Origin of the sequence: Asanoa siamensis, from assembly GCF_016862555.1 — a bacterium.
Classification (GTDB): Bacteria; Actinomycetota; Actinomycetes; order Mycobacteriales; family Micromonosporaceae; genus Asanoa; species Asanoa siamensis.
In genome coordinates this window covers 1-102,607 of sequence record NZ_BONE01000027.1, presented here as the reverse complement: position 1 = coordinate 102,607, position 102,607 = coordinate 1, and the positions used below count along the sequence as shown (strand labels likewise).

The 102,607-nt window shown below is 71.0% G+C and carries 95 protein-coding genes, 1 tRNA gene and 3 pseudogenes; 41 read left to right on the top strand and 58 right to left on the bottom strand.

Translation table 11 applies throughout. From position 1 onward, the window contains the following. The 5 genes from Asi02nite_RS18375 to Asi02nite_RS18355 form a co-directional block, all read right to left on the bottom strand. On the bottom strand, positions 1 to 565 hold a 565-nt coding region (locus Asi02nite_RS18375; protein ID WP_203714557.1), incomplete at its 3' end, for an ATP-binding cassette domain-containing protein. 155 nt (positions 566 to 720) lie between these two features. Then, a complete protein-coding gene (locus Asi02nite_RS18370) occupies positions 721 to 1,326 on the bottom strand; it encodes a hypothetical protein (RefSeq protein WP_203714552.1) in 606 nt (201 codons plus the stop codon). Then, a complete protein-coding gene (locus tag Asi02nite_RS18365) occupies positions 1,323 to 2,570 on the bottom strand; it encodes an aminotransferase class V-fold PLP-dependent enzyme (RefSeq protein WP_203714550.1) in 1,248 nt (415 codons plus the stop codon). The genes Asi02nite_RS18370 and Asi02nite_RS18365 overlap by 4 nt, the downstream gene beginning before the upstream one ends. Next, positions 2,563 to 3,270 carry a hypothetical protein gene (locus Asi02nite_RS18360; RefSeq protein WP_203714548.1) on the bottom strand — a complete coding sequence of 236 codons (708 nt, stop codon included), beginning with the start codon at positions 3,268 to 3,270 and terminating at the stop codon, positions 2,563 to 2,565. The genes Asi02nite_RS18365 and Asi02nite_RS18360 overlap by 8 nt, the downstream gene beginning before the upstream one ends. Positions 3,271 to 3,587: 317 nt before the next feature. After that, positions 3,588 to 4,997 (bottom strand): APC family permease, encoded by a 1,410-nt coding sequence (locus tag Asi02nite_RS18355; protein WP_203714546.1) that lies wholly within the window; start codon positions 4,995 to 4,997, stop codon positions 3,588 to 3,590. An 856-nt stretch (positions 4,998 to 5,853) separates the two neighbouring features. On the opposite strand from Asi02nite_RS18355, the gene Asi02nite_RS18350 reads away from it, so the two are divergent. Together Asi02nite_RS18350 and Asi02nite_RS18345 are read left to right on the top strand one after the other, a co-directional pair. Beyond that, on the top strand, positions 5,854 to 6,705 hold the full coding sequence (locus Asi02nite_RS18350; protein ID WP_239126802.1) for a helix-turn-helix domain-containing protein: 852 nt from the start codon (positions 5,854 to 5,856) through the stop codon (positions 6,703 to 6,705). Then, positions 6,702 to 6,905, top strand: a complete 204-nt coding sequence (locus Asi02nite_RS18345) for a DUF397 domain-containing protein (protein WP_203714542.1) — start codon at positions 6,702 to 6,704, stop codon at positions 6,903 to 6,905. Before Asi02nite_RS18350 ends, Asi02nite_RS18345 begins: the two co-directional genes overlap by 4 nt. A 111-nt stretch (positions 6,906 to 7,016) precedes the next feature. Here the strand turns inward: Asi02nite_RS18345 and Asi02nite_RS18340 are convergent, their stop codons facing one another. Further along, positions 7,017 to 7,217: a DUF397 domain-containing protein gene (locus tag Asi02nite_RS18340; protein WP_203714540.1), complete on the bottom strand. Its 201-nt coding sequence runs from the start codon at positions 7,215 to 7,217 to the stop codon at positions 7,017 to 7,019. 112 nt (positions 7,218 to 7,329) lie between these two features. On the opposite strand from Asi02nite_RS18340, the gene Asi02nite_RS18335 reads away from it, so the two are divergent. Together Asi02nite_RS18335 and Asi02nite_RS18330 are read left to right on the top strand one after the other, a co-directional pair. Continuing rightward, entirely contained in the window at positions 7,330 to 7,866 is a 537-nt protein-coding gene (locus tag Asi02nite_RS18335; RefSeq protein WP_203714533.1) for a DUF6879 family protein, read from the top strand. Beyond that, complete coding sequence (locus Asi02nite_RS18330) at positions 7,863 to 8,708, top strand: helix-turn-helix domain-containing protein (RefSeq protein WP_239126801.1); 846 nt, start codon at positions 7,863 to 7,865, stop codon at positions 8,706 to 8,708. The genes Asi02nite_RS18335 and Asi02nite_RS18330 overlap by 4 nt, the downstream gene beginning before the upstream one ends. Before the next feature lie 186 nt (positions 8,709 to 8,894). Here Asi02nite_RS18330 and Asi02nite_RS18325 read toward each other — a convergent pair whose 3' ends face one another. After that, positions 8,895 to 9,557 (bottom strand): A24 family peptidase, encoded by a 663-nt coding sequence (locus Asi02nite_RS18325; RefSeq protein ID WP_203714531.1) that lies wholly within the window; start codon positions 9,555 to 9,557, stop codon positions 8,895 to 8,897. Continuing rightward, a complete protein-coding gene (locus Asi02nite_RS18320) occupies positions 9,545 to 9,871 on the bottom strand; it encodes a winged helix-turn-helix transcriptional regulator (protein WP_239126807.1) in 327 nt (108 codons plus the stop codon). Before Asi02nite_RS18320 ends, Asi02nite_RS18325 begins: the two co-directional genes overlap by 13 nt. Before the next feature lie 788 nt (positions 9,872 to 10,659). On the opposite strand from Asi02nite_RS18320, the gene Asi02nite_RS18315 reads away from it, so the two are divergent. The 14 genes and pseudogenes from Asi02nite_RS18315 (at position 10,660) to Asi02nite_RS18250 (ending at position 22,802) form a co-directional block, all read left to right on the top strand. After that, positions 10,660 to 11,169 carry a hypothetical protein gene (locus Asi02nite_RS18315; RefSeq protein WP_239126800.1) on the top strand — a complete coding sequence of 170 codons (510 nt, stop codon included), beginning with the start codon at positions 10,660 to 10,662 and terminating at the stop codon, positions 11,167 to 11,169. Then, a complete protein-coding gene (locus Asi02nite_RS18310; RefSeq protein WP_203714525.1) occupies positions 11,163 to 12,080 on the top strand; it encodes a hypothetical protein in 918 nt (305 codons plus the stop codon). Before Asi02nite_RS18315 ends, Asi02nite_RS18310 begins: the two co-directional genes overlap by 7 nt. Before the next feature lie 144 nt (positions 12,081 to 12,224). Then, complete coding sequence (locus Asi02nite_RS18305) at positions 12,225 to 12,833, top strand: SAF domain-containing protein (protein WP_203714524.1); 609 nt, start codon at positions 12,225 to 12,227, stop codon at positions 12,831 to 12,833. Between the two features lie 2 nt (positions 12,834 to 12,835). Further along, a complete protein-coding gene (locus Asi02nite_RS18300; protein WP_203714522.1) occupies positions 12,836 to 13,648 on the top strand; it encodes a hypothetical protein in 813 nt (270 codons plus the stop codon). Beyond that, positions 13,645 to 15,093: a TadA family conjugal transfer-associated ATPase gene (locus Asi02nite_RS18295; RefSeq protein WP_203714519.1), complete on the top strand. Its 1,449-nt coding sequence runs from the start codon at positions 13,645 to 13,647 to the stop codon at positions 15,091 to 15,093. Before Asi02nite_RS18300 ends, Asi02nite_RS18295 begins: the two co-directional genes overlap by 4 nt. Next, positions 15,090 to 15,992, top strand: coding sequence for a type II secretion system F family protein (locus Asi02nite_RS18290; protein ID WP_203714518.1), 903 nt, complete (start codon positions 15,090 to 15,092; stop codon positions 15,990 to 15,992). The genes Asi02nite_RS18295 and Asi02nite_RS18290 overlap by 4 nt, the downstream gene beginning before the upstream one ends. Beyond that, positions 15,989 to 16,885, top strand: a complete 897-nt coding sequence (locus tag Asi02nite_RS18285; protein ID WP_203714512.1) for a type II secretion system F family protein — start codon at positions 15,989 to 15,991, stop codon at positions 16,883 to 16,885. The genes Asi02nite_RS18290 and Asi02nite_RS18285 overlap by 4 nt, the downstream gene beginning before the upstream one ends. Before the next feature lie 89 nt (positions 16,886 to 16,974). Further along, positions 16,975 to 17,166 carry a hypothetical protein gene (locus Asi02nite_RS18280; RefSeq protein WP_203714510.1) on the top strand — a complete coding sequence of 64 codons (192 nt, stop codon included), beginning with the start codon at positions 16,975 to 16,977 and terminating at the stop codon, positions 17,164 to 17,166. Positions 17,167 to 17,262: 96 nt separating this feature from the next. Next, positions 17,263 to 17,664 (top strand): TadE family protein, encoded by a 402-nt coding sequence (locus Asi02nite_RS18275; RefSeq protein ID WP_203714508.1) that lies wholly within the window; start codon positions 17,263 to 17,265, stop codon positions 17,662 to 17,664. Next, positions 17,661 to 18,155: a TadE/TadG family type IV pilus assembly protein gene (locus Asi02nite_RS18270; RefSeq protein ID WP_203714506.1), complete on the top strand. Its 495-nt coding sequence runs from the start codon at positions 17,661 to 17,663 to the stop codon at positions 18,153 to 18,155. Before Asi02nite_RS18275 ends, Asi02nite_RS18270 begins: the two co-directional genes overlap by 4 nt. Positions 18,156 to 18,265: 110 nt before the next feature. After that, positions 18,266 to 18,673, top strand: a pseudogene (locus Asi02nite_RS18265) (pilus assembly protein TadG-related protein); the annotation flags it as partial. A gap of 33 nt (positions 18,674 to 18,706) precedes the next feature. Next, positions 18,707 to 21,598 carry a BTAD domain-containing putative transcriptional regulator gene (locus Asi02nite_RS18260; RefSeq protein ID WP_203714498.1) on the top strand — a complete coding sequence of 964 codons (2,892 nt, stop codon included), beginning with the start codon at positions 18,707 to 18,709 and terminating at the stop codon, positions 21,596 to 21,598. A gap of 73 nt (positions 21,599 to 21,671) precedes the next feature. Beyond that, a complete protein-coding gene (locus Asi02nite_RS18255) occupies positions 21,672 to 22,436 on the top strand; it encodes a hypothetical protein (protein WP_203714490.1) in 765 nt (254 codons plus the stop codon). A gap of 198 nt (positions 22,437 to 22,634) precedes the next feature. Next, a complete protein-coding gene (locus Asi02nite_RS18250) occupies positions 22,635 to 22,802 on the top strand; it encodes a hypothetical protein (RefSeq protein WP_203714489.1) in 168 nt (55 codons plus the stop codon). A gap of 31 nt (positions 22,803 to 22,833) precedes the next feature. Here the strand turns inward: Asi02nite_RS18250 and Asi02nite_RS18245 are convergent, their stop codons facing one another. From Asi02nite_RS18245 to Asi02nite_RS18150, 20 genes are all read right to left on the bottom strand, one after another. Beyond that, on the bottom strand, positions 22,834 to 23,511 hold the full coding sequence (locus Asi02nite_RS18245; protein ID WP_203714488.1) for a hypothetical protein: 678 nt from the start codon (positions 23,509 to 23,511) through the stop codon (positions 22,834 to 22,836). A gap of 246 nt (positions 23,512 to 23,757) precedes the next feature. After that, entirely contained in the window at positions 23,758 to 24,126 is a 369-nt protein-coding gene (locus Asi02nite_RS18240) for a hypothetical protein (protein WP_239126798.1), read from the bottom strand. Further along, complete coding sequence (locus Asi02nite_RS18235) at positions 24,126 to 24,542, bottom strand: hypothetical protein (protein ID WP_203714487.1); 417 nt, start codon at positions 24,540 to 24,542, stop codon at positions 24,126 to 24,128. The genes Asi02nite_RS18240 and Asi02nite_RS18235 overlap by 1 nt, the downstream gene beginning before the upstream one ends. Before the next feature lie 30 nt (positions 24,543 to 24,572). After that, positions 24,573 to 25,160 (bottom strand): hypothetical protein, encoded by a 588-nt coding sequence (locus Asi02nite_RS41680; protein ID WP_239126797.1) that lies wholly within the window; start codon positions 25,158 to 25,160, stop codon positions 24,573 to 24,575. Continuing rightward, complete coding sequence (locus Asi02nite_RS18225; RefSeq protein ID WP_203714486.1) at positions 25,157 to 25,567, bottom strand: hypothetical protein; 411 nt, start codon at positions 25,565 to 25,567, stop codon at positions 25,157 to 25,159. Before Asi02nite_RS18225 ends, Asi02nite_RS41680 begins: the two co-directional genes overlap by 4 nt. Continuing rightward, positions 25,564 to 26,040 (bottom strand): hypothetical protein, encoded by a 477-nt coding sequence (locus Asi02nite_RS18220; protein ID WP_203714485.1) that lies wholly within the window; start codon positions 26,038 to 26,040, stop codon positions 25,564 to 25,566. The genes Asi02nite_RS18225 and Asi02nite_RS18220 overlap by 4 nt, the downstream gene beginning before the upstream one ends. An 80-nt stretch (positions 26,041 to 26,120) precedes the next feature. Next, entirely contained in the window at positions 26,121 to 26,642 is a 522-nt protein-coding gene (locus Asi02nite_RS18215; RefSeq protein WP_203714483.1) for a hypothetical protein, read from the bottom strand. Positions 26,643 to 26,935: 293 nt separating this feature from the next. After that, positions 26,936 to 27,922 (bottom strand): DUF932 domain-containing protein, encoded by a 987-nt coding sequence (locus tag Asi02nite_RS18210; RefSeq protein ID WP_203714481.1) that lies wholly within the window; start codon positions 27,920 to 27,922, stop codon positions 26,936 to 26,938. Positions 27,923 to 28,096: 174 nt separating this feature from the next. After that, complete coding sequence (locus tag Asi02nite_RS41675; RefSeq protein ID WP_239126796.1) at positions 28,097 to 28,663, bottom strand: hypothetical protein; 567 nt, start codon at positions 28,661 to 28,663, stop codon at positions 28,097 to 28,099. Beyond that, positions 28,660 to 29,124, bottom strand: a complete 465-nt coding sequence (locus Asi02nite_RS41670; RefSeq protein ID WP_239126795.1) for a hypothetical protein — start codon at positions 29,122 to 29,124, stop codon at positions 28,660 to 28,662. Before Asi02nite_RS41670 ends, Asi02nite_RS41675 begins: the two co-directional genes overlap by 4 nt. Before the next feature lie 258 nt (positions 29,125 to 29,382). Next, positions 29,383 to 30,501 (bottom strand): MarR family transcriptional regulator, encoded by a 1,119-nt coding sequence (locus tag Asi02nite_RS18195; RefSeq protein WP_203714576.1) that lies wholly within the window; start codon positions 30,499 to 30,501, stop codon positions 29,383 to 29,385. A gap of 442 nt (positions 30,502 to 30,943) precedes the next feature. Beyond that, complete coding sequence (locus Asi02nite_RS18190) at positions 30,944 to 31,996, bottom strand: M23 family metallopeptidase (RefSeq protein ID WP_203714480.1); 1,053 nt, start codon at positions 31,994 to 31,996, stop codon at positions 30,944 to 30,946. Further along, positions 31,984 to 32,802, bottom strand: a complete 819-nt coding sequence (locus Asi02nite_RS18185; protein WP_203714479.1) for a replication-relaxation family protein — start codon at positions 32,800 to 32,802, stop codon at positions 31,984 to 31,986. Before Asi02nite_RS18185 ends, Asi02nite_RS18190 begins: the two co-directional genes overlap by 13 nt. Before the next feature lie 65 nt (positions 32,803 to 32,867). Then, positions 32,868 to 34,397, bottom strand: a complete 1,530-nt coding sequence (locus Asi02nite_RS18180) for a type IV secretory system conjugative DNA transfer family protein (RefSeq protein WP_239126793.1) — start codon at positions 34,395 to 34,397, stop codon at positions 32,868 to 32,870. A 62-nt stretch (positions 34,398 to 34,459) separates the two neighbouring features. Then, entirely contained in the window at positions 34,460 to 35,710 is a 1,251-nt protein-coding gene (locus tag Asi02nite_RS18175) for a hypothetical protein (protein ID WP_203714478.1), read from the bottom strand. 147 nt (positions 35,711 to 35,857) lie between these two features. Continuing rightward, on the bottom strand, positions 35,858 to 37,663 hold the full coding sequence (locus Asi02nite_RS18170) for a VirB4 family type IV secretion system protein (protein WP_203714477.1): 1,806 nt from the start codon (positions 37,661 to 37,663) through the stop codon (positions 35,858 to 35,860). Next, positions 37,660 to 38,589: a PrgI family protein gene (locus Asi02nite_RS18165; RefSeq protein WP_203714476.1), complete on the bottom strand. Its 930-nt coding sequence runs from the start codon at positions 38,587 to 38,589 to the stop codon at positions 37,660 to 37,662. Before Asi02nite_RS18165 ends, Asi02nite_RS18170 begins: the two co-directional genes overlap by 4 nt. Further along, the gene (locus Asi02nite_RS18160; protein ID WP_239126792.1) at positions 38,586 to 40,748 is read right to left on the bottom strand and encodes a TrbL/VirB6 family protein; all 2,163 of its coding nucleotides are present in this window, start codon (positions 40,746 to 40,748) and stop codon (positions 38,586 to 38,588) included. The genes Asi02nite_RS18165 and Asi02nite_RS18160 overlap by 4 nt, the downstream gene beginning before the upstream one ends. Continuing rightward, positions 40,736 to 41,179 (bottom strand): pilin, encoded by a 444-nt coding sequence (locus Asi02nite_RS18155; protein WP_373312279.1) that lies wholly within the window; start codon positions 41,177 to 41,179, stop codon positions 40,736 to 40,738. Before Asi02nite_RS18155 ends, Asi02nite_RS18160 begins: the two co-directional genes overlap by 13 nt. Before the next feature lie 295 nt (positions 41,180 to 41,474). Then, the gene (locus Asi02nite_RS18150) at positions 41,475 to 42,305 is read right to left on the bottom strand and encodes a hypothetical protein (RefSeq protein ID WP_203714469.1); all 831 of its coding nucleotides are present in this window, start codon (positions 42,303 to 42,305) and stop codon (positions 41,475 to 41,477) included. 705 nt (positions 42,306 to 43,010) lie between these two features. On the opposite strand from Asi02nite_RS18150, the gene Asi02nite_RS18145 reads away from it, so the two are divergent. From Asi02nite_RS18145 to Asi02nite_RS18125, 5 genes are all read left to right on the top strand, one after another. Further along, a complete protein-coding gene (locus Asi02nite_RS18145) occupies positions 43,011 to 43,727 on the top strand; it encodes a hypothetical protein (RefSeq protein ID WP_239126791.1) in 717 nt (238 codons plus the stop codon). A 73-nt stretch (positions 43,728 to 43,800) separates the two neighbouring features. After that, entirely contained in the window at positions 43,801 to 44,745 is a 945-nt protein-coding gene (locus tag Asi02nite_RS18140) for a TRM11 family SAM-dependent methyltransferase (RefSeq protein ID WP_239126806.1), read from the top strand. Then, complete coding sequence (locus Asi02nite_RS18135) at positions 44,742 to 45,812, top strand: DNA-methyltransferase (protein WP_308440162.1); 1,071 nt, start codon at positions 44,742 to 44,744, stop codon at positions 45,810 to 45,812. The genes Asi02nite_RS18140 and Asi02nite_RS18135 overlap by 4 nt, the downstream gene beginning before the upstream one ends. Positions 45,813 to 46,244: 432 nt before the next feature. Continuing rightward, a complete protein-coding gene (locus tag Asi02nite_RS18130; protein ID WP_203714464.1) occupies positions 46,245 to 46,457 on the top strand; it encodes a helix-turn-helix transcriptional regulator in 213 nt (70 codons plus the stop codon). Positions 46,458 to 46,460: 3 nt separating this feature from the next. Then, entirely contained in the window at positions 46,461 to 47,678 is a 1,218-nt protein-coding gene (locus Asi02nite_RS18125; RefSeq protein WP_203714462.1) for a tyrosine-type recombinase/integrase, read from the top strand. A 158-nt stretch (positions 47,679 to 47,836) separates the two neighbouring features. Here Asi02nite_RS18125 and Asi02nite_RS18120 read toward each other — a convergent pair. After that, a tRNA-Thr gene (locus Asi02nite_RS18120) sits at positions 47,837 to 47,910 on the bottom strand. A gap of 169 nt (positions 47,911 to 48,079) precedes the next feature. On the opposite strand from Asi02nite_RS18120, the gene Asi02nite_RS18115 reads away from it, so the two are divergent. After that, complete coding sequence (locus tag Asi02nite_RS18115; RefSeq protein WP_239126805.1) at positions 48,080 to 49,777, top strand: metallophosphoesterase family protein; 1,698 nt, start codon at positions 48,080 to 48,082, stop codon at positions 49,775 to 49,777. A gap of 1 nt (position 49,778) precedes the next feature. Here Asi02nite_RS18115 and Asi02nite_RS18110 read toward each other — a convergent pair whose 3' ends face one another. Beyond that, positions 49,779 to 50,618 carry a PSP1 domain-containing protein gene (locus Asi02nite_RS18110; RefSeq protein WP_203714459.1) on the bottom strand — a complete coding sequence of 280 codons (840 nt, stop codon included), beginning with the start codon at positions 50,616 to 50,618 and terminating at the stop codon, positions 49,779 to 49,781. Positions 50,619 to 50,988: 370 nt separating this feature from the next. Here Asi02nite_RS18110 and Asi02nite_RS18105 point away from each other — a divergent pair, with 370 nt between their 5' ends. Further along, positions 50,989 to 51,273 (top strand): SCO4225 family membrane protein, encoded by a 285-nt coding sequence (locus Asi02nite_RS18105; protein ID WP_203714457.1) that lies wholly within the window; start codon positions 50,989 to 50,991, stop codon positions 51,271 to 51,273. On the opposite strand, the gene Asi02nite_RS18100 is transcribed toward Asi02nite_RS18105, so the two are convergent. Further along, positions 51,247 to 51,945: a helix-turn-helix transcriptional regulator gene (locus tag Asi02nite_RS18100; protein ID WP_239126789.1), complete on the bottom strand. Its 699-nt coding sequence runs from the start codon at positions 51,943 to 51,945 to the stop codon at positions 51,247 to 51,249. The two genes, Asi02nite_RS18105 and Asi02nite_RS18100, sit on opposite strands and share 27 nt — an antisense overlap. 104 nt (positions 51,946 to 52,049) lie before the next feature. Between Asi02nite_RS18100 and folE the strand changes: the two genes are divergently transcribed. After that, entirely contained in the window at positions 52,050 to 52,658 is a 609-nt protein-coding gene (gene folE / locus Asi02nite_RS18095) for a GTP cyclohydrolase I FolE (RefSeq protein ID WP_275410357.1), read from the top strand. Beyond that, entirely contained in the window at positions 52,655 to 53,881 is a 1,227-nt protein-coding gene (locus tag Asi02nite_RS18090) for an NAD(P)/FAD-dependent oxidoreductase (RefSeq protein ID WP_203714448.1), read from the top strand. The genes folE and Asi02nite_RS18090 overlap by 4 nt, the downstream gene beginning before the upstream one ends. On the opposite strand, the gene Asi02nite_RS18085 is transcribed toward Asi02nite_RS18090, so the two are convergent. Then, complete coding sequence (locus Asi02nite_RS18085; RefSeq protein ID WP_203714446.1) at positions 53,871 to 54,827, bottom strand: NADP-dependent oxidoreductase; 957 nt, start codon at positions 54,825 to 54,827, stop codon at positions 53,871 to 53,873. The two genes, Asi02nite_RS18090 and Asi02nite_RS18085, sit on opposite strands and share 11 nt — an antisense overlap. A gap of 92 nt (positions 54,828 to 54,919) precedes the next feature. On the opposite strand from Asi02nite_RS18085, the gene Asi02nite_RS18080 reads away from it, so the two are divergent. After that, positions 54,920 to 55,537 (top strand): TetR/AcrR family transcriptional regulator, encoded by a 618-nt coding sequence (locus tag Asi02nite_RS18080; RefSeq protein WP_203714444.1) that lies wholly within the window; start codon positions 54,920 to 54,922, stop codon positions 55,535 to 55,537. A gap of 311 nt (positions 55,538 to 55,848) precedes the next feature. On the opposite strand, the gene Asi02nite_RS18075 is transcribed toward Asi02nite_RS18080, so the two are convergent. The 5 genes from Asi02nite_RS18075 to tmk form a co-directional block, all read right to left on the bottom strand. Continuing rightward, positions 55,849 to 56,487, bottom strand: a complete 639-nt coding sequence (locus Asi02nite_RS18075; protein WP_203714442.1) for a hypothetical protein — start codon at positions 56,485 to 56,487, stop codon at positions 55,849 to 55,851. Beyond that, a complete protein-coding gene (locus Asi02nite_RS18070) occupies positions 56,484 to 56,789 on the bottom strand; it encodes a hypothetical protein (protein ID WP_203714440.1) in 306 nt (101 codons plus the stop codon). Before Asi02nite_RS18070 ends, Asi02nite_RS18075 begins: the two co-directional genes overlap by 4 nt. Positions 56,790 to 56,904: 115 nt before the next feature. Further along, entirely contained in the window at positions 56,905 to 57,231 is a 327-nt protein-coding gene (locus tag Asi02nite_RS18065; protein WP_203714438.1) for a YbaB/EbfC family nucleoid-associated protein, read from the bottom strand. Between the two features lie 100 nt (positions 57,232 to 57,331). Further along, the gene (locus tag Asi02nite_RS18060) at positions 57,332 to 58,516 is read right to left on the bottom strand and encodes a DNA polymerase III subunit delta' (protein ID WP_203714436.1); all 1,185 of its coding nucleotides are present in this window, start codon (positions 58,514 to 58,516) and stop codon (positions 57,332 to 57,334) included. After that, positions 58,509 to 60,704: a dTMP kinase gene (tmk, locus tag Asi02nite_RS18055; protein WP_239126804.1), complete on the bottom strand. Its 2,196-nt coding sequence runs from the start codon at positions 60,702 to 60,704 to the stop codon at positions 58,509 to 58,511. The genes Asi02nite_RS18060 and tmk overlap by 8 nt, the downstream gene beginning before the upstream one ends. 390 nt (positions 60,705 to 61,094) lie before the next feature. On the opposite strand from tmk, the gene Asi02nite_RS18050 reads away from it, so the two are divergent. Next, entirely contained in the window at positions 61,095 to 62,300 is a 1,206-nt protein-coding gene (locus Asi02nite_RS18050) for an amino acid deaminase/aldolase (protein ID WP_203714433.1), read from the top strand. Positions 62,301 to 62,352: 52 nt separating this feature from the next. Here Asi02nite_RS18050 and Asi02nite_RS18045 read toward each other — a convergent pair whose 3' ends face one another. Beyond that, positions 62,353 to 62,982 (bottom strand): TetR/AcrR family transcriptional regulator, encoded by a 630-nt coding sequence (locus tag Asi02nite_RS18045; protein WP_203714431.1) that lies wholly within the window; start codon positions 62,980 to 62,982, stop codon positions 62,353 to 62,355. Positions 62,983 to 63,160: 178 nt separating this feature from the next. On the opposite strand from Asi02nite_RS18045, the gene Asi02nite_RS18040 reads away from it, so the two are divergent. Next, complete coding sequence (locus Asi02nite_RS18040; RefSeq protein WP_203714429.1) at positions 63,161 to 64,471, top strand: D-arabinono-1,4-lactone oxidase; 1,311 nt, start codon at positions 63,161 to 63,163, stop codon at positions 64,469 to 64,471. On the opposite strand, the gene Asi02nite_RS18035 is transcribed toward Asi02nite_RS18040, so the two are convergent. Continuing rightward, the gene (locus Asi02nite_RS18035) at positions 64,468 to 65,175 is read right to left on the bottom strand and encodes a PP2C family protein-serine/threonine phosphatase (protein WP_203714427.1); all 708 of its coding nucleotides are present in this window, start codon (positions 65,173 to 65,175) and stop codon (positions 64,468 to 64,470) included. The two genes, Asi02nite_RS18040 and Asi02nite_RS18035, sit on opposite strands and share 4 nt — an antisense overlap. Before the next feature lie 64 nt (positions 65,176 to 65,239). Between Asi02nite_RS18035 and Asi02nite_RS18030 the strand changes: the two genes are divergently transcribed. After that, positions 65,240 to 66,235, top strand: coding sequence for a LuxR C-terminal-related transcriptional regulator (locus Asi02nite_RS18030; protein WP_203714568.1), 996 nt, complete (start codon positions 65,240 to 65,242; stop codon positions 66,233 to 66,235). Between the two features lie 115 nt (positions 66,236 to 66,350). Further along, positions 66,351 to 69,461 (top strand): M14 family metallopeptidase, encoded by a 3,111-nt coding sequence (locus Asi02nite_RS18025; protein WP_203714425.1) that lies wholly within the window; start codon positions 66,351 to 66,353, stop codon positions 69,459 to 69,461. 49 nt (positions 69,462 to 69,510) lie between these two features. On the opposite strand, the gene Asi02nite_RS18020 is transcribed toward Asi02nite_RS18025, so the two are convergent. From Asi02nite_RS18020 to Asi02nite_RS17985, 8 genes are all read right to left on the bottom strand, one after another. Beyond that, positions 69,511 to 69,864, bottom strand: a complete 354-nt coding sequence (locus Asi02nite_RS18020; RefSeq protein WP_203714416.1) for an iron chaperone — start codon at positions 69,862 to 69,864, stop codon at positions 69,511 to 69,513. A gap of 27 nt (positions 69,865 to 69,891) precedes the next feature. After that, positions 69,892 to 70,686: a GNAT family N-acetyltransferase gene (locus tag Asi02nite_RS18015; RefSeq protein WP_203714414.1), complete on the bottom strand. Its 795-nt coding sequence runs from the start codon at positions 70,684 to 70,686 to the stop codon at positions 69,892 to 69,894. Positions 70,687 to 70,696: 10 nt separating this feature from the next. Continuing rightward, positions 70,697 to 73,519: a type I DNA topoisomerase gene (topA, locus tag Asi02nite_RS18010; RefSeq protein ID WP_203714413.1), complete on the bottom strand. Its 2,823-nt coding sequence runs from the start codon at positions 73,517 to 73,519 to the stop codon at positions 70,697 to 70,699. A 185-nt stretch (positions 73,520 to 73,704) separates the two neighbouring features. Continuing rightward, positions 73,705 to 74,292 carry a hypothetical protein gene (locus Asi02nite_RS18005; RefSeq protein WP_203714412.1) on the bottom strand — a complete coding sequence of 196 codons (588 nt, stop codon included), beginning with the start codon at positions 74,290 to 74,292 and terminating at the stop codon, positions 73,705 to 73,707. Continuing rightward, positions 74,283 to 74,804, bottom strand: coding sequence for a hypothetical protein (locus Asi02nite_RS18000; RefSeq protein ID WP_203714411.1), 522 nt, complete (start codon positions 74,802 to 74,804; stop codon positions 74,283 to 74,285). The genes Asi02nite_RS18005 and Asi02nite_RS18000 overlap by 10 nt, the downstream gene beginning before the upstream one ends. Positions 74,805 to 74,882: 78 nt before the next feature. Then, a complete protein-coding gene (locus Asi02nite_RS17995) occupies positions 74,883 to 77,246 on the bottom strand; it encodes a sodium-translocating pyrophosphatase (protein ID WP_203714410.1) in 2,364 nt (787 codons plus the stop codon). A 200-nt stretch (positions 77,247 to 77,446) separates the two neighbouring features. Then, positions 77,447 to 77,884 (bottom strand): ATP-binding protein, encoded by a 438-nt coding sequence (locus tag Asi02nite_RS17990; protein ID WP_203714409.1) that lies wholly within the window; start codon positions 77,882 to 77,884, stop codon positions 77,447 to 77,449. Beyond that, entirely contained in the window at positions 77,881 to 78,228 is a 348-nt protein-coding gene (locus tag Asi02nite_RS17985) for an STAS domain-containing protein (RefSeq protein ID WP_203714408.1), read from the bottom strand. The genes Asi02nite_RS17990 and Asi02nite_RS17985 overlap by 4 nt, the downstream gene beginning before the upstream one ends. Before the next feature lie 117 nt (positions 78,229 to 78,345). Here Asi02nite_RS17985 and sftH point away from each other — a divergent pair. Together sftH and Asi02nite_RS17975 are read left to right on the top strand one after the other, a co-directional pair. After that, a pseudogene (gene sftH / locus Asi02nite_RS17980) lies at positions 78,346 to 80,613 on the top strand (DNA 3'-5' helicase SftH); the annotation flags it as partial. A 941-nt stretch (positions 80,614 to 81,554) separates the two neighbouring features. Further along, a complete protein-coding gene (locus Asi02nite_RS17975; RefSeq protein ID WP_239126788.1) occupies positions 81,555 to 82,679 on the top strand; it encodes an aromatic ring-hydroxylating oxygenase subunit alpha in 1,125 nt (374 codons plus the stop codon). Positions 82,680 to 82,691: 12 nt separating this feature from the next. Here Asi02nite_RS17975 and Asi02nite_RS17970 read toward each other — a convergent pair. The 7 genes and pseudogenes from Asi02nite_RS17970 to ssd form a co-directional block, all read right to left on the bottom strand. Next, positions 82,692 to 83,081 (bottom strand): annotated as a pseudogene (locus tag Asi02nite_RS17970) (Rv3654c family TadE-like protein); the annotation flags it as partial. Positions 83,082 to 83,194: 113 nt separating this feature from the next. After that, complete coding sequence (locus tag Asi02nite_RS17965; protein WP_203714406.1) at positions 83,195 to 83,584, bottom strand: TadE family type IV pilus minor pilin; 390 nt, start codon at positions 83,582 to 83,584, stop codon at positions 83,195 to 83,197. 221 nt (positions 83,585 to 83,805) lie between these two features. Continuing rightward, the gene (locus Asi02nite_RS17960; RefSeq protein WP_203714404.1) at positions 83,806 to 83,973 is read right to left on the bottom strand and encodes a DUF4244 domain-containing protein; all 168 of its coding nucleotides are present in this window, start codon (positions 83,971 to 83,973) and stop codon (positions 83,806 to 83,808) included. Between the two features lie 21 nt (positions 83,974 to 83,994). Continuing rightward, positions 83,995 to 84,699, bottom strand: coding sequence for a type II secretion system F family protein (locus tag Asi02nite_RS17955; protein ID WP_203714402.1), 705 nt, complete (start codon positions 84,697 to 84,699; stop codon positions 83,995 to 83,997). Next, on the bottom strand, positions 84,696 to 85,508 hold the full coding sequence (locus tag Asi02nite_RS17950) for a type II secretion system F family protein (protein ID WP_239126787.1): 813 nt from the start codon (positions 85,506 to 85,508) through the stop codon (positions 84,696 to 84,698). Before Asi02nite_RS17950 ends, Asi02nite_RS17955 begins: the two co-directional genes overlap by 4 nt. After that, positions 85,505 to 86,722, bottom strand: a complete 1,218-nt coding sequence (locus Asi02nite_RS17945; RefSeq protein WP_203714401.1) for a TadA family conjugal transfer-associated ATPase — start codon at positions 86,720 to 86,722, stop codon at positions 85,505 to 85,507. Before Asi02nite_RS17945 ends, Asi02nite_RS17950 begins: the two co-directional genes overlap by 4 nt. Continuing rightward, positions 86,719 to 87,756 (bottom strand): septum site-determining protein Ssd, encoded by a 1,038-nt coding sequence (gene ssd, locus Asi02nite_RS17940; RefSeq protein WP_203714563.1) that lies wholly within the window; start codon positions 87,754 to 87,756, stop codon positions 86,719 to 86,721. Before ssd ends, Asi02nite_RS17945 begins: the two co-directional genes overlap by 4 nt. Positions 87,757 to 88,279: 523 nt before the next feature. Between ssd and Asi02nite_RS17935 the strand changes: the two genes are divergently transcribed. Beyond that, complete coding sequence (locus tag Asi02nite_RS17935) at positions 88,280 to 89,083, top strand: HAD family hydrolase (protein WP_203714399.1); 804 nt, start codon at positions 88,280 to 88,282, stop codon at positions 89,081 to 89,083. A gap of 229 nt (positions 89,084 to 89,312) precedes the next feature. Here the strand turns inward: Asi02nite_RS17935 and Asi02nite_RS17930 are convergent, their stop codons facing one another. Next, positions 89,313 to 90,065, bottom strand: coding sequence for a Fic family protein (locus Asi02nite_RS17930; RefSeq protein ID WP_203714398.1), 753 nt, complete (start codon positions 90,063 to 90,065; stop codon positions 89,313 to 89,315). Positions 90,066 to 90,269: 204 nt separating this feature from the next. Between Asi02nite_RS17930 and acs the strand changes: the two genes are divergently transcribed. From acs to Asi02nite_RS17905, 5 genes are all read left to right on the top strand, one after another. Then, positions 90,270 to 92,234, top strand: a complete 1,965-nt coding sequence (gene acs, locus Asi02nite_RS17925) for an acetate--CoA ligase (protein ID WP_203714396.1) — start codon at positions 90,270 to 90,272, stop codon at positions 92,232 to 92,234. Positions 92,235 to 92,491: 257 nt separating this feature from the next. Next, a complete protein-coding gene (locus Asi02nite_RS17920; RefSeq protein ID WP_203714562.1) occupies positions 92,492 to 94,927 on the top strand; it encodes an immune inhibitor A domain-containing protein in 2,436 nt (811 codons plus the stop codon). 100 nt (positions 94,928 to 95,027) lie between these two features. Continuing rightward, on the top strand, positions 95,028 to 95,453 hold the full coding sequence (locus Asi02nite_RS17915) for a hypothetical protein (protein ID WP_203714394.1): 426 nt from the start codon (positions 95,028 to 95,030) through the stop codon (positions 95,451 to 95,453). An 83-nt stretch (positions 95,454 to 95,536) separates the two neighbouring features. After that, entirely contained in the window at positions 95,537 to 96,457 is a 921-nt protein-coding gene (locus Asi02nite_RS17910; protein WP_203714392.1) for a helix-turn-helix transcriptional regulator, read from the top strand. A 115-nt stretch (positions 96,458 to 96,572) separates the two neighbouring features. Next, on the top strand, positions 96,573 to 97,931 hold the full coding sequence (locus Asi02nite_RS17905) for a vanadium-dependent haloperoxidase (RefSeq protein ID WP_203714390.1): 1,359 nt from the start codon (positions 96,573 to 96,575) through the stop codon (positions 97,929 to 97,931). Here Asi02nite_RS17905 and Asi02nite_RS17900 read toward each other — a convergent pair. Further along, on the bottom strand, positions 97,928 to 99,025 hold the full coding sequence (locus tag Asi02nite_RS17900; protein ID WP_203714384.1) for a C45 family autoproteolytic acyltransferase/hydrolase: 1,098 nt from the start codon (positions 99,023 to 99,025) through the stop codon (positions 97,928 to 97,930). The two genes, Asi02nite_RS17905 and Asi02nite_RS17900, sit on opposite strands and share 4 nt — an antisense overlap. An 81-nt stretch (positions 99,026 to 99,106) precedes the next feature. Here Asi02nite_RS17900 and Asi02nite_RS17895 point away from each other — a divergent pair, with 81 nt between their 5' ends. Then, positions 99,107 to 100,027 (top strand): alpha/beta fold hydrolase, encoded by a 921-nt coding sequence (locus tag Asi02nite_RS17895; RefSeq protein ID WP_203714382.1) that lies wholly within the window; start codon positions 99,107 to 99,109, stop codon positions 100,025 to 100,027. Position 100,028: 1 nt separating this feature from the next. Here Asi02nite_RS17895 and Asi02nite_RS17890 read toward each other — a convergent pair whose 3' ends face one another. Both Asi02nite_RS17890 and Asi02nite_RS41660 read right to left on the bottom strand, forming a co-directional pair. Next, on the bottom strand, positions 100,029 to 100,394 hold the full coding sequence (locus Asi02nite_RS17890; protein WP_203714558.1) for a UCP033725 family protein: 366 nt from the start codon (positions 100,392 to 100,394) through the stop codon (positions 100,029 to 100,031). After that, a complete protein-coding gene (locus Asi02nite_RS41660; protein WP_239126786.1) occupies positions 100,384 to 101,580 on the bottom strand; it encodes an SseB family protein in 1,197 nt (398 codons plus the stop codon). The genes Asi02nite_RS17890 and Asi02nite_RS41660 overlap by 11 nt, the downstream gene beginning before the upstream one ends. Positions 101,581 to 102,607: the final 1,027 nt, after the last annotated feature.

Here is a 102,607-nt window from a genome sequence, read left to right as displayed (position 1 = left end):
ATGACGCGGTTGGGACGGTGAGCAAGACAGCGACGGTAGGCGCTAGGTCGGTGAGGGCCTGCCGGAACAGGGCGGCGGGTTCGCTGGGGTCGGTGAGGGGTTGGTCGATGAGGATCAGGTGGGGGCGGCGGAGCAGGATGACGGCCAGGTCGAGCATCCGCTTCCACGGCGGTGCCAGCCGATCGGACTCGGCGTCGGCAAAAGCGTGTAGGCCGCAGCGGTTGAGCACGTCGGCGATTTGTTCGCGGCCAGTCATGGCGCTGGTTTGTCGGCGGTAGAGGATCTGCCACCGGACCGCAGCCTCGAGGACGCCGGTGACGGTGCGCTGAGGGTGCCAGCGCGGCGTCACGCGGAGGTGGCCGACGTTCTGCCGGGTGAGCTGCGAGACGGGCCGCCCGGTGACCGGCTGCCCACCGAGGTGGACCTGTCCATGGTCGGGGTAGGTGGTCCCGGCGATGATCTCCAGAAGGACCGTCCCCGCCTTGTCCGGGACGACCACAGCATGGCGGTGCCCGGCGTCGACGGTCAACGACACGTCGAGCAGCCCGTACCTCGGTGCGCGCACCCCGGTGACCCGTAGCAGCGGAACCTCCTGCCGCGGGTGCGGATCCGCGATGGAGCCGTCCCGTTCTCGATGCGGCCTACGCCGGTCGGACCAGCGGTCACCGCTGCCGGCCGGCGGCGTTGGAGTCACGGGCCGGTTGTGCCGGATAGGTGGTGTCATCTCCGACCCCCTCCTGGAGCCGAGCCGGCCGACTCCCCGCCACACGGGTTCGCGATCCCCAGCGGCGGGAGGGTCAGTACGAAGCGGTCGGCGCGGTCAGCGCCGTCGGAGGTGAGGAAGCCGCGGCGTTGCATGCGGGTGAGCAGGTTGTCCAGCCCCGCGGGACGTAAGTGGGCGGCAGCGGTCAGGCGGCGCTTGGTGGCGGCGTTGAGCAGCACGGCGCGGCTGCCAGGCCCGCGGACGTGAAGGGCTAGGACACGCGCGAGTTCGTAGAGGCGCCCGCCGTGTGTGTCGCCCCAGATCCGGGCCAGCCACACCCCCACGAACGCGTGCACCGGCAGCGCGCCGGTCGGGTCGACCACCTCGACCGGCACCGCCGCCTCAATCTCCCGCTCCGGCAGTTCGGCAATCTGACCTGGCTGATGCGTGCCGGTCGGGTCGGTGATGACCGCGCATGCCCAGCCGGTCGTGATCGGGTGGAGCAGCACAACGAGCGCCCCGCATACCGGCACGTAGCGGATGGCTCCAGCATGAGGCGCGGGCGGGAGGGGATTCGTCTCCTGCCGTGTCCCCGGCGCGGCGTGACGGGTGATCGTGGTCATCGGTGATCACCTCCGACGGCCGCTGGCGCGCTGGGGCGGAGTTGGCGGGGTACCCGCCGCCCATTGACGTTGACGGCCTGGCCGTTCACCCGGCCCGGTTCGGGCGTCGGCGTGTGGTCGGCGAGTTCGGCCAGGAACGTGGTGACGCGGTCACGGGTCACACCCGGGGCGCAGACGATGTGGCTACGCCCGCCGTGGTCGGCCAGCCCCCACCGGCCGCGGATGTCGTGGGGTGGGGTGGCGAGGGTGACGGTCATCGCATGTGGGTTGCGCCAGGCCGGCCAGCCCTGTTCACCGAGTGCGGTGTGCAGATGCGCGGCCAGGTCGCGGGCGTTGACGGCGCGGGCGGTCAGCCCGTCGCGGCCGAAGATGGTCAGGGCGTACCAGACCGCGAGGGCGGCGTGTCCATTACGGGACGTGGAGATCGTCGCGTCCGGGGCGCCGGTGTACGACACGACCGGTGCACGGGCCCGCAGGCTGGCTCTGACGATGACGGCGGCGCAGGGCATGGGTGTGGCCAAGAATTTGTGCCCGGAGACGAAGATGCAGTCGGCGCCGTCCGCGAAATCGAAACCCGGCCGCTCGGTCGGGTCGAGAGTGGCGAGGGGGATGCCGGACAGGGCGGCGTCGACCAGGACGAGCCGCCGCTCGCTGGGCACGGCGAGCTCGTCGAGGATGGTGGTGATCCGGCGTACGTCGTCGACGGCTTCGCTGAAGGTGCTGCCGGCGTTCGCGACCACCACGATCGGCCGGTCCCGCCGGGCCGCGACCTGGTCGGCAAAGTCGTCATAGTCCAACTCCCCACGCGGGTCGGTGCGCAGGACCACCGACCGCAGGCGGGCGAGGCGGGCCGCCTTTGAGATGGCGGGATGGGCTGCGGCGCTGTGCAACACGACCGCGTTCGGGTGCAGGCGCGCGGCGAGGTCGAGGCCGTAGAGGGCGGCCTCAGACGCGTTGCCGGCCACATACCCCCACCTGTCATCCGCGGGAGCGTGGAACAGGTCGGCGATGATGCCGATGGCGTCGCGTTCGACGTCCTTGGTGTGGAACGGGTACAGGCCATCGACGAACGGGTCACCGAGGTTGTTCAACAACCCCCGCGTGAAGATCTCAGCGAGGGGACTCCAGTCCACGTCGCATGCGGCGGGGAACCCGAGTGCGTCGCCGATGCCGTCGAGGCGGCCGGTTAGCCTGGCCAGCCGGGCGGACACCACCCCGCCCGCGGCGGCGCTGGGGCTAAACATGGTGGAGGCCTTCGGCCAGGACAGCGTTGAGGGCGGTCAGCCACTGCCACACGGCCGGATTCTCCGCCCCGTGGGCGTCGCTGGTCGCGATGTCTGCGGCGGTGGTGGCATGCCGCTGCCGCACGCCCGAGACATCGCGAACCGCGTGACTCGACCAAATTCGGGTCTGTGCGAACTCCTGGCGGGCGAGGCGGTCGATCAGGATCATCGACCCGTCAACCAGATGGGCGTAGCAGCGTCCGGGAACGTCCATGTCGGACTGTGCGGTCTTCTGGACCTGCTCCCACGACCCGTCCGGGGTGTCCAGGGACGTCACCCCAAGCCCCGCGTAGCGGGCGGCGGGTGAGCGACGGTCGGACCAGGAGAACAGCACCTCGTCCGGATCCCGGCGGGCGGTGAGATGGTCCTTGAACAGGGGGCCGAGTTCGTAGAGCAGCATCGGTAGTCGCGGTTCGTCGCCGGCGGGGAACAGTCGGGCGGCGACGCGTAGCTCGCAGGTGGCGGGGAATCCTGATGGTGGTTCGGCGAAGAAGAACACCAGCACGTGCGGGCCGAGCGGGTCCCGACGCCGCCGACCCCAGCTCGTGACCGTCTGGTTCCAGTTCATCGACACCAACCGGTTAACAACCTTGTTCCGCAGGTCCGGCAACGCGTCATCCCACGCCGACCGCGACGACGACACCACCGTGGGTGCGAACACCTCGCTCGACCCGACGCCGTACCCGACATCGGCGCCGTCGCGTACACCGGACGGCTGCGCTACCGCGTAAGCGGGAGGCGGCTCCAATCCATGCTTGGATGGCGTTGGCCACCACGGCTGCCGGCCGTCACCCGGGTCAATGTCCGGTCCACCGTCACCCGCCGACCCTGGGGTGCGTGTACGTGGCGGCTCCCACAAGGGCTGGGGAATCCGGGCCGAGCCCTGCTGGCCGGCGGGTGGTGCGGTTGCGGCGTGCCGGGCGTGCCAGTGCTGGTATTCCGACGGTGGATACGTCATGACAGTGGGGGCGCCTTCCATCACAGCCTCACCTCCGAGAGCCGCTGGTCCGGCATCACCAGCGGATGCGGCCGCCCTCGCCCGATCCCCTCCCACACCTTCGGTCGGAACGCGCGGACCAGCGCGGCCCAGCACAGGGCGGCCAACACGAATCCGGCCACGATCAGGGGGATGGCGAGGGTGGTGGCCAGGGAGCCGTCGGTGCCCAGCAGGGTTTCCATGCGGACGGTCATCATCGCCAGCACCGCTATCCCCGCCACGATCCCCGCCAAGGGTGCGATCCGGCGGGTCCACAAGCTCTCGTTGCCGCCGCCGCCCCGGCGGAACCACACCACCGCCGCCCACGACGCCGCGACCAGCAGGACGAGCACGACGAAGCCGGCCAGGGCTGCGAGCCAGGAGAACACCGTCGTGATCGGATCCGCCCCGGCCACCGCGAACACCCCGACCACGAGCGCGGCCAGGATGCTTTGGACCAGCGACGCGGCGACCGGGGCGTCGCGCCTGGACTTCTTGCCGGTGCCGGTCCGGGCAAGCACGGCGGGCAGCAGCCCGTCGCGGGCCAACCCGAACAGATACCGGGCCACCGTCGCGTGGAACGAGAGCATCGCCGCGAACACGCTGGTGAACAGCAGCACCTTCCCGAGCGCTGCGACCAAAGCGCCGAACACCCCGAACGCCTCAGCCAGGACCGTGAACGGCAGACCGGGATCGGCCTGCGCCGCCTCCTGGATCCGGCCGGGGCCGGTGGCGACGATCATCGCCCACGCCGACAGCGCGTACACCGGTCCCAACACCAGCAGTGCCGCGAACGTCGCCCGGCCCACCGCGCGATCGGATCGGGCTTCTTCCGAGTAGGCCTGACCGGACTCGTAGCCGAGGAAGCCGGCGATGCCGAGCACGAACACCGCGCCGACATCGCCGGTGAACAACTGCGAGGGCAGGAACGGCGCCGCCGAGACCACCCCGTCGGCCGGGTGGGTGAACGCGGCCACGATGAACAACACAATGACGCCGAACTCCGCGACCAGGAACGTCGCCAGCACGCTCGCGCCGATGTCCACCCGCAGCACGCCCAGCACCCCGATCGCCGCACACACCACCGCACCCCATATCCACCAGGCGCCGCCGAACTCGGCGGCGAGGGTGGCGCCGAGGAACCCGTAGAGGGCGAGCTGGACGGCGTTGTAACCCACCACCGCCAACAAGCCGCCGGCCACACCCCACGCCCGGCCCAGCCCGTGCGCCAACAACCCGAAGAACGGCGCCGCATGCCCGACACGCCGGGCCATCGCCACATACCCCGTCGTCAACAAGCCCAGACCGGCGGTCAGCAGCAGGTAGGACAGCGGCACCCCCACCACACCTGCGGTGGCGAAGGTGGTCACGATCCCCGCCATCAGCACCGTCGTCGGTGCCGACGCCGACACCGCATAAAACCAGAGACCACCAGCACCAACGGAGCGCCGGGCCAAGCCACCATGGATGCTCATGCACGAGCCCTCAAAACATGCGATGGCCGGGTGGGGCAGTCGACCGAACGGCATTCCAGGCGGCGGCCATGCAGAACGAAATCCCGACGGCTGACCTCAACCAAGGCATAGCTCCGAGGACGCAGCGGACCCAATCTCCAATACGCTCGATCTCGCTTCATCGCCCGAAGCGCGCGTCCTTGCGTGCGCCGAAAACAGCCGAGGTCATGCGTACCGTCAGGCCAGTCTCGTCGTATCGCTAAACCTGCAGTCCAATCCGGCCGATGCGGATGGAGCAGCACAAAGATTCTCCGCCAAACATTGCTTCGGTCGGTGTCGCTGACAGTCGTCTTCACGGTAGGCCCATTCCTCACTCGCCCCACCCGGTGGGTTTGTTAGCCCGGGTCGAGAACGGCATGACACGCATCGTCGGCGTGTTTAGGTCCCTTTCAACCTCCAGGCTGCATGTCGCATCGGAGGCGGTTCGGCACGGAAACGGGGCGCTCAGGCGCATCTCCAGCCGACGTCAGCGGCGCCGTCTACCAGTGGACTGGTGGACGGACGACCAGCGTGGCCTCCGCAGGCTCGTGCTCTGCGCCCGACGAGACGCCCACAGGCACGAGACACGGATTGATGCTCCACCCCTGAAAATCACTGTGCCCCTCTCGCGTACTTCCGGGCGGGTGCGCAGCAGCGAACGCGGTCACTCGCACCTAGTCTCAAGGTCTCACCTAGTCTTGCAGTGAAGACTAGATCCAGACAAGTTGTCTGACGAATGTTTCTCGCCCGAGACGGTCCGTGGCACACTGCTTGGGTGCCGAACTGGCCTACCCTGAGGCGACGACGCCTTGCGCGGGAGCTGAGCAACCTGCGCGAGTCCATCGGCATGACCATCGAGGACGCTGCGCGCCGCGCCGGAATCTCTCCTTCGCATCTGTCGCGCGTTGAGCGAGCGCTCGTAGGCGTCCGCGTCCCTGTAGTCAAGGCGCTGTTGACGACGTACGGGACCAGTGCGGCAACGGTCGCCAGCCTGGTAGAGGTCGCGGAGTCGGCCAGCCAACGAGGCTGGTGGCATCGATACGCTGGCAGCATCCCCGATGAGTACGCGACCTACATCGGGTTCGAGTCCGACGCCGCCCGCATCTGGAACTTCGAGCTGATCTCGGTTCCAGGACTGATGCAGACGGAGGGCTACACACGAGCCGTGCTTCAAGGCGGGGTAGCAAGACTCACCGAGGAAGAGATCGAACGGCGCGTCGAGGTTCGCATGCGGCGGCAAACGCTGCTGCGCCGGGAAGACGCGCCCGCGGTTTGGGTCGTACTTGACGAGGCCGCCATCCGGCGCCGCGTCGGCAGCCCATTGACGATGGCCGAGCAGCTAAGCCAGCTTGCCGACATCGCCGAGACGCCTCGTGTCGACGTGCAGGTGATCCCCTTCTCGGCAGGAGCGCATCCGGGGACGCCGGGCGCGTTCGTAGTCCTGGGATTCACCGATCCACACGATCGCGAGATCGTCTACATCGAAACGATGGCCGGGGATCTCTATCCTGAAGGGGATGCCGAAACCAGCCGTGCGGTTCAAGCGTTCGATCGACTCAGAGCGATGGCCCTCAGCCCCGACGACTCGGCATCAATGATTCGAGATGCGGCAGAGGAGCTCACGTGACCGACTTCAGCCAAGCGGTATGGCGTAAGAGCACGAAAACTCAGCAAGCTGGCCAATGCGTTGAGGTGGCGAAAGTAGGCGATGTCGTCGGGGTTCGGGATTCGAAGGATCCAGGTGGCCCCGTCCTCGTGTTCACTCCCCGCGAGTTCGCTGCGTTCCTCGACGGCGCCGCCAAGGGCGAGTTCAACGACTTGGTTTAGACAGGACCACAGCGCACGCTCTCTGTTATGTGGGCTCATTGATCGCCGGACGCCCAGCGAAAGGCCTTGGTGCTGGGCGTCCGTAGCCGGCGTGACCCTCGCGGGTGAAAGTCAGCGTTCGTCGAACTCGCCGCCAGTTGCGGCTTCGAGAAACGCGCGCCACTCACTGCGCGAGAACCGCAAGATGGCGCCATCGGGGTTCTTGGAATCGCGGACAGCGACGGCACCTGGCAGCGACGCGACCTCCACACAGTCCCCGTTCAAGCTCTGGGAACTCTTGCGCCAGGTCAGGTCCTCGGACGTTTCGGACATCTGCGCTTCCCTTCGTAGCCGTAGTTTGAGCCTGCCACAGAGGCGGCACGTGAGACTAGTCTTCATCCTCGACTAAACTAGATCGACAGATGGCGAGAGATGGGACGATTCGATGCAGATGGACGAGCTGGAGCGACTGCTGCGGAGCGTCGAGCGTTCGGTGTTTCGTCTGGAGACGCTGAACGCCTACAACGCACCCGGCGAGACCGAACTGTTCGGCGCCTTCATCGCTGGCCACCCCTTGCCCCGACGCCATCCTGACACCGACCCGTGGCTGCGCATGGTTGCGGACAGTGTCAGTGCGAGCCGACATTGGAGCCGAGTCCACCTCTTGGACCGCCCTTTGTCCGACTACCTTCGCTTCGAACTGCTCGGCTATCACGGCAACGTCGCCGCCGGCGAGGAAGTATGGATCGCCGAAAGGCCGGCAACGCCAAGCCGCCTGGCCGAGCTGACGCACGACTTCTGGCTGCTCGACGAGACTCAGGCCATCGTTGTTGACTACGACGAAAGCGGGAGGCGCGTAGCAATGGAGCCGGCTACCGATACGAGCCTCTTTATCGACCAGCGCGACCTCGCATTGGCCAGCGCGACGCCGCTCGCCGAGTACCTGCCAACCGTGCTCGAGGAACTGCGTAGATCCTGGTGAGCGCATCCGATGAGCGTGGTGCCCTGGCGGCGCGGCTTCGAGCGCTCCGCGAGGATGCCGGGCTTTCAACCACTCGCCTCGCCGTTGAGCTTGGGTGGTCGCAGTCCAAGGTCTCCAAGATCGAGAACCAGCGAACAAAGCCTTCCGTCGCCGATGTCCGCGCCTGGGCTGCCAAGACCGGCGCGCCCCAGGACGTGACCACGGAACTGCTCAACATCGCGGAGTCCATTCAGGTCGCGTCAATCATTTGGGACCGAACGCTCGGCGGTGGCCGCGCGGAGCATCAGCGCACTCTGGGACGCCTTCTGCACGAGGCAAAGACGATGCAAGTGTTTCAGCACGCCGCAGTGCCCGGCCTCCTTCAAACCGCTGACTACGCGCGCAGCGTCCTCGATTTGGCCGATGTATTTAGGATCGGCGACACCGCGCGCGCGGCGGCCGCTCGCATCGAGCGTCAGACAGCCTTGTACGACCTCAACCGACAATACGAGTTCGTGATTACTGAGGCGGCGTTGAGGTTCCGCCCTGTAGCGGCAGAAGCAATGGCAGCTCAATACGATAAAGTTCTATCGGTTTTGACACTTCCTAACGTGGAAGTCTCCATCCTACAAACAGGGGCTACGCCGTCAGCCGTTCAAGCACATGGATTTGTTATTTTGACACTTTCTGACGATTCAAGGTACGTAACGGTCGAGACCTATACTCGCGAATTAACCCTGACGGATCCCGAGGAGGCGAGTCAGTACTCGACCATTTTCTCGTCTCTTCTTGCTGATGCTAAAAGGGGCGACGAAGCCCGGGAATTACCGGTTTCCCTGAGGACTGACGCTCTCGCGAAGTGACGCCTTACGGCAATTCAACAGGGGCGCCTCCGTGACGTAGCGTACGACCAGGTAAAAGCCGGTGCGCACCCCGCCAACTGCATCTGAGTTGCGCTCGGTTTCATTTGCCGCAAACCTCCTTGCCGACTTTTCGGAATTCGGCCAAGTGCGCATCAATTTACCCCCTGTCGAACATGTCCGAGCACGTCAACGGAAGGAAGCGGCGATTGCCCACGCTACAAACAGGGTTGGACCGAATGGAAGCGCAATCCCTCTACGCCGAGTACGCAGGACAGACATCCATCCCCAGATGCCTTGCGCGATCCAGGCTCCGGTGATTGCCGTAAGCGCGATTTTCCAATCGAGCCACCCGAGGGTGAACGCGACCGCCCCGGCAAGATGGACGTCTCCGAGTCCCAGTTGGCCAGGTAATGCCAGCGCCGCGAGCAGCATGCTCATCGAAACCAGGGTTCCGCACGTGACCGCTTGGATTAGATGGGTCGTGACTCCGAGGCGGATCGATTCAATGAGGAAGAGGGCCGCGCACGTTGACCAGAGGACGCCGGTTGCGAGGTGGGGCAAGCGCCGTAATCGGAGGTCGACGTAGGACAGTCCGACGCCGAGAACGCTGAATAGCCAGTAGCCCGGGGTCACGATGTTCCAGCCGATGGCATGACACACGGCGAACGCGACACCCGCAGTTGTCAGCGCGCAGCCGACGGTTGCCGCCTTTGGTGTGCCCGTGTGCCGCCATCGCACCGGGACTGTGCCGGTGCGTGGCGCCCCGTGCGCTGTCGCCGCGACCGGCAACGCGGCGACGAAGCCGCTGACCGCCGCGGCGAGAGCCGCGATGCTGGCTAGGTCTGCCACTGGCCGTGGGAGTCCTGACGGTTAACAGGGTGTTCTTGGTCCCATCCCTCGATCTGCTTAAGGGCGAGCGTCAGGCGTCGCCCGCTGGCGGTGAGGGCGTACTGCTTCGGCACCTGGGCCGTACGGTGCTCGATGAGGCCTTGTTCGATGAGGGCCTTGAGGGTGTGCTGGAAGGTTCTGGAGTGGACGGGCTTCTCGGCGGCGCCGTAAAGCCTGTTGAAGAGGTCGGTGTAGCGCAGCGGGCCGGTTAGCAGGAGCTCCAGGATCTCCGGACCCCAGGTGCGTTCGACTGCGCGATGGACGCGTTGCAACATGCTCTTCACCGCGACTCACCTCCCCGTCGTGGGCGCGTCGAGGTACCGATCGAGCGATCATTGTATTGCTCTGGGTGAGGATCGGCCATCCGATTGCGATCAAGAAACAGTGTCGACGTATTGTCGCAATTGAGCCTTACTGACTAATAAGCCAGAACACCGTGGTTGATGGAGAAGGCCGGGATAGTCGGCCGACCGCCCTCGCGAGTCGCTGGGCGCTCGATCCGGCGGCACGGTCAACCTCGTAGTGGACACGCGCCAGGTCGGGCCTCCAGCGCTTCAGAGAAACCTCAAGAGAAGCGGGTCACGCCCAGGCAACGGCGAGCGGTGGTCGTCAGGATTCCATCTGCGTCCCACGCGCCTCGGCCCGCAGGCACGGTGCGATCGACACCTCTTCGACCCTGGACCGAGGCCCGCCAACGAACTCTACGAAGAGCGCTGGAGGCGCTCGAACATGGACCGTTCGCAAAAAGTCTGATCTTTTTTCGTTCCGCCCCCGTCACCTGCGGAACATGGTGGACTGTCGGTTTTACGACACTTCATTATGGGTATTTGATCCGGCTATGTCCAGGTATCGGCATTCAAGTAAGACGAAACCACGCGCGCGCGTTAACACTCGAAAACGCGCGTACCTGAAGGAAAGCGCAGTTGCCACCCTCGATAGTTACGGACTAGACACTTTGGGTGACCTTCATTCCTACGCGAACAAGGTCCCCCATTCCGTGCGTGAAGCGTCGCGCACGGGAGATCGTCGACCGAGGGACGGGCTCGTGAACCGGTGCACGGAGATGGTCGGGCTCACCGGCCTCCTGATGGTGTTAGTGGCCTGCGGTTCCCGCACGCCCGGTGCGACGCCGACGCAGAGCCTTCCGCTGTCGGCGTCATCCTCGAGCAGTGCGGCCGAGCACGATGCCTTGGTCGCCTACCGCGGGATGTGGTCGGCGTTCGTCGAGGCGGGTAAGACCTCGGATCCGGATGCGCCGGATCTCCGGAAGTACGCCTCTGACGACGCGTTGAAGCTGATCGTGAGTGGATTGGTGACGAACCGCGACCAGCGCAAGGTGATCCTTGGCGACCTCGCGATCGACCCGAAGATCACCGCCGTAAAGCCGGCCGGCAAGCCGGTCGAGGTAAGCGTGCTGGACTGCGTCAACGACGAGAAGTGGCTAGAACACAAGGCGTCCGGCGGCCTGGTTGACGACGTTCCCGGAGGCAAACATCGGACTACCGCCACGGTGAAGCTCACGGCCGATGGATGGAAGGTCAGCCGCTTCGACCTTGGGAACGAGTCATGCTGAAGGTTGCGCTGCGCCTGATAGTTGCCATGACCGTGGCCGTGAGCGCGCTGGCGGCGGCTCCGTCGATGGCATTTGCTGGTGGTGGTACTGGCTCGGTGAACTGCGACAAGGACAGCTCGCAGCCTGGTTGTAACGCCACGGTGGGGACACCGGGTCGACCAGGAGCGAGCACCGGGGGCACCGGTGGTCGCGGCGGTGATGGGAAGTGCCGTAACCCGCAGGGTGTGGAGATCCCGTGTCAGCGCGATGGTGGTTGGGCTGGCGCCGATGGCTGCTACTACAAGCCGGCCGACCTGTCGCAGTCCACGATTGACGCGTTGGGTGGGCAGCCCACTGGTGCGGGCGGCTGGTATCAGCGCACGTGCTACAGCGACGCCACAGGGACGACGCGGGCCCTCGGACGACCGGTGTGGATCGCGGGAGCGCCACCGGTGGTGTCGCCCGCGGTGTTGGCTCGCCAGGCTCGGGCGCGGCTGGTCCTGCCGGAGGTGGTCGTTCAGCTCAACCCGGCGGGCAAGCAGTTAACCAACCTGCCGACGTGGCTGGCCATGGACCCCTCATCGTGGGCCGCGAAGTCCGCTACCGCGTCGGTGCCGGGGGTGTCGGTGACGGCGACGGCAAGGCCGGTGCAGGCGTCGTGGGCAATGGGTAACGGCGCGACGAAGGTGTGCACCGGTCCGGGAACCCCGTGGACATCGGGCACGGACCCGGCGCTGCCTTCACCTGACTGCTCGTACACCTACACCCGTTCGTCGGCGAGCGCGCCGGGCGGCGTGTTCACCGTGACGGTCACGGTGGCGTGGGAGGTGACATGGGCCGGCGCCGGTGAGTCCGGGACGGTGCCGGGGCTGACGACAACGGCGGGTGTGCCGGTAACGGTGCAGGAGTCGCAGGCCGTCGTCACGAACTGACGTTCGCACCGTAGCGGCGCCATCAACGTGGAGGTAGTCATGTCGGTGGGTGCCGTGCGCCCAAGAACGGGTGTGGAGGATCCAACGGGCGCGCGGCCGCGTGCCGGGCGGGGGCCGTGGCGGGCCGCTCGTCGCCGCCGCCGGATGCCGTTCGTCGCGCTCGGCGGGCTGCTGGTGATCGTGTGCGTCCTAGCCTATGCCTACGGGGCGGTCGCCCTGGGTAACCGGGTCCAGGTGCTCGCGGTCGCGCGTGCGGTCGCTGCGGGGCAGGCGTTCACGGCGGCGGACCTGCGGCCGGTGTCGGCCGCGCAGGACGCAAGCGTCCAACTCGTCCCGGCGACGCAGGCTGCGCAGGTGATTGGCCGCTCGGCGGTGGTGCCGTTGCTGCCCGGGACGCTGCTGACTCCGGCGGTGGTCGGGGATGCGGCGTTCCCTCCGGCGGGCAAGGTGACCGCGTCGGTGGCGGTGAAACCTGGCCAGTATCCGCAGGGTCTCGCGTCTGGCGCTCGGGTGAGCGTGTATGTGGCGGCTCCTGCCGGCGTTGGTGCGCAACCGGCGCCGGCGGCCAGCTCCGCCCCGTCCTTGTCCACGCCGACACGGTTGCCAGCGGTCGTCCTCGCCGTGGATCTCGCCGGTGACGGCCAGGGCGCCACGGTCATCACGTTGCTGCTGGACGCCTCCGACGCTGGCCGGTTGGCCGGGGCTCCGGCTGGCGGGGTGGTGCTGATGCAGACCGCTCCTGACGGGAGCTGAGGATGCCGCTGCTGGCGATGTGTTCGTTGAAGGGCGCACCGGGGGTGACCACCGCCGCCCTCGGGTTGGCCGCGGTCGCCGACACCTCGGCGCGGGTGGTGTTGGTGGAGTGCGACCCGGCGGGCGGTGACTTGATGCTGCGGCACGGCCTGGCGGCCAAGCCGAACCTGGTGGACCTCGCCTCGGCCGCCCGGGGCACCGGCGGCGACCCGGCCGTGTATGAGGCCGTGGCGCAGGAGCTGGCGCTCGATGACCGGGCCGTGCCGGTCGTGGTGGCCCCGGCGGGCGGTGCGCAGAGCCGGGCGGCGCTGCCGGAGCTCACCCGCGCCGGCCAACTCGTCCTCATCCCGCCGGACCGGCTCGTGGTGGCCGACTGCGGCCGGTTCGAGGTGTCGTCCCCGGCACGGCCGGTCCTCGCCCTCGCCGATGTGGTGGTGGTCCAGGTCCGGGCGACCGCCGATGGTCTGGCCCACATCCGGGAGCACCTCGGCGAGCTGCTCGACGTGGTGACCGGCCGCCTGGTGGTGCTCCTGGGCCATGGCGGGCTCTACGGCGAGGCCGACGTCGCCGACGTCCTCGGCCAGTACGTGGCCGAGGAGTTGATGGCCCCGGACGCTCACGTGACCGTGCGCGGCCCGTTGCCCGAGGACCGGCGAGCGGCGGCGCTGCTGTCCGGTGGCCTGGTCGCGGGACGGCGCTGGCAGCGGCTGCCGCTGCTGCGGGCGCTGCACGGCATCGCTGGGGAGCTGGCTCCGCTGCTGATGACCGCCCGGCACGACGAGGACGCCGGAACTCGGACGGAGACGCGGGGATGAGTACCCCTTTCGGCCCACAGTCGACCGTCATCGTGCCGGTCAACGGGCACCGCCACGACCACCCCGTTGCACTGGAGCCGGGCTTCGATGTGGCCGTGGTCCGCCAGATCCGCCGCGAGGTCGCCGAACGGCTGACCCGCGCGAACCGTGCCCAGGAGGCCGCGACCAGCACGCCGATACCCGCCAAAGAGCGGGAGGCGTTGACCCGCCGGTTGATCAACGAGGCCCTCGACGCGTACGCGACGGCGGAGATGCAGGCCGGACGCCCGCCGCTTCACCCGCAGGTCGAGTCACGGGTCGCGCGGACCGTCGCCGACGCGCTGCTCGGCGCGGGCGGATTGGAGCCCTGGCTGAACAATCCGCAGGTGGAGGACATCGTCGCCAACGGCTGTGACCGGGTCTTCATTCGCTTCGACGACGGTCGGATCGAGCAGGTCGACCCGATCGCGGACTCCGACGCCGAGATGGTGGACCTGATCCGGATGTTGGCCGCCCGCACAGGCAACGACGAGCGCCGGTGGGACCGGGCCGCGCCACTGCTGAACCTTCAACTTGAGGACGGCAGCCGGTTGAACGCGGTCCTCGATGTGGTGCGGCGGCCGTCGCTGTCGATCCGGCGGCACCGCTACATGACGATGACGCTGCCCGAGCTCGTCGAGTTGGGCGCGATCGACACCGCCCTCGCCGAGCTGTTCGGCGCGGCCGTCCGTGCCCGGCTCAACACGGTGGTGGGCGGCCCGACCGGTGCGGGGAAGACGACGTTCCTGCGCGGGCTGGCCTCGGCCATCCCGGCGTGGGAGCGCCTGGTCACGATCGAGGACACGTACGAACTCGGCTTCGACAAGGACCCCGCGCACCCGAACGTGGCGGCGATGCAGACCCGGGATGCCAACGTGGAAGGCGAAGGCGCGATCGACATGGCCACGCTGTTCGGCAACGCGCTGCGGATGGTCCCGTCGCGGGTGTTCGTCGGCGAGGTGCGCGGGCGTGAGGTGGTGCCGCTGCTCAACGCGATGAGCCAAGGCAACGACGGCTCCATGTCGACCATCCACGCCTCGTCGTCCGCCGGCGTCTTCCGCAAGCTCGCCCTCTACGCCGCCGCGGCCCCGGAACGCCTCGACCCGGCCGTGACCAACATGCACATCGCCGAAGGGCTGCACCTGGTGGTCCAGTTGCGGCTCACTGAGACCGGCCGCCGGTTCGTCACCAGCGTCCGGGAAGTCGTGGAATCCGACGGGCTGCAGGTCGCCTCAAACGAGATCTTCCGGCCTGGCCCGGACGAGCGCGCGGTCCCCGGGGCGTCCGTGTCGACCGCGCTGCTCGAGCGGCTCGTCTTCCACGGGTTCGACCCGGCGTTGCTGCAACGCCGCCACGGCTGGTGGGACACCACCGCCACGGGCACGGACGGGACCGGCACGCGGCCGGGAAGGGGGCGGACGGCATGACGTTGACGGTGCCCCTGGCCGCGCTGCTGGGGCTGGGAACGGCGTTCGGGCTGGTGCTGGTCACCATCGGGCTTACCGGGCGGGAGAATCGCCCGGCGGGGCTCGAAACCGAGGCGTCGTGGTGGTCGAGGCTGGCCACCGGTCGCACGCCGGTGGACCGGCGACGGCTGGCCGTGTGCGTGGCGGTCGGTGTCGTGGTGGCCGTGGTGACCCGTTGGCCGGTCGCGGCGCTGCTGTCGGCCGGGGCGGCGTGGGTGCTGCCGGACCTGCTCGGCCCGGACCGGGGCCACGCCCGCCGGGTCGCCCGGATAGAAGCCATCGCCACGTGGACCGAGGCGCTGCGGGACAACCTGTCCGGCGCGGCCGGGGTGGAGCAGGCGATCGGGGCCAGCGCGATCGAGTCGCCTGAACCAATCCGCGAGGAGGTGTCTCGGCTGGCGTTGCGGCTGCAACGTGGCTGGCGGCTGGAAGACGCGTTGCGGGGCTTCGCCGCCGAGCTGGCCGACCCGACGGCCGACCTAGTGGTGATCGGGCTCATCATGGCCGCGAAGGGCAGCGCCGGGCAGCTCGGCGAGGTCCTGGGCGAGCTGGCCGCCTCGGCGCGGGCGAAGGTCGCCTCAAGGCAGCGGGTTGCCGCCAGCCGCAAACGTAACCGCACCTCGGTGCGGGTCGTGGTCGGCGCGACCCTCGTCATGGCGGTCGTGTTGACGCTGCTCAACGGCGGCTTTCTTGCCCCGTTCGACACCGCGACCGGGCAGTTCGTCCTCCTCGTCGGTGTCGGCGGGTGTTTCGGGTTCGCGTTCTTCTGGCTGGCCCGGCTGATGCGCGACACGGACACCAGCAGGATCCTCGCCGCTGCTGCCGACACCCCGGCCGAGCGGCAGGTGATGCCGTCATGACCGGCCTCGTCTTGTTCGCCGGGCTCGGCACCGGCCTGGGTCTGTGGCTGATCCTCGTCGGCTGGTTCCCGCGGCCGCCGCGCTTGGACAAGGTCCTCGACGCCCCGACCGGCCTGGTCCCGCTCGTCGATGCGGCCACCGAACCGGCCGCCGGTTGGACCGCCCGATGGGGCCGCCCGGCGGTGCGGTGGCTACGCCGCGCCGGGCTGCCGCTCGCCGCGACCCGCCGCGACCTCGCCACCATCGACAAACCCATTGATGTGCACCTCGCCGAACAGGCCACCGCCGCCCTCTTCGGGGTGCTGCTGCCACCGGTCACCGCCACGGTGCTCGCCTTCGGCGGCATCGGCACCGGCCTTGTAGTGCCGGTCGTCGCGTCGCTGGTCCTCGGGGCGGCCGGGTTCCTCGCCCCGGAGTTCTCCGTCCGCGGCGACGCCGCGAAGCACCGGGCGGCGTTCCGCGACGCCCTGAGCTCGTTCCTGGACCTCGTGGTCATCAGCCTCGCATCCGGGGCCGGCGTGGACCAAGCGTTGGACGAGGCCGCCCAGATCGGCTCCGGCCCGGCCTACACCGAGCTGCGCTACGCCCTCGCGGAGGCGCGGCTGGCCCGGATACCACCGTGGGACATCCTCGCCGTCCTCGGCCGCCGCGTCGCCGTGCCGGAGTTGCAGCAGCTCGCCGCCAGCGTCGGCATGGCCGGAACCGAAGGCGCCCGAGTCCGCGCCTCGCTGCGGTCCCGGGCCGTGTCGCTGCGCGACCGGCAACTCACCGACGCCGAAGGCGAAGCCAACGCCGCAACCGAACGCATGGCCCTGCCCATCGTCGCCCTCTTCGCCGGGTTCCTGATCTTCATCGGGTACCCCGCCGTCTCCGCCGTGCTGAGCGGCCTATGACACCTCGATTCCGGGACATCGGACCCCGATCGCAAAGGCGCCGCCCCGGCGCCGCTGCCGCACAACGACACCGAAGGAGGCACCACCCCATGTCCGCACTGCTGAGCTACCTCACCGCCGAGCTGCGGCACCGCTGGCAGCTCGTCCGCGACACCAAGGACGGCGGCTACACCACCGAGTCCGTGGTCGTCACCGCCGTCCTGATCACGATCGCGCTCACCGTCATCGCGATCATCGGCGTCAAGCTGGTCAACAAGGCCAACTCCCTCAACCTGGGTTGAGCGGTGGGTGTCGATATCATCAGAGTCCGCCGGACCGGTCGCCGTCCCCCGTCGGCGGCCGGTCCGGCCCTGCGGCTGCGCGCCCGATGGAGGCGCGTGGCCGCCCGCCCCGACGCGGGCGCGGCCACCACCGAGCTGGTCATCGCCATGCCGCTGCTCCTGCTGATGATCCTGTTTGTTGTCCAGGCCGGAGTCTGGATGCACGCCACCCACGTAGCGCAGGCCGCCGCGACCCGCGCGGCGAGTACCGCCGCCGCCTACCAGGGCACCGCCGCCGCCGGCCAAGCCGCAGGAGCGGAAACCCTCGCCGCGATCGGCAGCGGCGTACTCAAGACACCGGCGGTCTCGGTCACTCGCACCGCCACCGAGGTCCAGGGCGAAGTGACCGGCACCGCCGCGACCGTCGTCCCCGGCATGAACTGGAGCGTCCGGGCGGTCGTCGTGCGGCCCGTCGAACGTTTCGCGCCTGACCTGACAACGGCCGGAGGATCACCATGAACCGCAGGCTCCGGGCAGGGCTGGCGGCGCGGTGGAGACACGTCGCCGCGACCGGCGACGCCGGGTCCAGCACCGTCGAGGTCACCCTCCTCGCCCCGCTCCTCGTCGGTCTGCTCCTGTTCGTCGTGCTGTGCGGGCGGCTCGTCGCGGTACAGCTCGACGTCGACGCCGCCGCTAGCGGCGCGGCCCGCACCGGCTCCATCGCCCGCACCGAAGCAGCCGCCCGCATTCAAGCCGAGCAGACCGCCCGCGACACCCTCGCCGCACGCAGCCTGTCCTGCCCCGACGCCACCGTGACCGTGACCACCGGCGGTCTTCGTCCCGGCGGCGCGGTCACCGTGTCCGTGTCGTGTCGAGTTCCTTTGGCCGATCTGGTCCTGCTCGGTGTTCCCGGCAGCCGGGTGGTGACCTCGACCGCGACCTCACCGGTCGACCAGTGGCGCGGCACGGCACTGAGCCTTAGCACGCCGTCGACAAGGGAGCGACCGTGATCGCCACCGTTTCCGAGCCGTCCAGAGTCCCGCCGTGGGCAGGCAGAACAGTCAGCCGAGCGCGCCTCGGAGCGAGGACCGTCGCGGCGTGGGTACAGCGCCGCACCGGCGGAGGCGACGCCGGGCACGTCACGCCATTCGTGGTGATCCTCATGGTGGCGTTGCTAGCGGTGGCCGGGCTCGTCCTCGACGGCGGCCTCGCGCTGTCGGCCAAGGTGCAGGCCCTCGACGTCGCACAAGCCGCGGCCCGAGCCGGGGCCCAGCAGCTCGACCTCATGCAGTACCGCACCAACAACGTGGCGGTCCTCGACCCGGCCCGCGCCAGCGCCGCAGCCCGGACCTGGCTCGCCACCACCGGAGTCGACGGGGACGCCACCGCGACCACCACGACCGTCACGGTGACGGTGCGGCGCACCAGCGACACCCAGCTCCTACAACTCATCGGTGTCGGACAACTCCACGTCTCCGCCACCGCCACCGCGACCGCCGTCCAAGGCATCACGGCACCAAACCTGTAGCCGCCACGAACCCTCCCGAACGGAGCGCCCGAGATGCTGCGAGTCCTCGCCATCGGCGGCCGGCTGCTGCGCGCCCTGGCCGCACTCGTGGTCCTCGCCGGGTTCACCGGCGGCGTGCCATGGCTGCTCGTACGGCTCATCGGCTGGCCCCTCGACTGGATCGGCTGGACCCAGCCCGGCACCCTGCCCGGCCTCGACGACCTCACCACCGCCCTGACCACGTCCTGGTACGACGACAAGATCCTCGCCCTGCTCGCTACCCTCGGCTGGATCCTGTGGCTGCTGTTCTGCCGCGACGTCATCGTCGAAGCGATTGAGGCGTCCTCCGGCGCATCCCACCGCGACCGCCCCCACCGCCCATCCCTGGCAGGTGGACCGATCCGGTGGGTCGCCGCTGTCCTCGTCGGCGCGATCGTCGGCGCAGTGCTCTTCGACGCCGCCCGCGTCGTTGCCGGCAGCACGACGAGCACGGCGGCAGCCGACGCCGCCGCCCGTCGCCCGGCCGTGCCCGTTGCCGCCGCACAAACGGCCGCGCCGATGGTTCAAAGCGACCCGACGTTGTTCGTCAGAGTGTCATCCCCTGCCGTGGCCCCGGCAACCACGGCGACCGCCCTGCCGCTCACCGCTCGACACGACGGCTCAGGCATCCCCGAGTGGGCGCGTGACGCGCCCGGCGGCGCGCACCACGTCGTACGCGGCGACAACCTGTGGGACCTCGCCGCCGAACATCTCGGCGACCCGCACCGCTGGCGCGAGATCTACACACTCAACCGCGGCCACGTTCAAGCCAACGGCTACGCCCTCACCGACCCCGACGAGATCCATGTCGGATGGGTGCTCGCCCTACCGTCCCATGGCGCCGCGCCGGCGCCCGCCAATCCAGCCGACGACAAAGCAGCCCCGAGCGGCTCAGCCAACGGCGGGAACCCCGCTAGCAATCCGGGCGCCGAACCGGCACCAACCAGCGAGGAAAGCCCCGCCCCGTCCACCCCGCCATCTACGCCCGCGACGAGCACGACACTTCAACCGAGCATCTCGCCGCCAGGCGCGCAACTGCCGGAATCATCGGCGCCGGCCGCGCCCGCCGGCGAGAGCTCGACCGAACCCTCCGGGGACGAGCCGGACAACGCGCCGCCGTCCAGTGACCACGATGACGAGGGCGGAATCACGCTGCCGCCTGACGGCTGGGTGAGTCTGGGACTGGCGGCCACGATCGCCGCCGTCGCGGCCTTGCTTCGCTTGCAGCGACGCCGCCGAGCCCGATTGACGCTCCGGCCTCTGGCAACCATCGAGCCCCAACCAGCGCCGGTGGCGCCGTCGCTCCTGCGGGTCGACACGATCGGCGGCCATCACCTCGGTTCGGACCTTGGCGACGGTGCCACACCAGCGGTGCCGGCCCCGATCGGGGTGGACATCGACGGCGCGGAGGTCAGCCTGTTCGAGCTGCCCGGCCTCGGCATCGCCGTCCATGGCGACGGCGCCGAGCCGACCGCCCGCGCCATCCTCGCCGCAGTGCTCGCCACCGGTGCGGGCGAGCCGGCCGACACCCGCCCCGTGGTGGTCACCACCGCCGGCCTGCTGACCCGACTCCTGCCCGAGGGCACTCCGGCGACGGGTCTGGATCCGGACGGCACCGCCTTCGACGGCGAACGGTTGATCGTCCTCGCGGACACCGCGACGGCGGTCACGCACTTCGAAGCCGAGATGGTCACCCGGCGTCGGCTGCTGGACACCTTCGACATAGACACCATCACAGCCCTCAACGCCCGCACCGACCACGCCGAAACGCAACCGCCCTACGTGCTCCTGATCGAGGCCAGCAGCCGGCACGCCGCCCGCGTGGACGCCGTCGCCGCGCATCGCGCCGCCCTTGACCTGCACCCGGTCATCCTCGGTGACCTCGACCGTGACGACCGCGCCGGAATCCCCGCCATGCAGGTCGACGCGGACGGCACGGTCACCGACGACGAGTCGTACCCGGCGGCCCGGCTGTCCACCCTCGGTGCGGACGACCTGGCCGCCGTGCTCGCCATGCTCACCGACGTCCTCGCCCGACCTGAGGCTGGCACAGACGTCGACGACCCGCCAGCCGAGCCGGTATCGGCCGCGGCGGAAACCGAGGCGGCCGAGCCGGTGCCCGTCCAGGCCAGCGACACATCGGCGCTGGTGCAGCTGCGGGTGCTCGGCCCGGTCACCGTCGCCACCGACGCCGGCCCGATCGCGACCGGGATGCGCAACGGCTCGTACACCGCCCTCGCGCTGCTCGCCGCTCACCCCGCCGGGCGCACCCTCGACCAGCTCGCCGCCGCGCTGCACCCCGACACCGAGACCAATGTGGCCGTCAAGCGGGTCCGGACCGACATCACCTCCGCGCGCCGAGTCCTGCGCACCGCCACCGGCCACGACGAGCCGATGTTCATCGTCCACGACCCCGCCACCGGCCGATACCGGATCGACCCCGCCACCGTGGCCGTCGACCTGTGGCAGATGCTCACCGCCATCGACCGGGCCACCAACGAAACCGACGACGCCAAGGCGCTCGCTACCCTCCGCCAGGCGGTCGAGCTGTACGGCGGAGACTTCGCCGACGGGCACGACCACATCTGGGCGACCGACTACGCCACCACCTACCGCCACCAGATCCTCACCGTGTACGCGCGGATCGCCGAGTTCCTCGAGACAGAGCAGCCCGACCAGGCCGTTGCCGCGTTGGAGCGCGCGGTGGACCTCGACCCATTCAACGAGGAGCTATATCAGCGGATCATCCGTATTCACGGCCGCCAGCACCGACCCGACGCCGTCCGGCGCACACTACGGCGCCTGGAGGAGCAACTCGCTGACCTCGGCGATGCCGAACCCTCGCACGCAACTCGACGCATCGCCGAACGGCAACTGCGAAAGCCCGCCATGCACGCCGAATCCTAGACGTCACTCGAATGGGTTGCTCCCAGCCACAAACCGGAGCGACAGCGGCCCATTGACAACCTAGGGTGAGCGGGTGACGAACACAAGGCAGATCCTCGTTGCCTTCGGAGCCGAACGTCCTCCTGCGCTAGGCAATATTTGGCGTATCACTGCCAAGAAGACCGACTTCTACATTGATCCCGTAAGGGAGGAGGATGCGTTTCACCTCTCCGTCCATGGTCGCAACGATGTCCACCGTAACGGCCACAGGTTCCAGATAACGGCTGTCCGGAAGAACGTTAATGCTGCGCGAGCGAGGGGTGAGTGCATTGAGCACCGCCTCCCGCGAAAAGGTTTTGCCTTTGACGGCGAGCAACTCGGGCCGGACGTCTTTCGTGTCGCACGCATCCGTTGGCTGTGGGACCTGCAACGGCACCGCTTCCGCGAGACCGCTGCCGTGCCGCTGCCGGACTTACAGGACTATCAGTCAGCGCGGCGACTGTCGTGGCAATTAGAACCCAACGAGGCCATAGACATCGACTTCGTAGTTTCCTATAACGAGCCATACTGGCCGGACGGCACGAACTCCCTGCGCGATCGTGCCCGCCTCGAACCGCTACTCAATGAGGCCGGCATGTGGCTGACGGCCACTGCATATCGACGTTCCCAAACGATGTCGCCCACGCCGGTAGGCACGGTCTTCCCCCTCCCCCGGAACGGCGATGAAGCCACTCGGATCACGCAGGGAGGGCACAGTGACAGCGGCGCCGGGACCATCTACTGGTTTGTAGAGGGAATCGCCGCCCGTCAAGCCGTCGAGTCGCTCCGGTCAAACTTGTCGGTGGAGCCATCGGTTTAGTTCCGAATCCATTCGATCCGGCCGGAGATTCCTGCGAAGGACGACGCTTCTTATGCCCGGAGGCAATCCGGGTCATTGGGGATTCCGTCCAGCCATGCCCGGAGAATGGGCAGGCTTGATCGGCCGGTGGAGGTGGGCGTGGATGGATACCGGGTGCCCGCCTGGGTGCCTACGCCGATCACCGCTGGAGGACTGGAGATGACTGACTCGAAGGCCGCACGCCGCACGATCGAAGTCGAAGGTGACGTGTACGACGTGCTCGAACGGACCGCTTCCGCCCGAGACACGGACATCAATGGCGCGTTGCGCTACTTGATCGAGGCTCCGACGCCTCGGGCCCTCGTGGCTGACGAGGACGAGGACTAGCACCTCGGCCGGCAGGCGTCACAGGTTCGCGCTATGCGTGGCCGGTGGCGCCTGCGCTGCTCGGTGGGAGGGTGTTGATCGTGGCTGCGGCGAGGAGGCGTTGCGCGGTGCGCTGGGAGATGCCGAGGCGCCGGGCCAGCTTGACGCCGAGGCCGCGTCGGTCGCTGGCAGTGTCGTCGGCCTCGGCCAGCAGTTCGGCGGCGGCGGCGAGGCGGGAGTCGCCGTCGTACGGGTGCGGTTTGCGGGGACCGGTGGCGCCGGGGGGTCGGCCGGTGGACTGGCGACCGGTGCGGGCGTCGGCGAACGCCCACACGGTGCGCCGATACCAGCGGCGGCGGATCCGGCCGCTCTGCAACTCTTCTTCGCGGTCGGGCCGCTCGAGCAGGGTCTTGGGTAGGTTGCGGTACGAGCTGTAACCGAGGATCTTCGCGGCCGTGCCGGAGCCAACGAGTTCGTGCGGATCACCGCGGCGGTCGATCTTCGTCAGCTCGGCGCGTTTCGCGGTCAGGTGCGCAACGTGGAAGGTCTCGATGTCGTCGAGCCAGAAATACTCGCCGCCGTCGTGGTGGAAGCCTGCGGGGAAGCCGAAACGGGCACGGTGGCGGTGCCAGTGGTTGACGGTGGAGTACGCCACACCGGTGTGCGCCGCGACGCCGGGACGGTCGAGGGCGCTCCGTCCGCCGATCATGCGAGTCGCCACGCCACCCATCCTCTCCCAACAGATCGAGTGCACCTGTGCTGCGCTGGCGGACCGCAAGGTTGAGACCTCGTCTCGCCCGCACTGTCGCCTTTGCCGAGGGCGGCGAGACTCGTTGGCATCGTAGGATCGGCGCACGCCCGACCCGGGTGAACGCGGCCGTGTGGTCCGCAGGCGCCCCGGAGTGGGCGAGGTGGCCGGTCGGGGTCGCAACACACCCTCGGGTGTGCCCGCCGGCCACCGAACCTCCCTGCGGAGCTACACGCGTGGGCGCAGCAACCGCCAGGCCACCTGCGCCATCCGGTCGATGCGTAGTGCGGCAAGCCTGGCCCGCGTGGCGGGCCGCAACGCGTTGTAGACGGTAAGGATCGCGGTGGCGGTGGTCGCGTCCACGACCACCCCGTCGAACTTGCGGAAAGCGCCGCCCTGCGCCTGGCGCAGCACCTCGATCACGCGCGGGTCACCTGCTGTCGCGTCGTCGGGGAGTGCCTCGATCCATGCCTGGTCCGGGCAGTCAGGGCAGGTGACGAGATGCGGGTCCTCGGTGACGCGGGTGACCTGCCCGTCGTTGGCCCCGCATACCGGTCCGGGGTCGTGGACCGCCTTCGCGTGCATGTAGGCGGGCATTAGTGTCCGCCTTCGGCCGTGCTCTCGCCGTCCGGCCGTGCCAGGGAAGCCGGTGCGAGGTGCACCCCGAGCCGCAGGGCCGCGAGGTCGACCAGCCTGACCAGGAGACTCGCGGTTCCGATGCTGAGGTCGGCGTCGAAGTCATGGGCGATCCGGCAGGCGCCGCGTAGTGCGATGAAGGCGGTGGTGAAGGCGGCCTCCAACGCCGCGCGGTCGTCCATCCGCGTGCAGCGGGCGACCTGCGCGGCCGGGTAGGTGCGTGTTGTCCCGTTGGGGAACCGCAGAGTGTAGCCACGCGGGTCGGTGGTGTATGGGACGTTGGCGTCGAGGTCGGTGACGGTGCCGAGGCGGTACTCGATGGCGTCGCTCGGCTTGGCGACCCGCGCCGTGTCGCCAAGCTCCATAGGCCGGTACATGGGTACTCCGTTCACGTGGTGTGGAGGTGGCTAAGCCGTGCTTGCTGGAGGTTCCGGCCACACGCCAAGGGGGTGGCCAGGCTCGATCCGGCCGCGGCCGGGGGCAAGGGTGTCGAAGACGGTCGAGTAGGTGCCGTGGAGCTGGCCGCGGACTTGCACGAGACGTTTGCCGCGCGTGAGTTTCGCCGGCAGCACCTCGACGACCCTGGAGATCAATCCGAGCAGGTCGCGTGCCTCGATAAGCTCCGCGCACTCGGGGCACGCGGACCAGCGTTCGCCCCACGCCTGGGTGAGCCCGTCACCGGTTTCCACTCGCCGAGTCCGGGCCGCGTGGTGCTGGTCGCGGTAGTCGTTGGAGCCGACGATCCGGGCGGTGACCGTGCGGGTGGTCGTGCGTTGGTCGGCGCACCGGTAGCTCCACGCGGCACCGGGCGCCGAGCAGAAGTCACACTCGATCAGAGGGTCGTTGAGTTCGGTGACTGCCACCGGGTCGGGCCGGTGGTCCACGGTGCTGCCCCGCGCCTCGATCGCGTGGGTGTACGTGAGCCCGAACGAGCTGGTGTGGGTGTTCAGGGCACGGCGGCAGCGCCGACAGAACGCCTGCTCGGGCGGGATCATGACGTGTCTCCGTCCCGATGTCCGGAGGCGCCGTCGAGGTGGCTGTCAAGTAGGCGAACGAGGTGTTCGACGCGGTCCAGTTCGTCGGCGAATCTCTGCCGCGCGGCCCGGTAGCCAGCCGGGGTGGGCTCCACCTCGCGCCACCGGTCGGCGGCCTTGCGCAGGCAGTGACGCAGGAACGCGACATCCTCCACAGCAAGCAGCAGCGGCACCGTCTCGCCGGGCACGAGGAGCAGGGTGTACTCAGCGTTGGTGAGGTAGCGGTCGCCAGCTTGGGCGTAGACCGTGAAGCGGCTGTCGCTGGCGGGAAGCCGGAACACGAAGGCGTGCGCGGGCACGAGGTCGGCGAAGTAGCTCGCCGCGCACACGGCGACAACCGGTTCGCGTCCTCGATCGGCGTGGTTCATGGTTGTCCGCCTCTGGTCTCGTCGGCGGGCGCAACGTTCGCTGCCGGGTTCGGGGGTAAGGCGAGGAGGATGGCGGCGATGGCGCCGCCAGCCTTGTCGTCGGTGATGGCGGCGCAGGCGATGAGCGCGGCTCCACCGGCGAGGGCCTGCGCGGGGGTGTAGCAGACGAGGATGCCTCGGCGGCCGTGGTCGAAGGTGGCGCGGACCTCGACTTGTCCCCGGACGTGGGTGCACACCGGGAGTTCGTCGTCGGGCATCGGTTGCACGGTGGCCGGTAGGGCGTCGCGCAGCGCGGCGCGTAGCCCTTCCCGCCGTTGGTTTGTCTGCTCGGGCGCCTTGGCCGCCTCGGTGTCGTACCCGACAAGGTCGGTGAGCATGTGATCGGCGAGGACGCCGAGCCGCTCGGCGTTCGCGGCGGCGACCGCGGACCGGCTCGCGTGGTCGAGCAGAGCGTCCGCTGGTTCAGGGTTCACGAGATCTCCTCCGTTGCTTCGGACGAGGGATCCGGGTGCCGGTCCGTGCGGAGTGAAAGGCCGCACGGACCGGCACCGGTTCACGGCGTGTGGGGTGTGTGCGGCGGCGGGTCGGCTCGGCTCGTCGGATTCGTCGAATCGGTCGAAGCCGAAGCGGGGTGGAGCGTCGGGGTGGTCGCGGGCAGATGCGGCAGGCCGGACTCGACCCGTTGCCCGGCGCGGTCGAGGCCGATCGCGGCGTACGCGGTGAGGTGCGCACCGACCGCGAACGCCTCGGCGCCGGTGAACCGCATGACGAGCGGGCGTGCGTTGTGGTCGCAGGCATGGATCTCGACCTGCCCGTTGGGCAGCGGCCGGACCGGACGGAACGCCTCGATGTCGACCGTGTCCACCACGGTGGCCTCCACGGAGGCAACGACCTCCGTCCACCGGGTGTTGGCCTTGCCAAGCCAGTGCTCGGCGTGGCGAAGGTGGTGCGCGTGTTCCTCCGCATCGCCGGCGTGCTGGGACAAGGCTCGGGCCACGCTGGCGCGGGCGTACTCGCTGCACAGCTCGTTGATGGCCGCTACCAGTTCGGTCGCGGTCATGGGAATCTCGGGCATGAGGGGCTCCGCGGTCGAGTCGGATCGCGTCGTGTCGAGTCGAGTCGCGCCCGGTGGGGGCGCTGGCATGGTCTCGGCGACCACACCCCGGGCGGGGCCTGCCGCCGCATTGAGCCGGGCCGGTGCCGGGCCGGGTGGGCGGCGAGGGCCGCGTTGCTGCGGCGGACGCGTGCCCGGCGTGCCTGATGCGGTGCGCCGGTCGTCGGTGGGCCGTGCGGCCGTCATGGTCGCGCCCGCCGGTGGCGGGGCCGGTCGCCGCGTGCGGCGGTGCCGGCCCCGGTACCGGTCGCTCATCACACGGCCAGCAGCTCGAACGCGCGGGCCTTCAGGTCGGCGCCGGTGCCCGACAGCGCCCGCGTGGCCCGCACGAGGTCGGTCTTCGCGGGGGCGAAGTGGTCGACGTACTCGATGATGGCCTGGTAGCCGGCCCACCGAGTGCCCTTGATCGCCTTCTGCGTGTCGGCGTCGCGGATGAGGTACCGCAACGTGTTGGTGCGCTGCTTGGCGTTGTTCTTCGCGGTGTCGGAGGCGTCGTCGGCCACCGGCCAGACCTGCGCGACAATCTTCTCGAACTCGCCCATCGTCAGCGACTCATTGATCATCTTTTCGGCTTCGGTCTGGAAGTCGTTGAACACGCGCCACATCAGGCCGAGGGCCTGCCGGGCCTCGGCGATCTTGTTGGTGACGTTCGAGGTGTGCCGGAACGTGTAGGAGGCGCGGGACTGCTGGTAGGCCATCCGTTGGGTGTTCGCGCAGACGATCCGGACCGGGGTTGCGTCCAGCCGCAGGGAGGCGGTGCCGTCGTGCGAGGTGGTCGCGGCTAGATAGAGGTCGATGGCGTCGGTGCCGGCGATCCACATCGCTTTGGGCAGCTTCATGGTCACGAACACGGAGCGGCCTTTGCGCATGGAGCCCGCGGTCTCGAAGTGTGCGCCGGATTCGTCGACGAGCAGGTTGAGGGTTTCGGCGACCTGCTCGTTCTGGACAACCTGATAGTCGTCGCCGACTACACCGAGGTACTCGGTGGCGCCGGTGACCGGATTGGTCCGTACCGTCATGTACTTGTCGGGGCAGTCGACCTTCGTCACGCCGCGTTCGGTGATCTCGATGCCCTGAATGGCGATCTTGCGGACTTCCCAGCCACCGAGCCACGCCTCGCTCATGACCTCCTGTGCGGTCATGCACGAGTCGGTGACGGTGCCGAGCTGGTGCCAGGCGGACAGCCGCGCGGAGGCGAACGCCGTCTGTCCGTTGGCGAGGGTTTCGAGTTCGTGTGCCACGGGGGCACCCCTTTCTGGTTGTGTGGGTTCTGGCGGGCGGCGGGCCGGGGGTCGCAAGCCCCGGCCGCGCCGTCACAAATAATGTTGCCTACCTCGATAGGTCGATCAAGGCGTTCGACTGGAGTCGATCGAGGTTTCCGCGGCCAATCTGACGCCGCCCCGCGCGGCGTGGCCCTACCGGCTGTCGGTGGACGGCTGTAGGCGCCCGTCCGTGCCGTACACGTAGGTGTGGACGGTTCTGAACGGGGCCGGTAGGTACGTGGTGAACCCGTGTTCAGCGATGAACCGCGTCCGGTAGGCGCGGGTGATGCCCAACAGCCACCGGTCGGGTTTGTCGCCGTGCGATCCGGGCGGGATGATGCCCGCGCCGGGCCGGTCAGCGCGGGCGCGGCGGTGCCGACCGATCGCGACATAGGGACACAGCGACAGTGCGGCGGTCATGCACTCGGGATGGCCGGGCGGGTCTGCGTATCGCATCAGCGCGGCGGCCCTCGGACCACCGAGGAACGCGACCCAATAGCCCATCGGCTCGTCGCACAACGAGCACCGACGCTCGGCCGCGAGGCGGGTCGCAACGGTGGTGTTGATCGTGGTGAAGTCCACGTGCGACCCGCCGCCGGACGGGTCGGGGTGGACGTTGACCGGCGGGATGGGCAAGCCGCGCCGGTCGTCGTGGGGACGCGCGGCCAGCGACGGCGGGATAGCCGCCGCCCCCACGGGTGGCGTCGGCGGGCGCGTCACGACGGTTCGCGGTGGGGCGCGGTCCGGGTGTCGCTGATGACGAGGCGAGGGTTGCCGGTGCGCGCCAGCGGCACCACGGTTTCCCATTGCGTCGCGCTCAGCGTGTAGACGCTGGCGTCGAGTCCGGCCGCCTCCATCACAGCGTGTTGGATGCCGGCGCTGTCGGGGTGGTCGAACACGGCCACCATGTCGCCTCCGGCGACCACGTACACGCGGGCGTCATCGACCGGTGCCGACAGCGTGGCGGTACAAGAGTGTTCGGCCAGCCAACGGCCAACGACCTCGGCCGGATCGCGGGACAGCGTGCCGGTGTCGTACGCCTCGTCATCGAGCCATGCAAGGTGGTCAGCGACCGTCCAATCAGGATGAATGAGCCAACTCTGCCGGACGGCCTGCCACAAGGTCAGTCGCGCCGGTGTACCGACCGGCTCGGCCGGTTGCGACCCGTCCGGGCCGGGCACCGGACACAACGGGGTGCCGTCGAGGTGCGACGCGGCCGGGCGTGGGACGAACGCGGCGAGGGGCCATTCGCGCGGCGGCACCGGTCGGGCCGGTTCCCCGCATTCGGGGCAGCGCAGCGACCCCGTGGCGAACGTCGGGCCGTCTGCGGGGCGGGCGGTGTGGTCGTGAGGGGTGGTCATCGTGTCGTCCTTCCGTGCGGGTTGCGGGCGCAAGGGCTACGGGGCCGGGCCTGTGCCCGGCCCCGGTGGGTGGCGATGTCAGGCCGCAACCGGCACGGTGTCGGTGTCGGTCGCTTCGTCGGCGGGGGCGGTGGCGACGACCGCCGGGGTCATGAACGCGCGCACCTCGGCCGTCGGGGCGGGCGGGTTATCAACCAGGGCGTACGTTTCGGGTGCCTCGCGGGTCAGCATCAGCACACCGGCGATCGTCAGCTTCTCCATGGCGTTGCGGACCGCGCCAGGGCTCCGGCCGCCCAACTCCCGACCGACCATGCCGGGGGTCAGTTCGTGACGCGCGCCGAGGTCGCGCATGAACGCCTCGACCCGGTGTCGCAACTCGTTCTTGCCGAGCTTCACCGACCCGTCGCCGTTGATCTCACCGCCGGTGCGGCCCGCCCCGGAAGCGCGCCGCGCGGAAGGGCGGCGGACCTTGCGGGTGTGCCCGCACGTCGGGCACGTCGTGTGCGTGGGGGCGTTCGCGGGGTCCACCGTGGCGAGGTCACCATCCCCGATCACCCACAACTCCGTACCGTCCTCGTCGGTCGGCAGGCGACGGGCAGCACCGGCAACCTCCATCGCCGCGAGGATGACATCGCCCATCGCGACCGACAGACCACTCTCACCGATCGCCGCGTCGGCAGTGATGCCGTCCGGGTGTCCACCCAGGACACCCGCCATGATCAACACCTTCAGGTCCGGCTGGCGCGGCGCAACCGGCGCACCGGACACCGGCACTACGGGCAACGCCGCCTCGGCCTCCCCGTCCCCGGCGCCATCGCGGGGCGCCTCGTCAAGCGTCGCGTCGGCGGTGTCCGGCGCGTCGGCGGCGTGGGTCGCCTCGTCGGTCGGGCCGGTGGTGTCCGTGTCACTGGGCGCCTCGTCGGCGGTGTCCGACGCGTCGGCGGGCGTCGACTCGTCGGTCGGCTCGATGGTGGCCGGGTGCCAAAGGTCGGGACTCTTGCGGTTGCCGTTGGCGGGGCCGGGGGTGCGGGCGGCGGTGCCGGCCGCTTCCATCGCGGCGACGGCCTTAGCGGCGGTCGACTGGCCCACCCCGGCCTCGGTGGCGAGGTCACGCACGGTGATCCCGTCCGGGTGGTTGGCCAGGATCGCGGCGACGGTTTCGGCTGCGGTCGGCGCGGCGGTGGTGTTCGTGGACATGGTGGATAAACCTCCGTACACATAGGGGTCGGCATTCGCGATTCCGCGTGCGCGTGATGCGCTGTTGTTTGGCGGTTTCGCGGGGCGGTTTTTGTTGCCCACGTCTATGGACGCTCGATGCACCAATGGTTGTCAACCCCGTCGCCCAAGACTCTTTATTCGGCGGGCCGCACCCGGCCGTCAATCTCGATTCGGGAACCGCCACCGGAATGCAAAGCGCCATTTGACGGCCCCTATTTGGCCGCTGTGACACGTCCGCCGCGCCTCCCTATTGCCGCTTAGGGTGGCCAGGCAGAAGGGCGCACAGGCCGCGCTTTCGCTGCCGGATCTCTTGGTCTCTCTAGGGAGCGAATGCGCCTGCGCGCCCGGCATGCCGGGCGCGCAGCGTCCTCGAGCTGGCGGATGGCCTATTCGTGGAGTGTGGAATATCACTTCACGACTTTCACAGGCGCACGCCCTTTTTCTGCATGAACGGAACAGGGTTCACTGCATTATCCTCGGTGGCCGGATAGCCTTCGTGGATCTCGTAATGCAAATGGGGACCGGAGGAGTTTCCGGAGGTGCCCACATTGCCGATCGGCTGCCCGGCGATCACGGTCTGTCCCACCCAGACGGACGGCTGTCTGACCATGTGGCAGTACCGCGACGTGACGTCGCCGGCGTGCCGGATGTCCACGTACCACCCGCATCCGCCGAGGCCGGGGTAGCCGTCACGGTCGCACGGCATCGGCGCGCCTGTGGGGTCCCATGAGTCCCCGGCGATGTTGCACCGCACGCGCACCACGACACCGCCGGACGCGGCCCGGATGACCGTTCCCCGTGCGGCCATGATGTCGACACCGTCGTGACCGGGCCGGTCGGGCGTACGGAATCCGGAACCGGCCGTCCCCGCGACTGGGCGAGTCCACCCGGAGGCGCTGATCTGCGCGCCGTCACACACCGGCAGCGTGCCGCCGGTGTACGCGGCGACGATCTGCGTTGCCCGCGCCTCGTGTTTGGCGTACGCGTCGGGGAACGCGGAGCGTTGCACGCGCTGTGCCGCGTCGGTGAGCGGTAGCCGTTCCCACCCGGGCACCCGCAACAACGCCTCGTAGAACTTCCCCGCGGCGTACTCGGGGTTCATGATCTGTGCCGGGGTTCCCCATCCTTGCGACGGCCGCTGTTGAAACAGCCCCAACGAGTCATGATCGTTGGCCGGGCCGAGGTTGCCGTGATTGATCAACGAGGACTCCTGGAGCGCGGTCGCGACCGCGATCACCCACCCGCGCACCGGTACCCGCATCCGCTCACCCACGGTCACGATCACCGCTGCGTTGCGGGCCTGGTCAGGCGACAGCCCGCCGGGGGTCGCGCCGGGGGCGGTGACCACGCCGGGGCACGTGGTCCCGCCGCTTCCGCCTCCGAACACCGACGAGACGACTCCGGCCGTTGCGGCGGTGAGCAGCAACAGCGCGACGGCAACACCGATCGCGACCCATTCGGCTAGCCGTCCCACGAGGTGCCACCGTCCCCGGCGGACGCGGGTAGCTCGGCCAGCGTCACCCGGTCGCGGTCCCCGACCATGCGCCACACCGCCCCCGTCGGGCCGCCGGAGTCGACAGCGGCCGTCGCCGCCCGCACGCCGTCCGGCACCCCATCGCAGGTGAGGAGCGTGTGGAGATGCGATTCCCGGGCGGCGGTGGGCAGCCAGAACAGCACTGGGTACGCGCGACGCGGCGGGAGCGCGGCGTAGCCGGTCAGCTTGCCCGCGACCCGGCCGAGCGTCTCCGTGCCGAGATCGACCTCAAGCCAGAACGGCACCACCCGGCCGCCGGCCCGCGCGTCGTCGGCCCACACCCCGTGACCGTCCGGGCGGACGAGGCCGCCGCACGCCTCCCGGCAGCGCGCCTCATTCCACCATCGCGCCAACCGCACGGCGGGATTGGCACGCGCGTACGCGGACAGCGCGACGAAAAACCCGTTCACCGCGACGAGGTGCGCCAGCGTCGGGGACATCGCCAGCCGGGCCGCAGCGTCGCGCACAGCGGCCGGACGGGGCAGCGCATCGCCGCGTCCGGCCGCCAGCAGAGCCGCGCCGACCGGCCCGAGGGTCCACCGCCAGCCCTGCGAACCGGGCCGCTGGTAGTGCCGGAACCGGTCAAGGACGCCTCGGTCGTGGAGGGTGTTGAGCCGGTTGCGGGCACGGCCGACCGAGCCGAAGACCAGGTCGACGAGCTGAGCCGTGGTGAGCGTTCGGTGCTGGTCGAGCAGGTCCAGGATGAGCCGGTCTCGTGGGGTGAGCCGGGCGAGCTCGCCAGCCACGACGGACGCCGTCAGGCGCAGGCTGTTGCCACCGGCAGATGTATGGGTAGGAGGGATATCTCTTATCAGTCGGTTCCGGTCCACCAGTCCTCCTCACCGCTGTCGACGTGCGGATATGTCGTGTTCAAAGGGGCGTGCTCACCCGAGTGTTCGGACTCGTTAGAACCCTCGTTTGATCGCTCGTAAGAGGTCTCGTTAGACCACTCGCCCTCTACGGCGAAGGTGTTGCGGCCCACCAAAGCCGGCACCGACTGGTCGAGTGGTGACGATGATTCGGTGCTGGCGGGGGCGGTGACGGTTTCGCCGAGTAGTCGCCGGCGTTGCGGCATCGCGAGTCCGGTGTGCTCCCGGGCCGCGCGGCGCAGTTCCTCGGCTCGGCCCCGCACAGCCCGCGGCGCAGGCTCGGTGTCCACGGTGACCGGAGGCACGACCCGCCCGTTCGCCACCGGGCGGAGAACGACCTCGTAGCCGCCGAGGCGGATCAGGTCCCCGTCATCGAGGTAGGGCCGCAGGTGCCGCGCCTGGTCGATCGCGTCACGTGGCGCCAGGGCGAAGAAGATTTTGTTGCGCGCGTTCGCGTCGATGGCCTCGACCATCTCCCCGGAGAGCTGCCCGAGGTACTGATGGGCGAGCAGCCAGGAGACGTGCAGGCCGCGGGACTCCGCGAGGGCGTCATCGATGCCGATCGGCAGGTGCAGGAAGTTGTGGCACTCGTCCAGCAGGATGGTGGCGTCCGGTCGGTCGTGCTCGGCGATGCGGGCACGCGCGGTGGTCGCTTGCCACAGTCCGGCCAGCAGCAGCGACCCGACCAGGCGGGTGCCGTCCTCACCGATGACGCCTTTGGGTAGCCGGCACAGCAGCACGCCGCCGTCGAGGATGTCCGCGAACGAGAACGTGGTCTGCGGCACCCCGAACAGCGACATCGCGAGTGGGTGCGCGAGGACCAGCCGCAGTCGGGACAGCAGCGGGGCGACCAGGCTCGAGCGGGCCGCGGTGGGCAACTCGTTGAACCCGTCCCAGAACTCGCCCAGGGTATTGCCCTCCCACGCGTTCAAGGACCTCGTTACGGCGTTGACCCACCCGGCCCGCCAGGCTGAGTCGGACAGCAGCCGGGGCAGTTGGGCCAGGGTGGCGCCCGGCAGGTGGGCGAGGGTGAGCAGCCCGTGGTAGCAGATGTCGGCGGTGCGGTGTCCCCACCACCGCGACCACACCTTGGCCATCACCGCTGTGAGGTTGGCCGCCACGTCGTGCGGGGTGCCGCCCACAGCCGGGTCGAGCAGGTTGATCGCCGGGGGCGCGGACCGCTCATCGGGGTCGATGAGGACCAGCCGGTCACCGCACGAGGTGGGCAGCCGGGCGAGCAGGTCTCGGACGAGGTCCCCTTTGGCGGGGTCGAACGCGGCCACGCCCCGCCCGGCCTCGACATCGTCGAGGATCATCCGCATCAGCAGCGTCGTCTTGCCGGTGCCGGTCGGGCCGAGGCAGTGCACGTGGTAGCGGCAGTCGGGCAGGGAGATTCCCACCCGCATACTCGGGCCGGCGTTAGCGACGCCGACGACCTTGCCGCCCAGCCCGTGCCGCTGGTCGAGCGGCACCAGGTTCAGCCTGGGACCGTTTAGGCGGACGGCGGGCGCATCGGAGTTCGTGTCCATGGTGGTCACGGCGCGCTCCACACGGCCGGCCCGTCACCGGTGTCCGCCGCCCTCGCCGGTCCGGTGTCGCGGGCGGCAGCGCGGGTGCGGAAGACGTCGCGGGTGGCGGCGCGGCGGCGGGACGCGGCGGCGGGCAGCCCGAACGCGGCCGGCTCGGCCGGCAGCCCGGCCAGGGCGGCGGCTTCGGTGACCGAGACCAGGCTCATCCGGGCCTCGGGCACCCAACGGTCCGCCGCCGCAGTGGCACCTCGACGCAGCCGGCGGCGGGTGAAGTGCGGCGAGAGCAGCCCGAACCCCGAGGTGATGTCGGCGGCTGCCGAACGCGCGGCGGCCGGGGTGGGGCCGGTCGCGGTGGCGTGGACGGCGATGAGCAGGTGCGGGGCATCGGCGAACTTCGCCCGCGCCCGGCGGGCCAGCTCAGTCAGGTAGGGGTCGGTCGGCAGGGTGCGCCGCGTGGCGGTCGAGGAGCCGGGCGTGACGGCGCCGAGCACGCCGAGGATCAGCGCCCGCAGCCCGTCAGCGAGCAGGATGGGGACTCGGGCGGTGCCTCGTGGTCGGCGGGCACGCTGCGGGTTGGTCATCGCGCGGCGCAAGGCCCGCAGCCGGTGGGCCGGTGCCCGGCTGAGGTGGACTTGCAGCAGGCCGCCGCCGGTGCGGCCCGCCGAGGCGAGGCCGTCGTAGACGGCGCGGAGCCGGTCGTCTTCCGGTGCCGTGTCGATACCTCGCCGCGTCGGCGGGGCGTCCTCGACCAAGGGCAGCCATTCGGGCTGCGTCGGCCAGACGGCGAGCGCGGCGACCGCGCCGGTGGGTGCGGCGGGCGGCGCGGTCTGTTCGGCGCGGACACCGGGCCAGCCGCGTTGCAGCAGCCGCACGACGGCGGTCGGGTTGACGCCTGGTGGCAGCCACAGCCCGCACCGCATCCCGTCCGGGTCGGCTGCGACCTCCCACACCAGGCGGGCCGGGCGCAGCGCGCCCCGACGTGGCGCGGGCAGTGCGGTGGCCAGCAGCCGCCACAGGCCGATCGTCGCGGCCGGGGTGGCGGTGACCGGCGGGGTGACCTGGAGCCAGCGGGCACCGGCGGCGTGCGCCCGCCACATCCGCCGCCGCCACGCCACCCACCCGACCCGTGCGGCGATCAGCGCCGCGAGTATGACGAGCAGCAGCGGCCACCGGTCGAGGATGAGGTGCCAGGCCGCGCCGGTGGCGTCGTCGCCCCAGGTGCCGCACATCAGCTCCCCCAGTACGGAACCGGGCATGCCGTCTTTGCCGGGAACACACACAGCCGGCGACGGATCCGGCGGAGTGGCCGGGGACGGGGACGGACCTGGACTGGGGAGGGCAGGGATAAAGGCAGAAACCATCGAGAGCTCCAGCTCAGCGGTATGCGGGAAGAGGGCGCCGGCTCAGCGGCGGCGGGCGGCGGCACCGGCGAGCGGACCGGTCACGATCGCCTCGTGTTCCTCGGCGGAGGCGTGGCTGTGGAAGGCCACGCGAGCGGACCCGGCGACCAGGAGGGCGTCACCGCGCTGGCAGGACAGTAGGAACGCGCGCTCGCCGTCGGTGAGCCCGAACGCGTCGGCCACCTCGTCAATCGCTTGCGGCGCCTGCCGCAGCAGCACCTGCGTCGCGGCGTTCGAGACGACGGCGCGGCCGGTCTTGGTCGCGAGGACATCGGCGGCGTCCTGGGTCACCACGGTCAGGCCGACGCCGTATTTGCGGGCCGACTTGGCGAGGGTCTCCAGGAACACCCCGCCCCGCCCGGCGGACAGCAACTTCCATGCCTCGTCCACCAGCACCATCCGCAGCACGTCCGGGCGGTCGCCGGAGGCGGTAGCGCCGCGCACGGTCCGCCAGATCGTGTCCAACGTCAGAAGCGTGCCGACCGGATGGAGCTGCTCGGGCAGGTCTTTGAGTGCCCACACAACGAGGTGTCCGTGCGGTGTGACCGTGCTGGGCCCGTCGAAGAGGCCGCGCATGCTGCCGGCCACATAGGGATGCAGCCGGGCCGCGACCCGCCGCCCGGCGTCGTCGGTGGCCTCCAGCGCGGCCATTACGTCGGCGAGCAGCGGCGCCGGCCGTCGCCAGGTGCGCGGGTCGGTGGTGATGCCCTTGGCCCGGTACGCGGCGAGGACTGCTATATCGAGGGAACGGGCCTCGTCGCCGGGCAGCGGCAGGCTCACGGCCGTGTCGCCGGTCCCCATCACGGTCACGAGGGTGTGCATGAACCGTGCCCGGTCGTTGAGGCCGTCCGGGTCGCCCGGTGGCAGATCGAGTGGGTTGATCCGCACGCCCGGCGCGCCGGGCCGGATGACGACGCCGCCGGCCTTCGCGGCCACCTGGAGGTATTCGTCCTCGGGGTCGACCACATGCGCTTCCACGCCGAGGCACAGGTTGCGCCACAGGTCGAGCTTGGCCAGGTACGACTTTCCCTCACCCGAGCGCGCGAGGATGACGGCGTTGTAGTTGGACTGCGCCCACCGGTCCCACACCACGACCCCTGCCGAGTGCAGGTTCAGCCCGTAGAACACGCCCATGCCGCTGTCGATCGCGGTGTCGGGCAGGTCGGGGCTGGCGAACGGAAAGCTCGCGGCGAGGGCGTCGGTGTCGAAGACCCGCGTCATCCGCAGGGCGTCGAAGGCCAGCGGGAGGCTGGTGACCCATGCCTGCAGCTGCCGCCACGTCATCGGCGCGGTATCCAACAGCAGGCTCGCGGCCAGCGACCGGACCTCCGTAACCCGGTCCGCCAGCTCGTCCTCGGTGCTGGCGCGAACGGTCAGGTAGGTGCCGACGCGGAACAGTCGGGATTCGCCCCGGGCGATACGGGACGCCATCTCGGCGGCATCCGCCGCGGCCGCGTCCAGCTCGGGGTCATCGAGTCGGCCGCTGGCCGCGTCGGTGCGCCGGCTCGACTCGAACCGGCCGCGCTGCTTGCGCAGCCGCTGCGAGGCCACCGCCGGCGGGATCGGCTCGATGTGGAAGCACAGGTCGACCAGACCGGGGTAGGACAGGATCGGCTCTGCCCACCCCGCACCCACCTCGGCCGGATAGCCCACCACGGCGAGCGTCGTGGTGTAGGTGTCGCCGACCCGGGCGCTCCTGCCGCCGACCTCGACCGCATCCGGCGATCCGGGAAACACCATCACCGTGTCCGATGTGGCATCTGATATTTCGCTGCGCCGCAGCGGCAGCAGAGCGGAGAACAGGCTCACCACACATCACCTTCATCAGTTGTGGCGTGGGTGAGAGGGCCAGACGGAGCCGTGGGGTCGAGGCTCGCCGCGAGCCGGATCGCGGTGTCCTGCCCGTCCAGCACCTGGGCCGGGACTTCGCAGGCGCCCAGGGCGCGAGCCGCCTGCGCGACCTGGTGAGCTGTGTGGTGCGGGCCGCGCCGGCTGCGCACGGCGACGGTGACCTGCCGGTGCAGCAGCTCGCGCTGGGTCGCGAGGTCGTCGAGGAACGCGGCGTGCGCGCGGGCGGCCTCGTCCAGCGCCGGATGCCGCAGCTCCGGCGCCGCCGCCAGGTACCGGTCGGCGAGGTACGTCAGGTCGACCCGCTGCGCCCGCACGACGATCTGGGTCGGCCCGTCGAGGCTGTGCAGCCAACGGGCGAAACCGCCGACGAGACCATTTTGCTCGGCGGCCGTGCGCAGCCCGAACGCCAGCGTCGACGCGGCGACCAGGCCGGTAGTGCCGTCCGGACCGAGGTCGATCAGCCCGTCCGACGTGATGCCCCTGGCGGGCAGCCGCAGCGGAGCAGGCAGCGGAAGCCGGTCGCCCGGCCCGGCGGTGGTGGCGATCCACGCCGGGCCCGACGCCACCGGACCTTCGGCCGGCACGAGCCGGTGTGGGCTGCGCCGGTGCCGCAACGCCGCCCAGATCCAGGCGTCGAAGCCGGCACCATCGCGGCGACCGACCGCGAGCAGGAACGCCATAGCCGCGACAGGGACCGCACCGGCGAGAAACACCAGCGGGTGCACCACGGTAGCCACGGCGCTCCACGCCGCGTACAGCGCCAGGCCGGCTACGGCGAGGATCAATAACTGGCGCCCCGTCAGCCCGAACGCGAGGCGGTCCGGCCGCTCGATGTCCGCGGCTACCCGAGCGCGAAGCGGCGCCTCGTCGGTACGGCGGTTCACCGCTCACCCCGCCTTCCGGACGTCCGCGACCCGGACGCCCGGGTTGGTGCCGGGGACGGCGGAATCCGCGAAGGCGACCGGGACGAGCCGGGAGCAGCGGGGCGGACCGCCGGTGCCGCAGGCATCGCCGGGGACGGTCCGCTCATCCCGGTCGGTGGGGACGGTAGGCCGGACCGGGATGGGGTCGGCGCCCGTCGTGCGGGCGCGGGCGACGGGACGGCCGTGGTCGTGCGTGCCGCTGGCGCGGCCCGTGACGCCCGGGCCGGGGCCGTCCGGGCGGGCGGCGGGCTGGCCGGTGTCCTTTTGCCAGCGGCTGCTCGCCCGGCAGCGCTGGCCCGCCGCGCCGCTGTGGGCCGGCTGGCGGGGATCGCGCCGCTGCGGGTCACGGCGCGAGAGCTACCGCCCGGTGCCGAGGAGAACACCGGCGCGACCGGGGCCGGTGGGCGCCGAGGAGCGCCATGCGCGGTTGGCGCAGCCGAAAACGTGACGGCCACGGCACGGCCCGGCGGCGCCGAACTCGACGTGGCCGATCCGGCGTCGCTGAAGGCGACCCGTGCCGCCAGGCCGGCCGGGGACGCAGCAGTCGGCTCGGCCGCCGAGGGGTGGGAGAACCGTGCCGCCGGCAGGCTGGCGGACGGGGGCGAGCTCCCTGTCGGGGCGGAGCTTCCCGCCGGGGTCGGCGGGGAACTGAACGTCGGCGGGCCGTTGGTCCCGGACGGGGACGACAGAGGCGTGTGCACGGCCGGGAAATGACTGAACGGCGCCGGTCCCACCGGGGACGGCCGGGCCGGGGACGAACGCGCCGGAGACGAGCGGGCGAGGCGGGCTCCGCCGGTGTGGGGCGGGGACCGGCGGGGACCCGACGAGCGGGGCGTCGTCGCCCGTGCGCCCGCCGCCACGCGCGCCGATCCGGCGGCTCGGGCCGCGCCGGCACCGCGCATGAGCCCCGTCGCCGCACCCAGCGTCTTGATCGTCAGGTACGTATGCACGAGCTGGCCGATGATGCCCCGGCCGCCGCGCTGACCGAGCGGACCAAGGACGAACCGCCGCGTCCAACCCGGCACCTTTATCAAGATCCAGAGCATGGTGAGGCAGACCAGGATGGACAGCAGCCCGTCGCCGGTCGGCAAGCCGAGCACGGTCGGTGCGGTCGGGGTGAGGAAGACCTTCACCGTGGCCATGACCACGATCGCCTGACCGAGCTGCATGCCGAGGCATGCGGCGAAGGCACGCCACCAGGTGTGGGCGATGCTCTCGGTCAGCGGGCTGGCGTGGCAGATCAACGCGGCCGGGGCGATGCCGATGAGCACGATCAGTGCCGCGAGCCGCAGCACGAACGTGAACTCGAGGACCAGGCACATCACGATCACGGCGATGACCAGCAGCGCCAGCATGAAGGCGTGGCCTCGCATGGCCTCGTCAACGATCTGCCGGATCGCGCTCGCGGCGGTCGGCCCGTCGATCGTGTTGCCGGCGATGGCCACGGTGAGCGCGTTGGTCACCTCGATCGCCTTCTGCGCGAGGATCAGGCTGCAATTGGCGAGCACCACGCCTACGGCGAGGCGGGGTAGGACCTGCTTGAGCCCGTAGCGGGTTTGCAAGGTCTCCCGCGAGCTGACCAGGAACCCGCCCGCGACGATGAACAGGATGAAGATCCCGTTCGCGACGACCAGGCTCGTCGTCCAGATGGCCGTGACCTGGTTGTTGCCGGTCAGGTCCGGGGTGGACAGCCACGACTCACCCAGGGCTTCGATCACGGGCTGCAATGCTTGGTCAGCGGCCCACACGACGAGGTCCACGACGGCCTTGCGGATCTGACCGCCGACGTCGTACCAGGCCGGATCGTCGTCCAGGCCCGATGGGCTCGGGGTTCTGGGTGTCGGTTGCGGGATGGGGGCCGGTGTCCCGGTCGCGGGCGTGGACGGCGCCGGGTCCAGCGCGGGCGGTCGCGAGCCCGGGTCCGGCACGCCCGGCTCGGTCGTCGGGGCGCCGGGCGCGGTCGGCGCCGGGCCGGGAGCCGGGCTCGGGTCGGCCAGCGCTGGCCCGACCCACAGCAGGGCCAGACCAGCACAGACCGCGATACCCAACAGCAGCAGCGGAGCCGCGCGCCGGGACGGCCGGCGTGGTCGCGGTGAGCGGGCGGCCATCACGCCACCCACTCGCCGACGATGGTGAGCAGCAACGGCGCGAGCAGGGCACCGGCGTAGCCGATCGCGGCGCTGCGAAGCGCCAACTTGCCCTTCTCGACCTCGCCGGGTTCACCACTGGTGTAGCGGAAGAACCCCACCGTCAGGCACAGCGTCGCCCAGGCGGCGAGGATCCCCATCATCCAGATGCGGATGTTGCCGACAACTTCTGCGATCGAATCGACGGCCAGCATCACCGGGGCGGGCTCGGCCGCGTAGGCGGCGTGCGGCGTGGCGACGACCGCCAGCGCCACCGCGGCGGTACCGAGTACGGCTGCGGACCCGGCGCGGGCCGGGCGACGCGGGTATCGACGCTGGTCAGACCCGATGGGCCGACCGTGTCGCTCGGTCGCGAGGCGGCGGCGATCGGCCGCCTCGTGACGGGCAGACCAAACGGATCTCATGGACTGGGCACCTCCGGTGCGGCACTCCCCCGGGCCGCCCCTTGCACAGGGCTCTGCCGGGGGCTGGCGCGCGTTGTCGCTCGGCGAAGGCGGGACCAGGGACGATGCGCGAGAGGTGACCTCTGCCGACCAACGCGGCCGTCCTCCTCACCAGAAAGGCGATGGGGGCCAGGACCGTACGGAGTGTCAGCGCCGTCAGCGGATCAGGTCGGTGGGTCACCGGCGCGGAGAAAGTCCCGCACTTGGAGATACAGATTCGGGGCCCGTCTTGGACATCTGGCCGGGAAAGAGCAGCTCAGACGCGTTGTGGCTGGTCCGCCCCGGGGGTCGTCGTGGCTTCGCTGATCACGGCTGTGTCGGTGTCGGTCAAAGCCCCGGACTGGATCGCCGCGACGAGGCGCTCCTCGGCGCGAGCGCGGGCCTTGGAGACCGCCCAGTAGGTCTTGCCGTGGCGGTGGGCGTATTCAGCGACCGACGTGTCCTCCAGCCGAGTGGCGCCGATCAAGTCGGCCTCGGCGGCGGTGATGACACCGGCTGTGACCGCGCAGGCCAGGACGAAATCCGGGTGCCCGGACGGTGCCGGCGGCGGCGCGGAGCCGGGCGCATTGCCGGTCACGTCGGCGCGGCGCGGCTCGCTGGCCCGCAGCGCCGCGCGGGCGGTCACCAGGGCGGCGCTGCACAGCCGCTGCACGACTCGCGGGCCGGCGGGCCTGACCTGCCGCAACGCAGCCAGGAAGCCGGTCAGCACCTCGGCCTGCACATCGCCGCTGTGGACACGGGACAGCCGCCGAGCGGCGGCGCGCAGGCCCGGCAGAGCCACACCCGCGGCACCGACCACCCAGGCCGGGCCGCTCGTGCGGGCACGCTCGATCAGCAGCCGCCACACCGTGTCGCTCGCGCGGTAGCTGCATGACGGGTGCATCAGGATCGCGGCCAGCTCGTGCAACGGGATCCGCCGGGCCGGTAGGCCGTGGCCGATCTCGGCACCGTCGATGGACAGCGGCTCCGGCCCGGCCGTGAGCAGCCGGAACGTGGTCTCCGCGACGTCCAGCGGCGCGTCACCACGCACGATCGGCGATACCGGCGATCCGGCGGCGGGCATGGTCGAGCGAATGCGCTCAGGCATGAGGAATCCCCCGAAGGTGGGCGATGGAGTGCCGGCGACCGACGGGGGCCGTCCGGCGGGACGTCATCCATCCCGCCACCTCGGTTGAACAGACCATGAACAAGATCGGCCAAGCGGGGGGTTGAACAACCTCGGCGCTGCGCCCTGCCAACCACGTCGACGCGTCCGAGGTCAACCCTCCGGAGACTCACGTCGTGCGTTGCTGTTCAACCCGGCGGCGTGCGTGTTCAAGCCGAGCGCCTCCACCGCCGAGGCGATAGCCGGCACCACCCTGCGGCGAGGTTGAACATCGATGTGGTGTCCCGCGCCTACTGGCACCGACCAGCCGCGAGCGGGACACCTTGAGCCGAGATCGTGTTCAACCCTCCTGCGGCTTGTTCAAGGCCGCGCGGCCCGTGTTCAAGGCGGCGCGGCCCGCCATGCGATCTTGTTCAACCACCGCGCTGATCTTGTTCAAGCTCTGAAGTGACCTTGTTCAAGGCCCACCGCCGGAATAGCGATCTTGTTCAAGGGAGTGGCCCCGCTTCGCCGGGGCCACAGCACGCGCAGCGTCTCCTCCCGAGGCACGCCCGACCGCGCTGACCAGGGTGTTCAACCCTCCAACGATCTTGTTCAAGGCGCTGCCGAGGGGCGGGGTCTCGACGGGCACGCGACGGCTGGCCGATCTCGCGTTGTCCAAAACAGCCCCGAAATCTGTATCCCTAAGTGTCAGCGCTTTCAGCGGACGCGGCCCACACGCCGATGCCGCACTCGCACCACACCGACCCGGACGCCCGCGCGCAGCGGGTACCCATCGGGTTGTTCCTCCCCGGACCGCGCGGCGCCAGCCTGCCGCCGATAGCCTCGCCGGACTTGCCCGACTGGCAGGGCCTCTCCGCGCTGGGCGTCGCGCAACTGATCGGCCGCTACACCCGCCCCGGCGACACCGTGCTCGCCCTCGACGCGCACCCGGCTATCGCCGCCGCCTGCGGCTACCTGGACCGGGCCACGGGCGAGATCGCCGGCAACCCGCAGCGCATTCCCGCGCCCGCCCACCGTGCCGCGCTGCTGCTGGCCCCGCTGCCCCGACCCGGACTCGACAGCGCCGACCTGCACGGCCTGGTCGCCGCGTTCCAGCAGTGGCGGCCGACGCTGCGCCCTGGCGGGTTCCTTCTCGTGGCGCTCACCGTCCGGCCGCCGGCCGCGGGCTCCATCAGTGAGCGCAGCACGGTCATCACCGCCGCCCGCGCGGCCGGGTTCCTCTACCACCAGCACCTGCCGATCGTGCTGGCCCCACTGCCCGACCAGGAGCCCCGCACCGACCCGAGTCGCGAGCTGTCACACCCGATGAGCCTGCCCGGCGGCCGGCACAGAGTCACCCACCGGGACCTGCTCGCCTTCGCCGTCACCACGACGCCAAGCAAGGAGGCCAACCGTGGCTGACCACCAGCAGCCCACGCCCGCCACCAGCGACAGCGACGACTCGTCCGGGAACCTTCCACCCGGCTCGGTCTGGCTGACCGGACAGACGCCCTCCCGGCAACTGCGCACCGGCCGCTATATGCCGGACGCCATCAAGCACCCCGGCAAAATGCTGCCAACGATCAGTCGCTACGCCATCCACACCTACACCTCACCCGGCGACATCGTGCTGGACCCGATGGCCGGCATCGGCACCACCGTGGTCGAGGCCATGCACCTCGGCCGACACGGCATCGGCATCGAATACGAGCCCCGGTGGGCTGACCTCGCCGCCGCGAACATCCGCCTCGCCGAACGTCACGGCGCCACCGGGCGCGGCAACATCTACGCCGGAGACGCCCGCCGGGTCCTGCCCGTCCTGCCCGACAACGTCCAAGGGCAAGCCGCCCTCATCATCACCTCGCCCCCCTACGGCGCCTCAGTGCACGGCCGTTCCGTCACCCCCGGCCGCACGAAGGGCAAAGTTCACAGGATCCACGACAGCTACGGCCGCGATCCCGACAACCTCGCCCACCGCAGCCACGGCGAGCTCGCGGCCGGCTTCACCGAAATCCTCACCGCCTCCATGGGCCTGCTGCGGCCCGGCGGGCACCTCCTCATCACCGCGCGCCCGTACCGCCGCGACGGCGAACTCATCGACATCCCCGGCATGGCTGAGGCCGCCGGCATCCACGCCGGTTTCCACCTCGTCGAGAACTGCATCGCGCTCATCTGCGCCGTCCACAACGGCCAGGCGATACGACGCGCCTCCTTCTTCCAGCAGAAGAACGTCGGCGAAGCCATCGCCGCCGGCGACCCGCAATGGCTCGTACAGCACGAAGACGCGGTGATCCTCCGGGCACCGAAGTTCGCCGCGAGTTTCGGTGAACCCGAGCGTCCACGTGCGACGGTGCGAAGTCCTCACGAAGATCAGCTCCCGACACTCCCACCGCTGGTCGAGGTCTCATCCGGTGGGCCCGCCGCTAGAGGTGTGGCATGACCGGCCGTCAGCCGAAGGTCCCAGACGCCCATTCGACTTGGTCGTCAGGGCCAGTCACGCTCTACACCGGCGACGCTCGAGACGTACTCGCCAACATGTCGGACGCGTCCGTGGACTGCATCGTGACGTCTCCGCCGTACTGGGGGCTGCGCTCCTACGACACCGGGCAGTGGTGCGGTGGTCGCAGCGGCTGCGGTCACACGGCCGCTTCGGATCCGACGACGGCGGCTCAGCCGCGCTCGTGCCCGGCCTGCGGAGCGACGTGGGTCGACGGTCAATACGGCCAGGAGGCGACCGTCAGCGAGTACGTCGACCACCTCGTGGGGGTGTTCGACCAGGCCCGCCGCGTTCTGCACCCGCAGGGCACGCTGTGGCTCAACCTCGGCGACTCCTACGCCGGCACCGGCGGCCGCAACGCCCGGCCGCACGGCCCGAACAGCATCATCCGGGGCAGCTACCAGCGGCGGCAGTGGTCACCTGGCGCCGTCTCTGGCCTCACGGCGAAGAACCTCGTTGGCATCCCCTGGCGCGTCGCTCTCGCCCTCCAAACCCAAGGCTGGATCTTGAGGAATGCGGCGGTCTGGGCGAAGACCAACGCACAGCCCTCGCCCGTCCGGGATCGCCTTACCACCACGTACGAGATGGTCTTCCTCTTCACCCGCGGCCAGCGCTACTTCTTCGACCTCGACGCCATCCGCATCCCGGTCAAATATCCCCACGACCGGCGTCGCCGTTCCGCAACCGGCAGCACACGAGGTCACGACCCGAGCAGAACGCCGGGCAAAAACCCCGGCGACGTCTGGGCGTTCCCGACCCGACCGCTTCGCGAGGCGCACTTCGCCGCCTACCCGATCGAGATCCCGTTGCGGTGCATCGCGTCCGGATGCCGCCCAGGCGGCACCGTCCTCGACCCGTTCAGCGGCGCCGCCACCACCGGGATCGCCGCACTCCAACTCGGACGCCAGTACATCGGCATCGACTTGAGCGCGAAGTACGCAAGGATCGCCGAACATCGACTGCACGGTCACCTCAACCGGCCCGAGCCCGGCACGGCCGCACATGCCTAGGCCGGCCGGAAAGATCAGGTGCACAACACCGCCCATCCGAGTCCCGGCTGAAACACGCGACGCGGGCCGAGAAAAGGCATGTGGTACCCAGAACCTCACCTGCCCCGGGCACGACGAGCTGATCGACGGGTCCATCCGGGTTCTCGCCGACTGCGTCCCTCAGCCCCGACGGCGCGGCGTCGCGCCCCCCAGCCGGCTTGATCACTCCACCCCCTTACGCATGGATCGACGTCCACAACCGGCGCCCCGCGCGAACGCGGGCGGTAGCGCCACCGGACACCCGGCCCACCCGGGCCGGGACGCTGAAAGGACACCCGATCCGTGCCCGCCCTACCTACGCCCCACGCCGGGGTCCGGGACGAACGACAACCGGCCGTTTGCCGACCCCGACGCAACCCCGCAGGCAGGCCCGTCCGATGCGGCAGGCCAGCGATGACCACGCCGACCACCGCCGCAGAATGGCGGCCCGACCCGCTCCTGACCATCGATGATGTCGCAGCCTGGCTCGGCAAGCCGAAGAACACCCTCTACGCCTGGCACAGCCGAGGCAAAGGACCCCGCGCCATCCGAGTCGGCAACACCCTGCGCTACCGGCGCAGCGAGGTCGAACACTGGCTCGACACCCAGACCGACCCGGAGCGCTGAACCATGGCCCGACCACCGCTCCCGATCGGCACCTGGGGCAACATCCGCACCAAGCAACTCGGACCCAACCGGCACTGCGCCCGAGCCCGATACCGCGACCACGATGGCAAAACGCGCGACGTCGAGGCCACAGATACCACGGGCCCAGCCGCCATCCGCGCGCTCAAGATCAAACTACGAGACCGGGTAACCCCTAACGACGACGAGATCACCAGGGAGACACACGTCAGCACACTCGCCACGATCTGGCTGGCCGAGATCGTGGCGGAGGAGCGGGTGTCGCCACAAACCATCAGCCGGTACGAAATCAGCGTGCGCGTATCGATCGTCCCTGCGCTCGGCCTGCTCCGCATTCGCGAGGCCGGCGCAGGGCGTATCGATAAGTTCCTCCGCAAAGTCGCCGTTGACCGTCCATCAGCAGCCAGGGGAGCCAAGGTCGTCCTTGGTCAGATGTTCGCTCTGGCAGTACGCCGTGGCGCGTTGACGACCAACCCAGTGCGCGAGACCAGCCGGCTACCTAACCCGCGCAAAAATGTGGTAGCCCTCAAACACGAGCAACTCGAAAGCGTCCGCTCCGCCATCCGGAACTGGCAGCAACCCACGCTAGGGAAGTCCGGGCCCCGGCCAACCGGCGACCTAGCTGACATCATCGATCTGCTGCTCGCCACCGGCGCCCGCATCGGTGAGGTTCTGGCCGTGCGGTGGCAGGACATAGATCTCGCCGCCCAACGCCCGACCCTCACTATCAGCGGCACAATCGTCTACCTCAAAAGCAAGGGCTTCTTTCGCCAGGACTGGACCAAGTCCGACGCCGGCTTCCGGACCATTTTTCTGCCCCAGTTTGCCGTGGCGATGCTCATGGCGCGCAAGGTCACCGCCGCCAGCAACCTCAATGACGCCATCTTCGCATCGCGACGTGGCACGTGGCTGTCGCCACAGAACGTCCGCCGGCAGTGGCGTCAGGCGCGCACTGACACAGGTCTCGAATGGGTAACGCCACACACTTTCCGCAAGACCGTCGCCACCCTTATCGACAGTGAGGCCGACGCCGACAGCGCCGCCGCCCAGCTCGGGCATGCAAGCAAGGAGATCACCAAGAAGCACTACATCGTCAAACCCGCTCTCGCACCGGACAGCTCGCAGATACTTGAGCGACTCGGCGCGGACCGGCCGACTGACGCCCTAGACCGCCGAGACCGCGGGAGACGGCGAGCGGCCTAGGTGGTCAGGCCACTAATCCGCGGCACCCCAATCCGATGGGCGATCCCGAATCTGATCGCCGCCAGGCGTTTTCGGGGGGTTTCCAGGGGGCGACTCAGAACCATATAGATAAACATAAGGCCCTGACTGGCATCGCTGCTGGTCAGGGCCTTTTCGTGAGCCGCCTGACGGAATCGAACCGTCGACCTACGCATTACGAGTGCGTCGCTCTGACCGACTGAGCTAAGGCGGCGTGCCGGCGTGCGGCCCGCCAAGCATACGGCACCGTTGTCGGTGTCACGCCACCGGTCGTACTCCCGATCGACGGGTGTGCCGCGCCTGTCCGGCGCCGCTAGGCTCCGCACGTGACGGATGATGCCACCGTTTCGCCCCCCGTCCAGCGCCTCCCGCAGACCGAGGCCATGCCCACCCGGCGGCCCCGACCGCGGAGCATGGATCCGATCGAGCTCGGCTTCAAGCCCCGCCCGGCGGTCCCGTGGCTCGGGCCGTTGCTGTTGCTGAGCACCGGCGTACGCACGCTGCTGGCCATCCTGTTCGGTGCCTACCTCGACAAGCGCGAGCTGCAGAACGCCCTGTCCGGCGACGTGCACGAGGAGCCCGGCACCGACGGCGAGCTGTGGCTCGACTATGTCGCCGACCTCGGTGACGGCTTCAACTCGACCTACTCGGTCGCCTACCTGCTCGCGCAGCCCGAGATCGAGATCGACGGCCGGACGCTGCCCCGCGGCCAGGTGCTGGTGATGGGCGGCGACCAGGTCTATCCGACCGCGAGCGCGCCCGCCTACGAGGACCGCTGCAAGGGCCCCTACACGGCCGCGCTGCCCTGCCCGCCCGACGGAGCGCCGCAGCCGACGCTCTACGCGGTGCCCGGCAACCACGACTGGTACGACGGCCTGACCGCGTTCCTGCGCCTCTTCGCCCGGCAGCGTGACGCCTCGCTGGGCGGCTGGCGCACCAAGCAGTCCCGCTCCTACTTCGCCGTCCGCCTGCCGGCCGACTGGTGGCTGCTGGCGCTCGACGAGCAGTTCGGCGCGTACGTCGACGACCCGCAGCTCAACTACTTCGAGGCCGCGGCCCGCCAGTTCGGCCCGGACGCCAAGATCATCCTCGCGGTGCCCGAGCCGTCGTGGGTCAAGGCGGCGATCGAGAAGAGCCCCGAGGCGTACGACGCGGTCGACTACTTCATCCGCACGATCATCGCGCCGACCGGGGCGCGGGTCCGGCTGATGCTCTCCGGCGACCTGCACCACTACGCCCGTTACAGCGGCGCCGACCGCGAGTTGGTCACCTGCGGCGGCGGGGGCGCCTATCTCTACCCGACCCACCAGCTACCCACCGAGATCCCGGTGCCGCCGCCGGACACGCTGGCCCGCAAGTCCAGCCAGTCGCGGCCGTACGCGCTGGCGGCCACCTACCCCGACGCGGCGACGTCGCGCCGCCTCGGCTGGGGCATCTTCGGCCGGCTGCCCACCCGCAACGCCGGCTTCACCACGCTGATCGGCGGCCTGCAGACGATGCTGATGCTGGCCATGGCCGGCATCGCCACCCAGCAGCGCGACGAGACGGGGCTGCGGCTCTTCAGCATCCCGCTGGTCGCGATCCTGGTGGTCACCCTGCTCGGGGCCGCGTTCTTCGCGAAGCCGCCGACCGCGACCGGCGGCCGCTCCTGGCGGCACATCATCCTCGGCGGCGGACACGGGCTGGCCCAGGTGGCGCTGGCCGTGCTCGGCACCTGGCTGTGGCTGATGACCCCGTTCCCGGACTGGCCGTGGCCGTTCTCGCTGCTGATCGCGATCGCCCTCTACGGGCCGCTGGCCGGCCTGGTCGGCTCCCAGGTGGTCGCGCTCTACCTGCTGATCGCCTGCCGGTTCGGGGTCAACGTCAACGAGTTGTACGCGGGCCAGGGCATCGACGACGTCAAGAGCTTCCTGCGCCTGCACGTCGCGGCCGACGGCGCACTGACGGTCTACCCGGTGGCGATCGACCGCATCTGCCGCGAATGGCGCCCGAACCCGGCGGCCCCCGGCGACCGTCCCTGGTTGGAGCCGGCGCAGTCGCTGACGGTCCGCGCGGCCGACCAACCGTTCGTGCTCCGGTAGGTCAGTTGCTGTTGTACTGCGCGTCGTGGGCCTTGCGCGGGCCGCAGACGCTGGCCCGGCTGCACGAGCAGCGGGAGCCGTCGGCGTCGAGCCGGACCACGACCGAGTCGCGCGGCACGCTGTGTGCGACCACCCGGCCGTCACCCTCCGGGGTGCTGACCCGGGCGCCCACCGCGGGCGCGCTGGCCTGGAAGCTCTGGTAGAGCGGGTGCTCGTACTTCAGGCAGCACATCAGCCGCCCGCAGGCGCCCGAGATGCGCAGCGGGTTGAGCGGCAGGTCCTGGTCCTTGGCCATCCGGATCGTGACCGGCTCGAAGTCGGTGAGGAACGTGGCGCAGCACAGGTCACGCCCGCACGAGCCGATGCCGCCCTGCACCCGCGCGGAGTCACGGGCCGAGAGTTGCCGCAACTCGACCCGGCAGTGCAGGGTCGCGCCGAGGTCCCGCACGAGTGAGCGGAAGTCGACCCGGTGCGGCGCCGTGAAGTAGATCGTGGTGCGGGCGCTCGCGCCGGACGCGTCGAGCACGTGATCGACCGCGACCACCTTCATCGGCAGCGCGTGCTCGCGGATCAGCTTCTTGGCCGCCGCCTTGGCCTCGGCCTTGCGTCGCCGCTGCGTCTCGTCGCGCTTGAGGTCGGCGTCGGTGGCCATGCCGGCCAGCTTCGGAAAACCTGACGTTTCCTCGTCGACCCACTGCGCGGCCCAGACGCACTCCGCCACCTCGGTGCCGTCGTCGGTCGGCACGAGGACCCGGTCGCCGACCGCAGGGGTCAGGCCGCCCGGATCAAGGTAGTAGAGGCGGCCGTAACGGTTGAAACTGACCGCGCACAGCATGCCCATAGCCGTCACCTTACGTCGGCCGGTGTGGCGTACACGACCATGCGACTTTTGGACGAATTGCACTGACCGTACGAATGGGACAGCGTTCGTCGCCGCAACCGCCCTCCCGGGTCGTCGTTGGCCGTGGTGCGTGAGGCTTCGGGGGTCGGCACACTCGGGTCGTGCCGACCCCCGATTCGTATCGATGTCCGCAGCCGGACGGCTGAAAGCGGCGTCGATCCCGCGACAAGCGGAACCGGCAGGCGTTGAGTGGAGCCACAAGCCTGCGGGGGGTGCAGGAAAGGCCACGGCGTCGCAGCCGGAGCGGATGCTCCTGAGCGCGACGCCGTCGCCATTCGTGAAACATGCACGCGTACGCGAGAATGCGTCGATGACCGACGCTCCAGCCTGGCGGGCCTGGGTCCGCTTCCCGTTCGACAACTGGCCGAGCCGGATCTACCTGCTCCTCGTGGCGGCCGCGGTCGCCTACTACGCGATCGACTCGACCGTCACCCGCCCGGACGCCTCGTTCGCGTCGATCTACATGCTGATCCTGACCGCGCCGATCTCGCTGCTGGCCACCCTCAAGCTGGTCGGGGTCGTGATCGGCGCGCTGGTCAACGCCACCGTCATCGGCGCGCTGGCGCACCTAGGCCGGGCGCGGGCCCGGGCGTAGCTCGACGCAGCACTCCCCCGGACGCGGCGCCAGCACGGCGTCGACGCCGGTCGCCTCGAGGCCGGCGAGGACGCCGCCCAGGTAGGCGTGGTTGATCCCGCAGACCAGATCCGGCTCGCGCGCGGCGAGCTGATGGAACGGGCAGTTGCGCAGCCGCACCTCGCCCGACGCGGTGCGGGCCGGCTCGAACCCGGCACGGTCGAGCGTCGCCTCGGTCAGCGTCAGCGACCGCTCCGGGCCCAGCCGGCCCGGACGGATGCGCGCGCGCTCACCCGCACCCCACTCCCGGCCCCGCTCGCGCGCCGTGCGCAGGGCCGCCGCCCGGGCGTCCTCTCCGGGCTGCTGGGTGACGACCGCGTCGACCAGGATCTCGGCGATCAGGTCGGGGCGCCGCTCCGGGATGCTGACCCGGATGTCGACCTCGGCCAGCTCGTAGACCTTCGGCCGGCGACCGACCCTGGGCAGGCCGCCGGGGCCTTCGCGGCCCGCGCGCAGCAGGCCCGCCGCGACGAGCTTGTCGAGGTGGAAGGCGGCCAGCTTGGCCGAGATGCCGACGGCGGCGGCCGCCTCCTCGCGGGTCACCGGCCGGCGGACGCGGCGCACGAAACCGAACAACCCGCGGCGCTGCGCGTCGGCAAGCACCGCGACGGCCTCGACGGGGGTGTTGTTCACCTGTCCATGATAACGCCAAATTTCGCTGGCGAAACCCATACCTGTTGACTCGATCCTTGAATAAGGCTAAGACTGGTTAGTGAAATAGAGGAGAGGATGTCATCGTGTCGATCGAGGTCCAGCCGCTGGAGCGAGTGGCCCATGAGCGCGCCGGCATCGACCTCGTCGCCGCCGAGCAGGCCGCCGGCGAGTTCCTGCGGGCGCTCGGGATAGACACCGACAGCGAGAGCATGCGGCGCACGCCGTGGCGCATGGCCAACGCGTACGCCGAGTTGTTCAGCCCTCGGCCCTTCGACCTCACCACGTTCCCCAATGACGAGGGTTACGACGAGTTGGTGCTCGCCCGCGCCATCCCGGTGCGCTCGATCTGCGAGCACCACCTGCTGCCGTTCGTCGGTGTCGCCCACGTCGGCTACCTGCCGGGGCAGCGGATCCTCGGGCTGTCCAAGCTCGCCCGGATCGTCGAGCATTTCGCCTACCGCCCGCAGGTGCAGGAACGGCTGACCAAGCAGGTCGCCGACTGGCTGCGCGACCACCTCGACCCGAAGGGCGTCGGGGTGGTCATCGAGGCCGAGCACACCTGCATGACACTGCGCGGCGTGCGGGCCGAGGGCTCGTCGACCATCACCTCCACGCTGCTGGGGTCGCTGCGCGACGACCCCCGGTCCCGCGGCGAGTTCCTCGCGCTCACCATGCCGGGAGGACGGGCATGACCAGTGCGTACGTGATCGTCGGAGCGGGCCTGGCCGGCGCCAAGGCGGCGGAGACCCTGCGGGCGCGGGGCTACGGCGGGCCGCTGGTGCTGATCGGCGACGAACGGGAGCGGCCCTACGAGCGGCCGCCGCTGTCCAAGGGCTACCTGCAGGGCAAACACGAGCGGTCGAAGATCTACGTCCACAGTGCATCGTGGTACGCGTCGCACGACGTCACGCTGCGGCTCGGCACGCGGGTCACCGCGCTCGACCCGGCCGCACACACGGTGACGCTCGACGACGGGACCCGGCTCGACTACGCGAAGCTGCTGCTGACCACGGGTTCGTCGCCGCGGCCGCTGCCGGTGCCGGGTGCCGACCTGGCCGGCGTGCACTACCTGCGGCGGGTCGAGGAGAGCGACCGGCTCAAGGAGGCGTTCCGGCCCGACGCGCGGGTCGTGGTGATCGGCGCGGGTTGGATCGGGTTGGAGGCGGCCGCGGCCGCGCAGGCGGCCGGGGCGCAGGTCACGGTGCTGGAGGCCGCGGAGTTGCCGTTGCTGCGGGTGCTCGGGCCCGAGGTGGCCCAGGTCTTCGCCGACCTGCACCGCGCGCACGGCGTCGACCTGCGGCTGGGTGTGGAGGTCGTCGAGATCGCGGAGCACGCGGGGCGGGTGTCCGGCGGGCGACTCGGCGACGGGTCGTTCGTCGGGGCCGACGAGGTGCTGGTCGGCATCGGCATCACGCCCAACACGGGGCTCGCGTCCGACGCGGGTCTGACGGTCGACGACGGCGTGGTAACCGACGAGCACCTGCGCACGTCGGCCGCGGACGTCTACGCGGCGGGCGACGTCGCCAACGCCCGTCACCCGTTCCTGGGCCGGCACATCCGGGTCGAACACTGGGCCAACGCGCTCAACCAGCCCCAGACGGCGGCCCGGTCGATGCTCGGCGAGGACGTGCCTTACGACCGGTTGCCCTACTTCTACACCGACCAGTACGACCTGGGCATGGAATACACAGGCTACGTGGAGCCGGACGGCTACGACCGCGTCGTCTTCCGCGGCGACGTCGGCAAGCGGGAGTTCATCGCGTTCTGGCTCGCCGGGGGCCGGGTCGTGGCCGGCATGAACGTGAACGTGTGGGACGTCGTCTCGCCGATCCAGGAGATGATCCGCTCCCGCGCCGTCGTCGACCCCGCCCGTCTGGCCGACCCGGACACGCCGCTGGCCGCCGTCACATCGTGACGACGAGCTTGCCCGTGGTGTGCCGGCGGGCGAAGTCCACACAGGCCTGTGCGCCGTCGGCGAGCAGGTGGCGGCGGCCGATCGTGGCGGGCAGGTCGAGCGCGCCGACTTCACGCATGCCGCCGTACACGCCGTCCATGTCGAGCACGAACCGCAGGGTGACGTCGGGGCGGTCGATCCAGGCCTGCTCGGGTACGGGGTACGTGATGGTCAGGAGCCGGCCGCCCGGGCGGACGGCCCGTGCGACCGCGGTGAGCCGGTCGCTCGGCAGGGTCAGGTTGAGGGCCAGGTCGACGTCGGTGGGGTAGCCGGCTTCGGCGTACCCGATGGTCTCTTTCGCACCGAGCGCGCGCAGGATCGCCTCGTCGGCCTCGGTGGCGGTGGCGACGACCCGGGCGCCGGCGCGGGCGAGCAGGGGGAGCACGGCGGTGCCGACCCCGCCCGTGGCGCCGACGACGAGCACGGTCTCACCCGGCCGCACGTCGGCGACGGCCATCAGCGCGCGAGCGGTGAGGCCGACGGTCGGCAGCGCGGCGGCGCTCTCGACGTCGAGCGCGGGTGGCCGGTGCGCGAGGAACGGGGTGTCGGCCTCGAAGACGGCGTACTCGGCCAGTGACCCGGTGCTCAGCGACGGCCGGTCGGTGCCGGCCATCGCCCGCAGCGCGCGGGGCACGGCCTGACCGAAGATCTCGTCGCCGGTCCCGTAGCCGGTCACCCCGGGCCCGACCTCGGTGACCGTGCCGGCGAAGTCGTTGCCGGGCACGTGCGGGAACGTGAGCGGGACGGTGTCGCGAAAGTCGCCGCTAGGCAGCCGCACGTCGGCGGGATTGATCGAGGCGGCGGCGATTCTTACCTGGATCTGCCCGGGCCCGGGCGTGGGCACCGCCACGTCGGCCACGGTGTAGCTCTCGGGCGGGCCGTATTCATTGGCGACGACTGCTCTCATGGCTGCTGCCCCTCTAAGCGGACCGGGCGGTCAGGTTATTTGGACGCTAGCAATAACCGGACCGGGCGGTCAACTTTGCTACGGTGACTGGCGTGACCCCGCCGCGCCCTCTTCGCGCCGATGCCGCCCGCAACAGGGACGCGCTGCTGGCCGCGGCCGCCGACGAGTTCGCGGAACGGGGCCTGGAGGCGTCGGTGGCCGACATCGCCCGCCGGGCGGGGGTCGGCAAGGGCACGGTGTTCCGGCACTTCGCCACGAAGGACGACCTGCTGGCCGCGATCGTGATCGACCGGATGGACGCGCTGGACGCGGTGGGCCAAGATTTGCTGACTGCGGACGATGCGGCCACGGCCCTCCACGAGTTCCTGACGGCGGCGGCCCACCAACGACAGCAACGCGATCTATCGTTCCTGCAGTCGGCCGGCGACGTCAGCCCGGAGGTCACCCGCACCCGCACCCGCCTGTACGCCACGATCGACCACCTGGTGGCCCGCGCCCGCACGCAGAAAGCAATCCGCCCGGACATCACGGGCGCGGACGTGATCCTGCTGATGTGCGCACCGAACTACGTGGTGAGCTACGTCCCGGAGGCCCCGCCGGACCTCTGGCAGCGCTACCTGGCCATTATCTTCGACGGCCTCCGCCCGGCGGCTGCCCATCCCCTGCCCCACCCACCGCCGTCGCTTGACCTGAGCGACACAGCCACCTGACGACGGCGGGTCAAGCAGCGGCTGGCCGCCGCCTTCACCTTCGCCGGCCCGCGACGGGCGCAGGCAGGGCTGCCTATCAGGCGCCGCCTCGCGACTGGCTCGCCATCCGCGGAGCGCAGGCGGACGCCTGGGCTGCAAGCTCGGTAGGCCGGCCGGGCTGACGCCGCGCCATCGCGACCGGTCCGCCCTTCCGCGGAGCTCGGGCCGAACGCCTTGGCCGCGAGATCGGTAGCCCGGCCGAGCTGACGCCGCGCCCATTGCGACCGTCCGCCCTTCCGCGGAGCCCGGCCGGAAGGCCTTGAGCAGTGCGCTCAGTAGCCCAGCCGGGTGACGCGTTCGTAGTTCGCAGGTAGCGGCGGCGCGCCGGACCTGCCGCGGTCGCCGGCGAGGAGCGGTTGGCGAAGTGTTTCGCCGTCGCTGATCGCGGTGTCGAGGGTGGACAGCACCCGCGTCGCGATGGTTGCCGCCGCGCGGGCGGCGTTGTCCGTGCCGAGCACGACCGCGACCGCGTCGGCCGAGACCAGCGTCTCGGCCAGGACGACGGCCAGGCGCTCCCGCGTGCGCTCGATCCAGGCCGCGGCCTCGTCGGCGAAGCGACCGGTCGCGGCCAGCGCCTCACCGGCAGCCGCCGCGTCGGCGCCCAGCCGCGCGGCGCGGGCGGCATAGGACTCACCCGCCGGTCCTTCCCAGGCCACCGGCGCGATCACGGCCGACCGCACGTCGGTGCACGTCGCGGCCCGAGCCCGCAACACCCCGCCCGCCTCGGCCAGCGGCGCCGCGCGCAAGGTGCCGGTCAGCGCGGCCACCGCCTCGCCCGGCAACGCCCGCATGCGGCGCAGCAACGGCCAGACCGGGTCGTCGTCGGGCGCGCCGACCCGGGCGAGCAGGTCGTCGACCCGCGCGAGCAGATCACCCGCAGGCCCCGCGAGATGGTCGAGCGCATCGCTCATGCCCCACCCACCTCACCACTACGCCGGGCGGAGTCGTCCTCCGCGCCGGCATAACCGCCACCAGCCGTGCGCAAGGTGGCGGCCGTGTCGGTCAGCCGCGCGGCAAGCGCATCCACCGTGCGCGCCCGCTCACCCACCTCGGCCGACCACCGCGCGTGCAGGTCGCGACCCAGCACACCGAGCCGCCCCGGCAGGTCGGCCCCGAACGCTCCCGGCCCCGGATCCACCGCCGCTAGCCCACCGCCCAACCCGGCGGCCAACTCATCAAGGTCACGCGCCACCCGACCCAGCGGAGCGGTCATCACACCTCCCACCCGCGGCAAACCAGCGACCAAGCCGCTGACCCACGACCGGATGGCGAGGTCACGGCTCCAGCCGCGAGATCAAGCCCGCCGCCGCCACGGCCCCGCGGCGGCGTCATGACTCGCCCAGCGGCGGGTAGTCGGCGAACGTCTCGGCGCGTAGCTTGTCGCGCGCCCAGCGCGCCGCGTCGGCCGCCGCCGCGATCGTGGTGGTCAAGGAGACAGAAAGGTCGCGGTTGCCGCGACCCTGCAGGTTGCCCACCACCCGTACCTCCGTCACCTCGCCCGCTGCCGTCACGACCACCTCGACCAACCCGTCCGGCGAGCGGACCGTCACCTCGGTCGCGCGCGCCGCGCGGTCGAACTCGTCGCGCAGCGACTCGATGCGGCGGTAGCGCGCGATCGCCTCTTCGACCCACGCCTCGTCGATCTCTCGCGGCATGCGGCTCCCTCACCGACCGTGTCGCGACCACCACCACACGTCGTCCAGGCATCGAACCGTACCGCTGCCGCACACGCAGCGAAAGTCCGCCTGTGGATAACTAGTTCCAGAGGGAAAGCATCATCGCCTCGACGGCGATGCGGGGCTTTACGTTGGCCTCGATGGCCGTGCGGCACTCCAGGACCGCCTCCAGGCGGCGGAGGGCGTCGTCCGGGCTCCATTTGCGGGCCGCGGCCTCCGCCAGCGATGTCGCGTCCGTGTGGACCGGGGCCACCGGCGCCGCCATCGTGCGGACCAGGACGTCGCGGTAGAAACCCGCCAGGTCCACCAGCGCGCGGTCCAGCGCGTCGCGCTGCGCCCGCGTCGCCCGGGACTTCTGCCGCTTCTCCAGGTCCTTGAGCTGCCCGGCGGCGCCGCGGATGGCGCCCGAGGCGCCGCGGCCCGTGCCGCCTGCGCCGAGCGCGGTCTCCAGCGCGGTGCGTTCGGCCGTGTCCGCCTCGGCGACCGCCGCCTCCGCCTCGGCCTCGGCCGCCTCGATCAGCGCCGACGCGGCGTCGAAGCAGGCGCCGACGCCGGTCAACCGGCGGGGCACGGCGAGCACGGCCTCGCGCCGGCGGCGGGCGTCGGCGTCGCGGGCCAGCCGGCGGGCCCGGCCGACGTGGCCCTGCGCGGCCGCGCCGGCCCAGGCCGCCGTGTCGGCCTCGACGCCGTCGCGGGACACCAGCACCGAGGCGACCGCCGCGGCGGGCGGCTGGCGCAGGGTGACCACCCGGCAGCGGGACCGGATCGTCACGGAGATGTCGTCGGGGTGGGTCGACGGGGTGCAGAGCAGGAACACCGTCCGCGGCGGCGGCTCCTCGATCGCCTTGAGCAGCGCGTTGCCGGCCTGTTCGGTGAGCCGGTCGGCGTCCTCGATGACGACCACCTGCCAGCGCCCGCCGGTGGGTGCGCTGGCGGCGCGCAGCACCAGCGCGCGCATCTCGTTGACGCCGATCGACAGCCCGTCGGGTGTGACCATCCGCACATCGGCGTGGGTGCCGCCGAGCGTGGTGCGGCAGCCGGTGCACTCGCCGCAGCCGACGCCGGTGGCGCACTGCAGCGCCGCGGCGAGGGCGCGGGCCGCGACCGAGCGGCCCGAGCCGGGCGGCCCGGTGAAGATCCACGCGTGCGTCATCGCCGAGCCGGTGCCCGAGCCGTCGAGGATGGCCACCGCACCCGCCGCCGCACGGCGCAGGATGTCGACGGCCTCCTCCTGGCCCACCAGGTCGGCGAAGACGTCAGCCACGTGGTTCCAACTCCCGGTCCGGCGGCGGTGGCGGGGTGCGCTGCGCGGCGGCCAGCCGCGCGGACGGCCTGTCGTCATCCGCCCCGGAGTCCGAAGAATCCGAAGAATCCGAAGAGTTCGAATCCGCGGGCTCGCCACGCTGCGCCGCGTCGACGATCGAGGCTATCTCCTGCTGGGAGAGTTCCGGCTCCGTCGACGTGTCGGGCTGCTTGGCCGGCCCCGGATGCTCCGGCCCGGGGTCGCCCAGCATCGGGGTCACCCGGTCGAAGACCGCGAGCGCGAGTTCGTCCCGCGGCCGGGTCGCGTCGAGCACCAGGTAGCGGCGCGGGTCGGCGGCGGCCAGGTCGAGGAACGCGTACCGGACCCGTTCGTGGAACGGCAGCGCCTCGGTCTCGAGCCGGTCGTGCACACCCCGCTCGGCCGCCCGGGACAGGCCGACCGTGGGTTCGACGTCGAGCAGCACCACCAGGTCGGGCTTGAGGCCCCCGGTCGCCCACGAGGAGAGCCAGGACACCTCCTCGACCGGGAGGGTACGACCAGCGCCCTGATAGGCCAGCGAGGAGTCGACATAGCGGTCGCTGACGACCACCGCCCCGCGGGCCAGCGCCGGCCGGACGACGGTCGCCACGTGGTGGGCCCGGTCGGCCGCGTAGAGCAGCGCCTCGGCGCGCGGCGACAGATCGGTGTCCTGCGAGAGGACCATGGACCGGATCCGCTGGCCGACGTCGGTGGCGCCGGGCTCGCGGGTCACCACGACGTCGCGCCCCTCGGCCCGCAGCGAATCGGCCAGCGCCGCGACCTGGGTCGACTTGCCGCTGCCCTCGCCGCCTTCGAAGACCACGAAGACGCCGCGCCAGGCCGACGGCTCGGCGGGCGAGAGCGGCCGGCCGCGCATCGAGCCCCACAGGTCGGCCAGGACGCCGACGCCGGGCTTGTCGTCCATCTGCTTGAACGCGCTGATCCCGGAGAGGATGCCGGCGACGCCCGCGGCCAGCAGGAGCAGCCGGGTCGAGGAGATCGAGATGCCGAGCGAGGCGACGTCGAGCGTGCGCGAGCCGCCGACGCCGACCAGCAGGCTGGACAGCGCGATCGCGATCATCAGCACCACCCGGGTGCCGGTCTGCACGACCGCGAACACCCGGCCGCGCACCTCGTCGGCGACCTCGACGCCGAGCAGCGTGATGCCGGCGAGGAACGCCATGCCGGCGCCGGCGCCGACCAGCACCGCGCCGACGATCGCCATCGACAGGTGGATCGAGGCGGCGAGCACGATCACCGAGGCGGCCGCGAGCACGATGCTCATGCCGAACCAGCGCCGCCGGGAGAGGTCCTTGATGATCGCCGGGCCGAGCCCGATGCCGACCGAGAGACCGACGAACAGGAACGCGAAGAGCAGGTAGAACGCGGCGTCACCGGCGTCGAGCGACTGGGTGAAGAACCGGGCGGTGCCGATCACCACGCCGCCGCCGGCGAACGCGCCGAAGATGCCGAGCACGAGGCCGCGTACGAGTGGGGAGTTGCCGATGAACTTCCAGCCGTCGACGAACTGGCGCAACATGCTGGTGTTCTCGCGGTCCTGCGGCGAGGTGCGGCCGCTGATCTCCTTGATGCCGTAGAACACCACGATCGCGGTGGCCAGCCGGGAAAACGCGTTGAACCAGAGCGCGAGTTGAGCGGGCTCGGCCCAGTCGGCCGGTGCCGAACCGGTGATGCCCCGGACGCTGGCGTCGAGGGCGGCCAGGCCGACGGCCGCGAGCACGGGCGTCAGGCCGTACGTCGTGATCAGGGTCAGCTGGTTGGAGACCTCGAGCCGGGCCTTGGGGATCAGGTTGGGAACCGCGGCCTCCTTGGCCGGGATCCAGATCAGCGTGATCGCCTCGATGATGAAGGTGGCGATCGCCGCCCAGCCCACCACCACCGCGCCGGAGAACCCGAGGAGCGCGACCAGCGGGATCGACGCGAACAGCACGAACCGCAGCAGGTCGCAGATGACCATCGTGTAGCGCCGGTCGAACCGGTCGGCCAGCACGCCGGCCACGGGGCCGAGGATAAGGGCGGGCAGCAGGCGTACGGCGATCACGCCACCGAACGCGAGACCCTTGGCAGTGTCGCCGCTGACCTGGGCCGAGGCGAAGATGGAGGTCGCCAGCAGGCCCAGCCAGTCACCCAGCGACGCGACGCCGAGCACCAGCCAGAGCCGGCGGAACGGCCGGATCCGGAGCACGGCCCGCAGCGCGCTGACGCCGGAGAGGTCGACCTGCTGCGAGCGGTTGGTGGTGCTGGACCCGGCGGCGTCCGGACGTGCGCCGGGGCGCTCGAGGTCCTCTCCGCTGACGTTCGTGTCGATGGCCGTACCTCCGCAGTGCCGGCCCATCGCTGGGCTCCCCCGGACCTCACTCTAACGGCGTGGACGATCACGCCCACCCCGACATCATCCTGAGGTCCTCATGCGTCGTGCCCCTTACGGGCCACGCCGCCTTCCGGTCGATCCCTGACCCTAGCTGCCCCGATACGCCCGTAAGGGTGCCGCGTACACGAGGGTGTTTCGCATTGCATTCCCACCCGCTACGGTGCAGATGTGTCCGGTAAAACCCCCGAAACGTCCCAAAGGGCAAGGTTCGACAAGGCCACCGCGGAGCTCGACCCGCCGTGCGCCGTCGTCGACCTCGCGGCGTTCGACGCCAACTCGGATGCCCTGGTCAGCCGCGCCGCCGGCAAGCCGCTGCGGGTGGCCAGCAAGTCGGTGCGCTGCCGCGCGCTGCTCTCCCGGGTGCTTGGTCGTCCGGGCTGGCACGGCGTGCTCGCGTACACGCTCGCCGAGGCCAACTGGCTCGTCCGGACGGGCGTTACGGACGACGCCGTAGTCGCCTATCCGACCGCGGATCGGGCCGCCCTGCGTGACCTGGCCGGCGACGAGCGCCTGCGGACCGGTGTCACTCTGATGGTGGACAACGTCGAGCAACTCGACTTCCTCGAGTCGACGACCGGCGGCACCGAGATCCGGCTCTGCGTCGACCTCGACGCCTCCTACCGGCTCGCCGGTGGACGCGTTCACCTGGGCGTGTTCCGCTCCCCCGTGCACGCGCCCGACCAGGCCCGCGCGCTCGCCGAGGCGATCGCCAAGCGACCGGCGTTCAAGCTGGTCGGGATCATGTCGTACGAGGCCCAGATCGCGGGCCTGGGCGACGCGCCACCCGGCCGGCGCGCCCGGGCCCTCGCGATCCGGGCGATGCAGCGGCGGTCCTGGCGCGAGCTGCTGGACCGGCGCGGTGCCGTGGTGGAAGCGGTCCGCGCCGTCACCGAGCTGGAGTTCGTCAACGGCGGCGGCACCGGCAGTGTCAGCTTGACCGGCGGCGACCCGTCGGTCACCGAGATCACCGCCGGCTCCGGCCTCTACGGGCCCACGCTGTTCGACGCGTACACGGCCTGGCGGCCGACACCGGCCGCGTTCTTCGCCCAGCCGGTGGTCCGCCGGCCGGGACCCGGCCTGGTGACCGTGCTGGGGGGCGGTTGGATCGCGTCCGGCCCCGCCGAGCCGAGCCGCCAACCGACCCCGTGGCTGCCGGCGGGCCTGAAGATGATCGGCACCGAGGGCGCCGGCGAGGTGCAGACCCCGCTGCGCGGCCCGGCCGCCGACTCCTTGCGGGTCGGCGACCGGGTCTGGTTCCGGCACGCGAAGGCGGGTGAGCTCGCCGAGCACGTCAACGAGCTCCACCTGATCGACGACGACACGGTGATCGCCGTCGAGCCCACCTACCGCGGCGAGGGCCACGCCTTCCTCTAAGCGTTAGCAACGGTCCGTTCTTATACGGAAAGCGTTAAGAACGGACCGTTCCTTACACCGAGACGTGCCGGTGCAGGTATTCGCGGATGAGCGCCTTGGCCTCCGCGAGGACCCGCTCGTCGCCCTCGGTGCGGCGCCGGAAGGCCAGCTTGATCAACGCGTCGGCGGCCTCGACGGCGATCTCCAGGGCGAACCGCAGCCGTGGCTCGTCGGCGACGTGGAACTGCTCGACGAGCAGCCGGGCGAGCTGCTCGGCGATGACCGCGTTGTTGTCGCGCTCCTCGTCGAGCAGGTGCACGTCGACGACGTCGCCGAAGTGCAGGGTCCGGAAGCCGGGCACGGTGCGGTGCATCTCGATGTACTCGTCGATGCCGGCGTCGACGCCTTCCCACCAGTCAGCGAACGTGCCGCTGCCGAAGCGGTTGGCCAACCGCTCCAGGTAGGCCTCCATGTTGCGCAGCGTCAGCGCCTGCACGATGGCCCGCTTGTCGGGGAAGAACTGGTAGACGGAACCGATCGCCACTTCGGCACGCTCGGCGAGCAATGTGGTCGTCAGGCCCTCGTAGCCGACCTCGTCGACGATCTCGGCGCACGCGTCGAGCATCCGCTGGACGCGGGCCACACTGCGGCCTTGCACCGGCACCCGGCGCAGCGGGCCCGTGGTGACGGCTGATGTCGTCATGCCTCACCACATCCTTCCTCTTTCGGCCCCGCGCGGGGGGAACGTTACTCGGATCAACGAGCAACCCGGATGAGAGGTATTCAGCAGAAGGGCGGTATTTGCGGGGACTCTTGACAGGACACTCTTACGCGCGCGCTTAAACACTGATATGAAAGCTGTTCATATTGTGGAGGCCGCCATGACCGCGAGTCGAGCCGCCGCGACCAGCGTGGCGCAGTGGCGCAACTGGGCCGGCAACCAGCAGGCCACCGCGCGCGCGGAGCGCCCCCGCGACCTCGACGCGCTCGTCGAGTTGATCAAGACGGGCGGGCGGCTCAAGCCCGTCGGCTCCGGCCACTCCTTCACGGACATCGCGGTCACCGACGGCGTGCGGGTCGACCTGACCGCGCTGCCCGGCCCGGTCGACGTCGACCGCGAGGCCAGGACCGTGACGGTGCCGGCCGGCATGACCCTGGCGACCCTCAACGCCCTGCTCGCCAGCCACGGCCTCGCGCTGCCCAACCTCGGCGACATCGACGCGCAGACCGTCGCCGGCGCGATCTCCACCGGTACGCACGGCACCGGCGCGGCGTACGGCTGCCTGTCCACGTTCGTGGTCGGCCTGACCCTGGTCACCGGCACGGGCGAGGTGCTGCGCTGCGACGCGGAGCACCACCCGGAGGTCTTCACGGCCGCCCGGGTCGGGCTCGGCGCGCTAGGCGTGCTCACCGAGGTGACGCTGCGCTGCGTCGACGCCTTCACCCTGCGGGCCCACGAGCGCCCGGGCCGGTTGGCCGACGTGCTCACCGGCTGGCCCGATCTCGTCGCCGAGAACGACCACTGCGACCTCTACTGGTTCCCGTACACCGACCGGGTCCAGGTCAAGACCAACAACCGGGTGCCGGCCCACGACCGGCCGCTGCCGGGCTGGCGCGGCTGGCTCGACGACGACTTCCTGGCCAACACCGTGTTCGCGGGCGCCTGCCGGCTGGGCCGCGCGCTGCCGGCCGCGGTGGCCCCCATCAACGCGATCTCCGCCCGCGCGCTCACGGAGCGCGTCTACACCGGACGGTCGGACACCGTCTTCTGCACGCCGCGCCGGGTGCGATTCACGGAGATGGAGTACGGCTTCCCGCGCGACGCGTTCCCGACGGTGCTGGGCGCGCTGCCCCGGATCATCGAGACGTTGCCGTTCAAGGTGCAGTTCCCCGTCGAGGTGCGGTTCACCGCCGCCGACGACATCCCGCTCTCCCACGGCTACGGCCGCGACTCGGTCTACGTCGCCGTGCACCAGTTCGCCGGCGCGCCCTACGAGCCCTACTTCCGGGCGGTGGAGAGCCTCGCCCGCGAGCTCGGCGGCCGGCCGCACTGGGGCAAGCTGCACTACCGCGACGCCGAGTCGCTGCGCCCCGTCTATCCGCGCTTCGACGAGTTCGTCGCGCTGCGCGATCGGCTCGACCCCGATCGGGTCTTCGCCAACGCCTACACCGAGCGGGTGCTCGGGGCCTAGGCGGTCACCACGTCGGCCACGACCACGGTGACGTTGTCGTAGGTGCCGGCGGCGAGGGCGAGCGCCACGAGCTGCCGGGCGCACGCGTCAGGATCGACGACCTCGCGCAGCGTACGCCCGATGACCGTGTCCTCGACGTAGTCGGACAGGCCGTCGCTGCACAGCAGCACCCGGTCGCCGGCCTCCACCGGCAGCAGCGCCGTCGCCGCCTTGTAGCTGTCGCCCTGCACCGCCTGCGTGATCACCGAGCGGCGCGGATGCCCCCGCGCCTCCTCGGCGGTCAGCGCGCCCCGGTCGACGAGCAGTTGGACGAACGTGTCGTCGCGGGTCAACCGGACCATCTCGGGCGCGCCGGCGGCCAGCAGGTAGCCACGGGAGTCGCCGACGTGCAGCAGCCCCAGGTAGTCGCCCTGCAGCAGGCCCGCGGTGACCGTCGTGCCCGCGCCCTGGTGCTCGGCGGCGATCTGGGCGTTGGCCTGCTCGACCGCGCCGGCCAGCGCACCGGCCGGGTCGGGGGTGTCCTGGTCCTCCAGCCCGCGCAGCGCCTCGATGACGATCTCGCTGGCCATCTCGCCCGCCGGCATGCCGCCGACGCCGTCGGCGATCACCACCAGGCGGCGCCCGGCGAACGCCGCGTCCTCGTTGTTGGGCCGGGCCGGGCCGACGTCGGTCACGGTCACAGCACGCAAGATCAAGCGGGGCATGGTACGAGCATCTCAAACCCGTCGATCGCAGTCTCTACGCATTGTTTCGTAGGGTGTGTGCGTGATGCCGGTGACGATGGTCGGGCGAGCGCGGGAACGCGCCGAGTTGGCCGCCGCCTGGGCCACGGTCGCCGGTGACCTCGCCGGCGTACGGGTCGCCGTGCTCACCGGCGATCCGGGCACCGGCAAGAGCGCGTTGCTGGCGGCCGTGCTCGCGGAACTCGACCCGACACCGGGCACCGTGCTCGCCGGTCAGGCCCGCATCCACTCGCCGGCGCCGTACGACTGGCTGGCCGCCGTCCTCAGCGGCCGGGACACCCGCGGCCTGCCCGCACCCGGCCCCGCCCTCGCCTGGCTCGCCCAGCACGACGCCGCCCCGGTCGAGCGGTTCGCGCCCGGCGCGCTGCTGCGGGTCGCCACGCGGGTGGTCCGCCACCTGGCCGGTGCCGGGCCCGCCGTCCTCGTGGTCGAGGACCTGCACGCCCTCGACCCGGCCAGCCTCAACCTCGTCGGCGAGCTCGCGGCGGCGCCGGGCCTGCCGGCCCTGCTGCTGGTGACCAGCCGGCCCAGTGCAGACCCACTGGTCGCCCGGACCCTGGCCCGACTGACCGGCACGCCGGGCGCGATCCGGGCCCACCTCGGCCCGCTGCGGCCGGCCGACGTGGCGGCGGTGCTGGCGCAGGTCTACCCGGACCGCGAGATCCCGCCCGGCGCCGCGCGCGAGGTGTGGCAGCGGACCGGCGGCAACGCGTACCGCCTGACGGAGCTCGTCGCCACGACGCCCGCCGACGACATGGCCGCCCTGCTCGCGCCTGCGCGGCCCGCCGATCCGGCCGCCGCGGAGCTGACCGCCCGCGAGGCCGAGGTGCTGGTCTGCCTGCGCGACGGCATGGCCAACAAGCAGATCGCGCGGGCGCTCGGCATCTCCGTGCGGACCGTCACCGTGCACGTCTCCAACCTGCTGCGCAAGACGGGCACGACATCGCGCACCGAGGCCGCGCTCTGGGCGGTCCGCCACACGTCCCCCACTGCCTCGTTGACCCCGCGTAGCCAGCCGTAACCGTAGGGTTCCGTCGAGGGTAGCCATCCATTGACCGGCGCCTACGCAGTCGGCAGGCTCCACATTGGTGCTCTTCGACGTGGAGGAGCCCCTTTGTCATGAGCGAGGGGGATGGATGAGATCTAGACGATGGCTGGCGGCTGCGACCGCCGCCACGGTGGTCGCCGCGATGCTCGCGGCATCGCCGGCCCGGGCGGCGGCGCCCGGTGCGGGTGACCAGTTGGAGGTCTACGTCGGCACGGTGACGCCGGCACAGCTCGACGAGCTGCGCGCGGCCGGCGTCGACGCCGAGGAGGTCACCGTCGGCACCGACGGGGCCAACACCCGGGTCGAGGCCGTGCTCAGCGAGCGGAACGCCGACCGGCTCGCTGACCAGGGCGTCAAGCTGTCCGTCAAGAAGGTCCGCGGCAAGGCGGCCTCGCAGGCACTGCGCGAGCAGGCCCGGGCCGGCTGGGAGGCGTTCCGGCCCTACAGCGCTCCCGGCGGCATCCGCGACGAGCTGGTCGCCACCGCCGCCCGCTATCCCAAGCTCGCCGAGGTGGTCAACTTCGGGAAGACCACCCAGGGCAAGACCATGACCGCGGTACGAGTGACCAAGAACGCGAAGAACGTGCGCGACGGTTCCCGCCCGGCGACCCTCTACATGGGCGCGCAGCACGCCCGTGAGTGGATCACCGTCGAGATGACCCGCCGGCTGATGCACTACGTGCTCGACAACTACGGCAAGGACCCGGTGATCACCAACCTGGTCGACAAGACCGAGCTGTGGTTCCTGCCGGTGCACAACGCCGACGGCTACGACTACACGTTCACCGAGGACAACCGGCTGTGGCGCAAGAACCTGCGCGACAACGACGGTGACGGCCAGATCACCACGCTCGACGGCGTCGACCTCAACCGCAACTTCGGCTACAAGTGGGGCTACGACAACGAGGGCTCGTCGCCGCAGATCACCAGCGACACCTACCGCGGTCCGGCGCCCGACTCCGAGCCGGAGACCAAGGCGCTGCACTCGCTCTACAGCAAGATCCGGCCCGAGTTCTTCATCAACTACCACTCGGCCGCCCAGCTCCTGCTCTACGGCGTGGGCTGGCAGGTCAGCACCCCGACGCCCGACGACGTCATCTCGATCACGATGGCGGGCGACGACGCGCACCCCGCGGTGCCGGGCTACGACCCCGACATCTCCGCCGAGCTCTACACCACCAACGGTGACGCCGACTCGGGCCTGTCGGCCCGCTGGGGCGGCCTCGGCTTCACGCCCGAGATGAGCACCTGCGCGGCCGCGGCCGACTCGGTGCCCGACGACGAGTGGCTGGCGGAAGACTGCGTCAGCGACTTCATCTTCCCGGACGACGAGGACCTGATCGAGGCGGAGTTCCAGAAGAACATCCCGTTCGCGATCGCCACCGGCCGCTCCGCGCTCGACCCGGACGACCCGGTGTCGGCGGTCGGCCGCACGACCCCCGACTTCGTGGTCGACGCGTTCGACTTCTCCTACGGCACCCGGCAGCCGGTCGCGGTGACCGCCCGGCGGGCGCTGCGCGACGTGCGGATGCACTACACCGTCAACGGCGGCCGGCCGCAGACCACGAGCGTCCGCGAATGGCGCGGCGGTGAGCGCTACGGCAACGAGGGCGACGACTACTACGCCGAGCTGCGCGGCACGGTGACCAAGGCCAAGAAGGGCGACACGGTCGAGGTCTGGTTCAGCGGCAAGAAGCCGGGCAAGGGCCCCGTGGCCAGCTCGCACTTCACCTACACGGTGTCGCAGGACATCGGCGGCGACGTGCTGGTGCTGGCGGCCGAGGACGTGACGGGCCTCAGCCCGGCGCAGACCGGCACGTCGGCGAAGTACGCCGACGAGATGCAGGCGGCGTTGACCGCCGCCGGGCGCAGCAGCGACGTCTACGACATGGACACCCGCGATCGCAAGGCACCGCACCCGCTGGGTGTGCTGTCGCACTACAAGGCCGTCGTGTGGGAGACCGGCGACGACGTCATCCCGCGGGCGCAGGGCCAGGTGCCCGGCACGGCCGCGAAGTCGGCGCTGGAGACGGAGCTCGCCGTGCGCGACTACGTCAACGAGGGCGGCAAGATCTTCATCACGGGCAAGAACGCGATGTACGCGCAGAACATCAACGGCTCCTACTACTACGAGCCCGACGTGCCGGCGCAGCCCGAGTGCACCGACCCGCACGACCCGCCGTGCCTGCCGCTGTTCAACGACTTCCAGCAGTACTGGCTGGGCGCCTACGCGTACGTCGACGGGTCCGGCTCCGACGAGGAGGGCAACCCGCTGCCGCTGAACGGCACCGGCGGGCGGTTCACCGGTTTCCAGGGCACGCTCAACGCCCCGGGCTCCGCCGAGAACCAGGACCACACCGCGTCGTTCCTGGCGACGTCGAGCATCCTGCCGCAGGACGAGTTCCCGTGGTTCGGCACCAGCTCCGCTCCGGTGGGCTGGGTCCGGCCGGGTGCGCCGCCGTTCGACCCCTACGAGGGCGACTACTACGCCTTCAGCGGGCGCGGTGACGAGGCCTACAAGCGGCTCGGCCGCACGGTCGACCTGACCGGCAAGTCCTCGGGCCAGTTGCGCTTCTTCACGTCGTACGACATCGAGACGAACTGGGACTTCATGTTCGTGGAGGCGCGTACGGCCGGCGGTGACGACTGGACGACCCTGCCCGACGTCAACGGCAAGACCACCCAGAACACGGGTGACAGCTGTGCCGCCAACTCGCCGGGCCGGCTGCACCCGCAGCTCAACCACTACGTCACCTTCACCGCGACCGACGAGCCGTGCCTGCCCACGGGCACGTCCGGGGCGTGGCACGCGGCCACCGGCTCGTCCGGCGGCTGGAAGGAGTGGGTGGTCGACCTGACGCCGTACGCGGGCAAGCAGGTCGAGCTCTCCATCACCTACATGACCGACTGGGGCACCGAGGGCCTGGCCGCGTTCGTCGACGACGTGCGGGTCGTCGCCGACGGGGCCACGCTCGCGTCGACCGGGTTCGAGACCGACCTGGGCGGCTTCACGGTGCTCGGCCCGCCGCCGGGTTCGGCGCCCAACGTCACCGACTGGAGCCGCACCCAGCTCGGGTTCGAGGAAGGCGCCGTGATCACCACGCAGGACAGCGTCTACACCGGGTTCGGCTTCGAGGGCCTCGCGCCCGCGCAGCGCGACGACCTGGTCAAGCGCGCGATCCGGCACCTGCTCGGCTGAGTTCCTGGCAACAGGTGGGGCCCGTTCCGTCTCGGCGGAGCGGGCCCCGTCAGCTTCCGCGCTGGTCGTGCATGACGCGGACGACCCGGGTGACCAGGTCCCACGGGATCGGCTCGGTCCAACGAAACTGCAGGGCGTCCTTGGCGCCGCGGTAGGGCGCCACGGCCCGCTCGAAGTCGTCGTCGGCCCGCGGCGCCGGGTAGAGCGAGATGAACTTCTTCCAAGCGGCGTAGTAGACGAGCACCGTGCCGTCCACCGTCACCGCCGGCATGTTGTAGCTGATCTTCTCGCCGCTGCTGGGCAGCGCATCGAGCACGGTCTGCCGCATCCGCCGGGCGATCTCCTGCTGCTCGGCGGGCAACGCGTCGAGGTAGTCGTCGACACTCGCGAACTTGGCGGCCATGCCGTCCAGGATGCCGGATCCCGGCGCTCAGAACTCGTAGATCTGGCGGTCTTCGACCGGGCGGTAGCCGATCTTCGCGTAGATCGAGTTGCTCGTCGGGTTGCTCAGGTCGGTGAAGAGCACCACCTCGTGCGGGCGGGCGGCCGCGCTGACCGCCGCCGTCACCGCCGAGCCGAACCCTCGGCCGCGGTGGGCCGGCGGGGTGTAGACGGGCCCGACCCGCACGACGCCGCCGGCCGGCGCCCGCACACCGGCCAGGGACACCGCGACGCCGTCGCACTCCCAGACGGTGTAGAAGCCGCCCCGCAGGGCGGCGTCGACGGTCTCGGCGGCCGCGGTGAGGGGCTCGTGCGCCTCTTCGCCGAAGGCGACGAGCCAGGCCGTCAGCAGGTCGCGGTCGGCCGGGCCGGCTGCCCGCGCGACGCCGGGAACGCCGGCCGGCGGCACGAGGTCGCCCAGCCGGAACAGCCTGGACCGGCGCCCGGGTCTGGCCGTCGCGCCCGTCCGGGCGCACCACGCGTCGGAGAAGGCCCGCGCCCCCTCGTCGGTGGAGTTGACGGCCGGGACGCCGTCGAGCACCGCCGCCAACGAGGCCGCCGCCGCGACGGTGGCCGTGCCGCCGAGCAGCAGCGGCCGCGGCGGTGTCCAGACGAAGGCGCTGCCGTCGGGGTGCCAGCCGAACACCGGCGCGGTGTCACCCGGGTCGGCCGCGGCCACCTTGGCGGCGATCGTCAGCAGCAGCGTGTTCTCCACCGGGCGGGCGAGCAGGCCCGCGCCCGCCGCGGTGCGGAACTCGTCGACGTGCGATGTGGTCGTCCACATCGACCAGACGCTAGTCGGTCGTCTTCTTGGCCGCAGTCGTCTTTTTCGGAGCCGCCTTCTTGGCGGCTGCCGTGGTCTTCTTGGCCGCGGTCGCCTTCTTGGCGGTGGTCTTCTTGGCCGCCGTCTTCTTGGCGGCGCCGGCCGTGCCCGTGGCCTTGGTGGCGGCCTTCTTCGTCGCCTTCTTGCGCGGCGCCGGACCCTTGGCCCGCTTCTCGGCGAGCATCTCCGACGCCTGCTCGAGGGAGAGCGACTCCGGCGTCTGACCCCGGCGCAGCGACGCGTTGAACTCGCCGTCGGTGACGTAGGGCCCGAACCGGCCGTCCTTGATCACCAGCGGCTTCTCGGTCAGCGGGTCGGCGCCCATCTCCCGCAGCGGCGGAGCGGCGGCCCGGCGCTGCCGGGTCTTGGGCGCCGCGAGCAGCGCCTTGGCCTCGTCGAGCGTGACCGTGAAGAGCTTCTCCTCGGACTCCAGCGAGCGGAACTCGTCGCCCTTCTTGACGTACGGGCCGTACCGGCCGTTGGCGGCGATGATCTCGACACCGTCGGTGTCGGCGCCCACGACGCGCGGCAGCGAGAGCAGCCGCAACGCCTCCTCGAGCGAGAGCCCGTCGGGCGTGTGCGACTTGAGCAGCGACGACTTGCGCTCGCCACTGGCCACGTAGGGCCCGTAGCGGCCGGACTTGAGGACGATGTCCTCGCCGGTCTCGGGGTGGGTGCCCAGGCTGCGCTCACCGCCGCCGCCGAGGAACAGCTCGTCGACCTTCTCCGGCGTCAGCTCGTCGGGCGCGAGGCCCTCCGGGATGGACGCCCGGTCCTCGTGCTCGGCGCCGTCACCGTTGCCGTTGGCCGCCGCGTGGTCGGTGGCCCGCTGCAGGTAAGGGCCGTAGCGGCCGACCCGGACCACGACGTCGCGGCCCTGGTCGTCGCGGAACAGCGGGATCGAGTTGACGCTGCGCGCGTCGATCTCGCTGAGGTTGTCGGTGACCAGCTTCTTGAGCCCGCCCGAGGCCGCGATCGTGCCGTCGGCGGAGACGTCGCTGCCGAAGTAGAACGAGGTCAGGAACGCGGTCGCGGCCATGTCGCCGCCGGCGATCTCGTCGAGCTCGTTCTCCATGGCGGCGGTGAAGTTGTAGTCGACCAGCCGGGGATAGTGCCCCTCCAGCAGCCCGACGACCGCGAACGCGAGGAACGACGGGATCAGCGCCTGGCCGCGCTTGACCACGTAGCCGCGGTCCTGGATGGTCGCCATGATCGACGCGTAGGTCGACGGGCGGCCGATGCCCAGCTCTTCGAGCTGCTTGACCAGCGACGCCTCCGTGTAGCGCGACGGCGGCTGGGTGCTGTGCCCCATCGCCTCGAGCTGCTCGGCCGTCAGCGGCTGGTCCTTGACCAGGTTGGGCAGGCGCCGCTCGGCGTCCTCGGCCTCGGCGTGCTCGTCGTCGGACGACTCCACGTAGGCCCGCAGGAAGCCCGGGTCGGTGATGGTCTTGCCGGTGGCGCCGAAGTCGGCCTCTTCGCCGGCGACCGACACGGCCCGGATCCGGATCGACACCGACATGCCGACCGCGTCGGTCATCTGGGACGCGATGGTCCGCCGCCAGATCAGCTCGTAGAGCTTGAACTCCTCGGCCGACAGCTCGTTGGCGAGCTCGCCGGGCGTGCGGAAGGTGTCGCCCGAGGGCCGGATGGCCTCGTGCGCCTCCTGGGCGTTCTTCACCTTGCCGGTGTAGCGGCGCGGCTCCGGCGGGACGCTGCCCTGGCCGTACAGCTCGGCGATCTGCCGGCGGGCCGCGGCGATGGCGGTCTCCGACAGGTTGACCGAGTCGGTACGCATATAGGTGATGTAGCCGTTCTCGTAGAGCCGCTGCGCCGTGCGCATCGTCTGCTGTGACGAGAACCGCAGCTTGCGGGCCGCCTCCTGCTGGAGCGTCGAGGTGATGAACGGCGCGTACGGCCGGCGCCGGTAGGGCTTCTCCTCGACCCTCGTGACAGTGAACGGCCGCCCGTCGAGGCGGGCGGCCAGCCCTCGAGCGCCGTCGGCGTCGAGATGCACGACCGCGGCCCCCGGCTTCACCCGGCCCGTCGTGGGCTCGAAGTCCTTGCCGGTGGCGACCCGGTCGCCGTCGAGGGCGACGAGGTTGGCGGTGAAGGTGCGCGGGCCCTCCTTGGCGGCGGCCGCGTCGACGGCCAGCGTCGCCTGGATGTCCCAGTAGTCGGCGGAGCGGAACGCCATCCGCTGGCGCTCACGCTCGACCACGATGCGGGTCGCGACCGACTGGACCCGGCCGGCCGAGAGCTTCGGCATGACCTTCTTCCAGAGGACCGGCGACACCTCGTAGCCGTAGAGCCGGTCGAGGATGCGCCGCGCCTCCTGGGCGTCGACCAGGTCGCGGTCGATGTCGCGCGGGTTGGCCACGGCGGCCTGGATCGCCTGCCGGGTGATCTCGTGGAAGACCATCCGCTTGACCGGGACCTTGGGCTTGAGGGTCTCGAGCAGGTGCCAGGCGATGGCCTCGCCCTCACGGTCCTCATCGGTCGCGAGGAAGACCTCGTCGACCTCCTTGGCCAGCTTGGTCAGCTTGGTGATCTGCTGCTTGCGGTCGGCGGACACGACATAGAGGGCCTCGAAGCCGTTGTCGACATCGACCCCGAGGCGGGCCCAGGGCAGTTCCTTGTATTTGGCCGGCACGTCCGCGGCGTTGCGCGGGAGGTCACGGATGTGACCCAGGCTGGCCTCCACCACGTAACCCGGGCCGAGATAGCCCGAGATCGTCTTGGCCTTCGCCGGTGACTCGACGATGACAAGACGGGTGCTCCTGGCGTTGCTCGGCACTGCACTCCCTCACATGCTCGTGGATGTCCAAGGTAACGCGCGCACGGCGGTGAGGTCGCGATACTCCATCCGAGCCGGACCATGGCGCAGCGTGACGGTGGACGGCGACACCGTACACCCAGGTATAAGGGTGACGGGTGCCACCGCACCGGAACCGGTGTCGATCGAACAGTTGGACAACGCGTTCACCCAGGCCAGCATTCCTGCGGGGCCGGTGGTGGACGATCTCCGACAAGCTCGGCAAGACGGGCCAACCGGCGCCGGCCCGTCACCCGGTAGGCGGGTCCGCCGGCCCGGGGCCCGAGCAGCGCGGCGGGGAGGCCGACCGCGGCGAGCGCGGCGCCGACCTGGTCCCACTGCCCCTCGTCGTTGGCGCCGAGCTTCAGGGCAAAACCGGACTCATCCGGCGCACCCGCCGCTGCCACCCAGAGGCGGAGCCTTCGCCCATCGAGGAAGAAATCCGGCGGAGGGCGCTTCACCGCGCCCCGCAGCCAGGCGACCCCGAGCGTCGCCAGCGCGGTCGAATAAGAGGTACGCACGCCCAGGTGCCCGTCCACCTCGGTGGGCGACCAGGTCGGCGCCAGCCCGCGCCGGGTCAGCTCGGCGGCGAGCACGTGCACCCGCCAGGCCGCGTCGACCACCACCGAGACCCGGGCCGTGCCGCCCATCCGCACCACCTGGCCCGGCCCGGCGAGCAGGCCCGCCAGGTCTCCCGGCGTGGGTTCGCGGGCCTCGACGCCGAACAGCGAGAGCTGCCGCGGCGTCAGCGACACTCCGGGACCTCGTCGAAGGCGCGCGTCAGCTCGGGTGAGTCGAGCTTGCTGGTGTCCAGCGCGCTGGCGTCGTACTCCTTGTTGAGGGTCTCGACCGCGACCTGCACGCTGTCGTAGAACGCGGGGCCGGTGTCCAGCCCGTCGATGGTCCGCTTTGCCTTCCCGTACGCGTCGCGCACCCCGGCCAGCGAGCCCACGAAGCCGTCGGCGACCGCGGTGCCCTCGTCGACGTCGGGCACGCCCGCCTTCTCGACCAGCGCCCGGGCGTCCTCACTGGCCTGTTCGGCACCGCCGAGCAGCCGCACCAGGTTCTCCTTCGCCTGCGCGGGGGTGGTCTTGGCCGTCATCTGCTGCTGGGTGCCCGAGGCCAGGCTGTCGATCTCGTCCCGCCAGGGGCTCAGCGCGTCGCACACGTCCGCCGCCCAGATCTGCGGCGCGGGCCGGCCGGCTCCGCAACCGGCGAGCGCCAGCACCAGCAGGACAGCCGGCAGGACTGCGCGAGGGGTACGCATGCCGTGCAGCATAGAAGGAAGAGCCCCCGGCTGACGCGACGCGTCAACCGGGGGCTCGACAACCCTAGGGGTGCCCGATCAGACGTTCACCCGCTCAACTTCGGCGTCCTCATCGGCTTTTCCCGAGTCGGCGTCCGAGATGGCGACGGGCTTGCGCTTGCTGAACACCACCGCGCCCACGATGACCGCGACCGCGATGACGGCGATGCCGACCCGCAGCCCGGTGTTGGCGTCGTCGCCGACGCTGAACGTGATGACGGCCGGCGCGATCAGCAGCGCGACCAGGTTCATCACCTTGATCAGCGGGTTGATCGCCGGGCCGGCGGTGTCCTTGAACGGGTCACCGACGGTGTCGCCGATGACGGTCGCGGCGTGGGCCTCGGAGCCCTTGCCGCCGTAGTGGCCGTCCTCGACCAGCTTCTTCGCGTTGTCCCAGGCGCCACCGGAGTTGGCCAGGAACACCGCCATCAGCGTGCCCGCGCCGATCGCACCGGCCAGGTAGGAGGCCAGCGCGCCGGCACCGAGGCCGAAACCGACCGCGATCGGGGCGAGGATCGCCAGCAGGCCGGGGGTGAGCAGCTCGCGCTGCGCGTCCCGGGTGCAGATGTCGACGACCTTGCCGTACTCGGGCCGCTGGGTGCCGTCCATGATGCCCGGGAACTCCCGGAACTGGCGACGGACCTCGACCACGACGGCGCCGGCGGACCGGGCCACCGCGTTGATCGCGAGACCGGAGAAGAGGAACACCACCGCGGCGCCGACGATCAGGCCGACCAGGTTCCGCGGGTTGCTGATGTTCAGCAGGTTGAGGATGTAGTTGTCGACGTCCGCGATGCCCGCGTCGGTCAGCGACGTCGCCACCGAGCTCGTGTACGAGCCGAACAGCGCGGTCGCGGCGAGGACGGCCGTAGCGATCGCGATGCCCTTGGTGATGGCCTTCGTGGTGTTGCCGACCGCGTCGAGCTCGGTCAGCGTCTTCGCGCCGGCCTCGTCGATGTCGCCGGACATCTCGGCGATGCCCTGCGCGTTGTCGGAGATCGGGCCGAAGGTGTCCATCGCGACGATGACGCCGACCGTGGTCAGCAGGCCGATGCCGGCCAGCGCGACCGCGAACAGCGACAGGATCAGCGAACCGCCACCCAGCAGGAACGCGCCGAACACGCCGGCGCCGATCAGCAGCGCGGAGTAGACGGCCGACTCGAGGCCGACGCTGATGCCGGCGAGCACGACCGTGGCCGCGCCCGTCTGCGAGCTCTTGCCGATGTCCTGCACCGGACGCCGCTCGACCTCGGTGAAGTAGCCGGTCAGCGCCTGGATGGCGGCGGCCAGCACGATGCCGATGACGACCGCGCCGATCGCGACCCAGCGCGGGTCGCGGGTGATGCCGGCGATCTCCGGGGACACCCCGTTGAACTCGGCGAACGACGGCTTGAGGTAGAACCAGGAGACCACCGCGACCGCGACCGCGGAGATCGCCGCCGAGATGTAGAAGGCCCGGTTGATCGCCTGCAGGCCGTTGCGGTCGCTCGCCCGCAGGCGGGTGATGAACACGCCGACGATCGCGATGATCGCGCCGATCGCCGAGACGATCAGGGGGAACACCAGGCCGTCCTCGCCGAACGCGGCCCGGCCCAGGATCAGGGCGGCGACCAGGGTCACGGCGTACGACTCGAACAGGTCGGCGGCCATGCCGGCGCAGTCACCGACGTTGTCGCCCACGTTGTCGGCGATCGTCGCCGCGTTGCGCGGGTCGTCCTCGGGGATGCCCTGCTCGACCTTGCCGACCAGGTCGGCGCCGACGTCGGCGGCCTTGGTGAAGATGCCGCCGCCGACCCGCATGAACATCGCGAGCAGGGCGGCGCCGAAGCCGAAGCCCTCGAGCACCGTCGGGGCGTCGCCCTTGTAGAGCAGCACGACGACGGTCGCGCCGACCAGGCCGAGGCCGACGGTCAGGAAGCCGACGACACCGCCCGTCCGGAACGCGATCTGCATCGCCTTCTCGCGGCCGCCCTCGGTCTCCCGGGCCGCGGCCGCCACGCGCAGGTTCGCGCGGGTCGCCAGCGCCATGCCGGCGCCGCCGATGAACGCGCTGAACGCCGCACCGACCACGAAGAACAGCGAGCGGCCGAGCTTGACCAGCGTCTCGTTGCCGTCCGCGCCGTGTACCGGCAGCACGTAAAGGAGGATCACAGCGATCACGACGAAGATCGCGAGCGTTCTGAACTGGCGGCGCAGGTAAGCCGAGGCGCCCTCCTGCACAGCGCCCGCGATTTCCTGCATGTTGGTGGTGCCCTTACCGGTTGCCAGAACCGCCCGACGCAGCGTGGCCGCGAAGCCAAGCGCCACGAGGGCGATCACCAAGGCGACGATCACGTACGAGAAGTTCGCACTGGTAAGGGACAGCCCGCCGCCGTCGGCGGCCAAGGTCCCGGTCCCGGACATCTATGTCCTCCAATAACGACCAACGCGTCCCGCCGGTGGACTAGCCCGGCCTTGGGACGTCTCCATGTGGAGAGCAACGACGCACCCGACCAGACGGATGGCGAGGTCAGGGCGCTAGCTGATAACCCGCGTACTCTAGCCGTACACAGTGTCGCTATTCACATCGGCGCGGGGTTGTCGCGCACAAAACGTGATCTCTGCTAGCGCCCGACCGGCCAGACCATGCGTACTTCGGTGCCGATGCCGACCTCGACAGGACGCACCTGGAGATCCTCGACGAACCCCGCGAGCAGGGCGAATCCGACACCGACGGTCAGTGCCTCGTCGGTCAACGACTCGTTGGCGAGCTCGTCCGGGGGCAACGCGGCGAGGCCGAGCCCGGCCTCGATCGGCGCGCGGTCGATGACGCGCACCACGTAGTTGCCGCCGTCGGACATCTCGACCAGCACGAGGTCGGCGAGTCCGTACTGGCGGTGCAGCGCGACCGCGCGCGTGCAGGCCTCACCGATCGCGAGCCGTACCTCGTCGAGCAGCTCTTCGGCGACGCCCGCACGACGGGCGACCGCCACGCCGACCAGGCGGGCGGTCCGGACGTGCACCGGAGCCGGGGAGAACGAGAGACGAACAGTCGCCATCACTCGGCCGGACCGGCCTCGACGGCCGCTTCGACGGTCGCGAACAACGGGAAGACCTGGTCGAGCGCCGTGATCCGGAAGATCTTCAGCAACGGCTCCTTGTCGCAGACGAGGCTGAGGCCGCCGCCCGCCTGCCGGAGCCGCTTGAGCGCGCCGACCAGCACGCCGAGCCCGGTGGAGTCGAGGAAGTCGACCCGACCGAGGTCGACGACGATCTGGGTGGCGCCGGCGTCCACGAGCTCGATCAGCCGCTCGCGTAGCCGGGGGGCGGTGTAGACGTCGACCTCGCCGCCGACTTCGAGCACGGTGTGCCCGCCCAGGGCCCGGGTCGAGAGCGACAGCTCCATCGAACGCCTCCCGCTGTTGTGACTTTGTTCCTGCGATCTAACCATCGACACGCTGTGTATGCAGCGATGACCTGACCCGGCGTCGACTGATCAGAACATCAGTGCGAGAGTGCAGGCATGACCTCAGCGGTTGGGGCGCCGGCTTCCCTGCTCGCCGGCCTGCTCGCCCAGCCGCCGGTCACCCATGTCGAACAGGTCGCCTCCCGGGTCGGCGATCCCGTGCCGTGGCCGTCGTGGGTGCCGCCGGCGGTGGTCTCCGCGTACGCGGCGCGGGGTGTCTCGCTGCCGTGGCGGCACCAGGCCGTCGCGGGGTCGCTCGCGTTCGAGGGCCGGCACGTCGTGGTGGCGACGGGGACGGCCTCCGGCAAGTCGATGGCCTATCAACTGCCCGCGCTGTCGCGACTGGTCGACGACCCGCGGGCGACGGTGCTCTATCTCGCGCCGACCAAGGCACTCGCCGCGGACCAGTTGCGGTCCGTCGCCGGTCTGGACGTTCCTGGCGTACGCCCGGCGTGTTACGACGGCGACACACCGCGGGCCGAGCGGGAGTGGATCCGGCAGAACTCGCGTTTCGTCCTGACAAATCCCGATATGTTGCACCGAAGCATCCTGCCGGGGCATGCCGCCTGGGGCACCTTCCTGCGCCGGCTGGCGTTCGTCGTGGTCGACGAGTGCCACACCTACCGGGGTGTGTTCGGTTCGCACGTCGCGCACGTGCTGCGGCGGTTGCGGCGGGCGGCGGCCCGTTACGGGCGTACCCCCGTGTTCGTGCTGGCGTCCGCGACGGCGGGCGATCCCGAGACGGCGGCGGCGCGGTTGACGGGCCTGCGGGTCGAGCCGGTGACCGAGGACGCGTCGCCGCGGGGCGGGGTGACGTTCGCGTTGTGGGAACCGCCGCTCGAAGGTGCGTCAGTCCGCCGGTCGGCCGTCCGCGAGACGGCCTCTTTGCTGACCGATGCCGTCTCGGCCGGGGTGCGCACGGTGGCGTTCGTGCGCTCGCGGCGCGGGGCGGAGACGGTCGCGACCGTGGCCCGGCGGTCCTTGTCGGAAATATCCCCCGAGCTGGCGTCGCGGGTGGCGGCCTACCGCGCCGGCTACCTGCGCGAGGAGCGGCGGTCGCTGGAGGAGGGTCTGCTCTCCGGCTCGCTGCTGGGCCTGGCGTCGACCAACGCGCTGGAGCTCGGCGTCGACCTGGTGGGCCTGGACGCGGTGCTGATCTGCGGCTACCCCGGCACACGGGCGTCGCTGTGGCAGCAGGCGGGCCGGGCGGGCCGTTCGGGTTCCGACGCGCTGGCGGTGCTGGTGGCGCGGGACGACCCGCTCGACACCTATCTCGTGCATCACCCGGAGGCGCTGTTCGGCCACCCGGTCGAGGCGACGGTGCTGGACCCGTCGAACCCCTATGTGCTGGGCCCGCAGCTGTGCGCCGCGGCCGCCGAGGGCCCGCTGACGCAGGCCGACCTGTCGCTGTTCGGCCCGGCCGCGGTGCCGGTGCTGGAGGAACTCGTCGCGGCCGGCCTGCTGCGGCGGCGGCCGTCGGGTTGGTACTGGCGGCCGTGGAAACGCCCCGAGATCGACCTGCGCGGCAGTGGGGGCCAGCAGATCTGCGTGGTGGAGTCGTCGACGGGCCGGTTGCTCGGGATGACCGACGCGGGCTCGTCGCACTTCATGCTCCACGACGGTGCTGTCTACCTGCACCAGGGCGCGTCCTTCGTCGTGGACTCGCTGGACCTCGAGGACGGGTGCGCGCTGGTCCACGCGGAGGAGCCGGACTACACGACCCACGCCCGCGACGTGACGACGCTGTCGGTGGCGGGGGTGGGTTCGTCGGTGGTGGCGGGCCCGGTCGCGATGCACCTGGGCGAGGTGGACGTGACGAGCCAGGTGGTGTCCTACCAACGGCGCCGGCATGGTTCGGGCGAGGTCATCGACACAAAGCCGTTGGACCTCCCGGCGCGGGAGCTGCGCACGGTCGCGGTCTGGTTCACGGTCTCCCCCGCGGCTTTGTCGGCGAACGGGGTAGCCGAGGCTGACATTCCGGGCGCACTGCACGCGGCCGAACACGCGGCGATCGGCCTGCTGCCGCTGGTGGCGACGTGCGACCGCTGGGACATCGGCGGTTTGTCGACGGCGTCGCACCCGGACACGGGCCTACCCACGGTCTTCGTCTACGACGGCCACTCAGGAGGGGCGGGCTTCGCGGAACGCGCCTTCGCGGCGGCCTCGTCCTGGCTCCAGGCGACACGGGACGTAATCGCGGAGTGCGGCTGCGAGGCTGGCTGCCCGTCCTGCGTCCAGTCACCGAAATGCGGCAACGGCAACAACCCACTGGCGAAGCCAGAAGCGGTAAAGGTCCTGGACATAGTCCTCTCCAACCTGGCAGCGGCCACGTCGGGGTCGGGCACGGAGTCGGCCACCGCAGCGAGCCCGACCCCTGCGTCGGTGGTCGACCGGACCGATGCGGCAGCGGCGCCCCAGGTCGCCGCTGAGGCAGCACCGCACGTGGCCGCCGAAGCAGCACCGCACGTCGTCGCCGAGGCCGCACCGAACGCAGCCGCCGAGGCAGGGCTTGGGATCGCGCCTCAGGCGGTACCGAGCATTGCCCCCCGAACAGCGCCTGACGCGGCAGCTGACACCTCAGCCGACGCGACGGCCGGCCTCTCGGCGAACACGACGGCGACCTCGACCGGCGCGACGACGACCGACGCCACGACGACCGACGCGATGACGACCGACGCCGCGGCGCCCAGCGAACCGAACGCGACGACGACCGACGTCGCGGCGGCCAGTGAAGCGTTGGCTGCCAACGGCCAAGGGGTCGGTGACGCGACGGGCGGGGATCGGGTCGGGTCCGCGCCTCGGCGGAAGCGGTCCCGGTCTGGCCGCAGCGCGCTCTCGGATGACGCCGGACCCGCCGCGGCCGCCGGTCCGCGGGTGCCGAAGGCCCGAGCCAAACTGGCTGCGGGAGCCAAGGAGGCGACCGGACCCGCACCGGCCGCGAGCCCGGTGCCCGCGGCCAGGCGCCGCCGTGCCAAGGGCCCCACAGCCGCCGTCGGTCACGACGACGCCGTCGCCGGTGAGGTCGAACCTGTCGTCGACGCTCGCCCGACCCTCGCCCTGCGCTCGCCCGAGGACGCCGCAGCCTAGCCGACCGACCCCTGCCTCGCGGTCGCCTACGGACGCTGCGGCCTAACCGACCGAGCCCTGCGTGCGGTCACCCAAGGACGCTCCGGCCTAACCGGTCGACGCCGGCCGTGCGCCCCCATCCCCTGCCTGATCGTGCCGCGCGGGTTTCGGAGGTCTGGAGCGTCGGTGATGATGGCGTGATGGTGGGTGCGCCGATCGAACCGTCCGCGCTCGAGGCCGCGCTCCGCCCGTTCGGGGCGTCGACCATGCTGCCGGCCGCCGCGTACGTCGCCACCGACGTCCTCGCCTGGGAGCAACGCCACCTGTTCGCCGGGTCGTGGGTGGCTCTGGGGCGCACCGCGCTCCTCGCCGAGGCCGGCAACCAGCACGCCCGCACGGTCGGCGACGTCGGCGTGCTCGTGACGTTCGACGACAGCACGCCACGGGCGTTCGCCAACGTCTGCCGGCACCGCGGACACGAACTGCTGGCCGCCGGCGCGGCGACCGACCGGCCCGCGGTGCTCTGCCCGTACCACGGCTGGTCCTACGGCCTCGACGGCCGCGTGCGGACCGCGCCGCGGATGGGTGAGGGCTTCGACGCCACCGCGTACGGTCTCATCGAACTGCCGGCCGTCGACTGGCACGGCTGGCTGTTCGTCAACGCGACCGGCACAGCCCGCCCGTTCGCCGCACATGTGGGCGCGCTGGCCGGCCACGTCGCGCCGTACCGGCCGGAGACCCTGGTCATCAAGGCCCGCCACGAGTACGAGGTGGCGGCCAACTGGAAGGTCATCGCGGAGAACTACCACGAGTGCTACCACTGCCCGCTGATCCACCCCGAACTCTGCGCGGTCTCACCGCCCAACTCCGGCAGCAACTGGCGCGAGCCGGGCACCTGGGTCGGTGGCTCGATGGACCTACGCGACCACGCGGACACGATGTCGCTGGACGGCCGCTCCCACGGCATCCCGCTCGCCGGCGTCGAACCGCGCCTGGTCCGCTACCTCGGCCTCTTCCCCAACATGCTCATCTCGCTGCATCCCGACTACGTGCTGACCCACCTCCTCGAACCGCTGTCACCGGGCGCCAGCCGGGTCACCTGCGAGTGGCTGTTTCCCGCCGAGGTGACCGACCCGTCCTACGCCGTCGACTTCTGGGACCTCACCAACCGCCAGGACTGGGCGGCCTGCGAGTCCGTCCAGCGTGGCCTGTCATCACCTCATTTCGTGCCCGGTCCGTTGGCGCCCAACGAGAACGCCGTCTACGACTGGGTCACCCTGATCGCGCGCGCCTACCGCGACCCGCTCGCCGAACTCTCCACTTGAGACGAACGACGTGACCGGCCCGGCCCGGGCGCGAGCCTTGGCGATCCGCACCGCGCCACGCGGCGGTAGCTCCACCGTCACCTCGACAGTGACCACCACGTCGAACCCGTGCACAACGCAGCCGGTCAACCGACCACCGTTGGCGGCGGCGATCTGGCCGGCCCGGGCACACGCCGCGTCCGAACCTTCCAGTACGCGCGCCCCGCCGGCCAACGCGCCCAGATCAGCAGCGGTCTGGGCCTGATGCCGGCCGATCGCCGCGACACCGACTGCCGCGCACGCCAACCCGAACAGCACGAACGCCAAGCCGACAGCCAGCACCCACACCGTCGCCGCGCCTCTGTCCAGCCGCGGTGGGCCAAGCCCGACAGCCGGCGCCGTCACGCCCTTAGAGGCAGTCACGTCCGTCCCGGCAGTCGGAGCAGCCGACGCCGCGGCCGCGCTCGCGGCCGTCGAAGCCGTCGCGCCCGTCGAGGCCGTCGCGCCCGCGACCGCCGCCGGTGCGGCCCGGGACCTCACCACGGCAGGTCCGGTTCGCGCTCCGCCACGGCCGTCGCCGAGACGTCGATCGCCGGTAGGCGGGTGCCGGCCACTCGGGCCGACGCTCGTACCGTCGCCGTGACCGTGTCGCCCTGGACCGTGACCGTGATGGTCGCGCCGTCGGGTGCCGTGCTGGTGCCTGACAGCGTGCCTTCCTGGCCGCGCGCCGCGGCCAGGGCAGCATCGCGGGCGGCGTCCGCGCACCGCAGTTTGGTTTGGGTGGCCGCGACCGCGGCGACTCCGACGAAGAGCAGCAGCGCCAACGCCGGTAAGGCGGCTGCCAACTCCGCCGTCGTCGAACCGCGGTCGCGGCCACGGCCCGCCCGCAGCGGGCGTACCCGGCCGCGCCACCCCCTGCGGGACATCCGCGCTCCGTGCCGACCCGCGGCGGTGGCAGCGGAGGTGCCCACGGGTGTGCCAGGCCGGTTGCCAAGGCCGGCCGGCGAAACACCCGTTGGTTCCTCGTGCCGGCCGCGAGGACGGGCATCGGAGGCATCGGAGTCCCGGAGGACTCCCGGCGGCGTCGGAGGTTCGCCGCCTGGGAGCCGGCGCGTGAGTACACGTCGCATGCGACGGGCCCTGGTCATCAGCCGAGCGCTCGGCTGATGACCGCGGAAAGCGCGGCGAGCACTCTGTCAGAACTGACGACCTTCAACAGTGCGGCGGCGAACGCGACGGCCGCGACAGTGCCGACCGCGTACTCCGCGGTGGTCATGCCGTCGTCGTCGCGCAGCCGGGCGAGGAGCTTGCGCACGGTGTGACTCCCTTCTGTCGGTCAGAGAACGTCGCCGAGGAGGGCGACGATCACCGGTACGAGACCGGCGAGGATGAAGGCGGGCAGGAAGCAGAGCCCGAGTGGCAGGACGATCAGCACGCCGGCACGGCGCGCGGCGGCCTCCATCGCGGCCGCGCGGTCGGCGCGGAGGTCGTCGGCGAGCCGGGTGAGCGCGCCCGCCAGGGCTGCACCACTCGCCGACGATCGAACCGCCGCGGCGGCGATCCGGGGACCGCCCGGCATGCCCGCGACGTGGCTCCACGCCTCGTCGGGCTCGGCGCCGAGCCGCAGCGATCGGCCGACAGGCGTCAGGCGGTCCCGCAACGGACCCCCGAGCGCGTCGGCGACGCTGAGAACCGCCACGTCGACCGGCGCACCGGCCCGCAACGCGGCCGCGATCAGGTCGGCGCAGATCGGTGCGTCGGCCTCCTCGCGCAGCCGCCGTGCTTTCGCGTCGGCTGGTTCCAGCCGGCCGATGGCCCGATGCGCGACCAGCGCGGCCGGCGCCGCCAAGGCAAACCCCCACCACCCGTCGACGAGCACGGTGGTCGCGGCCGCCGACGCCAGCGCGCCGAGCTTGGCGAGGTCCGGACGTCGCCGGGCCTTGGGCGTAGGCGTGATGCTCTCCAAGCGCCGGGCCGCTCGCACCCGGCGAAGCGGCCAGGTCCGCGCACCGCCGCGGAGCCGTGGCGCCGACGCGGTCATGACAGCCTCGGTTGCAGGCGTTGCGACCAGACCAGCCCCAGGATCTGCAGCGTGACGGCGCAGAGGGCACAGACCGCGCCCAACGGTGTACGCAGCAGGATCGCCAATGAGTCCGCGCCGATCGCATAGCCGAGCGCCAACCCGCCGATCGGAAGCGCGGCCAGCAACATCGCCGTGGCCTGCGCGCCCGCGGCCTGGGCAGCCGCCGCGTCCCGGGCGCGATCCCCGGCCCGCGCGTCAGCCTCGATCCGATCGACGAGGTCGGCCAGCGGCGCGCCAGTGCGCTCGGCCAACGTCACCGCGGCCCGCGCCAGCGATGCCAGCCTCTGGTCCGCGTCCTGTTCGGGGAAGACGGCTAGCGGCGCCGTCGCATCCGCGGTCTCGGCGGCGAGGACAGCGGTCGCGATCGGGACGCCCGCGCGGAGGTCGGCCGCCAGACCCGTCAGCCGGTCCAGCAACGCGGATCTGGCCGCGCGCCGTGTCGCGTTCCCGCGGCGCCGGCGCAGGGAAACGGTGGCCACGGTGGCATACGCGCCCAGGATGACCGCGGCGACCACCCCGCCGAGCAGATAACCCAGCGCTGCGGCGGCGCCGAACGACAGGGTGACCGCCCGCCAGGCCGGACCGGAGGCGACAACCGCGAGCAGGCCGCCCACGGACCAGGAACGCGTGGCGGTGCGACGCCGGGCGGGTGGCGCCAGGATCTGACGCTGCCGGCGTCGAAGAGCCCGGGACCGCCGCAGGCGAACCACCCCGACCACCAGCGCCGTCGCCACGACTGCCGCAACGGCAAGCACGATCGCGTTCATCGCGGACCCGTCCAGAGGATCTCTGGAACGCGGACGCCCCGGGCCGCCAGCAGCGCGGCGAGATCCGCCGCCGCCGCGGCCACGCCGGTCGAACGCTCCCAGACCGGTCGCACCGTCGCGAACCGGTCCGGCCCCTCCGCGACCACCAGCCCGACGGTCTCCAGGACGCGACCCGACGTCGCGCGCCGCATGTGCAGGACCACCTGGAGCGCCGCCGAGACCTGGGCGTGCAGCGCCACCCGCGGCAGGCCGCCCAGCAGGCCGAGGGCCTCGAGCCGGGCCGGCACGTCGGCGATCGTGTTGGCGTGCATCGTCCCCGCGCCACCCTCGTGGCCGGTGTTGAGCGCCCGCAACAGGTCGACGATCTCGGCGCCGCGGCATTCGCCGACCACCAGCCGGTCGGGGCGCATCCGCAAGGCCTGCCGGACCAGGTCGGTCATCTCGACCTCGCCTGCGCCCTCCACGTTGGACACCCGGCATTGCAGGCTCACCACGTGCGGATGCGCCGGGCGCAGCTCCGTCGCGTCCTCGACCAGGACGATCCGTTCGTCGCGCGGCACGATCTCGATCAGCGTGTTGAGCAGCGTCGTCTTGCCGGAACCCGTGCCGCCGACCACCAGGTAGGCCAGGCGGGCCGCGACCACCGCCGCGAGCAGGTCGGCGACCGACGCGGGCACGGTGGCCCGGGCCACGAGGTCGGCCAGCGTGAACGGGCGGCGGCGGAACGTACGCAGCGAGAGGTAGGGACCGCCCGTCGCCACCGGCGGCAGCACCGCGTGCAGCCGCGTGCCGTCCGGCAGGATCGCGTCGGCGTAGGGCGCCCCGTCGTCGAGCCGCCGACCCGCCGCGCCGACCAGCCGTTGCGCGAGGCGCCGCACCGCGTCGGGTGACGGCAACGCCACCCGTTCCCGGCGCAGGCCGTTGCCCCGGTCGGCCCAGACCTCGGTCGCGTTGACCAGCACGTCGGTCACCTCGGGGTCGGCCAGCAACGGCCCGAGCGGACCCGCTCCGACGAGGTCGTCGTGCACCCGCGCGGCCAGCCGCAAGACGTCGCGGTCGCCGAGCACGGGCCCGCCGGTCTCGCGGACAGCCGCCACGACCGCGGCCGGACTCACCTCGTCGAACCCGGCGGCGAACCGCCGACGGACCTGGCCCGCCAGATCCGCCGACTGACGCCCGAACGGCGGCGGGTTGGCCGGCAACGTCGTGGTCATGCCGCCACCTCGCCCGAGGACGTGGAGACGTCGGTGAGGATGCGCCGGCACAGATCCGCCAGCGGCCCCCGCCCCGACGACGCCGGCGCCTGGCCGTGTTCCAGGCCGCGCGCCAGGCCCGGCTCCGGCGGCAGCAAGCCCGCCAACGGAAAGCCGACCGACCGCGCCACCTCGGCCGCGGACAGGTTGCCCGGTGCCGGGCCCCGGACCACGACCGAGACCGACGTGCAGTGCAACGCCGCGGCCTTGGCCACCTGGGTCGCCGCCGCCGTAGCGCGGAGTTCCGCCGGCACCACCAGCAACGTGTGGTCAGCGCCCTGCAGCGCCGCGACCGCCGCGTCGTCGAGGCGCCGCGGCAGGTCGACCACCACCAGGTCGCGGGCGCGGCGGCCCGCGTCGAGGACCGCCGCCATCGCCGCCGCCGGCAACGGCAAGGGCTCGCCGCGGTCGAACGAGACCATCACCAGGTCGCCCCGCTGCGGCAGCGAGCGGACCAGGGCCAACGGGTCCAGCGCCCCGTCGGTGCCGGCGAGCCCCGGCCAGCGCAATCCGTCGACCCCCTCCCAGCCCAGGATCAGGTCGAGGCCACCGCCGAACGGGTCGGCGTCGACCAGCAACACGCGCCGGCCGTCGCGGGCCGCGGTGACCGCCAGAGCACCCGCCAACACGCTGGCGCCCGCGCCGCCGCGACCGCCAAGAACCGTGACCACCCGACCCGTGCCGTCGGCGACCAGCGCGCCGAACCGGCGCAGGAGCCACTCCTCGGCTTCGGGAAGACGCAGCACGTATTCGGCGCCCAGCGCCTCCGCCGACTCCCAACCCGGGACCGGTTCGAGACCCACCAGCACCAGCCCCTGGCGGCGCGGCAACCGGGCACGTACGCAGGCCGCCGCCTGGTCGGCGCCGACCACCACCAACGGCGCCCGGGACCAGCGCGGCCGGGCGGCGGTGGAGTCGGACGCGACGTCGACCGCGGTGCCGGCGGCCGCCGCCACCCGTAGCACCTCGTCGAGCAGGTCGGCGTCGGCCGTCACGACCAACGGCAGCCGAAAAGGTCGCACGGAAGCGGACACAGCAGGCCTCCAGAAGGGCGAGTGGGCCAAGGACCCACACACCTTGCGCCGACCGGAGACGCCAGGACGTGCCAACGAGACGAAGCTGTGGATAACCCCGAGCCTGTGGACGACGACGCAGCCACGGAACGGACACGTGCTACGGAGGACACAGAGGACGGACGAAAAACGACGACCCCCGTCGGGGGGAGACGGGGGTCGCCTGAGGTTCGGCTCCGGGGGGGTCGAGCCGAACCCACTCAGCGGTTACGGGGGGTGCAACCGCCGAGGGTCGGAAACACGACTGGAAATCGTGTCTCAACTAGCATGCCTGATATGCGCGGTGCGCGTCGAGTGGCGTTTGCCCCAACTCGCACGACACGCCGATGGAGATCCGTGACTTGCATCGCCGTGTCAGTGGGGCGGTACCAAGTTGTACCAGGCTATGGGGTAGGCCACCCCGGGCGGGCCACCACCTTTGGCGCCGCACATTAGACTTCCGATCGTGGGCCGCAGCGCCGCGTTTTTCGACCTAGACAAGACCGTCATCGCCAAGTCCAGCGCCTTGGCGTTCGGCCGGCCGTTCTATCGTGACGGCCTGATCACGCGCCGTGACGTCGTCAAGTCCGCGTACGCCCAGCTCATGTTCCGCCTAGGCGGCACCGACGACCAGTCCATGGCGAAGATCCGTGACTACCTGGCTACCCTCTGCAAGGGCTGGCCGGTCGACCAGGTCGGTCAGATCGTCACCGAGACGCTGCACGAGCTGATCAACCCCTACATCTACGCCGAGGCCGCGGCCCTGATCGACGAGCACCAGGCAGCCGGCCGCGACGTGGTGCTGGTCTCCGCCTCCGGCGAGGAGATCGTCAAGCCCATCGGCGCCCTGCTCGGCATCACCGACGTGATCGCCACCCGGATGGGCGTCAGCGACGGTCGCTACAACGGCGAGGTCGAGTTCTACGCCGCCGGCTCCGCCAAGGTCGACGCGGTCACCGCGCTGGCCAAGGAGCGCGGCTACGACCTCGCCGACTGCTACGCCTACTCCGACTCGAGCTCCGACATCCCGCTGCTCGAGTGCGTCGGCCACCCGGCGGCGGTCAACCCGGGCCGCACCCTGCGCCGCCTCGCGAGCGACAACGGCTGGCAGGTGCTCGAGTTCCGGCACCCGATCCCGATCGGCAGAAGGCTCCGCGAGCGCCCGGCCGTGCCGGTGGCCGCCGCCGCGATCGGCGTCGGCGTGGGCGTCGCGATCGGCATCGCCTGGTACGGCCGCCACCGCCGCACCCGCACGGCCCCCGCCACTTAGCGCGACGAAACCGCCACCCGAACAGGGTCAGAGGCTTCCGATCAAGCGGTCATCGGCGTAGAAAGGTGATGCGGACACCGGCGGAAACGACGGGCTCCGTGCACGGCCACCGGGCACCCACGCGCGACCAGCCGCGGCAGGCGCGTCCCGGCGGATCGCCCCAGAGCGACCGCCGACGACGAACAAGGTGCACGCTTGGTAACCCGGCCGGACGTGACCTGACGGCGCCTCAGCCTTGAGGCGCCGTCCACGTCTCCTCGGCCGCCTCGGTCAGGGCCGAAGCCCCCAGCGACACCGCCGTGAAGCAGTGCCGCAACCACGACCGCACCCCGTCCGGCGTACCCGTGGCGAACGCCCCCGCGGCTCCGACGCACTCCGGCTCCCGGGCGAGATGTCCGATCTCCGGGGCGATCAGCCCGCGCGGATCGAAACCGGACGACATCAACGTCAACCGCGCCGCCGCCCGCGCGACCACCCCGGGTTCACCGGCGAACGGGCGCAACGTCAACAGCTCACCGTGTACGACGGCGGCCAGCACCAAGGGCGGCGCCGACGTCCCACCGGCGACCAGCGAGGCGAGCGCGTCCAGCCGTGACCCCGCCGAGAAACCCGCGACCGGATGTCCGAGCTGGTCGGCGGGCACCGCGCCGCGGAACGCCAACACGTGCAGCCGCGCCAGCACCTGCCGCGGAGCCTTGACCCACGTCTCGGCCAACGACGGCAACGCCGACGCGACCCGCAGGCACCCCTGCACGACCGGATCGGTCACGACGCCGGCCCGGACCTGCTCACGGTCGTACCCGTGCCCCGCCAACGCCGCCGAAGCCACCGCGGACCGCAGGCTGACCTCGGCCGCGACCGCCCCACCCTGCCGGCGCAACGCCCGATGGCGCATCGCGGCATCGGCGGCCTCCCGGGCCGAGGTCACGGCGGACTGCACGTCGGCGAGCGCCAGCAGCGGCGCGAGCGGGTCAGCGAGCACGAGGCAACGCTAGCGGAGCGTGCAGCGGGTGCGCGAAAGCGCGCGGAGATGGCAAGATTCGAACAAGTACGGACGCCGTCGGGCTCATCGGCGCGCGGGCCGGTTCACTCGGCGCGCGGCCCGCCCCACCGGTCCCTCCCAGCCCAGGCGGCCCGGACACTAGATTTCTCCACAGACCCCAACCCCGGCGCAGGGAGCGTGACGATGAGCGAGACCTTGGCGAACTTGCTTCAAGAGAACCGCCGTTTCGAACCACCGGCCGCGCTCGCCGAGGCAGCGAATGTCAAGGCGGACGCATACACCGAGGCCGACGCCGACCGCCTGGAGTTCTGGGCGACGCAGGCCAGGAGGCTCGACTGGACCAAGCCCTGGGACCGGATCCTCGACTGGGACAACCCGCCGTTCGCCAAGTGGTTCGTCGGCGGCGAGCTCAACGTCGCCTACAACTGCCTCGACCGGCACGTCGCCGCCGGCAACGGCGACAAGGTCGCCATCCACTGGGAGGGCGAGCCCGGCGACACCCGCACGCTGACCTACGCCGACCTGCACAAGCTGACCTGCCAGGCGGCCAACGCGCTGACCGATCTCGGTGTCCGCGCCGGCGACCGGGTCGCGATCTACCTGCCGATGATTCCCGAGGCGGCGGTGGCGATGCTGGCCTGCGCCCGGATCGGCGCCACGCACAGCGTCGTGTTCGGCGGCTTCTCCGTCGACGCGCTCGCCGGACGCATCCAGGACGCCAGCGCCAAGGTGGTGATCACCGCCGACGGTGGCTACCGGCGCGGCAAGCCGTCGGCCCTCAAGCCGACCGTCGACGAGGCGGTCGCGCAGAGCCCGACGATCGAGCACGTGCTGGTGGTCCGCCGCACCGGCGAGGACGTGGCCTGGAGCGACAAGGACCACTGGTGGCACGAGACCGTCGAGACGGCCGGCGAGCAGCACGAGGCGCAGCCGTTCGACGCCGAGCACCCGCTGTTCATCCTCTACACGAGCGGCACCACGGCCAAGCCGAAGGGCATCCTGCACACCACCGGCGGCTACCTGACGCAGGCCTCGTACACGCAGCACGCGGTCTTCGACCTGAAGCCCGAGACCGACGTCTACTGGTGCACCGCCGACATCGGCTGGGTGACCGGCCACTCCTACATCGTCTACGGGCCGCTCTCCAACGGCGCGACCCAGGTGATGTACGAGGGCACGCCGGACACCCCCCACAAGGGACGGTTCTGGGACATCGTCGACAAGTACGGCGTAACGATCCTCTACACCGCACCGACGCTGATCCGCACGATGATGAAGTGGGGCGACGAGTTCCCGGCGGCGGCGAACCTGTCGTCACTGCGGGTGCTCGGCTCGGTCGGTGAGCCGATCAACCCCGAGGCCTGGATGTGGTACCGCAAGAACATCGGGCACGACAACACGCCCGTCGTCGACACGTGGTGGCAGACCGAGACCGGCGCCATCATGATCTCGCCGTTGCCGGGCGTGACCGCGACCAAACCGGGCAGCGCGATGCGTCCCCTGCCGGGCATCAGCGCCGACGTGGTCGACGACGAGGGCAACAGCGTGCCCAACGGCGGCGGCGGTTTCCTCGTGCTGCGCGAGCCGTGGCCGTCCATGTTGCGCACGATCTGGGGCGACGACCAGCGCTTCGTCGACACCTACTGGAGCCGCTTCCAGGGCATGTACTTCGCCGGCGACGGGGCCAAGAAGGACGACGACGGCGACCTGTGGCTGCTCGGCCGGGTCGACGACGTGATGCTGGTGTCGGGGCACAACATCTCGACCACAGAGGTCGAGTCGGCCCTGGTGTCGCACCCGTCGGTGGCCGAGGCCGCGGTCGTCGGCGCGACCGACCCGACGACGGGCCAGGCGATCGTCGCCTTCACGATCCCGCGCGGTTCGGTCGACAGCGAGGGTGACGCGGGCGAGGCGCTGATCAAGGAGTTGCGCGACCACGTGGCCAAGACCCTCGGCCCGATCGCCAAGCCCCGCCAGATCATGCTGGTGCCCGAACTGCCGAAGACCCGGTCCGGCAAGATCATGCGGCGGTTGCTGCGCGACGTGGCCGAGCGACGGTCCCTCGGAGATGTCACGACACTGCAGGATTCGACGGTCATGGACCTCATCTCGGACGGCATGAAGTCAGCGAAGTCCGACGACGAGTAATCGCAGTTTCCGCGAACATGGCGGGCGGACCCGAGCCGGGTTCGCCCGCTTTCGTCTGCAGGTAGCGGGCATCTATGTGACGGTGAGTGTCCCCGCCACCAAGATTTTTGAAATAAATCGACGCGTCCCGCTTCCCTCCGGCCCCAGTAATGCTTAGTTTCCTCATTGGCCCCTTATTAGGGGCCTGATCGCCCGCCCCCGTTACCCCCCGGGGACGGCTCCCTCACACCGGAGGTATCCACGTGCGCAAAGTCGCAGTGGGGCTGCTTGGTCTGTCGCTGGCCGCGACAACCAGCTTCGCGCTGGGCGGTGCGGCGCTCGCCCAGCCGCCTGTAGCAGCGGCGGCGAAGGCCCCCACGCAGTCCGAGCCCCAGCTGGTCTCGGACGAACTGTCCAACCCCCTTGAGTCCAAGCGTCGTGGCCTGCGTGACAGCGCGATCCAGGACGTCATCGCCGGCAAGGCCACGCCGCAGATGGTCAACGGCAGCAAGGTCGTCAAGGTCGGCCAGAAGGACCTGAGCAGGGCCGCCAAGCAGCGGACCGGCAAGGCCAAGGTCGACCAGTACGTCGAGCTCCAGCGGGAGAAGACCGACAAGATCTTCGTGATCCTGACGGAGTTCGGCAACGAGCGGCACCCGAGCTACCCCGACAAGAACATCGCGCCGAACGTCGCCGGCCCGACCACCTTCGAGGGGCCGCTGCACAACCAGATCCCGGCACCCAACCGGGCGGTCGACAACTCCACCATCTGGCAGGCCGACTTCAACCAGGAGCACTTCCAGAAGCTGTACTTCGGCACCGGCAAGAATGACGAGTCGCTGAAGCAGTACATGGAGCAGCAGTCTTCGGGTCGGTACACCGTGGACGGCACGGTCACCAACTGGGTCAAGGTGCCCTACAACGAGGCGCGCTACGGCCGCTCCAACGACCCGGTGCGCGACGGTCAGCCCGGCGACGACCCGGCTGTCTGCCAGGGCAACGTCTGCAGCAACACGTGGGCGCTGATCCGGGACGCCGCGAACGCCTGGTACAACGGCGAGATCGCCAAGGGCCGCCCGGCCGCCGAGGTCAACGCGGAGCTGAAGAGCTTCGACGAGTGGGACCGCTACGACCACGACGGCGACGGCAACTTCAACGAGTCCGACGGCTACATCGACCACTTCCAGATCGTCCACTCCGGCGGCGACCAGGCCGACGGTGACCCGCACCAGGGTGAGGACGCCATCTGGAGCCACCGCTGGGCGGCCTTCCAGGGCACCGGCCAGGGCCCGGTCGACTTCCCGATCGGTGGCGCGCAGATCGGCACCAGCGGCGTCTGGATCTACGACTACACGATCCAGCCGGAGAACGGTGGCCGCAGCGTCTTCTACCACGAGTACTCGCACGACCTCGGCCTGCCGGACGACTACGACACGACCGGCGCGGGCGACAACCCCAACGAGTACTGGACGCTGATGGCGCAGAGCCGCCTCGGCGCGAAGGGCGAGCAGTTCATCGGCGACCGTGCCGGCGACCTGGGCGCCTGGAACAAGCTGCAGCTCGGCTGGCTCGACTACGTGGTGACGCCGGCCGGCGTCAAGGACAGTTGGACCCTCGGCCCGGAGGAATACAACTCCGACAAGCCGCAGGCCCTGGTCGTCCCGCTCGGCCTCAAGGACGTCAGCCACGACGTCGGCCCCGCCGCCGACGGCTCGTACCAGTGGTGGAGCGGTGACGCCGACGACCTGACCAACAACGCCGCGCACACGCTGTCGCGTCAGGTCACCCTGCCCGCGGGCACGTCCACGCTGACCTTCAAGGCCCGCTGGGACATCGAGGACTGCGGTCCGGACCCGTGCGACTTCGCGTACGTCGAGGTCGACGCCGGCGACGGCAAGGGCTTCGTGCCGATCAAGGGCAACATCACCACGGCCACCGAGGCCGAGGGTGGCGCCGGCATCGACGGCGTCCAGGAGACGTGGACCGACGCGGTGTTCGACCTGTCGGCGTTCGCCAACAAGACGGTCGGCCTGCGGTTCCGCTACGAGACCGACCCGGCGCAGCGCGGCAACGACGGTGTCGACCTGCCCAACGGTCTGTTCGTCGACAAGATCGCGATCACCAACGGCAGCACCGCGGTGTTCACCGACGGCGACGCGGCCGGCAACCTCGGCTGGACCGTGGACGGCTTCCAGAACATCACGTCGTCGTTCATCACCCAGCACCCGCACTACTACATCGCCGGTTGGCGGACGTACGTCAGCTACGACAAGTACCTGCAGTACGGCCCGTACTACTTCAACCGGCCCACCGAGGACCGGGTGGACCACTTCCCGTACCAGACGGGTCTGCTGGTCTCCTACTGGGACACCTCGCAGGCCGACAATGACGTGAGCCAGCACCCGGGTGAGGGTCTGAACCTCTACGTCGACGCGCGTCCGAAGACCCTGTACCGCCTCGACGGCCAGCCGTGGCGCACCCGGGTCCAGATCTACGACGCGCCGTTCAGCCTCCGCAAGGCCGACTCCTTCACCCTGCACCACGAGGACCAGGCCATGTACGTCCGCGGACCTGAGGCCAACCCGCTGTTCGACGACACCAAGGACTACTTCGACGAGGCGCTGCCGAACCACGGCGTCAAGCTGCCCGCGCTCGGAGTGAAGATCAAGGTGGTCGAGGAGAAGGGCACCTCCGTCAAGATCAAGATCAACTGATCTTCTCGGGTACGCGCGCCCCTCGCATCACTTCGGTGGTGCGGGGGGCGTTCCCTTTTCGGAACCGCCGATCAGGCCGTAGCGTCCAAGGGAGATGCACGTGAGCAGCCGCGCCACCGCTGTCGCCGCCCTCGTCCTGGCGGCCGCGCTGACGGCCGCCTGTGGCACGCAGGGAGGCGGTTCCGCCATGCCGACACCGCCGGGTTCGTCGGACTCGCCGGTCGCGCCGTCGGGGCGCACCGCGTCGCCCACCCCGCCGCCGACGTTGCCGCCACCCAAGGTCGGGCCGAGCACGCCGAGCGACTACCGAGCGGGCGACATCATCGCGGGACGCGTGGTCAAGGGCGGGTCAGGTCCCTGCTACGCCGTCGTCAACGACGACAACCAGCGCTTCGCGCTGCACAACGACTCGGGGCTCGTCCTCGAGGAGGGCACCTACATCACGGCCACGGTCGCGCCGCTGCGAGCAAAGATCGACTGCGGCGAGGGCACGCCGTACGCGCTGGTCTCGTTCAAGCGACAGTAACGTGCCGTAATCAACTGTTCTACTTATTGACACAGATCATCGTCCCGTCGGAGCATCGTCGCAGGAACTCCAACGGGGGAATCATGGACGTCTTCCTATCCGATGAAGCGCGCCTGCGCTACGAACAGCTGCTGTCCGGCGAGAGTCTCGACGAGCACGACGAGGTGGTCCACGAACTCACCACCTTCGGCCTGGTCCACCGTGACAGCGGCACCGGTTCACTGACCGTCGCACCGCCGGGCACCGCCCTGCGCCGCATGCTCGCCGGCCGGCAACGCGAGCTCCTCGACGCCCTCACCCGGCTCGACGACCAGTACGCGCAGCTGGAGCTGCTGGAGCGCAGGTTCCCGGGCTCCGACGGGGGCGCCGGCGAGACCGCGCTCGCCCGCAGCGCGGCGGAGATGGCGGCGCACTGGCACGAGCTGACCGCCTATTCCACGGGCCCGTGCTACACCCTGCGGACGACGTCGGCGCCGACCCCGTTCGAGCAGCGGTGGGCCGCGGCGCGCCGGCTCAGCCACCTGACCACGCCGACCCGGTTCCGCACCGTCTTCAGCAGCGACGTGCTGGAGCAGCCGACCGCCCGGGCAGAGGCCGAACGGCTCATCGGCGCGGGCGGCCAACTCCGGGTCCACCCGTTGCTGCCCGGCGAGCTCGTGCTGGCCGATCACGGGGCGATGTTGCTGGTCAACGGCCCACGCGAACAGCTCGCGCTGGTCGTCCGCGCGCGCGGGCTCCTGATCGCGCTGCGCCACTACTTCGACCTGCTGTGGAGCCGGTCGGTCCCCTTCGGACGGACGCCCGGCGATGCCGACCCGCCGTCACCCGCGCAGAGCCAGGTGCTCCGGCTGGCCGCGGCGGGGCTCAAGGACGAGGCCATCGCGCGCAACCTCGGCCGGAGCACCCGTTGGGTCCGCCGCCACTTCGAGGTGCTGGAGGAACGCCTCGGCGCGACCAACCGGCTCACGCTCGGGATCGCGGCGGCGCGGCGCGGCTGGGTCTGACGTCCGCTTCCGGCCACCGTCCGCTCTGCCCTCCCGGACGCCGCGGCCACGGCAAAGGATCGCCTCATGTCGATATCCATCGACGCGCTCGCCACCACCACCACGGAGGCTTCCTTTGACCGCTCGTCTGTCCCGGCGCCGGCTGCTGACCACTGCCGGCGCCGCCGCGGTCGCGATCGGCGGTGCGACCACACTCACTCGCACGCCGGCCGCGGCCATCGACCGCGGGTTCGACAAGACCCTGTTCTGGAACCGCGTCCTGCTCGGCTCCTTCCGTGCCGCGGTCGGCAACCCCGCGGCCTCGCCCACTCTGCTGAGCCGGGCCGGAGCGATGCTGCACCTGGCGATGTACGACGCCTACAACTCGTTCGTCACCCTCGGCACGCCCTATCTGGGCAGGTACTCGCGGATCGGCAACTTCAGCTACGACATCACCCAGAACGTCAACTGGGCCGCCTACCGCGCACTCTCGGCGGCGTTCCCGACCCACGACTTCCGGCAGGCGCTCGCCGACTCCAACTCGTTCCCGCCCATCGGTGAGCCCGGCCCGGAGGGTTGGAGCACCAGCATCGGCGAGGAGGCCGCGGTCGCCGTCATCAACAACCGGGCCAACGACGGGTCGAACAACACGACGCCGTACCAGGTCAGCACCGCACCGGGCCAGTGGCGGCCGACCGGCTCCGGTGACGCGAAGACGCCGAACTGGGGTCTCGTCCGGCCGTTCTCGCTGACCTCCGGCTCCCAGTTCCGGCCGCCGCTGCCCGGCGGGTTCGCCAACGCCACCGCGATGCTGCAGAGCGCCGCCTACAAGGCACAGTTCGACGAGGTACGCGATCTCGGCCGGGACACCAGCACGGTGCGTACCCAGGAGCAGACCAACATCGCCTTCTTCTGGGCCAACGACCTGGACGGCACGTACAAGCCGCCGGGTCAGCTCTTCCACCACACCACGCAGGTCACGCAGGCGCGGAAGCGGACCGAGGCGCAGAACATGAAGCTCTTCGCGCTCGTCGCGATCGCGATGGCCGACGCGGGCATCGCCTCGTGGGACGCCAAGTACCAGACCTCGATCGACCTGTGGCGGCCCGAGAGCGGCATCCGTGAGGCGGCCGGCGACGGCAACCCGAACACCACGCCCATCACCGACTGGAAGCCGCTGTCGGTGCAGCGCGACGGGGTGACCCGCTTCTCGCCGAACTTCCCGGCGTACGTCTCGGGCCACGCGACGTTCGGCGCGGCCTGGGCGGGCATCATGCGGCGCTATTTCAACAGCGACAGCATGCCCGAGGTGCTGACCACGGAGGACCCGCACGCGGTGGGCGTGACCCGGGCGCCGGGCACCTTCACCGCGGCCGCGCGGGAGAACGGGCGCAGTCGGATCTACCTCGGCGTCCACTGGCAGTGGGACGCCGACCAGGGCTACAACACCGGCGAGGCGATCGCCAACCAGGTGTTCAACAGCCGGCTGCGCTAAGCCGCGCGCTCCAGCGTCAGCCACTCGATCTCGTGGTCGCACGGTGGACCCTCGGCGAGCCCCAGCCGGCGCTCGTCGAGGTCCATCAGCACGGTGTAGACGGTTTCCGAGCGGTCGGCGTACGCGTCCCGGTCGTCGACGTGGCGGCAGATCGCGTTCGGGTAGCTCTGGTGGTCGCGCAGGATCGCCGTCAGGTCGTCCTCGACGAGCTTGCCCTCCTCGGCCGCGGCGTGCAGCAGGCGGCGGGCGCGGGCGGCGCGGAAGAGGGTCGAGCCGCCGAAGTCGTTGACCAGGTCGCGGACCGGCAGCGTGGTTTCCAGGTGGTTGGCGTGCGCCAGGACGCCGCCCTCGGGGTGCAGCCAGCCCGCGACGCCCGGCACGAGTTCCAGGTCGATCACCTCGCCGCCGGCCGGACCGGCCTGGCCGATCAGCAGGTTCATCGAGGCGTTGCGCGGGCTCGGGACGACCGCCTTGAGCGCGCGGCCGAGGGTGTCGGCTTCGAGCGCGGCCCTGATCACCACGTGGTAGGGCACGCCCGGCTGGCGGCCCGCGCCGTCGCGGTCGGTGGTCAGCATGTTGACGCAGACGCCGAGGCCGGCGGAGTTGAGACCGGTCTTGGCGAGCATGCCGGCCTCGGTCAGGGCGACGACCCGGTGTCCGTGCTCGTCGGTCGTGTCGAGCAGCAGCATCGCGTCGCGCTGGTCCGGGTGCCAGTCCCAGTTCTGCGCGAGCAGGGTGTGGCCGGTGGCGGTGTGGGTGCCGAGTGCCCCGAGCACCGTGCAGCCGCCGTCCGGTGGCGTGCCGTAGATCAGCTCGGTGCGGGCGTTGACCGCGTACAGGTCGCCCTTGTCGACCCCGGCACCGTCGGCGGTCGCGTCGAGCATCTCGGCGATCCGGGGGTAGAGCCTGGTCGTCTCGGCGCGGAACCGCTCACCCGCCGCCCTGGTCACACCCGTGCTCAGGCCGACGGCGGCGAACCGGCCGGCGTAAAGATCCAGGTTCGCGGCTATCTGGGCGCGTGCGGCCTGCCCGTACGCGAAGCCGCATTCGGCCGGTGTGCCGCTGACATCGACGTAAGGGACAGGCATCGTCATGCCCCTGACGGTAATCCCTAGGAGGTCGCTCCGGGAGATCTCCGGAGCCGGTTCGGGGTGTCGCTGACCTACGCTGGCCGGATGGAACCGGTGGTAGACGAGACGAGCGTCCTGGTCGAAGGGCCGTGGACGCACCGGTCGGTGGGGGCCAACGGCAACCGCTTCCACGTGGTGGAGGCCGGGGCCGGGCCGCTCGTGCTGTTTCTGCACGGCTTCCCGGAGTTCTGGTGGGCCTGGCACGAGATGCTGCCCGCCGTCGCCGATGCCGGCTTCCGGGCGGTCGCGGTCGATATGCGGGGGTACGGGGCGAGCGACAAGCCACCCCGGGGGTACGACGGGTTCACGATGGCGGCCGACGTGGCCGGGCTGATCCGGGCGCTCGGGGAGCGCCAGGCGACGATCGTGGGCTCCGGGTTCGGCGGGATGGTCGGCTGGGCGGCCGCGACGTTCCACCCCAAGATGGTGCGGCGGCTCGTCGTGCTCGGCGCGGCGCATCCGCTGCGGCTGCGGGCGGCGATCTTCGCGGACCCGCGCGGCCAGTTCAGCGCCGCGACGCCGACGCTGCGGTTCCAGTTGCCGCGCTATGAACACGTGCTGCGGCGCGACGGTGCGGCGATGGTCGGCGATTTCCTGCGGCGGTGGTCGGGGCCGGCGTGGCCGCGCACGGCCGGGTTCGACGACTATGTCGCGCGGTGCCGGGAGGCGATGCTGATCCCGCAGGCGGCGTTCTGCGCGCTCGAGGGCTACCGGTGGGCGTTCCGGTCGGTGCTGCGGTTGCACGGCTACCGGTTCGTCAAGCAGATGCAGACGCCGTTGACCACGCCGACGCTGCAACTGCACGGTGCGCTGGACAAGGCGGTGCTGCCACGGACGGCGCAGGGGTCGGGGCGTTACTGCGTGGCGCCGTACGAGTGGCGGTTGTTGGACGGTGTCGGCCACTATCCGCACCTGGAGGCGCCGGACCTGGTGCTCGGCGAGGTGCTGCGGTGGGCGAAGTCTTAGCCTATGCGCGGTGTTCGCGCAGGTCGGTGACCTCGTTGGCGGGTGCCCAGCCCTGGTAGACGCCGAAGTCGAAGGCCTCCAGGCCCAGCGACTCGGCGATCGGGGCGCGCCCGCCGGTGTATTCCACCCGTAGCCAGCCGTCGTGCTCGGCGAGCACGATGAACGGCTCACCCTTCCAGGAGCAGGTGGTCCGCACGTACGCGATCTCGTCGACCTCGGTCATCGGCACGACGCGGACGTGGCGCCCGGCGCGGACCTCGGTGAAGCCGTCGCCCGCGTCCGGCTGGTAGATCCGGACCTGCTCGCCGTCGGGGCTGGCGTCGTACTCGCGGTCCCGCCAGCGGGCCACGTAGCCGTCACGCATCACTGTCCCCATTGGTCCGGTTCCAGCCCGGCGCGTCCGCGTCCAGGGTGGCGATCACCTGCTCGGAGCCGTCGCCGCGGATGACCCAGAGCTGCGCGCCGTGCGGCAACCGGGCACTGTCCACCTTGAACTCCGCGATGACGTCACTGCCCTCACCCGGCGCGAACCCGTTGCCGCGGAAGGGCGAACGCTCGATGACCCAGCCCTCCATGGCGCGCATGGCGGTCTCGTTCTGGCCGCCGTACGGGATGCGATAGAGGCTGGGCCGGTAGGCGGGCCAGCGCAACACGTAGACCTCGGCGGCGTCGGGCGAGAACGGGCTGTTGGCGTAGCCGAGGCCCAGCGCGGTGAACAGTTGCGCCGGCGTGCGCAGGTGGCTGACCTCGGTGACGCGGTGCACGAAGCCGGACACCCGGTCGTAGCCCCGCTCGAGGTAGTAGTCGACCTGACTCGGCGCGATGGTCTTCTGCATCATCGTCGGCAGGGCCGAGTCCACTGTGGCGGGTTCCGGCGCGGGGGCGGGTGCCTCCTGCTTCGGCGCGACCGCGACGACGGGCTCGTCCTCACCGGCGTCGAGCCCGACATCGGCGGCCCAACTGGCCAGGGCGACGATCTGGGCGCCGGGCAGCTTGGCCCCGACGGGGGTGCCGGGGTTGACGGCGAAGGACCAGTCCTCCTGCGGCCAACTGTTGATCAGCCTCACGAACTTGACGGTGACGGTCTCGGTCGTGGCGCCGGGGTGCTCGGACATCCGCTCGGGCGAGGTGAACACGACGACGTAGGGCTCACCGTCGATCGTCTCGGTGCGCCACACGAACCCGTCGCCGCCGGGCTGTGTGCCGGGCTTGGAGTCGGGCGAAACGGGCAGCAGCACGCGGGCGAGGAGCAAGGTCGAGAGGAAGGTGTCGGTGCTGCCCTCACCGGCGGCGTTGAGCAGGCTCTCCTCGACGTCGTTGGCGGGCCGGAAGTCGACGGGCACGGCGCCGGCCTCGGCGGTGAAGACCGAGGGGGTGGGGTCGGGTTGCTCGGTCCATGCCGGCGCGACCGTGCCGGTGGACGGGGTGCGGTCGGCCCAGCGCTGAGGTTCGGAGTCGGCGGTGCCCCAGCCTGCGGACGGCCCGTCGCCCCAGCCGGACTGCTGCCCCGTGGTGGCCGGGTTTTCGGCGGTATCCGCCGCGGACGCCCACAAGGCGGCCGCGGCTGCCTGCTGTTGGTCGGTTGCGGGGTCGCGCTGCCCTGCCGTGTTCGGCTGGGCATCCGCGGACTCAGTGGCCCACGAGTGCGACGGCTCGGTGCCGGCGGGCTGACCGCCCGGCTGCCTGGCGTCCCCCGGCTGACCGGCCACCCGCGTAGCCGGCTGGGAGTTGCCCGGGGCAGACCCGGCCCCTGCCGTCCCGGCGCCCAAGCGCTCGTCGGTCCCGGTCGGCGCTGCGGACTGTTGGTCCGCCCACGAACTGGCCGCCGGCCGCTCGTCGCCCGCCGCCGCTGGGCGCACCTGATCAGACCAGAGATCCGCCGCGCGCGACTGGGACCGCCCGCTGGTCCCGTCCTGGGCGACGCGCTGCTGGGCCGGCCACGGGTCACCGGCGGCTGCACCCTGTTCGGCGGCTGGCGTCTGCCCGTTGCCTGGCCGCTGCGCGGATCCCAGGTCCGGGCCCGCCGGACCTCCGCCGCCCTGAGGACTGGCCGAGGCGGAGTCCGCATGGACCGACCACAGGTCAGTCACCTGCGAGCCCGGCTTCGGCTCTGGCCGGTACTCGGTTGCTGGCGAGCCCGGTTCGGCGGCGGCCCCCGTCGCTGAGGGCTTGCGCTCCGCCCATAGGTCAGGTGTCGACGAGCCCGACCGGGTCTGATCGCTCTCCGCCGAAGGCTTGCGGTCCGACCACAGGTCCGTCGCCGACGACGCCGGTTGGCCCGCTGGCACCGACGTCTCGCTCGTCGAGGCGGAAGGCCTCCGCCCCGACCACAGATCCGTTGCGGACGAGCGGGATTCTGCCGCAGGCGGCTGATCGCTCGGCGTCGGAGCGGCCTTGAGCTCCGACCACAAATCGGTCGCCGACGATCGCGACTCCCCTGGCGCCGACTGATCAAATGCCGCCGCACGCTCTGACCGCGAATCTGTCGCGGACGACTCCACCGCAGCCGACTGACCGGCTGGCGTTGGAGCGGGCTTGTCGTCCGACCACAGGTCCGCCGGGGACGACCCGGACACTGCC

Coding starts and splice junctions, on each gene's coding strand:
- Asi02nite_RS18370 (WP_203714552.1), bottom strand. CDS start 1,326: ATGACCACGATCACCCGTCACGCCGCGCCGGGGACACGGCAGGAGACG.
- Asi02nite_RS18365 (WP_203714550.1), bottom strand. CDS start 2,570: ATGTTTAGCCCCAGCGCCGCCGCGGGCGGGGTGGTGTCCGCCCGGCTG.
- Asi02nite_RS18340 (WP_203714540.1), bottom strand. CDS start 7,217: ATGTCCGAAACGTCCGAGGACCTGACCTGGCGCAAGAGTTCCCAGAGC.
- Asi02nite_RS18335 (WP_203714533.1), top strand. CDS start 7,330: ATGCAGATGGACGAGCTGGAGCGACTGCTGCGGAGCGTCGAGCGTTCG.
- Asi02nite_RS18320 (WP_239126807.1), bottom strand. CDS start 9,871: ATGTTGCAACGCGTCCATCGCGCAGTCGAACGCACCTGGGGTCCGGAG.
- Asi02nite_RS18315 (WP_239126800.1), top strand. CDS start 10,660: ATGGTCGGGCTCACCGGCCTCCTGATGGTGTTAGTGGCCTGCGGTTCC.
- Asi02nite_RS18310 (WP_203714525.1), top strand. CDS start 11,163: ATGCTGAAGGTTGCGCTGCGCCTGATAGTTGCCATGACCGTGGCCGTG.
- Asi02nite_RS18305 (WP_203714524.1), top strand. CDS start 12,225: ATGCCGTTCGTCGCGCTCGGCGGGCTGCTGGTGATCGTGTGCGTCCTA.
- Asi02nite_RS18300 (WP_203714522.1), top strand. CDS start 12,836: ATGCCGCTGCTGGCGATGTGTTCGTTGAAGGGCGCACCGGGGGTGACC.
- Asi02nite_RS18295 (WP_203714519.1), top strand. CDS start 13,645: ATGAGTACCCCTTTCGGCCCACAGTCGACCGTCATCGTGCCGGTCAAC.
- Asi02nite_RS18290 (WP_203714518.1), top strand. CDS start 15,090: ATGACGTTGACGGTGCCCCTGGCCGCGCTGCTGGGGCTGGGAACGGCG.
- Asi02nite_RS18285 (WP_203714512.1), top strand. CDS start 15,989: ATGACCGGCCTCGTCTTGTTCGCCGGGCTCGGCACCGGCCTGGGTCTG.
- Asi02nite_RS18280 (WP_203714510.1), top strand. CDS start 16,975: ATGTCCGCACTGCTGAGCTACCTCACCGCCGAGCTGCGGCACCGCTGG.
- Asi02nite_RS18270 (WP_203714506.1), top strand. CDS start 17,661: ATGAACCGCAGGCTCCGGGCAGGGCTGGCGGCGCGGTGGAGACACGTC.
- Asi02nite_RS18260 (WP_203714498.1), top strand. CDS start 18,707: ATGCTGCGAGTCCTCGCCATCGGCGGCCGGCTGCTGCGCGCCCTGGCC.
- Asi02nite_RS18250 (WP_203714489.1), top strand. CDS start 22,635: ATGACTGACTCGAAGGCCGCACGCCGCACGATCGAAGTCGAAGGTGAC.
- Asi02nite_RS18245 (WP_203714488.1), bottom strand. CDS start 23,511: ATGGGTGGCGTGGCGACTCGCATGATCGGCGGACGGAGCGCCCTCGAC.
- Asi02nite_RS18240 (WP_239126798.1), bottom strand. CDS start 24,126: ATGCCCGCCTACATGCACGCGAAGGCGGTCCACGACCCCGGACCGGTA.
- Asi02nite_RS18235 (WP_203714487.1), bottom strand. CDS start 24,542: ATGTACCGGCCTATGGAGCTTGGCGACACGGCGCGGGTCGCCAAGCCG.
- Asi02nite_RS41680 (WP_239126797.1), bottom strand. CDS start 25,160: ATGATCCCGCCCGAGCAGGCGTTCTGTCGGCGCTGCCGCCGTGCCCTG.
- Asi02nite_RS18225 (WP_203714486.1), bottom strand. CDS start 25,567: ATGAACCACGCCGATCGAGGACGCGAACCGGTTGTCGCCGTGTGCGCG.
- Asi02nite_RS18215 (WP_203714483.1), bottom strand. CDS start 26,642: ATGCCCGAGATTCCCATGACCGCGACCGAACTGGTAGCGGCCATCAAC.
- Asi02nite_RS18195 (WP_203714576.1), bottom strand. CDS start 30,501: ATGTCCACGAACACCACCGCCGCGCCGACCGCAGCCGAAACCGTCGCC.
- Asi02nite_RS18175 (WP_203714478.1), bottom strand. CDS start 35,710: ATGCCCGGTTCCGTACTGGGGGAGCTGATGTGCGGCACCTGGGGCGAC.
- Asi02nite_RS18155 (WP_373312279.1), bottom strand. CDS start 41,179: ATGAGATCCGTTTGGTCTGCCCGTCACGAGGCGGCCGATCGCCGCCGC.
- Asi02nite_RS18150 (WP_203714469.1), bottom strand. CDS start 42,305: ATGCCTGAGCGCATTCGCTCGACCATGCCCGCCGCCGGATCGCCGGTA.
- Asi02nite_RS18135 (WP_308440162.1), top strand. CDS start 44,742: ATGACCGGCCGTCAGCCGAAGGTCCCAGACGCCCATTCGACTTGGTCG.
- Asi02nite_RS18130 (WP_203714464.1), top strand. CDS start 46,245: ATGACCACGCCGACCACCGCCGCAGAATGGCGGCCCGACCCGCTCCTG.
- Asi02nite_RS18125 (WP_203714462.1), top strand. CDS start 46,461: ATGGCCCGACCACCGCTCCCGATCGGCACCTGGGGCAACATCCGCACC.
- Asi02nite_RS18115 (WP_239126805.1), top strand. CDS start 48,080: ATGCCCACCCGGCGGCCCCGACCGCGGAGCATGGATCCGATCGAGCTC.
- Asi02nite_RS18110 (WP_203714459.1), bottom strand. CDS start 50,618: ATGGGCATGCTGTGCGCGGTCAGTTTCAACCGTTACGGCCGCCTCTAC.
- Asi02nite_RS18105 (WP_203714457.1), top strand. CDS start 50,989: ATGACCGACGCTCCAGCCTGGCGGGCCTGGGTCCGCTTCCCGTTCGAC.
- Asi02nite_RS18090 (WP_203714448.1), top strand. CDS start 52,655: ATGACCAGTGCGTACGTGATCGTCGGAGCGGGCCTGGCCGGCGCCAAG.
- Asi02nite_RS18085 (WP_203714446.1), bottom strand. CDS start 54,827: ATGAGAGCAGTCGTCGCCAATGAATACGGCCCGCCCGAGAGCTACACC.
- Asi02nite_RS18075 (WP_203714442.1), bottom strand. CDS start 56,487: ATGAGCGATGCGCTCGACCATCTCGCGGGGCCTGCGGGTGATCTGCTC.
- Asi02nite_RS18070 (WP_203714440.1), bottom strand. CDS start 56,789: ATGACCGCTCCGCTGGGTCGGGTGGCGCGTGACCTTGATGAGTTGGCC.
- Asi02nite_RS18065 (WP_203714438.1), bottom strand. CDS start 57,231: ATGCCGCGAGAGATCGACGAGGCGTGGGTCGAAGAGGCGATCGCGCGC.
- Asi02nite_RS18045 (WP_203714431.1), bottom strand. CDS start 62,982: ATGACGACATCAGCCGTCACCACGGGCCCGCTGCGCCGGGTGCCGGTG.
- Asi02nite_RS18040 (WP_203714429.1), top strand. CDS start 63,161: ATGACCGCGAGTCGAGCCGCCGCGACCAGCGTGGCGCAGTGGCGCAAC.
- Asi02nite_RS18035 (WP_203714427.1), bottom strand. CDS start 65,175: ATGCCCCGCTTGATCTTGCGTGCTGTGACCGTGACCGACGTCGGCCCG.
- Asi02nite_RS18030 (WP_203714568.1), top strand. CDS start 65,240: ATGCCGGTGACGATGGTCGGGCGAGCGCGGGAACGCGCCGAGTTGGCC.
- Asi02nite_RS18025 (WP_203714425.1), top strand. CDS start 66,351: ATGAGATCTAGACGATGGCTGGCGGCTGCGACCGCCGCCACGGTGGTC.
- Asi02nite_RS18020 (WP_203714416.1), bottom strand. CDS start 69,864: ATGGCCGCCAAGTTCGCGAGTGTCGACGACTACCTCGACGCGTTGCCC.
- Asi02nite_RS18015 (WP_203714414.1), bottom strand. CDS start 70,686: ATGTGGACGACCACATCGCACGTCGACGAGTTCCGCACCGCGGCGGGC.
- Asi02nite_RS18000 (WP_203714411.1), bottom strand. CDS start 74,804: ATGCGTACCCCTCGCGCAGTCCTGCCGGCTGTCCTGCTGGTGCTGGCG.
- Asi02nite_RS17995 (WP_203714410.1), bottom strand. CDS start 77,246: ATGTCCGGGACCGGGACCTTGGCCGCCGACGGCGGCGGGCTGTCCCTT.
- Asi02nite_RS17985 (WP_203714408.1), bottom strand. CDS start 78,228: ATGGAGCTGTCGCTCTCGACCCGGGCCCTGGGCGGGCACACCGTGCTC.
- Asi02nite_RS17975 (WP_239126788.1), top strand. CDS start 81,555: ATGGTGGGTGCGCCGATCGAACCGTCCGCGCTCGAGGCCGCGCTCCGC.
- Asi02nite_RS17965 (WP_203714406.1), bottom strand. CDS start 83,584: ATGTCCCGCAGGGGGTGGCGCGGCCGGGTACGCCCGCTGCGGGCGGGC.
- Asi02nite_RS17955 (WP_203714402.1), bottom strand. CDS start 84,699: ATGACCGCGTCGGCGCCACGGCTCCGCGGCGGTGCGCGGACCTGGCCG.
- Asi02nite_RS17950 (WP_239126787.1), bottom strand. CDS start 85,508: ATGAACGCGATCGTGCTTGCCGTTGCGGCAGTCGTGGCGACGGCGCTG.
- Asi02nite_RS17945 (WP_203714401.1), bottom strand. CDS start 86,722: ATGACCACGACGTTGCCGGCCAACCCGCCGCCGTTCGGGCGTCAGTCG.
- acs (WP_203714396.1), top strand. CDS start 90,270: ATGAGCGAGACCTTGGCGAACTTGCTTCAAGAGAACCGCCGTTTCGAA.
- Asi02nite_RS17910 (WP_203714392.1), top strand. CDS start 95,537: ATGGACGTCTTCCTATCCGATGAAGCGCGCCTGCGCTACGAACAGCTG.
- Asi02nite_RS17900 (WP_203714384.1), bottom strand. CDS start 99,025: ATGACGATGCCTGTCCCTTACGTCGATGTCAGCGGCACACCGGCCGAA.
- Asi02nite_RS17895 (WP_203714382.1), top strand. CDS start 99,107: ATGGAACCGGTGGTAGACGAGACGAGCGTCCTGGTCGAAGGGCCGTGG.